Source organism: Blastomonas sp. (genome assembly GCF_046294995.1).
Taxonomy (GTDB): Bacteria; Pseudomonadota; Alphaproteobacteria; order Sphingomonadales; family Sphingomonadaceae; genus Blastomonas.
In genome coordinates this window covers 1-113,928 of the sequence record NZ_JBKBOG010000007.1, presented here as the reverse complement: position 1 = coordinate 113,928, position 113,928 = coordinate 1, and the positions used below count along the sequence as shown (strand labels likewise).

The following is a 113,928-nucleotide window of genomic DNA, read 5'->3' as shown; positions in this document are numbered from 1 at the left end:
CACGGTCCCATTGGCTTTGCTCCATCTTGCCCGGCGTTCCGGGTTGATGGCAGCATGGTGGCGGACTGCAATCAGACCACAAATTTAAACCAGAAATAATCCAGTTACAGGCCAAAATCATTGGTTTTTTACCGCTTTTCCGGGCTTTTTTGCGCCTCTGAAAGTCCGGTATTGAACCAAAAATCGGTGCTTGGCGATCTTGTGCTCGGGCCAATGAGCTTTTGCATATTCCCACGCGCCGATCTCGGACAAGGTTTCGCCCCACCCAGCGGCAACTCCCTTTGCGATGCGGACTAGCTCGGCGTTGCTGAGAGTCTTCTGTTCAAACTCTGGCGCATCAGCGTCATGCGTTCGTGCCCCGATAGTATCGGACGGGATCGCCGTAGCTGGGCTTTCAGGATCTGACTGAGGTGTTGACGCCGCAAGGCTTGGAAACCAGAACCTCACTCCAAAAAGCCGCATCCAGCTTTCGGTATCGATGTTGTATCCCGCGGTTGGAAAAAAACGCTCCCGATAGCCAGTTTGCCAAAAGTCCTGATCGAGCGTGACCTCTGATGCCCAGAACCAAGTGGGAACGATAAGATAATAGGATTGGTTTACTTGGCTGTCTCGCTTCCAGATCGCATGCTCAGCGATCCCGACAACTCGGGCGACTTGAAGCTCACGGTGAAGCTGGACCACAGCAGTTTCGCGGTCATATCCATAGCTGGCGATAGCTTCCAATGGCTTTAGGCTGGCTTCATATTCTGGTAGCGGGGCGTATTGGAAAGCCGAGGTTGGCAACAATTGGGGTGGCTCGCGAGATCGATCATCAAATGCCTTGGCCAGTATTTCGCCAATTTTATCTGATTCGGGTCCAGCCATAAAGCAGGAAAATGGCCCGTTCTGTATGATGGGTCAAACAGATAGGCCCATTTTTTTTTGGACCAAGCAACTCGGCCTCGCCCCCTAAACATTCGCCCCCCTGTGACCCGCCGCATTGCACCTGCCAAACCCGCGCGATAATCTCCAGCCACCCAACACCAGCAGGAGCCCATCATGCCCGCGCACGAAATCGACTACGAGATCAAGGGACAGGAACTGCAGTTCGTCGAGATCGAGCTCGATCCGGGCGAGAGTGCGGTGGCGGAAGCGGGCGCGATGGTGTGGAAGGATGCCAGCATTGCGATGACCACGGTGTTCGGCGATGGCAGTGCGAACCAAGGCAGCGGCATCATGGGCGCGCTGCTCGGGGCGGGCAAAAGGCTGGTGACCGGCGAGAGCCTGTTCACCACGGTGTTCACGCACACCGGCCAGGGCAAGGCACGCGTCGCGTTCGGTGCGCCGACGCCGGGCAATATCCTGCCGATCGACCTCACCCATTATAACGGCCGGCTGATCTGCCAGAAGGACAGCTTTCTTGCTGCCGCCAAGGGCGTGTCGATCGGGGTGCATTTTCAGCGGCGCATCCTCACCGGGCTGTTCGGCGGCGAGGGTTTCATCATGCAGAAGCTCGAGGGCGATGGCATGGTGTTCGTCCAGATAGGCGGCACGCTGATCGAGCGCGATCTCGCGCTGGGCGAAGAGCTGCATGTCGATACCGGCTGCGTCGCGGCGTTCACCTCGGGCGTGGATTTCGATCTGGTCTCGGCAGGCGGGATCAAGTCGTCGCTGTTCGGCGGCGAAGGCCTGTTCTTTGCGCGGCTGCGCGGGCCGGGGCGGGTCTGGATACAGTCGCTGCCGTTCTCGCGGCTTGCCGGGCGGATGCTCGCCGCCGCTGGCAGCCGGGGCGGGCAGAACCGCGGCGAAGGCTCGGCGCTGGGGTCCTTGGGCGACCTGATCAGCGGCAACTGAGCCGGGTCAGGGCGCGGCCTGATCCAGCCCCGCCTGGCCCAATCCCTGATCCAGCCCCGCCTGGCGCAGCATCGCATCGATCTGCGCTGCGGGATCGTCGAGCTTCTGGCCGGTGATCGCGGTGATCGTCGCCAGCGTCGGCGCGCTCAGGCCGGTGCGGCGTGCGGCGGCGAGAAAGCTGGCACGGGTCCACGGCGTGCCCGAGCGCACCGTGGCGAAGAAGCGGCGGTTGACGTCGTGCAGGCCTTTCGCCCCGCCCGACCCGCGCCGGACATCGGCATCGATCGCCAGCGCGATCAGCATGCCGCACTGATAGTGCAGATCGAACCTGCCCGCGCGCGATGCAGCGTTGAGCGCGACCTGCGCCAGCCCTGCAGCGCAGACCTTGCGCGCCTCGGCGATGCGCCGGTCGACATAGGCGCGTTCGGCATCGCCCCGGTCCTGCATCACCAGAGCCGCCATCGCATCTGCGCCGCCCTCGTGGATCCAGGCTTGAGAATCGGGGCCTATGACGTCGTTGGTCCCGGCGCGCTGGAAGAAATGCGCGGCCTCGTGCGCGAAGAACCAGTCGAGCACCAGCACCTCGCCCAGCGCGAACGGCTTGCGCCAGCCATCGCCATACAGATGGATGAACACCTGGCCGGGCAATGTGCCGCCCTGCCGCGAAAGCCCGGATTGCGCAGGCGGCTGCGGGTCGAGCGAGACATAGAGTTCAGGCGTGATCGCAAGCTCGCCATAGATCGCGGCGAAATCGCGCATCGATTGCGGCAGCGATTGCAGCAGGTGATCGCGCAACTCCGGCTGCAGCGCGGGATCGACGATCGCGAGAAAACCCGCCGTCGCTGCAGGTTCGGCATTGCCGATATAGACGTACGTCCCTTCCTCGCGGCTGACAAAGGCGGCGGTGTCGGCGGTGCGCTTGCCGCCGACGCCGATCGTCGCGCCTTGCGCCGCAACCGTGATCGCGAGCGGCTCGGTGCCCTTGCAGGGCAATGCGGAGCAGGTCTGGAAATGTCCCGAATAGACCAGCAGCCCGCCATCGCTGAACGGCGAAAACGGCGCATAGGCCTTTTCGAGCGAGCGATAGCGTACCGGAATGTCGAAGCTCAGCTGCGTGAACGGCTTGCCGTCGACGCGTTCGATGCGCTCGTCATCGCCCTCGCGCACCCAGCGGAACTCTTGCGGCGCGGTCTGCCAGTCGCGCGCGCGATAGCCGTCGAGATGCGGGGCGAAGTGCAGCGCGGTCGTGGGCCGCGCCAGGCGGTATTCGGCGCGCACGGCATTGTCGGGCGCGCGGGTGATGTGCAGGCTGACCGGCGGCGTCCGCGTCGCGACCGGTGCCCCGGTCTCGGCAGTGGCTGGCGAACCGGTGAAAGTCAGTGCAGCGGAGGCGAATGCAGCGGGACCGATCAGCGCGTTTGCAAATATCCGGCCCATCCGTACCCCTGAAGCTGAGCCCGATCGGCCGGCGCCAAGCCTAGGCAAGCAGGCCGGGCCTGCGCAATCAGAAAGTGTAGGTGAGGCCGATCCCGCCGAAATACTGGTTGGCATCGCCGCGGATGCTGACGACCGGGCTGTCGGCGGCATCGCCCTGCAGCCGCGAATAGCTGGCCAGCACGAACATGCCCCAGCCGCCATCGAGCGCGTTGCCCGACAGGTCATAGCCCAGCAGCGCGCTGGTGCCGATCGACTTGAGCCCGCCGCCTGCGGTGTAGCGCGGCAGGCCCGATGCGGCGCTGCCGGCGGCATCGATGCTGAAGTAATAATCGGCAAAGTCGCCGTCGACGAAATCACCCGAAACCGACAGGTTGATCACCCCTGCGGTGCCCAGCAGCTTGTTGTAGCTGACCGATGGGGTGAGGATGGCGCCCGAATGCACGCCGGTGATGTCGAACAGCGCGTCTGCCTGAAAGGTCAGGCTGTCGAAGCGTTCGAAAATGCGGTTGATCTTGACGCCCCCGCTCGCGCCGGCCTCCACCGCGATTTTGCGCTTGCCGAGCTGCCTGACGACGTCGTCGCGGATACGGCCGACCCGGTCGAACCGCGCGCGGACCATCGGGCCTGCGATATATTCGACCTTGGGCAAAACCGGGTCCTTGATCAGATCGACGAACAGCCCGGGGCCGCGCGCGCTGAAGGCATAGCCCTTGTAGCTGCCCTGGATCGCAGGTGCCGGAAAGAAGACGTACTGGTCCGACCCTTCATAGCTGGGGACGAACCCCCCGCCCAATCCGACGGTGATGTAGAAATCCTTGACGAACACCGACTGCGACATCGCAGCCGCCGTAGCGAGCAGCTTCAGGTCCTCGGCCGTCGGGCCATAAGGCGGGTCGGCCTGTTCCTGAGCGGGCGCGGGCGGCTGGTCGGCGGTGGCCTGCGCCAGGGCAGGGGTGGTGACGCCAAGGACGAGGGCCAGGCTTGCAAGGGTTCGGGCGATCATCGGGATATTTCCATGAAAGGCTTGGTTCGTCGGAGGAGACGGCGCGGCAGGGGGGATACCGCACTCAGGATATAATGCTGCGGTGCAGCAGATCAAGCCGGGTGACGTTGACCTGTCTGCAATTCGGTCCGCGGCGCACGCGCCAGGATCCTGACGACCGCTGCGATGATCAGCAGCAGGATGGGGCCCATCAGCGAGAGTTCGGGCCCGCTCAAATCGGCGGCCCCAGCCATCTGGGGTCCGCCGTCGCCGTCTCGCACGATCGAACAGAATAGGCCATAGCCTGTCCCGGCCCAGACGGCCGCGACCAATGCGGCCTGCTCGAACTTGCTGGACCGCTGGAGCACATCGCGCAGCACGAACGCCACCGCCAGCCCTATTATGGTGAGGTCGTAGTCGTAATTATAGGGGCTGATGAACACGGTCGCACAACATACGGCGGCGGCCATCCGGTGCGGGGCGATGGCGGCTCGGCGCAGCAGCACCAGCGCCGCGATCGCGGCCAGCGCACCTGCGGCCTGGATCCCCATCGCCAGCTGCGCGCCAGCACCCAGAGTGAATGCGGCGGCATACAGCGACGTCATCCGGAACAGCGGATAATAGCCTTCGCGCAGAAAGCTGGCGGATTGGGCCACGCCGTCGAGGAAGGCTTCCCAGATCGTCGGGCCGAACACCAGGGTGGGGACCAGCAGCGCAATGACGACGACCGCGCCCGCGCGCAGCACGACGGGCCAGCGCCGTTCCCCCACCGTCATCAGCGCAACGGCGACGGCCAGGTGCGGCTTGATGATCATCAGGCCCAATGGCCAGCCGGCGCCGGCCTGGCGCTGCAGGAAGGCCAGCAGGAACAGACCGATCAGCCCGCCGGTGAGGAACCCGTTCTGGCCGGTGCGCATCATCAGCAGCAGCGTGGGCAGCATGACGATCAGCACGCCGGGCAGATACACCCCGGCAATCCGCCGCAGGACGATCAGATACAGCGCGAGGCTGAGCGAAACGAACAGCGCGAAGCCCAGCCCGATCGGCAGCAGTGCCAGCGCCGCGACGAACAGCGTGAACGGCGGCGGATAGGTCCATGGCATGAACCAGCGCGTTCCGCTGAACTCGCGCTGCGCGGTTATCATCGTCTCGATGCGATAGGCCTCGTCTGCGCGGCCATCGAGCGCCAGCAGCCCCGCGATATGAAACGCATCGTAATCGGTCAGCACCTTTTGCGCGCCGAGCATCTGCGGCGCCTGGAAATTGATCGCCGAAATACAGCCCAGGACTGCCAGCACGATCAGGATCGCGATCGCCAGCCTCGTCCGGGTGAACAGGCTGTCGGCAACTGCGGGCGAGGAGGGATCGGAATCGGATGCCGAATAGCGGGGGGTGTGCACGTCAGCGTCGGCCATCGCAGAAAGCATCCAGTGTCTGATCCGGGGGAACAGGATCGTGCCGCGCAGACTAAGGTCGGTCAGCCTTCGATAAGGTTAATGACGTGATGATGTTGCTCCGAACCCATGTAACGAAATTGACAAAGTTACAAACCAATCGTTCGCAGTTGCCGCAAAAATACAAGATTATCGCCGGAATAAGACCGGGAAAACGGTGAAAGAGCGTAACAGGACGGTATGCAGTGTCAATTTATGACACTATCTGATTCGCAGAAGGTGAGCCAAATGTCCTATACCGATCAAATCAGCACCAATGAGCAGCTTATCGGCACCAAGCAGGGCCGCTGGACCGGCATCGATGCCGAATCGGTCGCGCGCATGCAGTTGCAGAACCGCTTCCGCACCGGGCTCGATATCGCGCGCTACACCGCCAAGATCATGCGCGAGGACATGGCCGCCTATGACGCGGACAGCTCGCAGTACACCCAGTCGCTGGGCTGCTGGCACGGCTTCATCGCGCAGCAGAAGATGATCGCGATCAAGAAGCATTTCGGCACCACCAAGCGCAAGTATCTGTACCTGTCGGGCTGGATGGTCGCGGCGTTGCGCAGCCAGTTCGGCCCGCTGCCCGATCAGTCGATGCACGAAAAGACCAGCGTTCCCGCGCTGATCGAGGAGCTGTACACCTTCCTGCGTCAGGCCGATGCGCGCGAGCTCGATCTGCTGTTCAGCGGCATCGACAAGGCACGCGCCGCGGGCGACAGCGCCAAGGAGCAGGAGCTCCTCGCGCAGGTCGACAATTTCCAGACCCATGTCGTGCCGATCATCGCCGATATCGATGCAGGGTTCGGTAATGCCGAAGCGACCTATCTGCTCGCCAAGAAGATGATCGAAGCGGGTGCCTGCGCGCTGCAGATCGAAAACCAGGTGTCGGACGAAAAGCAGTGCGGCCACCAGGACGGCAAGGTTACCGTGCCGCACGAGGACTTCCTCGCCAAGATCCGCGCCTGCCGCTATGCGTTTCTCGAGCTCGGCGTCGAGGACGGCATCATCGTCACCCGCACCGATTCGCTGGGCGCTGGCCTTACCAAGCAGATCGCGGTGAGCAAGGAGCCGGGCGATCTGGGCGACCAGTACAACAGCTTCCTCGATTGCGAGGAAATCGACCCCGCCACCGCGCGCAACGGCGATGTCATCCTCAACCGCAACGGCAAGCTGTTGCGCCCCAAGCGTCTGCCCAGCAACCTGTTCCAGTTCCGCGAAGGCACCGGCGAAGACCGCTGCGTGCTCGACAGCATCACCAGCTTGCAGAACGGCGCCGACCTGCTGTGGATTGAGACCGAAAAGCCGCATGTCGAGCAGATCGCCGGCATGATGGACCGCATCCGCGAGGTCGTTCCCAACGCCAAGCTGGTGTACAACAACTCGCCTTCGTTCAACTGGACGCTGAACTTCCGCCAGCAGGTCTATGACGCGATGGTCTCCGAAGGCCTCGACGTGTCCGAATACGATCGCGGCGCGCTGATGGATGCCAAGTATGACGATACCGAACTCGGCATCGCCGCCGACAAGCGCATCCGCACCTTCCAGGCCGATGGTGCCAAGCGTGCTGGCATCTTCCACCACCTGATCACGCTGCCGACCTATCACACTGCGGCGCTCTCGACCGACAACCTGGCCAAGGAATATTTCGGCGAGGCGGGCATGCTCGGCTATGTGCTGGGCGTCCAGCGTCAGGAACTGCGCCAGGGCATCGCCTGCGTGAAGCACCAGAATATGTCGGGCAGCGACCTTGGCGATGCGCACAAGGAATATTTCGCTGGAGAGGCTGCTTTGAAGGCGGGCGGCGTCAACAACACGATGAACCAGTTCGGTTAATCGAAAGGCGTAAACGTACCGATAGAGTTTTCCTGGGGAGGAAAAGGAACAACCCGTCGGCGGCAACGTCGGCGGGTTTTCTTTTTGCTCGGCCAAGCGTAACTTGCAGCCCGAACCCGGCGATACGATGGGAGAGGATGCATGGCGAAGGTTCTTGGTCTTGGCGGACTGTTCTTCAAATCAGCAGACCCCGCCGCCACCTGCGCATGGTACCAGCGTGTGCTGGGGATGAACTTCGGCGAATGGGGCGGGGTGGTGTTCACCCCCGATGTCGCTGCCGGCCACCCGGGAGCGGGCACGGTGTTCTCGCCATTCCAGGCGGACACCGATTATTTTGCGCCGTCCGACAAGGAATTCATGTTCAACCTGATGGTCGATGATCTCGATGCGATGCTGGCGCAATGCGCTGCGCACGGGGTGGAGCCGGTGAAGCTGTTCGACCCCGCGCCCAACGGCCGGTTCGCGCACATCATGGACCCCGATGGCCGCAAGATCGAGCTTTGGCAGCCCGCGCCGATGGCGTGAGGTACGCTGCATCCGGCGCGATCCGCCTCGCGTAACTCGGGCAGCAGTCATCCACCGGGGGGTCTTTTTCCATGCGCTTCGTTCTGTCGTGCTGTTTTGCCATGTTTGGCGCCTTGCCCGTGTCTGCCCAGAGCGCACCGCTGACCGCGCCGGTCGATCTCGTGGCGGCGCGCGCGTCGATGGTGGGAGCCTGGCAGGGCACGCTGGAATATCGCGACTACTCCGCCGACCGCTGGTTCGGCATTCCGGTGAAAACCCGTATTTCCGATCAGGGCGATGGCGCGACCACCATCCGCGCGTGTGATTTCGACGATGGCCCCAAGGTGGGCAATGTCCGCATCACCTCGGTCGAGTTGCTGGATGCCGCCGCCGGCACGGTGTCGGTCGGCACCTTTCGCAAGGGCCGCGTTGCCGAAGTGACGACCTATGCCATCCGCATCGCCCCCGGTTCGCGCGATGCGACCCACTGGACGATCGTCGAGGAAACTGCAGGCAGGGACGACGACCGCCCCGCGACGCTGCGGCTGACGACGGTCCGCAATGGCGACACAATAGAGACGCTCAAAGAGGTTGATTTCCTCGACGACGACGCGTCCCAATGGCTGGTGCGCAACCGCACGCGCTTGACCCGTATGGGCGAATAGCGCCACACCCGATTTTTCCGCAGCAACAAAGGGCTCCACGATGCTCCGCTACGCCGCAGCCTATGCGTTCACCGGCCTGGCCTTTGCGCTGATCGACAGCGTGTGGCTCAAGACCATGGCACCGCGGCTGTATCAGCCGATCCTCGGCGACATGCTCGCGCCGTCGTTCCGGCTGGCCCCGGCGGTGGTGTTCTATGTGCTTTATATCCTGGGGATCCAGATTTTCGCGGTCGCCCCGGCGCTGGCTGATGGGCGCTGGCAGACGGCTTTGGTCAACGGCGCACTGCTCGGCTTCTTCTGCTACATGACCTATGACCTCACCAACCAGGCGACGCTCGCGGTGTGGAGCACCAAGATCACCGTGCTCGATATCCTATGGGGGACGTTTCTCACCGGATCGTCGGCGCTGGCGGGGTTTGCGGTGACGCGGGCAATCTGGGAATAGCCGTCATTCCCGCGAACGCGGGAATCCCGCTTTTTTCGGACCTTGGAGCAGAAGCGGGACCCCCGCCTTCGCGGGGGTGACGATGTGGGATTTGGCCTCCAGCAGATCAGGATTGGTCGGCAATCTGAGGCAACCGCCAGTCGATCGCCGTCAACCCGCGCTCTTCCAGAAACGTATTCGCCTTGCTGAAATGCCCGCAGCCCAGGAACCCGCGATGCGTCGACAGCGGCGAGGGGTGCGGCGCTTTGAGCACCAGATGCTTGCCGCCGCGCTCGATGCTGTCGACGTTCGCCGCCTTCTTCTGCGCATGGCTGCCCCACAGCATGAACACCACCGGATGATCGAGCGCGTTGACCTTTGCGATCACGGCATCGGTGAACCGTTCCCAGCCGCGTCCCTGATGCGATCCGGCCTCGCCCATTTCAACGGTCAGCACCGCATTGAGCAGCAGCACGCCCTGCTGGGCCCAATGCTCCAGAAAGCCGTGCGCGGGTGGCGCGATGCCAAGATCGCGCTCGAGCTCCTTGTAGATGTTGATCAGCGACGGCGGTGGCCGCACGCCAGGCATGACGCTGAAGCACAGGCCATGCGCCTGATCGGGGCCGTGATACGGGTCCTGCCCCAGAATGACGACGCGCACCTGATCGGGCGGGGTCAGGTCGAGCGCGCGGAACCACTGGCTGCCCGGCGGAAAGATCCGCGCGCCCGCCGCCTTGCGCGCGAGCAGGAACGCCTTGAGATCGGCCATATAGGGCGCTGCAAATTCTTGCGCCAACGCCACGCGCCAGGCGGGGTGGATCTGCGGCGATACAGGGGCGGTGTTGGTCATGCTGCCGCTGATGCCCGCCCCGGCCGGGTCGGGTCAAGCCGCCAGGCTAGAGCGAGTGCACCAAATGGCCGCCATCGACGGTCAGGATGCTGCCGGTCATGAAACGGCTGGCGTCCGATACCAAGAGCAGCAGCGGGCCATCGAGATCGGGCAGCTCGCCGTAGCGGCGCATCGCGATGCGCTTGCGCAAGGGTTCGCCCGCTTCTCCGGCGAGCTGGTCGCGGTTGATATCGGTGAGGAAATAGCCCGGCGCGAGCGCGTTGACGCGGATGTTGAAGCGGGCGAGCTCCATCGCCAGCTGCCGGGTCATGTGCAGCACGCCGGCTTTCGACATCGCATAGGGGCCGGTGCCCGCAGCGGTCTGGAAGCCGGTAATCGAGGCAGTATTGATGATATTGCCGCCACCTGAATCGCGCATGACCTTCGCAGCCTCGGTGGCGACGTTCCACGCGCCTTTGAGGTTGGTGTCCATCACGAAATCGTAATCCGCCTCGCTCTGGTCGAGTGCGCGCTTGGTCACCGCAACGCCTGCGTTGTTGATGCAGGTGGTGATCGCGCCTGCCGCCGCGATCCCGTCGCGCACCGATGCGAGATCGGCGACATCCATCCGCACTGCGCTCGCACTGCCGCCATCCTGGGTAATCTCGGCAACCAGCGCCTCGAGCGCCTCGAGCCTGCGCGCGGCGACGATGACATGCGCACCGCACCTCGCCAGCAGCCGTGCGAAATGCGCGCCGAAGCCCTCGCTCGATGCCCCGGTGACGAGGATGCGCTGGCCGGTCAGGTCTGCGGTGAGGGTCATGCCTTCGCTCCCTCGTTGGCGTGCCCCTCTGTCAGCAGCCGATGATCGCGCTTGATCTTCTTGGCGAGGCTCCATTTGTGCACCTCGGTCGGGCCGTCATAGATGCGGAACGCGCGGATTTCGCGGAATACCTGCTCGACGATCGTATCGCCGCTCACGCCCTTGCCGCCCATCACCTGGACGCAGCGATCGGCGACGCGCATCAGCGCTTCGGACACCGCGACCTTGGTCATCGAGCTCTCGACCGTACCCAGTTCCCCGGTATCGAGCACGCCCGCGCACCAGGCGATCATCAGCTCGGCCTGTTTGAGGTCGATCAGGTTCTCCGCCAGCATGAACCCGACGCCTTCGTGATCGACCAGCGGCTTGCCGAAGGCGTGGCGGCGGCAGGCATAATCGCTGGCGATTTCATGCGCGCGCGATGCGGCTCCATACCAGCGCATGCAGTGCGAGAGGCGGGCAGGGGAGAGGCGGACCTGTGCGTATTTGAAGCCCTCGCCGCTCTGTCCCAGCATCTGGTCGGCAGGCACGCGCAAATTGTCGATCGCGATCACCGCATGGCCGCCGGGCATCGAATTGTCGATGGTGTCGAGCACGCGCTCAATGCGGATCGCAGGGTCGGGCAGATCGACCAGGAACATGCACGCGCCGTCATCGGACTTGGCCATGACGATGCCGACCTTCGCGCCTTCCGCCCCCGTGATAAACGCCTTGCGGCCGTTGATCACCCAATGGTTGCCGTCGAGCCTGGCGGTGGTCTGCATCATCGACGGATCGGAGCCCGCACCGCCTTCGTCGGCCGGTTCGGTCATGAAGAACGCCGAGCGCGATTCGCCGCTGACGAGCTGGTTCAGGAACCGCTTTTTCTGCTCGTCGCTCGCCATCTTGCCCAGCAGGTACATGTTGCCCTCATCGGGCGCGGCGGTGTTGCAGGCGACCGGGCCGAGCGGCGACAGACCCGACTTCTGCAGCACGATTGCGGTCTGCGCCTGGGTCAGATGCCGGCCATCGGCCAGGATATGCGGCGTCATCACGCCGGCGTCGCGGGCGAGGCCGCGCATCTCGAGCACCAGCTCCTCCGACGGCCCATGCGCCCCGCAGCGCGGGTCGTGTTCGTAGGGCGCGATCACATCGCGGACGAAACGCTCGACCTTCGCGGCAATGGCGTCGACTTCGGCGGCGGAAAGATGGGACATCTTGATGGGCTCCCGGAAGCTTGGTGTACCTACACCGGGTAACCAAGCCGCCGCGTTAATCAACTGGCTAAATGGTCACCGGCCTCGTGCGAAAGGAGGGGCCCCTCTTCTGCCCGATGGATTGCAAGCCAACACAGGAGACGGCGTCCCACTTCCGTGCGAAAGCGTTTGAGCTTAAAATCCTCCCCTGCAAGGGGAGGGGGACCACGCAGTGGTGGAGGGGTGTCCACTTCGGCGAAAGGGCGACACCCCTCCGTCATCGCGATGCGATGCCACCTCCCATTGCAGGGGAGGATTTTGGTCGCGATACGGCCCGCCCTCCGGCGAAAGCCGGAGCTTAGGAGCCGGATTGCGCAATCTCGCCCCTGGATTCCGGCGTTCGCCGGAAAGCGGAACGGACTGGCCGATGTTGCGGATCTGAGGTGATCATGCTTAACTTGGGGCATGCTAGTACCCTTCTCGGACGAAGATTTTGCGACCAAAGGAGCCCAACTTCTCAAAGGTGCCGTTCTTCCAAACATCGAAGAATTGGAAGCAACGATAGCGGACCTTTCAGAAGACAAAGCGGGAGTGCGTTTGAATGGCATCGCAGAGCTTGGTCCAGTGCTCGCCCGTGACGGTGCAATAGGAGCTATTGCAGAAAGGGTCTTGGGAAAATCCTCGCGGCCGGTCAGAGCAATACTGTTCAATAAGTCAGCGGATACGAACTGGTCGCTTGGTTGGCACCAGGATCGGACAATCTGCGTCAAGGAACGGCGGGTTGCACCTGACTTCGGTCCTTGGACTACTAAAAGCGGGATGAACCATGTTGCCCCACCCTTTGATCTGCTCAAGCGAATGGTGACACTTCGGGTGCATCTTGATGATGTTCCAGCCACCAATGCGCCGCTGCTCATTGCGCCCGGTTCCCACACTTTTGGGAGGATCACCATCAACCAGGTTCAGGACGTCGTAAGTCGGTGCGGAACGATCACCTGCCTGGCCGATGCAGGCGACGTTTGGCTTTATGCAACGCCAATTCTTCATGCATCAGAGGCAGCCATCAAACCAAAAAGCAGACGGGTGCTCCAGGTGGACTTTGCTGCCGAAGAGCTGCCGCATGGCCTTGAATGGCTCGGCGTTTAGACCTCAGATAATCCAATCAAAAAAACCCCGCCGCGCCGAAAGGCGCAGGCGGGGTTTTCATGTCTCTTCTCCCGGCTCAAGCAAGCCGAGCGCCCGATCAATCGTGGTGCGCGACCAGATTGACGGCGGAGTGCTTTCCGCGGCGATCGACTTCGAGGTCGAACTCGAGCCGGTCGCCCTGGTTGAGGCCGTTCATGCCGGCGCGTTCGACCGCGCTGATGTGAACGAACGCATCGGGCTGGCCGTCGTCGCGGGTGATGAAGCCGAAGCCTTTCATCGAATTGAAGAACTTGACCGTTCCGGTCGCGCGCTCGCCGGTGAGTTCCCGGCGGGGAGCCTCGCCGCGCGGTGCGCCGCGATCGCCGCCACGGTCACCGCCGCCGCCGCTGTCGGACACGGGGATCAGCTCGCCATCGACCTTGAGGTCGCTGGCAGACACCTTGCCGCCGCGATCGACCAATGTGAATTCCAGACCCTGGCCTTCGGCGAGGTTGGAAAGCCCGGCGCGTTCGACCGCGCTGATGTGGACGAACACGTCTTCGCCGCCATCATCACGCTGGATGAAGCCGAAGCCCTTTTGCGCATTGAAGAATTTGACCTTGCCCTTGGCTTCGCCGACCACCTGGGTGGGCATGCCGCCAAAGCCGCCGCTGCGCGGAGCACCGCCGCCTGCGCCGCCGCCCGGACCACGTGGTGCGCCGAAGCCGCCACCACCTGCAGGCGCGCCATATCCGCCGCCGCCACCGCCGCCGCCGAAGCGATCACGGTCACCATATGCAGGCGGAGGCGAAAATGCGTCGAAATCATCCTCGCCAAATCTGTCGCGTTTGTCCCGGCCCCTGCCGCGCCGACCCCTGTCAAAACTCATGCCGAATTATTCACTTTCAATGTCGTCCTGGATCATGTGCTCAAGAACAGGGCGGACGTGAACCCTGTCGCTCAACTGTTGGAACTCTTCGCGCAGACCCTTTCAGCATCGAGCAATCCGCGACAAATAGGCACCAGAAACTAAACTAACCCTAACGTTCATCGGCATCCGCCAGCGACCTTTCGACGATCGGACTGGCATCAACCGATGCAAAAACCTGTGGAAGCCCGTAAATTCTGGATTGCACACAACAAAACCAGCGCGGCAATCGCGGACTTCCGAGTGATTCTCTTAAACCAAATCCTGCGGCATGGCGAACAATAAATGGCGCAGGCAAAGGGTTTGCCGCGCAATTATGGCGGTTCGACCCGCCCATTGGTGGTGCGCCGCAGCGTGTGACACGCCGGTGGCAACGAGAATCGGCAATGCGGCGCGTTTGCGGGCCTTGCCTTGCGCCAAGCGCTGCGGCAATTGGGGCTTATGGACAGCATCATTCCCCTGTTGAGCGACCCTGCAGCCTGGGCCGCGCTTGTCACGCTCGTGGTGCTGGAGGTCGTGCTTGGCATCGACAACCTGATCTTCATCTCGATCCTGTCGAACAAGCTTCCCGAGCACCAGCGGCAGAAGGCGCGCCGGATCGGCATCGGCCTTGCGCTGGTCATGCGGCTGGCGCTGCTGTCGATGATCGCGTTTATCGTGTCATTGACCACGCCGGTGTTCGATCTGGGAATATCCGGGCCGCTGGGTGAGCATGGCGAACCCACGTTCGAGACGCAGTTCTCGTGGCGCGACATCATCCTGATCATCGGCGGACTTTTCCTGGTGTGGAAAGCGACCAAGGAAATCCACCACAGCGTCGATCCCGAGCCTTCGGGCGAAGCGCTCGACAAAAAGGGCAAGGCTGTGCTCGGTTTCGGCTCCGCCATCATCCAAATCATCGCGCTCGATGCGGTGTTCTCGATCGATTCGATCCTGACCGCAGTCGGCATGACCGACGACGTGCCGATCATGATGGCTGCCGTGATCATCACCGTGATCGTGATGCTGGTGGCAGCCGATCCGCTGGCCAACTTCATCAATGCCAACCCCACGGTGGTGATGCTGGCGCTGGGCTTTCTGCTGATGATCGGCGCGGTGCTGATCGCCGATGGCTTCGGCGTGCATGTTCCCAAGGGTTATATCTATGCCGCGATGGCATTTTCTGCGATGGTCGAAGCCCTGAACATCTGGTCCCGAAACGGGCGCGAGAAAAAACGCGGCAATTCGCCGGTTCCTTCCAATGGCGAGATTGCATGACCGTATATTTTCACGAATCAGACCTGCCTGCCGATGTGCTGGCCCCCGGGCCGGTTGCGGTCGATACCGAAACCATGGGGCTGATCACCCCGCGCGACCGCTTGTGCCTGGTGCAGATTTCCGATGGCAGAGGCGATGAGCATCTGGTGCGCTTCATGCCCGGCGCGGACTACGCAGCACCCAACTTGCGCGCCGTGCTCGCCGATCCCGAACGGTTGAAGCTTTACCATTTCGCCCGGTTCGATCTGGCGGCAATCCAGCATTATCTGGGCGTGATGGCAGCGCCGGTGTTCTGCACCAAGATCGCTTCGCGGCTGATCCGCACCTATACCGATCGGCACGGGCTGAAAGAGCTGGTGCGCGAGGTGCTGGGCAAGGAGCTGAGCAAGGTCCAGCAGTCGAGCGACTGGGGCGCGCCCGAGATCAACGATGCGCAGCGCGATTACGCCGCCAGCGACGTGCGCTTCCTGCATGCGCTGCACGCCGCGATGGATGCGCGCCTGGTGCGCGAAGGCCGCCGCGAACTGGCGCAGGCCTGTTTCGATTTCCTGCCGGCGCGGGCGCAGCTCGATCTGGCAGGCTGGCCGGAAATTGATATTTTCGCGCACGCTTAATATATGGCGGGTTGATAGATCGCGGGGACGACGACCGTCCCCCTGCAAACCCGGCGCGACTGCGAAAGGCCCAAAGGCGACATGACCGAACGCGCTGACATCATGCGCAGCCGCCGCAAGCTGTTTGCCAAACCAGGCAGCAGCCACGACCGCATGGTGCGGCTGCTGGGCATCATCCTGCCCTCCGCGATCGGCGTGCTGGTGGCGTTTCTCGCGCTCGCGCCGCTGCTGCGCAACACCGAGGTCAGCTTCCTGCTCGACAAGAATCAGGTCGAGATCGCGCGCGAGCGCATGCGCGTGACCCAGGCAATGTATCGCGGCCAGGACAGCGAGGGGCGGCCGTTCTCGTTGCAGGCAGGCTCGGCGGTGCAGCAAAGCTCAGCCAACCCGGTGGTGCAGCTCCAGAACCTGGCGGCACGCATCCTGCTGGCAGAAGGGCCCGGCGTGCTCGAGGCGGGCCAGGGCACCTACAACATGGACAGCGAACAGGTCTCGATCGTCGGGCCGGTGCAGTTCAACTCGTCGAACGGCTATCGCATGGTGACGCGCGATGTGGATATCGATCTGCCCGAACGCACCATGGTCAGCCGGGGCGAGGTCACCGGTCGCTTGCCGACTGGCACTTTTCGCGCCGACCGGCTAAGGGCGGACCTTGCCAATCGCACGGTCACGCTGGAGGGTCGTGCGCGGCTGCGGATGACTCAAGGGCCAATCGCCCAGTGACGAGCGGAGATAAGGGATTGACCAAGCGGTTTTCAGTCAAGGCTTCGGCGCCTGCGCGTCGATGGTTGCCCGGTGGAATCGCCGGTGCGTTCAGCCTGGCCGTGCTGGCGCTGGTGCCGGGCAGCGTCACCGCGCAATCGCTGATGAACCACAACAGCAATGCGCCGGTTGATTACGCCGCCGACCGCATCGAACTGCAGGATCGCGCCAATCGCGTGCTGCTCTCGGGCAATGTCGATATCACCCAGGCGGGCCTTAGGCTGCAGGCGGCGCGGATGACCGTGGCCTATCGCAATTCGGGCAGCATCGAGATCGAGCGGATCGACGCCAATGGCGGCGTCGTCGTCACCAAGGGTGAGGAACGCGCCAGCGGCAATGTCGGCATCTATGATTTCAACCGGCGGATCATCACGCTGATCGGCAATGTCGCGCTGCGCCAGGGCGGCAACACGCTCAATGGCGGGCGGATGGTGATCGATCTGACCACGGGGCGCTCGACCGTCGATGGTCGCTCGGCCGGCGGCGCTCCGGGCCAGACCGGCTCTGCGGGCGGTCGCGTTTCGGGCACATTCGCGGTGCCAAACCGGGATTGATCTCCTCAAAAATCCTCCCCCAGCTTGCTGGGGGAGGGGGGCCGCCCGCGCAGCGGGTGGTGGAGGGGCAGCGAGGTCATGTTTACCTCGATCTTCGCGCTCTCCCGCTTCCCCCTCCACCACTGACCTTCGGTCAGCGGTCCCCCTCCCCGAGGCAAGCTCGGGGAGGATTTGAATCTGCGCCCACGCCCACCCCTCACGATAGCCCATGCATAAATCCTGCCAACACGTGAACATCGCCGGTTTTCATCGCATTGTTCCATGCTATGGGGGAACAAACGAAACGCGGCGACGAGAGCCGCCGTCTTGGTTTGCAGGAAATGTGCGATGAACGATGTAGCCCCCCTTGGCCTGCTCAGCGGCACCGCCGCCGATCCCGCTTTGTCGAGCGACGGGCTCAACGTCGTCTCGATCGCCAAGAGCTATGACAAGAAGGTCGTGCTGTCGGACGTGTCGCTGCATGTCGCCAAGGGCGAAGTGCTCGGCCTGCTCGGCCCCAACGGCGCGGGCAAGACCACCTGCTTCTATTCGATCATGGGGCTGGTGAAGCCCAATTCGGGCCGCATCATGCTCGACGGCGTCGATATCACGCCGCTGCCGATGTACCGCCGCGCGATTCTGGGGTTGGGCTATCTGCCGCAGGAAACCTCGATCTTTCGCGGCATGACGGTCGAGCAGAACATCAAGGCGGTGCTTGAACTGGTCGAGCCCGACGTGACCGCGCGTGCCGAGCGGCTCGAGACGCTGCTCGAGGAGTTCGGGCTGACCCGGCTGCGCGAATCCCCGGCGATGGCGCTTTCAGGCGGCGAACGCCGGCGTTGCGAGATCGCCCGCGCGCTCGCCGCCAGCCCCTCGATCATCCTGCTCGACGAACCGTTCGCAGGGATCGATCCGCTGTCGATCGCCGACATCCGCGATCTGATCATCGAGCTCAAGTCGCGCGGCATCGGCGTGCTGATCACCGACCACAACGTTCGCGAAACGCTCGATATCGTCGACCGCGCCTGCATCATCTACGATGGCCAGGTGCTGTTTGCCGGGACGCCGGACGCATTGGTGGCCGACGAGAACGTGCGCAGGCTGTATCTGGGTGAAAGCTTCGCGCTGTGATTGCGGCGGTTGCGGGTGATCAAGGACTGACCTGATGGCGCTCGGCCCGCGCCTTGACCTGAGGCAGAGCCAGTCGCTGGTGATGACGCCGCAGCTGCAGCAGGCGATCCGGCTGCTCGCGCTGTCGAATATCGAGATCGAGGCGTTCATCGGCGAGGAGCTCGAGCGCAATCCATTGCTCGAGCTGGGCGGCGAGGACGTCGGCGGCGACGTCGTCGCCAGCGGCATCGACGCCGCGTTCGATGCACCCGCCACGCCGCCGAGCAATGGCGAGCTGGTGGGCAGCGACGAGCTGATCGGCGCAGGTCTGGGCGAGACCGACCGCCCGCTCGACATCGATCTGGGCGGCGAGGTGTTCCACCATGATTGCGTCAGCGACGGACCCGACCGGGTGGCGGGCGAGGGCAGCGGCGGGCTCGACGGTGCGCTCTCGCTCAACGACATCATCACCGGCGGCGGCGCGGACAGCGACGGCTGGGAGGATTCGCTCGAATATGATCTGACGCTGCGCGAGCATCTGCACGCCCAGGCGGGGATGGCGATGTCCGGGGTCACGCTGTTCATCGGCCGTCACCTGATCGAGTTGATCGACGAGAACGGCTATCTGCGCGGCGACCTGCTGCAGGTGTCGCACCAGCTCGGCGTGCCGCTGGGCGAGGTCGAGGCGGCATTGGCGGCGATCCACACGCTCGAGCCCACCGGGGTTGGCGCGCGCGATCTGGCAGAATGCCTGGCGCTGCAGGCCAAGGAGGCCGACCGCTACGATCCGTGCATGGCGCGGCTGATCGACAATCTCGAGCTGCTCGCGCGCGGCGCACTGCCCCAGCTCAAGCGCTTGTGCCGGGTCGATGACGAGGACCTGGCCGACATGATCGCCGAATTGCGCCAGTACGATCCCAAGCCCGGCAGCCGGTTCGGCGGATCGAGCGTCGATACGGTTGTGCCCGATCTGTTCGTGCTCGAGCGCGAAGGCAAATGGATGATCGAGATCAACAGCGCCACTCTGCCGCGGCTGCTGGTCAACCGCAGCTATCACGTCTCGCTCACCGGCGGGCGGCACGATGCCAAGTCCAAGGCGTGGCTGGGCGAGTGCCTTGCCGAAGCCAACTGGCTGGTAAAAGCGCTCGACCAGCGCCAGCGCACGATCATCAAGGTGGCAAGCGAGATCGTCAAGCAGCAGGAGGGCTTCTTCCGCAACGGCGTCACCCAGCTGCGCCCGCTGACCCTGCGCAGCGTCGCCGACGCCATCGAGATGCACGAATCGACCGTCAGCCGCGTCACCAGCCACAAGTATCTGAGCTGCGCGCGCGGTCTGTTCGAGCTCAAATACTTCTTCACCAGCGCGATCCAGGCGACCGACGGCGGCGATGCGGTGTCGGCCTCGGCGGTGAAGAGCCACATCAAGGCGCTGATCGACGAGGAGGACGCAAAGAACATCCTGTCCGACGATCAATTGGTCGATCTGCTCAAGGAACGCGGCTTCGACATCGCCCGGCGCACCGTGGCGAAATACCGCGAGGCGCTGGGCCTGGGCTCATCGGTACAGCGCCGCCGCCAGAAAAAGCTGCAAGGCGCGCGGTAGCGCCTTTGAAGAGGATGGATGGGCGAGCCTCGCCTCTCCCTTGATGGGAGAGGCAGCGAGACTTGGCAGCTTGCTGCCTAGTCGCAGCGGTGAGGGTGATGGTGCGGCTGGGTGTACCGGCGCGACGTCGCAGCCTCAAGCCGGAGAGATCACCCCCACCCAACCCTCCCCCATCAAGGGGGAGGGCTTTGGCCCCTCCCGCAAGCGGGAGGGGAGAGGGCATCACTGCAGCGTCACCCTTGGATCGTCGCTGTCGCGGCGGCCGAAGAATTGCATCAGCTGCACCAAAAGGTCCGCCCGCGTCGTCAGGCCATCGGCTTCCAGCAGCGCCTGCTTGGCCGCCGCATCGAACGGGGCGATCTGGGCGATGCCGTTGACCAGCGAACGGTCGTCGAGCCGCGCCACCGAATCCCAGTCGACGCTGTAACCCTGCGCATTGGCGAACCGCTGCGCTTCACGCTCCAGGCTGGCGCGCTCGATGCTCGACAGCGCCTGGTCGTCGTCGTTCTCGTTGATCAGTTCGGCCTCGATCTGGCGGAAGGCGGTCGTCACATCCAGTTCGCGCAGCACGCGGAACCGGGCAAAGCCTTCGAGCACCAGATTGTAGCGGCCATCGTCGAGCGCCTCGACATCGACGATCCGCCCGACGCAGCCCATGTCGAACAGCGGCGGCGGATCGCCCGGCCCGCGCGGCTGGATCATGCCGATCTGCCGGTCGCGCGCCATCGCATCGCTGACCAATGCGCGGTAGCGCGGCTCGAAGATGTGCAGCGGCACCTGCAGCCCGGGGAACAGGATCACCCCGGTCAGCGGGAAGATCGAGATGCGTTGCGCCACCATGGCTGGCTTGTCGGTCATCCGAACAGCGCGGCGGAAAGCTTGCGCCGTGTCGCCGCCACCCAGGGATCTTCCAGCCCGACTGCCTCGAAGATCTGCAGCAGCCGCGCGCGCGCCGCGCCTTCGTTCCACTCCTTGTCGGCCTTCACGATGGCCAGCAGATGCTCTGCCGCCTCGTCGCGCTCGCCACCGGCGAACAGCGCCACCGCCAGATCGAAACGCGCGGCGTGATCGTCGGGCGCGGCATCGGATGCGGCGCGCAGCCCCGCGATCTCGCTGTCGTCGGCCTTGTCGGCGACCAAAGCGATCGCGGCCTTGGCCCGGTCGAGCGCGGGATCACTGGCAATTTCGGGGGGAAGGTCGGCGAGCAGCGCCTGCGCTTGTTCCACCTTGTCGGCTGCGGCCAGCGCGCGCAGCAGGCCCGATATCGCCGCTACGCTTTCGGGCACCATGTCGAGGATCTGCGCGAAGATGCCTGCTGCCCGCTCGCCATCGCCCTCGGCCAGCACCTCTTCGCCCATCGCGATCAGCGGGGCGATATCGGGTGCACCGGTATCCTCGTCATTGCCCGCCTGGATCGGCAGCTTGGCGAGCAGCTGGTCGAGGATGCCGCCCAGTTGCGTCTCGGTGCGCGCGTTGGTGAGGTTCGCCACCGGCTGGCCCTGGAACATCGCATAGACGGTGGGGATCGACTGGATCTGGAACTGCGAGGCGATGAAGCGCTCTTCGTCGACATTGACCTTGACCAGAATCACGCCCTTGTCGGCATAATCGGCGGCGACTTTTTCCAGCACCGGGGTCAGCGTCTTGCACGGGCCGCACCATTCCGCCCAGAAATCGAGGATCACCAGTTTGGTCATCGAAGGTTCGACCACGCTGGTGCGGAATGCCTCGACGGCCTTGTGTTCTTCGGTCGTCAAACCCATGCTTGCCAAGTCAAATGCTCCTGCTGTTGCGCGCGGCTCACCCGATGGGTGCGCGCCTGCGGGTTCATCCCCGCCATATTGCGCCATCTTATCCGAAACCCCAAGATGGTGCGCAAGCAGCTTCTGCCAAGAGCGGAATAATGATTCCGCGGCAAATACACATTTGGGCTTGCCGGACCCAAAACCCGATGCTAACTGCGCGCCTCACCTGCTGGATCGCACGTCGAACCAGCCGCCGAGCGGGCGTAGCTCAGGGGTAGAGCACAACCTTGCCAAGGTTGGGGTCGAGGGTTCGAATCCCTTCGCCCGCTCCAGTTTTTCCAGAAAAATCAACATGTCAGTGCGATACGATCGCCCCCAGAGGCGGGCGCGTTGGTCTGTGCTAGGCTTTGAACATTTGCGTCACCGCGCGCGCGCCGTTTGGATTGCCTGGTTTGCGTCGGTTGTTGCAGCGGGAACTGGTCAACCAGAATGGACACCGCTAGGCCATAGCGCATGGCGAAAGCACCGCAGACGCAGGATATCGACTATTTCGGCGCGGACCGGTTTTCGGCGCTGGGCGATGTTCCCGTCATCATCCAGGACGTGCCGGGATGGGAGCCGCCCGGCCCGCCGATCCAGGCGGTGTGCATCGGGGTCGATCGCGCAGGCGCGCTGCCGGCTGTCGATCCGGCCCGATTCGATCTTCTTCTCACCATTGCACCGCGCGCTCCGGCGCCATGGGTCTCGATCGCGCCTGACCGGCTCGACGAACATCTGCGCACGCTGGAGGCGGCTGTGCGCGGTTGGCCCGTCGCGGCGACGGCTTTGTGCGCGGTGCTGCGGATCACGCAGGCCATGCCTTTCGGCGATGCACTTGCTGTCGAATCCTATGCCTATTCGGCGCTGCTCGGCGGATCGGAGTTCCGGCGCTGGCACTCGGCAAGGGGCGCGCTTGCCATTCCTGCGGCGCATGACGAACTGGTCCTGATCGAACGCGACGCCGATGTCGTCACGCTGACGCTGAACGACCCCGGATCGTGCAATGCGATGACCGCCGCGATGCGCGATGCGCTGCACGCCGCGTTGACGGGGATATTGGACGACCCGAGCGAGCCCAGGCTGGTGCTGCGCGGCGCGGGACGGTGCTTTTCGACGGGCGGGGCGCTCGGCGAATTCGGCAGTGCAGGCGATCTCGCCCAGGCGCACGTCATCCGGACGCTGCGCAGCTGCGCCGCATTGCTTGACGCCATCGGCGAGCGGGCGAAGGTCTGTCTGCACGGCGCCTGTGTCGGTTCGGGCCTCGAGATTCCCGCCGCCGCCCGGCACCGTGCCGCCACCCAGGATGCATGGTTCCAGTTGCCAGAACTGCGCATGGGGCTGATCCCGGGAGCGGGCGGCACCGCCAGCGTCGCGCGCGCCATCGGTCGGCACCGGACGGCGTGGATGGTGCTTTCGGGCAAGCGGCTGAGCGCAACGCAGGCGCTGGCCTGGGGGCTGATCCACGAGATCGCGCCATGATCGACGCGCGGTTGTTCGATTTGGTCGCCGACGAGGCGGCGAAGGTCGCCGCACTCGCAGGCGCGCTCGGTGGCAACATGGACATCGACCTGCCGATGCTGTTCCAGCGCGATATCGCGCTGCAACCGCCCGGCCTGTGGTCGCCCAATCGCCATTGCCGGCTGGTGGAAGCCGCCGATGGCTGGCTCGCCGTCAACATGGCCCGCGAAGACGATCTGGCGTGCATCCCGGCCTGGCTTGAGTGCGAAATCGCGGGCGACCCGTGGAGGTCGATCATTGGCGGGGCGAAGAAGCAGACAGCGGTGCGTCTGCGCGACCGCGCGGTGCTGCTCGGGCTGCCGGTCTCCATCGTTGGCGAGGCGCAAGCCGCTTCGCCACCTGTGCTCGCCCGGGCGGTGCGGGAGGATAGGCGGTTGCGGGTCGTCGATCTCTCGGCATTGTGGGCCGGCCCGCTGTGCGGCGCGCTGCTTGCCCAGGCGGGGATGGACGTGACCCGGATCGAATCCCCCTCGCGCCCAGACCCGACGGCCATCTCGACCCCGCAACACAGCGCGCGGCTGAACGGATCGAAGCGCCGGATCGACATGGACCTGCATAGCCCGCGCCTGTTGCAGGAGATCGCTGCGGCCGATGTCCTGATCACCAGCGCGCGTTCGCCCGCGCTGGCACGCCTGGGAATTTCGCTGGAGCGCCTGTCCACGCTCAACCCCGGCCTGATCTGGGTGGCGATCACCGGCCATGGTTTTGCCGGAGCCGATGCGATGCGCGTGGGGTTCGGTGACGATACCGCAGCAGCGGGCGGTCTGGTCGCGTGGAGCGACGGCGTGCCGCGCTTCATCGGCGATGCGCTGGCTGACCCGTTGACCGGCCTGCGCGCGGCGCATCTCGCCTTGCAGGCGGTGGTCCGCGCGCAATCGGGGCTGATCGATGTCGCGCTTGCGCCCACGGCGGCGTGTTTCGCGCAGCGGGCAGGGCTGGCGTGACCCGGCCGTACGAGCTTGTTCTGCGCCAGGCGCAGCTTTTGGACGGCACGGTGGCCGATATCGGCATTCGCGATGGCCGGATCGCCGCGATTGCAGCGACGCTGGGCGCCGGAGACGACGAGATCGAATGCCAGCGCCAGTTGCTGCTGCCCGGGCTGCACGATCACCATATCCACCTGCTGGCGACCGCCGCGCGGATGCAGTCGGTCGATCTGTCGGGCATCACCGATGCCGATGCGATCGCGATATCGCTGCGTGAGGCGGCCGCCGGCACCGGCGCTGGCACGTGGGTCCGCGCCACCGGCTATGACGAGCGTGCGGCCGGGCTGCCCGATCGCCACCGGATCGATGCCTGGATCACGGACCGTCCGGTGCGCATTCAGGATCGCACCGGGGCGCTTTGGCTGCTGAACAGCGCCGCACTCGCACGGATCGGCGATGCGCCCTGGCCCGATGCGGTGGAAACCGATGGCGACGGCAGTCCCACCGGGCGGATATGGCGTGGTGACGATTGGCTGCGCGAGCGTATCGGATCGCAGCCGCCATCGCTCGCCCCGCTGTCGCGGCAATTGCTGCGCTGGGGAGTGACGGCGGTGACCGATGCCGGTGCGCGCAACGGTCCCGATGAAGCGGCCCTGCTGTCGGCGGCGATCGGCGATGGGCATTTGCTGCAGCGGCTGACGATGATGGGGCGCGAAGATCTGCCCGGCGGCGACGGTTACCGCATGGGTCCGGTCAAGCTGCTGTTCGACGAGCGCGACCTGCCGGACCTTGCCACGATCGCCGCGCGGATCGAGGCGGCGCGGGCGTTGCGTCGCAACGTGGCCGCGCACTGCGTGACATCGGCCGAACTGCTGTCGTTTCTGGCAGCGCTCGACATGGCGGGCGGATCGCAGCCCGGCGATCGGATCGAGCATGGCAGCGTCATCCCGCACTGCCTGCTCAAGGACATCGCCCGATCGGGGCTGACCGTGGTTGCCAATCCCGGCTTCATCGCCCGGCGCGGGGACCGGTATCTGGCCGAGGTCGACCCGCTCGACCTGCCCGACCTGCAAAGGCTGGCATCGCTGCAGGCCGCTGGCATCCCGGTGATGGCAGGCAGCGATGCGCCTTATGGGCCGACCAACCCCTGGGTGGCGATACGCGCCGCAATCGATCGCAGGACGCCTGCGGGACAGGTTCTCGGGCTTCGCGAGGGAATCGATCTGGCTGCCGCGCTGCGCCTATTTTATCCGCCCGATGGCATTGCCAAGGGCGCTGTTGCAGACTGCCTGCTCATGCAGCCGGACTGGCAGCAGCGATTGAGGGCGGACCAGGATCCCGATCCCGTCGCGATGACGATCATGGCAGCGCACGTGGCCGATCCACAACCAACAGGGGCACACAACGCATGAACTTCGAACTCGATGAAGAACACCGGATGCTGCAGGATCTTGTGGCCCGGTTCGTTCGCGAAGAACTGATCCCGCTCGAGCTCAGGGTCCTGGCGCGCGAGGCGACGACCGGCACTGCCGCGCTGATGCCCGAGGAAGAGGCACGGTTGCGCTCGGTGTCGCGCGACATGGGGCTGTGGGGTCTCGATGCGCCTGAAGACGTCGGCGGCATGGCGCTGCCCCATGTCGCGATGGTCGCGGTCAACGAGGAACTCGGCCGGTCTGCGGTCGCGTTTCATCTGCCGCCCGACAGCCCCAATCTGCGGATGCTGATGGCCACGGTCAACGACGCGCAGCGCAAGCAGTATCTTGCGCCCTATGTGCGCGGCGAAACGATCTCCGCGATCGGCATTTCGGAGCCCGGCGCCGGGTCCGATCCGCGCGCGATGAAAACCCGCGCGGTCAGGTCGGGGGACGACTGGATCATCAACGGGCGCAAGATCTGGATCACCCGCGCCGCCGAGGCGGACTTCACCATCCTGATGGCGCTGACCGATGAGGAAGGCGCGCGCGGCGTTTCGGCGTTTCTGGTGGATCGTGACACCCAGGGCTTCGAGATCGTCCGGCCGGTGCCGATGATCGGCGGCGAGGTGACCTATGAGATCGCGCTCGCCGATTGCCGAATCCCGGGCGACAGGCTGCTCGGCAGGCTGGGCGACGGCTTCGGCCCGATGCAGACCCGGCTGGGCACACGACGGCTGCAGATCGCGTGCTGGTCGATCGGGCTCGCACAGCGCGCGCTCGACATGGTGTGCGATTATGCTCCGCAGCGCGAGATTTTCGGCATGCCGCTGTCCAAGCGTGGCGGCGTGCAGGACTGGGCGGCGCGGGCGGCGACGCAGATCCATGCTGCGCGGCTGATGACGTATGATTGCGCGTGGAAGCTCGATCAGCAGCGCGATACCCGGCGTGAAATCTCGATGATCAAGGCATTTTCCACCGAGATGGCCTGGGATATCGTCGATCACGCGATGCAGCTTTTCGGCGCGATGGGGATGACCCGCGAGATGCCGCTGCACATGATGGCGTCCCGTATCCGCACGATGCGGATCTATGACGGCCCCACCGAGGTGCACAACTGGGTGATCGGCAGGGATCTGTTCGCCAGCGTATAACCGGTCAGGTGATCGGATAGTCTGCCAGTTCGCGCGCCGAAGGCTCGCGTCCGCTGGGCAGATTGCCGGTCTGCCGTTCGATGAAGCGCGACACCACAGGCGGCGTCGCGCCCGAATGCAGCGCGCGGACCGCCTGCCAGTTGTCGGCATCGGCCAGCGTCGGCCGCGTGTTGTGGCGCAGATATTCGTGCCAGGTCGGAAAGTCGTAGCGCTCGATCCAGCGGTTGGGGTGGCCAAGGTCGCGCATCAGCCTCCAGCCGTGCGCTCCGTCGCGTCGCCTGACTCGGCGCCGCTCCTGCATCAGCTGCAAAAAGCGATGCGAATCGTGCTCCTCGATTTCATAGGTGATCGAGATGATGATCGGACCGCTGCGGCCCTCGATGGGCACGACAAGGTCAGGTGCCTGCCAATCGAACGGCGAAAGGTCGCGTTCGGCCTCGACGATCGGCAGCAGCCAGCCATAGGCGACCGAAATCAGATGGATGGATGCCGCGACGAGCAGGGCCGTCATGAGCCCCATCGCATCGGCGAGCGCACCGAACGCCGCAGCGCCCACGGCAAAGCCGCCGAACGTCGTCATCTGGTAGAGCGAGAGCATACGCGCCACGACCCAACGCGGCGCGGCGAGCTGGATCGCGGTGTTGCATGTCGAAAGCGCGAGCACCCATCCCACGCCCGCGATCAGCAGTCCGGCCATAGAGAGCAGCAGGAACGGGCTGAAGGCAACGATGGCCGTGCCGATTGCCGCGGCAAGCGACGACAGCACGACCAGCTGTTCGCTGGACCGATGTCGCCGGAGCCTCGACAGTGCAAGCCCGGCCGCCACCGAGCCGACGCCATAAGCGCCGAGCAGCAGGCCAAAGGTGAGCGCGCCGCCACCGAGCTGGTCCTTGGCGATGACCGGCATCAGCCCCGACAGCGCAGCGATCGCAAACCCGAACAGCCCGGCGCGCGGCATGACCCGCAAGATGTCGGGCGACATGGCACCGAAGCGAAGGCCAGCCTGCATCGCATGCCATATCCGTTCGCGCGGCAAAGGATTGTCCAGCCTGGCGGGTTTCCAGCGCGCCAGCACGATGATCAGCGGGATCGAGCTCAGCGCGTTGAGCAGGAATGCAGCGGCTGCGTTGGTCGCGGCCACGACCGCGCCGCCGATCGCCGGACCCAGCGACCGCGCGATGTTGAAGGTCATCGAATTGAGCGCCACTGCTGCAGGAATGACCGGACGCGGCACGATTTCGCCGACGACGGCCTGCGAAGCAGGTCCGTTGAACGCAAGGCCGCAACCGACGGCAAAGGTGAACAGCAGCAGCAGGCCCGGGGTCAGCCAGTCCATATAGGCAAACACGGTCAGCGTGATCGAGACGGCGATGATCCCGAGCTGAGCCGCGATCATCACGCTGCGCCGTTCGAAACTGTCGGCCATGGCGCCTGCGAGCAGCGCGAACAGCATGATCGGAACCACCGTCGATGTCGCGACCAGCGCGATCATCGTCGGCGAGGAGGTGAGCCTGGTCATCAGCCAGGCGGCCCCCACGCCCTGGATCGTCACGCCGAAGCTGGAGATCAGCGTGCCCGTCCAGACGTTACGGAACAGCGCGATCGCGAACGGAGAAGGCGGCTGTTCCGGCTTTGGGTGGGGGCTCATGCCAGCCGTTGTGGGCAATGCGGGCGCTGTGCGCAAGCCCAGCCAGCACGCCCCGGTCGGGCGTTGGTTCACTGATCGCTTGGCGGATACTTCCAGGTGCGCGCCGATGAGCGAGCCGGATCGGCGATCAAGCACATGCTTGCCGAGCGCGCGGCCGAAATCTATGCGGTAACGATGCAGGATGCGCGCCGCCCATCATCGCGCCGATGCAAGGAGAGAGCAAAACCATGACCCTGAGACGCGCAGCCATCGTCGCCCCGATCCGCACTGCCGTCGGCAGGTTCGGCGGAGCGCTTGCCGATATGCCCGCTGGCGAGCTGGGCGCGGTGATCATCAAGGCCTTGATCGAGCGCACGAAGATCGATCCCGCGCGCGTCGACGATGTCGTCTTCGCGCAGGGCTATGGCAATGCCGAGGCTCCCGCGATCGGGCGCTGGGCGTGGCTGGCGGCGGGCTATCCGATCGAGGTTCCCGGCTATCAGCTCGACCGGCGCTGCGGATCGGGGCTGCAGGCGGTGATCGATGCGGCGATGATGGTGCAGACCGGTGCGTCGGACGTGGTGGTCGCAGGCGGGGTCGAATCGATGTCGAACGTCGAGCATTATACGACCCAGCTGCGCAAGGGCGTGAAGTCGGGGAACCTCCAGCTCCACGACCGGCTGACCCGCGGGCGCGTGATGTCACAGCCGATCGCGCGTTTCGGGGTAATATCGGGCATGATCGAGACCGCCGAGAACTGCGCCAGGGATTACGACATCAGCCGCGAGGCGTGCGATGCCTATGCGATGCGCAGCCACCAGCGCGCCACTGCCGCCTGGGCCAACGGGCTGTTCGCCGATGAACTGGTCCCGGTTGCGGTCCCTCAGCGCAAGGGCGATCCGCTATTGTTCGATCACGACGAAGGCTATCGTCCCGACGCGACGATGGAATCGCTCGGCGCATTGCGTCCGCTCGAGGGCGGGGTGGTGACTGCTGGCAACGCCAGCCAGCAGAACGATGCGGCCGCCGCGTGTCTGGTGGTCGCCGAAGACAAGCTTGAGGAGCTCGGGCTCGAGCCGATCGCGTGGTTCCATTCCTGGGCGGCGGCGGGCTGCGAGCCCAGCCGGATGGGCATCGGCCCGGTGCCTGCGGTCGAACGGTTGTTCCGCCGCTCGGGACTGGGCTGGGACGATCTGGGCGTGATCGAACTCAACGAGGCGTTCGCGCCGCAGGTGCTCGCGGTGCTCAAGGGCTGGGGCTGGGCGGACGATGACAGCCGTCACGATATTCTCAACGTCAACGGCTCGGGCATTTCGCTGGGCCATCCGATCGGCGCGACCGGCGGGCGCATCCTCGCCAACCTGACCCGCGAGATGCAGCGGCGCAAGGCGCGCTATGGTCTCGAGACGATGTGCATCGGCGGCGGTCAGGGGATGGCGGCGATCTTCGAGCGGGCGGCGTAGCAGCGTTGGGCAACGATCCCGCAAACGCAGGCCGCCCAACAGCCTGAAATCTATCGGTAACCATGCGCTTGCCCAGCCGTTTGACGCGGTCTATTCGGCAGCTATCGCCAATCGCTTTTGCGATCACACGGAGTATTTTCATGCGTCATCCCCTGCTGCTAGCCACCACCGCGCTTCTGCTGTCTGCGCCTGTATCTGCCGAAGAAGGCATGTGGTTGCCCGGCCAGACCCCGGCACTCGGCGACAAGCTCAAACAGGCAGGGCTTGAACTGCCGCCCGCCGATCTTGGCGACCTCAACGCCGCGCCGCTCAATGCCATCGTTTCGCTGGGCGGATGCTCGGCGTCGTTCGTCAGCCCGCAAGGCCTGGTCGCGACCAACCATCACTGTGTCTACGGGTCGATCCAGTACAACTCCAAGCCCGGGCAGGATTATCTGACCGACGGCTTCCTGGCCAAGACCAATGCAGAAGAGGTCCAGGCCGCACCCGGATCGCGAATCTATGTGATCGAGGATCTGCGCGACGTGACCGCCGCGATGACCAAGGGCGTGACCACCAGACTTTCAGGGCTGGATCGCTACAACCGGCTGGAAAGCAACCGCAAGGGGCTGATCGCCGCGTGTGAAAAGCAAGCCAACCGCCGCTGCGACGTGCGGCCCTATTTTGGCGGACAGACCTATTATCTGCAGCAGCAGCTCGAGATCAAGGACGTGCGGCTGGTGTATGCGCCTGCCGGCGGCATCGGCAATTTCGGCGGAGAGACCGACAACTGGCAGTGGCCGCGCCACACCGGCGATTTCGGTTTCTACCGCGCCTATGTCGCGCCCGACGGCTCGTCGGCGCCCTATGCCGCCGAGAACGTGCCCTATACGCCCAAGTCGTGGCTGAAGATTGCTGACAAGCCGTTGCAGGAAGGCGACTTCGTGATGGTCGCAGGGTTCCCCGGCGTCACCCAGCGCCACTGGACGGCGGCAGAGGTTCGCCACAATTTCGAGCAGGTCTATGCGATCGACCAGCAGCTGCGCGCCGAATATTCGGAGGCGATCCAGCAGGCGATCGCAGGCAACCCGGATGCCGAGATCAAGTACGCCTCGATCCTCAAGGGATCGGACAACTACAAGAAGAAGCTGCTCGGCGAGATTGCCGGGGCCGATGCGATCGATCTGATGGGGCGCAAGGACCGGGCGGATGCCGAGTTCCGCGCCTGGGTTGCGGCCGATCCGGCGCGCACCCGCCAATATGGCCAGGCGCTTGCCGATCTTGATGCGCTGGTGGCCGAATCCAACCAGGCACGGGTGGACAACCTCCGGCTGGCGACGCTCAACCGCGCGCAGTTGCTGTCGGCTGCCGGTACGCTCTATCGCTGGGCCAAGGAGCGCGAAAAGCCCGACGCCCAGCGCGAGCCGGGCTTCCAGGATCGCGACCGGCTGTCGATCCGCGAACGGCTGACCCAGATCGAGCGGCGCTATGATGCGGGCGTCGACAAGGTGCTGTTCCAGCAGGCACTGGGCGAATATGCCAAGGTGTCGGCCGACAAGCGCAACGCCGCGCTGGAAGCGAAGATCGCCGAAATCGGCGTCGACCGGCTGTATCCCGACACGCAGCTGGGCGATACCGCGCAGCGGATCGGCTGGATGGACCGGCCCGCTGCCGAGTTCGAGGCCTCGGGCGACCCCTTCCTCCAGCTCGCCGTCGCCGCCTATCCCGGGCTCAAGGCCGACGAGGACAAGGCCAAGGAACGCGCCGGACGGCTGCAGGCGGCGCGCTCGCAGGTGATGGCGGGGCAGCTGGCGTTCGCCGCGTCGCAGGGCCGCACGCTCTACCCCGATGCCAACGGATCGCTGCGCTTCACTTATGGCAAGGTCACCGGCAAGCAGCGCGACGGCCTGATCTGGACGCCGTTCACCACCGCCGAAGGGCTGGTCGCCAAGCAGACCGGGCGCGGCGAGTTCGATGCGCCCGATGCGGCGATCGAGAAGCTCAAGGCGCGCGACTTCGGCGCGTACACCGATGCCAAATTGGGCACGCTGCCGGTCAACTATCTGTCGACGGTGGACATCACCAACGGCAATTCGGGTTCGGCCACGCTCAATGCGCGCGGCGAATTCGTCGGGCTGGCGTTTGATGGCACGCTCGATGGCGTGGTGTCCGACTGGTCGTACGATGCCGGCATCAACCGCACCATCCATGTCGACAGCCGCTTCATGCTGTGGACGATGGAAAAGGTCGATGGCGCGCAGCGTCTGCTGACCGAGATGGGCGTGGGCCAATAAAACGCTCAAGGGGCGGTGGGGCTAATCCCCGCCGCCCTTTTTGTTGCGGAACAGTTCGCGGTCCTCTGGGCCGAAGCCGCGCCGCCAGATGATCCAGCCATAGACGCCCAGGATCGTCGGGATACCGATCGCAAGCTCGGCCCATTCGGGCAGCTTGGTAAAGCCCCAGCCGACCAGCGAGGCGACCGCTGCCGCCCACACCAGCGCCCAGCGCCAGCCGTTGACCGGCGCGCCGAGCAGCTTGGAGAGCAGCCGCGCCTTGACGATCGAGGCGAAGCCCAGCGCCAGCGCCAGCGCCAGCGCGACGCTCGCCGCCTGGAACAATGGTGGCAGGCCCAGTGCCTGTGCCGTCAGGATCAGCACGACGCTGAGCACCGCCTGCAGCGCCAGCATGGCGAGCGAGATCATCAAATTGCGGTGCCGGGCGATATAGACCAGCGCGGTCTCGCTGACCGCTGCGGTCGCCGCGACGACCTCTGCCGCCAGCAGGAACGCCAGCGCACCGGTGCCGCCGACGAAATTCGGTCCAACCAGCCCCATCACGCCTTCGCCGGGAATGCCCAGCGCCAGCGCGACGCCGGTCTGCGCCGCGATGATCCAGAAGCCGACCTGGCTGACCTGACGGGCGATCTCGGTCAGCTTGCCTTCCTGCAGGTTGCGGGTGATGACCGGGCCGAGGATCGGGTCGAAGCTGGTCTTGAGCTTCTGCGGCAGGCTGGCGACCTGCTGCGCGATATAATAGATGCCGACCACGGCGGGCGAGGCGAACAGGCCCAGCACCGCAAGATCGAGCCTGCGGCTGCCCCATTCGATCGCGTCGGCAGCGGCGAGCGGCGAATTGCGCCGCGCCATCCGCGCCAGCTTCATCGGACGCGGATTCCAGCCCCAGGGCATCCCATAGCTGCGCAGCAGCGGCCAGATCGAGGCGACGAAGGCGGCGACCATGGAGGCGATGTACGACAGGATCAGGCCGTCTGTGGGGGTGAGATAGAAGAATATCCAGGCGGTGATGCTGATCGTCCAGGGTTCGATCACCGACCGTGCGCGCACCGTCGCGGCGATGTCGAAGCGATAGGCGAGCGCGGCCAGCGCGATATCGGAGCCTGCGACCGCAAAGATGATCAACGGCAGCAGCCGGTCGATCTCGCCTGCGGTGCTGTTGGGGAACATCAGTTCGGGGAACACCATCAGCAACGTCGCCGCCGCAGCCGACGCGATGAAGCTGACCAGCAGGCCATCGGCCACCACCTGCGCGTGCGGCCGCGATGTCCGTGCAAGCTGCGCTGCCAGCCCACGCTTCAACCCCAGCGTGGCAAGCTGCGCGGCAAACTCCACCACCAAAATGGCATAGGCAAAGCGGCCAAGCGATTCCGCGCCATACAAGCGTCCGGCGATGAACAGGAAGGGCAGGCGCGCGGCGAGCCGCAAGATAAAGCCGATGAAATTGGTGCGTCCACCCTTGGCCAGCGCGGCAATGTCGCCGCTCGGCTTGGCTCCATCGGCTGACGCAGCACTATCCTTGCCGGATGGAGCATCCGGGGCAAAAGGTTCATCGCGCGGCGGCACTGATGTCAATTTGGCTGTTCCAACCCCAAATGCGGTCATGCTCTAAAGCAGCTTTGACGGGCTTTGGCTAGGGCGTGCGCTCCGGTGGGTGGCAGTGACACACGGACAGCTGCCGCATGAAAAAATGAGATGAGCCGTGCAACCATCGTTGGCGGCGTCCGTTACTCCCACCATGCATCGTGCATGAAACAGGGTAGTGGAGCAAACTATGCGTAAACAGATTCTCACCGGCATCGCCGCTTTCGGACTCATCAGCCTCGGCGCGTGCCAGAGCGAAGAAGCCGACCGGGTCGAAGACCAGGCGGAAGCCGAAGCAGATGCGCTTGAGGACATGGCCGATCGCGCGCCGACCGAAGCGCAGGAAGATGCTCTCGAAGCACAGGCTGACGCCGTCGAAGCGCGGGGCGAAGAACGCGCCAACCAGATCGACGACAATGGCGAAATCGCACCCAGCGAAGTTCCGGGCGCGACTCCCAACCAGTAAGCCTTCCCCTTCGAAGGTCGACGGACGGCGGCGAACCGAAAGGCTCGCCGCCGTTTTCGTGTGCGCAGCACATGCATCATTTTGATCCGAAATGGTTTAAATTAGTTCTTTGAGTGTGCTTCGTGGCCGCCGCATGCATTGACATGTTGGAAAATGTTGCTCAAATGTTCTCGCCTGTTTCCCTGAATGGAGCGGCGATATGCGAGACTTGGGTAATGGCAATCGCGCCGGGTTTGCATCCTGGTTACGGACGGGCCGCTGGGCAGAGCCGCTGCAACGCAAGTTCAATCCTTGGCACAACCCGGAGGATGGGCGCTTCACATTTTCCGGGACGGGGCGGCATTATGGGTCGCCGGGTCAAGGGCGGTCACCCAAGGTCGGAGCGAAGCGACCGCCGCTGCGAGTGGATGTGCCCGGTCCGCCTCCACAGCAGACCGAACGCATTCGCGGCAACGATGGTTCATTCGGCGGAGCAGGTGCAAGTGCTTCTTGGCGCCGACCAGTTGTCCGCACCGAAGCCTCACAAGGGCGGAGCCATCCATCCGGTGAACCAGGTACTGCATCAGCAGATCGCGTGCCGCGTGTATCGACCGGTATCGGGGGACAGGCCCGTTCCGGTTTGCCATTCAAGCGTATTGCCAAAACGGTTGTGCGTAACGGTTACCGTTACGAGATTGATGGTTACGGACGAACATGGCGGGTAACCGGCAAGATCATCGAAGACCCCAGACAGCGCCGATCGAAACGCTCACAATCTCAGGCAGGTGGCAAATATCGTCTCTCGACGGACCAAGGCGGACATTTCATCGCGAGACGTTTCAAGGGGCCGACCGAAGCGTTCAATCATTTCGCCCAAGATGCAGACTTCAACCGCAACTCATATTTTTTGCTAGAAGAGGAGTGGGCGAGAGCACGACGCCACGGCCAAGAGGTCACGGTAAAGATTGTGCCAGTTTACCAAGGGCAGTCACGTCGCCCCACGCATCTCAACATCTGGTACGCTAAAGGCGACAAGAAGTTCAGCGTTAGTTTGCCAAACGCGCGGGAGGAAAGTGATGGCCGATAACCAACGAAAAGCTCGCCTCATCGCCGAAATCGGTCAAAATCTTGCTGCAGAGACAGAGTTCAGCAAAAAAGGTCTCCTCATGATCGCTGGGGTTGCGAAGGGCTATTTAGCTATCTCGGTCTTCTCCGACCGCGGACCGCATGTCGCGTATCGTGTTACGAAATACAGTCGCTACGAGAATTTGCTAAACGAACTGTGGAGCATGGAGCCATTGAGTAAGCGGTGGGAGGAAGTTGAGTTTTTCCTCAAAGGCAATGAATTTCAAACGAAGTTTGTGTACTTTGAGGACATCGATCCAGATGACCTGACTATCGATCGCTGGCATCAGGCTGCAGAAAAATATTTCGGTGGCAAACCTATCAAATACCCCAGTTGGGATGACTCCAATAGTTGGACGCTATGAAGTTAATATTCACCCGCTGTTGCGCAGTGCCGTCGCGATGGCGTTGATCGACAGCTGGATGCCCTCGGGGATGCGCTCGTCGGCTTCGCCTGCGCGGTGGCGCTTGATCAGCTCGATCTGGAGCAGGTTGAGCGGCACGATATAGGGCAGGCGCAGCCGGATCGAGGTGTCGAGCGCGGGGTTGTCCGCCAGCAGGCGGGGCTGGCCGGTGATGCGTAGCAGATTGTCATGCGCCGCGTTCCATCCGGAAGTGATCTGGCCAAAGACATGGTCGCGCAAACCCTCGTCGGGCACCAGCCCGGCATAATGGCGCGCGATGTCCATGTCCGATTTCGCCAGCACCATCTCCATGTTGCCGAGCAGCGCCTGGAAGAACGGCCAGCCCTGCGCCATCGCGCTCAGCAGGCCCTTGTCGGCATAGCTGTCGAGCGCCTCGCCGACGCCATACCAGCCCGGCAGCATGATCCGCGCCTGTGCCCAGCTGAACACCCAGGGGATTGCGCGCAGATCCTCGATCTTCTGGCTTTTCGACCGGCTCGAAGGGCGCGAACCGATCTTGAGGCCGGCGATCTCGCTGATCGGGGTCGCAGCGCGGAAGAACTGGTTGAAGCCCTCGGTGCCGTAGACAAGGTCGCGATAGGCACGGAACGCATCGCGCGAGATCATGTCCATCGCCGAGGCGAAACGCGCTTCGTCGGCCTCGCTGACGCCGTCATGGTCGAGTGTCGCGATCAGCGCGGCAGAGGTGATCGCCTCGAGGTTCAATTCGGCGCTTTCGACCGTGCCGTATTTGGCGGCGATGACCTCGCCCTGTTCGGTGATGCGGATGCGGCCCTGCACCGTCCCCTTGGGCTGCGCGCGGATCGCGGCAAAGCTCGATCCGCCGCCACGCCCGACCGCGCCGCCGCGACCGTGGAACAGCTGCATCGCGATGCCGGTCTCGGCAAACACCTTGGCCAGCGCGCGGCTGGCATGGTTGAGGCTCCAGGTCGAAGTCAGATAACCGCCATCCTTGTTGCTGTCCGAATAGCCGACCATGACCTCCTGATAGCCGCGCGCCTTCACCAGCGACGCGATCTCGGGCAGCGCGAAATAGGCGCGCATGATCTGCGGCGCGTTCTCCAGATCGCCGATCGTCTCGAACAGCGGCACCGCCATGATCGCGGCTTGCGGCGGCGTGCCGGGGCGGTAGAGCCCGGCCTCCTTGAGCAGCAGATTGACCTCGAGCATGTCGGACACGCTTTCGGCCTTGCTGATGTTGTACGCGGTGATCGCCTGCACGCCATAGCCCGCATGCGCCTCGGCCGCGGCCTCGATGATCGCAAGCTCCTTGGCGGTCTCCTCGCTATACTCGTGCCAGCGGTTGACCAGCAAGCGGGCGTGGCCGAGCTCGGCACGCAGCAGCGCGATCCGCGCCGCCTCGTCCAGCGCGAGGTAATCGGGGCAAACCCCTGCGACCTCGAGCAATTCGGCGACCACGCGTTCGTGCACATCGCTGTTCTGGCGAAGATCGAGCGTCGCGAGATGGAAACCGAAGACCTCGACCGCGCGGATCAGCCGCCCCAGCGCACCGCCGCTCGCCAGCAGGCCCGCGCCCTCGGCGGCAAGGCCGTTGGCGAGCACGGTCAGGTCGCGGCGCAGATCGCCGGGGCTGGCATAGGCCTCGCCGGTCAGCGCGGAAGGACGGGGCGGCTGCTTGCCGCTGAGCTTGACATGGGTGGCGCACAACCGCGCATAGATTCCGGCCAGTGCCCGCCGGTATGGCTCGTCGGCGCGGCTGGGCGAGGCGTCGCCGCTGGCTTCCGCAAGCGCCTGCACCGCCTCGGGGGTGTTCGACAGGCCGGTGGCGATCGACAGATCCTGGCCCAGCGCGTGGACGCAGTCGAGATAATGCACCAGCGCGGTTTCGGCCTGGCGCCCCAGCGCGTGGCGCAACGCATCGGCGGTGACGAACGGGTTGCCGTCGCGGTCGCCGCCGATCCAGCTGCCCAGCCGCAGGAAGGCAGGCAGGCGGTGGCCCAGCACCCGCTCCCAGCGGGCATACAGCATCGGCAGCACCGGCAGGAACACATCCTGCATATAGGCGCGCGCGTTCTCGACCTCGTCGGCGACGAACAGTCGCTCGCGGCGCAGCGGACGGGTCTGCCACAGCAGCGCAATCTGGCGGTGCAGCGCATCGTCGATGCGGTCGCCGCTCGGGGTCTCGTCGAGCCCCGCGTCCTTCATCTTCAGCAGATCGGCGACGCGGTTCTTGTGGTCGATCATCGACTTGCGGCGCACTTCGGTAGGGTGCGCGGTGAGCACCGGCACGATCAGGCTGCGCTCCAGCAGATCGGCGATGGCAGCATCGGTAACGCCATGCTCGCGCAATCGCTCGACCGCCTCGGCCACGGTCGCGCCTGCCTCCTGCGCCACGCCCTGCCGGTCTTCGGCGAGGTTGGCGAGCATCGAAAAGTGCATGAATCCGCGCACGAATGCCAAGGTGTCGTCGAGACTGAGCGCCTCCAGCCCGGTATCGATCGCGTCCGCGCCGGCGACGCCGCGGTGGCGATCGACGCTGGCGGAGCGGATATATTCGGTCTGCCGGAACAGCTTCTCGCCGCCATAAGCGCGGATGACGTCTCCCAATATCCGCCCAAGATAGCGGATGTCGGGGTTCTGGCTGATGGGAGAGGGCGGATTGGGGAGAGAGTCTGCCATGGTTTTATGCTGCGCTGCAAAACGGTTCGGGTCAAGCCGGTGGGCGGGGTCGATCGGAATATGGCGCCGAAAAGTCTCGAAATTGTCATGCCTTCATGAAAGAGAGGCGCAGCTTTCAAGGAGATGCCCCGTGACCCGTACGCTCGCCCTGCTCTTGTGCCTGTCCGCCGGACTTTCCGCGCCTGCCCTGGCCCAGCACAATGCGCCTGCGGAGGTCGCGCCCGACAAGGAGCGTGGCGAGCAGACCGCCGCCGATTATGCCGCCCAGGGTCGCGCGCAGCTCGAGGCGCGGCTGGCAAGGCCGGTCAACACCGGCAGGGCAAAGAACCTGATCATCTTCATCGGCGATGGCATGGGGGTGAGCACGCTCACTGCCGCGCGCATCTGGCAGGGTCAGAAGGCGGGTCGCGATGGTGAATCGGTCGAAACCGCGATCGATGCGATGCCCCATGCGGCGATGGTCAAGACCTACAGCCATGACTTCCAGGTGTCGGATTCGGCTGCGACCGCCTCTGCGATCGTCACGGGTACCAAGACGCGTTCGGGCATGCTCGGCCTCACCCCCGCAGCTTTGCGCGGCAAATGCGAAAGCGCGACAGGCCAGGACGTGCCGACGCTGTTCGAACAGGCCGCAGGCGCGGGCAAGGTGCTAGGGCTGGTCTCCACCGCGCGGATCACGCACGCGACGCCGGCTGCGGCCTATGCGCACAGCGCCGATCGCAACTGGGAGAGCAACAGCGAGCTGCCCGCAGGCGCGACCTGCCGCGACATCGCCCGCCAGTTGGTCGAATGGCCGCAGGCGGGCCAGCTCAAGCTGGCGCTGGGGGGCGGACGCACCGCGTTCATGCCCCAGGGACAGGCCGACCCCGAATATGCCGACAAGCAGGGCAACCGCACCGATCGCCGCGACCTGATCGCCGAATGGAAGAAGCGCAACCCCAAGGGCCAGTATATCTGGAACGCCGCGCAGTTCGGCGCGCTCGATGCCGCCAGCGACGCACCGGTGCTGGGCCTGTTCGAGCCCAGCCATATGCAGTTCGAATCGGATCGCGCCAGGGACAAGGCGGGGGAGCCTTCGCTTGCCGAGATGACCGCGCTGGCGATCACCAAGCTGGGATCATCCGAAACCGGCTATGTGCTGATGGTCGAGGGCGGGCGGATCGATCACGCGCATCACGGCGGCAATGCGCACCGCGCGCTCGATGATACCGTGGCGTTCGAAGCCGCCGTCGCCAAGGCGCTCGAGATGGTCGACCTAGACGATACCCTGGTGCTGGTCACCGCCGATCACAGCCATGTCTTCACCATCGCCGGCTATCCGCCGCGCGGCACCTCGATCTTCGGCCTCGCCAGCGTCACCGAGGACGGCGAACCGGTGAACGCCAAGGACGGCAAGCCCTATACGACGCTGGGCTATGCCAACGGCCCCGGCGCCAAGGTGGAAGGTCCGCGCAACGATCCCGCGCAGGAAGATACCGAAGCGCTGAACTATCTGCAGCAGGCGACCGTGCCGACCTCGGGCGAGACGCACGCCGGCGAAGACGTGGTGGTCAAGGCCTCCGGCCCTAGCGCGCACCTGTTCAGCGGCACCATCGAACAGCACAGCATCTATCACATCGCCAAGCACATATTGGGGATGTGACGGCGCTGGCCCCTGCCGGTCTCGGCAAGGGCGACTTAAGGCCGCAGGCCGATCGCCCCCATCTGGCGTCCATAATCGGGTTCGCCGCGATGCGTGGCGCGGCGGAAGCTGTAATAGCCTTGCGCATCCGAATAGGTGTCCACGCCGCTCATATGCACCGTGCCGATGCCACAGGCGGCGAGCCGCGCGGCGATGAAGCCTTCGAGATCGAACTGATAGTGATCGGGCCTGCCTTCGCGGAAGAAGCGCTCGTTCGCAGGGTCTGCCTCGCAGAAGTGCCGCAAGAAGCCGCTGTCGACCTCATAGCTCTTCTGCTGGATGCACGGGCCGATGGCGGCGACGATCCGCGTCCTGTCTGCTCCGAGCTTTTCCATCGCCGCGACAGTTGCCTCGCTGACGCCGGCAAACGCACCCTTCCAGCCCGAATGCGCCGCGCCGATGATCTGCGCGGCCTCGTCGGCGAACAGGATCGGCGGACAGTCCGCGCCGAGCACGCCGAGCAGCAGCCCGGGCCGGTCGGTGACCATCGCATCGGCCTTGGGCCGCTCATCCACCGGAATCGCGGCATTGACCCGAATCACATCGGCGCTGTGCACCTGGTGCAGCGTCACCAAGGACGCGCCGGGCAGGATCGCGTCTGTCGCCAGCCTGCGGTTTTCGCGCACCGCAATCGGATCGTCGTCCGCGCCGAGACCGACGTTGAGCCCGGCGAGCAGCCCGGTCGACACCCCGCCGCGCCTGCCGGTAAAGCCATGCGCGATGGTGCCAAAAGCGGGCGAAGTGAGTAGGGGGATGTTGGTATCGGTCAAGGTGCGTTCCCTTTTACCCCTCTCCCGTGCAGGGAGAGGGCTGCGAAGACTTATGAGCGCAGCGAATTAGTCGAAGCTGGGTGAGGGTAGGCGGCTGCCGAGCCACCGCCCCGTCACCCTCATCCAACTGCGCCTAGCCAGCAAGCTGGCAAGGCTGCGTATCCTTCTCCCACCGGGAGAAGGAGGATTACTCAAGGCTCTTCACCACTTGCTCGGTCGTGTCCTTGGACAGCCCCGGCTGGGCCAGGATTCGTTCGAGGCAGCCTCGCATCTTGCCCGCCCGGTCCTCGTCGAAACGCCGCCAGCGGCCCAAAGGCGCGATGAAGCGCGCGGTGGTCTGCGGGTTGACGGGGTCGAGCCGTAGTACCAGATCGGTCAGCAGCGCGTAGCCGCGTCCGCTGACATGGTGGAACGCCGCCTGGTTCGAGACGAACGGCCAGTACACCGCGCGCACCCGGTTGGGGTTGGTCAGCGTGAAATCCTTGTGCCGGATCAGCTCGAGCGTCTGGTCGTACACATTGGCGTGCGACGAGCCGGTCTGCAGCGAGAACCATTTGTCGATGACCAGCGCGTTGCCCTGATAGCGGTTGTAGAAGCTGTCGAGCGCGGTCTCGCGTTCGTCGCAGGCCATGCTCGCCAGCACCATCGTCGCGCCCTGCCGGTCGGTCATGTTGTCGGCGCCGGCGAACTGCTCGAAGGCGATCTTGCCCGCATCCGGCGCTTCGGCCGACGCGATATAGCCCAACGCCAGCGACTTGATCTTGCGCGCGCCGCGCGCCTCGCGGCTGAGCGAATAGGGCACAGCCGATGCACGCTCGTGCACGATCCGCCACTGGTCGATCAGCCGCGTACCGATCGCCTTGCGCAATGCGCGGCGGGCGGCGTGAATCGCCTCGGGGCGGACGATCAGCATCTGCTCACCCAGAAACGCCTCGGTTGGCAGGCTGAGGATCTCGGTGCGCATCGAATCGTCGAGCCTCTGGTCGCTGACCAGATCGCCGAACACCGACAATATGTCCTCCAGCGCAGCAGCGCGCTCGGCGGCAGCGCCTTCCTCGCCGATATCGGCGATCAGCCGGTCGATCACGAGCTGCTGCAGCGCCTCGTAGCGCGCGAACGGATCGTCATCGTGCCGCACCAGGAACAGCAGGTCGCCGCTGCGCCGTGCGACATCCATCGTCACCGGCGCGGAAAAGCCGCGGTTGATCGACAGCACCGGCGGGCGTGCGAAACCGGTGAAGGTCACGCTCTGCTCGGCCGCAGCCAGCATGACCAGTTCCTCGCCGCGATGCGCCTTCATGTCGCGGTCGATCAGTGCGGTGCGCAGCGGGATCGGCATCAGCGGCTTGTCCTGCTGGCCCGGCGTGGGTGCGAACCGCTGGCGCAGATGCAGCGTCGCGGTGGCGCTGTCTGCGTCATGCTCGAGCCGCGCCTGCACCTGCGGGGTGCCCGCCTGCTCGTACCAGTGGCGGAACTGGGCCAGGTCGAGCCCTGCGCCGTCCTCCATCGCCCGGACGAACTGCTCGCAGGTCGCAGCCTCGCCGTCGTGGCGCTGGAAATACAGGTCGCTGCCCGCGCGGAAGCGTTCAGGCCCCGCCATCGTCGCCATCATACGGATGACTTCTGCCCCCTTGTTGTAGATCGTCGAGGTGTAGAAGTTGCTGATTTCCATATAGCTGTCGGGGCGGATCGGGTGCGCGAGCGGGCCTGCATCCTCGGGAAACTGCGTCGCGCGCAGCATGCGAACGTCCTCGATCCGCTTGACCGCTTCCGATCCCATATCGGCGGAAAAGCACTGGTCGCGATAGACGGTAAAGCCCTCTTTGAGGCTCAGCTGGAACCAGTCGCGGCAGGTGACGCGGTTGCCCGACCAGTTGTGGAAATATTCGTGCGCGACCACGCCTTCGATCGCGTCGTAATCATAATCGGTCGCGGTATCGGGGTCGGCCAGGATGTAGCGCGAATTGAAGATGTTGAGGCCCTTGTTCTCCATCGCCCCCATGTTGAAATCGCTGACCGCGACGATGTTGAACACCGGCAGGTCGTATTCGAGGCCATAGACGCGCTCGTCCCACGCCATCGAGGCCTTGAGCGCCTGCATCGCGTGCGCGGTGCGGCCTTCGTCGCCTTCGCGGACGTATATGGCGAGATCGATCGGCGTGCCGCTCTTGGTCGTGAAGCTGTCGCGCGTTGCCACCAGATCGCCTGCGACCAATGCGAACAGATAGCTCGGCTTGGGGTGCGGATCGTGCCAGCGCGCATAGTGACGGCCGCCTTCGAGATCGCCTGAATCGACCAGCGCACCGTTGGCGAGCAGCACCGGGAAGCGGGCCTTGTCGGCGCGCAGCAGCACCTCGTACACCGCCATGTTGTCGGGCCGGTCGACGAACGGGATGATCCGGCGAAAGCCCTCGGCCTCGCACTGGGTGCACAGCATGCCGTTCGAGGCGAACAGCCCCATCAGCTGGGTGTTGGTATCGGGCGCGATCGTCGTTGTAAGGTTGATGGTGGCGCGCGGTGCCGAGACATCGACCGCGATCTGGTCACCCTCGTGGCGCCAGTTGGCCGCCATGCCATCGATGGTGAGCAAACCCGGCAGCGCGCCATCGCAGTCGAGCCGCAGCGGCCGGTCGTGCGCCCCATTGCGCTCGATCTCGAGCGTGGCGGAAACCTGCGTGGCGGACAGATCGAGATCGAATTCGAGCGCCACCGTCCGCACCCACCAGTCGGGCGGCCGATAGTCGGCTCGGCGGATGACCTGGGGCTCGGCCAGGATCGGGGTGGCGGTTGCGGGGTGGATGTCTGCCATATGCGTGACCCTAATGCGGGGGCGGTCATTGCACAATGATGGGAGTGCGCGTCGACACCTATGCGCATGCGTCCCTCGACTGCGCTCGGGAACGCGGCAAGGGTAGCGCAGATCTTCCTCCACCCGTCTGTCCCGAGCGAAGTCGAGGGACGTGCGCGCTACCTCGGCCCGGCAACGAACCTTCTTGCAACCCTGAAGGCCAAGACTAGGCTTGCCTGCATGAACACCCTCTTCATCTTCGGCATGGGCTACACTGCGTCCCACCTCGCGCGCAGGTTGCGCGCCCAAGGCTGGCAGGTGCGCGGCACCGGGCGTGGGGGCGACGTGGATTTCGCCGATGCCTCCGCGGTGCACGCCGCACTGGGTGATGCGACGCACATCCTCTCGAGCGTCCCGCCCGATCGCGCGACCGGCGCGGACCCGGTGCTGTCCCATTATGCCGACGCATTGCGCACCGCGCCCGCGCGCTGGATCGGCTACCTCTCTTCCACCGGCGTTTATGGTGATGCCCGCGGCGCGTGGGTCGATGAGACATCGGTGGTCGGCACCGGCAGGCGCAATGCGCGGACCGAGGCGGACCTCGTCTGGCAGGCGCTCGACAACCGAGTGCGGGTGCTGCGGCTGCCCGGGATCTACGGCCCCGGCCGCAGCGCGCTTGACCGGGTGCGCGAAGGCTCAGCCAAGCGCATCGACTTGCCCGATCAGGTGTTCAGCCGGGTGCATGTCGACGATATCGCCAGCGGCGTCATCGCCTCGTTCGCCGGGCCGCCGGGGGTGTACAACCTGTCCGACGATCTGCCCTGCTCGCAGAACCGGGTGATCGAGGCCGCGTGCCGGTTGCTGGCCATTCCGCTCCCGCCAATGCAGACCCTCGAACAGGCCAATCTGTCGCCAATGGCGCTGGGATTCTATGCCGAGAACCGCCGGGTCGCGAACGGCAAGGCGAAGCGGCTGCTGAGTTGGGAACTGCGCTATCCCGATTACGAGGCCGGGCTCGCAGGGATCTTGGCGGGCGAACGCAAAGGCTCCCCAGAAAACATCCGCTCAGCCTGAGCCTGTCGAAGGCCACGCTCTGTCGGAAGCGTCAAAAGCACAGCGTTTTCCGGCGAACGCCGGAATCCAGGGCGTGCGCAGTCCGATCTGACTCCTGGACTCCGGCTTTCGCCGGAGAACGGCAGGCGAATTTGGCGGGCGTGTGCGCGGGGCCTTCGACAGGCTCAGGCTGAGCGGGGGTGGGATGAGGCAAGCGACGGGGAACACTCAGGCCAATCTCTCACTCCGCCGTCAACGGCCTCGCCAGCAGCGCGGCCACCGCAGCGCCCGCTGCGACCTCGCCTGTGAGCAGCGCGCACACCGTGTCGACGATCGGCATGGCCACCCCGCGTTCGTGCGCCACGCGTTGCAGCACCGGCGCGGTGAAGGCGCCTTCGGCCACGGTCGCACGGTCGGCGAGCACATCGGCGGCGTTGCGGCCTTCGCCCAGCGCCTTGCCGAGCGAGAAATTGCGCGAGCTCACCGACGAACAGGTCAGCACCAGATCGCCCAGCCCCGACAGGCCCGACAGCGTTTCGGCCTGCGCGCCGCAGGCGAGGCCGAAGCGGGTCATCTCGGCAAAGCCGCGGGCGATCAAGGCAGCGCGCGCATTCTGGCCGAGCCCCAGGCCATCGACCACGCCGCAGGCGATCGCGAGCACGTTCTTGACCGCGCCGCCGATCTCGGCACCGGTGATGTCGGTGGTGAAATAGGGCCGAAACGCAGGCCGCGCGATCTGCGGCGCGATCCGCTGCCATTGCGCGTGATCCTCGCACGCCAAAGTCACCGCCGTGGGCTGGCCGCGCGCAACCTCGTGCGCGAAGGTCGGCCCGGAGAGCACGGCGAGCGGCCGTCCGGGCGCGGCGGCGCGCGCGGCATCGACCATCAGGTCGCCGCTCGCCTCCTCGATGCCCTTGCAGCACAGGACGAGGTCGGCGGTGCCGCGGGGCAGTTGACCCAGCACGCGGCGCATGTGCTGCGCGGGCGTGACCACCAGCAGCAGCGTGCAAGGCGCAAGATCGGCGAGGTCGCCGGTCGCGCGGATCGCGGGGTCGAGGTCGATCCCGGCGAGATACGCGCTGTTGCGGTGCTTGGCGTTGATCTCCTCGACCGCCGCCGGCTCGAACGCCCAGAGCAGCACCTCGCGGCCATCGCTCGCCAGCATCTGCGCAAGGGCAGTGCCCCAGGCGCCGCCACCGATCACGCCGACCGTGGGTTTGTCGATGCTCATGCCTTCACCCCCGCGCCGCGCGCCGCTTCTGCCAGTGGATCGAGCGGCCAGCGCGGGCGCGCGGCGATATCCAGCGGATCGGTCAATCCCAGCGCAAAGCGTTCCGCACCCGCCCAGCCGATCATCGCGGCATTGTCGGTGCACAGCCACAACGGCGGGGCGACAAAGCCCATGTCGTGCCGCGCGGCGAGTGCCTCAAGCGCCGAGCGGATCGCGCCGTTCGCGGCGACCCCGCCTGCGACGACGAGGGTGCGAGGCTTCTGCCCCATCCCGAGTTCCCGAGCGAAGTCGAGGGACCTTGTGCTACCCTCGGTTAAACGTCCCTCGACTTCGCTCGGGACAGACGGGGGTGGGGAGGATTGGTCGAGCGGGGCGTTGAGCGCTTTCTCCAGCCTATCGACCAGGCAATCCACCACCGCCGCCTGAAAGCTCGCGGCGATGTCCTCGGGCCGATAATTCCCGCTCTGGCTCGCGCGCAGCACTGCGCTCTTCAACCCCGCAAACGAGAAATGCGGCTCGGCACTCCCCAGCAGCGGCCTTGGCAGCGGCACCGCCCTCGCATCGCCGGTCCTCGCCAGCGCCTCGACCCTGGGCCCGCCGGGATAGCCCAACCCCAGAATCTTGGCGGTCTTGTCGAACGCCTCACCCGCCGCATCGTCGATCGTCGTCGCCAGCCTTCGATATTGTCCCACGCCATCGACGCGCAGGATCTGGCAATGCCCGCCCGAGACCAGCAGCAGCAGATAGGGGAATTCAAGGCTCGCATCGGCCAGCCGCGGCGAGAGCGCATGGCCCTCGAGATGGTTGACCGCGATCAGCGGCTTGCCCGCCGCCATCGCCAGCGCCTTGGCGGTGACCAGCCCGACCATCACGCCGCCGATCAATCCCGGCCCTGCGGTTGCGGCGACCGCATCGACATCGTCCAGCGTCAGCCCAGCGTCCTTGAGCGCGGCCTCGATCAGCGGGGTCAGCACCTGGACATGCGCGCGCGCGGCGATCTCGGGCACCACGCCGCCATAAGGGCGGTGCGCGTCTTCCTGTCCCGCCAGCCGGTGGGCGAGGATGCTGCGATCGGAGCCGATCAGCGCGGCCGCGCTTTCATCGCAGCTCGATTCGATGCCGAGGATGATTGCCATGGGGCTTTCCCTTATCGCTATTGGCCGCTAGCACAAGGTGCATGGGAGAGACATTGCACCCCGGCGCCCGCGCCGACCTGCCCGAAGGCATAGCCGAAATCCTCGCCGACCGGCCGATCCGGCTGGGCACCCGCGCATCGCCGCTGGCGATGGCGCAGGCGCACATGACCGCCGCTGCGCTGCGCGCGCGCTGGGGACTGAGCGAAGACCAGGTCGAGCTGTCCCCGGTGGTAGCGAGCGGCGACAAGATCACCGATCGCCCGCTCGCCGATGTCGGCGGCAAGGCGCTGTGGACCCGCGAGCTCGACTGGTCGCTGGGCGGCGGCGCGATCGATCTGTCGGTGCATTCGATGAAGGATGTCGAGACGATCCGCCCCGAAGCCTTCGTGCTCGCCGCGATGCTGCCGCGCGCCGATGTGCGCGATGTGCTGCTGGGCGCTGCCAGCATCGATGCGCTACCGCACGGTGCGCGTTTCGGCACCAGCTCGCCGCGCCGCGCCGCGCAGATCCGCAAGATGCGCCCCGATATCGTACCGGTGCTGTTCCGCGGCAATGTCGCCACCCGCATCGGCAAGTTGCTCAGCGGCGAGGCGGATGCGACGTTACTCGCTGCCGCCGGGCTCGACCGGCTGGGCGAGACATTGCCGGGAATAGCCTCGGTGCGGCTCGAGACCGATGTCTGGCTGCCCGCGCCATCGCAAGGCGCGGTCGGCATCGAGGTGCGCCGCGACGATGACCCGATGCGTGCGCTGATCGGCGGGATCGACGACGCGCCGACATCGGCGTGCGTGATGGCCGAACGCGCGCTGCTCGAGGCGCTGGGCGGCGACTGCCATTCGGCGATCGCGGCGCTGGCGCGGATATCGGGCACGACGATTCATCTGCGCGCGGTGCTGTATTCCGAAGACGGCGCGCAGCATGTGGCGGGCGACATCACCTTTGCCGCGGACGATCCTGGCGCGCCTGCACGGCTAGCCGCCGATCTGCTTGGCAAAGCGCCCGAAACGATCACGCGGCTGTTCAGGGCGGGGTGATGACGCGCCGCAGGATCATCGTGCTGCGTCCCCAGCCCGGCGCCACCGCGACCGCGCAGGCCTTGCGCGCGGCGGGGCATGATCCGCTGGTGTGCCCGCTGTTCGTCATCGAGCAGGTCGCCTGGACACCGGCAGACCCTTCTGCCTACGATGCTCTGCTGGTCGGCAGCGCCAACGTGTTCCGCCATGGCGGTCCCACGCTTGCGGATCTCAAGGACCTTCCCGTTTATGCCGTCGGCGGCAAGACCGCGCGGATGTCGATGGACCTGGGCTTTCGGGTGCGCGGGCAGGGGCAGGGCGGGCTGGCCGCCTTGCTGCCGATGCTGGCCGACGACGGGCACCTGCATATCCTGCGGCTGGCAGGCGAGGACCATGTCGATCTTCCCGACAGCCGCCTCGCCATCGACACCCGCATCGTCTATCGCTCGCGGGCGCTGCCGATGCCCGATGCGCTGCGCGATGCACTGGCACACCCTTGCGTGGTGCTGCTCCACTCGGCGCGCGCGGCGCAGCATTTCTCTGCCCTGGTCGATGAAGCCGGGCTGGATCGCGCGAAGGTCAACCTGGCGTTGTTCGCACCCGCGCTGGTCTATGCAGCGGGCGAGGGCTGGGGGGCGGTGCGGGTGGCTCCATCCACCGACGACCGCGCACTTCTGGACGTAGCGGACGCCCTGTGCCAGCATGATGCCAGGTTGCAACAGGCAAACAAGCCGGAGACATGATGAACGCTGACACCACCCGCCCGGGCCGCGCCTCGCACGGGGCAAGCGGCCGGACACTGCTGATCCTGCTTTTGCTGGCCTTTGTCGGCGGGGCGATCCTGTCCGGCTGGCTGATCACCCGGTCTGGCTGGTTCGACGATGCCGCATCTGCGCCCGCCCCGACCGTGGCCGACAGCCAGGCGATCCCCGCCGATCCGGTCAGCCCGGCCATCACCGGCGCAATGCCTGCCATGCCGGGCGGGATGCTCGGGCCGCCGCCTTCGCGCGCGCTCGACGTGCGGGTGGCAGAGCTCGAAAACCGGCTGTCGCTGATCAACGTTCAGGCACAGGAGGCCTCGGGCAATGCCGGGCGCGCCGAAGGCCTGCTGATTGCGTTCGCCGCGCGCCGCGCGCTCGACCGGGCGTCGGCTTTGGGGTATCTGGAAGGGCAATTGCAACTGCGCTTCGGTGCGGCGCAGCCCAATGCGGTGGGCACCATCGTGCGCGCCGCGCGCAACCCGGTGACCATGGACCAATTGCGCAGCCAGCTCGAGGAGATTGGCCCGTCGATCGTGTCGGGACCCGGCTCGGGCGAAGGGTTCTGGGAATCGTTCCAGCGCGAGCTGAGCGAGCTGTTCGTGGTCGAGCAGCAGGGCGCGGTTTCGCAAACCCCCTCGCAGCGGCTGCAGCGCGCCAAGCGCTATCTCGAGGCGGGACGTGTCGAGGCGGCGCTGGCCGAGATCGAACGGCTGCCCGGGCGTGACAAGGCGGCGGACTGGCTGGCCAAGGCGCGCGTCTATGCCGAGGCGCGGCGCGCGCTCGATATCATCGAAAGCGCTGCGATCCTTGAGCCGCGCGGTCTGCGCGATGCTGCCGGCCAGCCTATCGAGCAGCCCTCGCCGCTCGCCCCCAAAGCGCCCGCGAACTGACCCGTGCCTGAAGCCCGGCCCGAGGTTGCGGTGCTGCTGGCAGGCGGCCAGTCGCGCCGGATGCAGGGCTGTGACAAGGCGCTGGCGCCGATCGGCGGCGAGCGGATGATCGATCGCGTGCTGCGCAGATTGCAGGCGCAGGCGGGCAAGGTCCTGCTGTCGGCGCCGCAGGATTACGGTACCGGTCTGAGCGCGATAGCTGACCTGCCCGATGGACCTGCAGGGCCGGTGGGCGCGATCCGCGCGCTGGCGTTCCATCTCGATGTGCTGGGCGTGCAGCGCTTCGTCACCGCTCCGGTCGACGCACCCTTCGTGCCGCTTGATCTGGTTGCCCGGCTGACGGCGGGTGGCCCGGTGGCAATGGCGCAATCGGGCGGGGCGTGGCAGCCTGCGTTTGCGCTGTGGGACGTCAAGGCCGTGATCGCCGCGCTGCCGCCAGCGGTGTGCGGGGAGAAATGGTCGCTGCGGCGGCTGGGCGAGGCGTTGGGCGCGCGACCGGTCGCGTTCGACGCGCCCGGGGCGCTGATGAACGTCAACACGCCCGAAGAGCTTGCCCTGGCGCGCGAACTGCTGCGCGGCGAAGCTGTGGCATCGGGCGCGGCATGAAGCACCGCCGAAACGTCTTGGCGCATCGTACGCGACGCGATATTCAGCAACGCGAAAGCCGGATGCTGCATAACCCGGCGCTTTGCTGCGCGGCGGTTGAACCAGACGTGCCGAGGATGACAGGGGCCGATTGCACATGGCGGTGAATGACAAGGGTGGCCGGGGCAAACCCAAGCCCACGCCCTCGAGCGGCCCGCGCGTGTGGTTCTGGCGGACCGTCAAGATCGGTGCAGCATTAACGGTGTTCGGGCTGATCGGACTGATCGTTGCGGTCGTCACCGTGATGGGCTCGCTGCCGAGCTTTCAGGACATGAAATCCTCGCCCAACGGCCAGATGATCCTGGTCAGGGCCGCCGACGGCACCGAGATCATGCAGCTCGGACCCAGCTTTGGCGAATGGCTGGATATCGAGGAAATTCCCGGTGTGATGAAGGACGCGATGGTCTCGGTCGAGGACCGCCGCTTCGCCTATCACCCCGGCGTCGATCCCATCGGCATCGGCCGCGCGATCTACAATTCGGTCGCCGGCGGCGGCCGGGTGCGCGCGACATCGACCATCACCCAGCAGCTGGCGCGCAACGTCTTCCTCAGCAACAGCCGATCCTACACCCGCAAGATCCGCGAAGGCGTGCTGGCGCTGGCGCTCGAGCAGAAGTTCACCAAGGACCAGATCCTCGAGCTGTACCTCAACAAGGTCTATTTCGGCGGCGGCGCCTATGGCGTCGACTCTGCCGCGCGCAAGTTCTTCAACCACGATGCCAAGACGCTGTCGCTGGCCGAGGCGGCGATCATCGCCGGGCTGGTCAAGGCGCCCTCGCGTTACTCGCCGACCGCCGACACCGAGGCGGCGCTGGGCCGCGCGGGCGTCGTGCTGGCTGTGATGCAGGACGTCGGCACGATCACGCCGGCCCAGGCAGCAGGCGCCGATCTTCAGGACGTCGAGTTTGCGCCCGAGAAGGGCCAGAACTCGGTGCGCTATTTCACCGACTGGGCGCTACCGCAGCTCGACACGCTGATCGACGACAATGGCGAGCCTATCGTGGTGTGGACCACGCTTGACCTTGGCATGCAGCGCGCGGCCACGGCTGCGATCCAGGCGAACGTGCCGGGCGGGGCGCAAGGAGCGCTGGTTTCGCTCGATCGCGACGGCGCGGTGCGCGCGATGGTCGGCGGCACCGATTACGTCACCTCGAACTACAACCGCGCGACCAGCGCGCTGCGCCAGCCGGGATCGGCGTGGAAATTGTTCGTCTATCTGGCCGCGCTTGAGGCCGGCTATACGCCCGAGGACATCGTTACCGACGCGCCGGTCACGATCGCCGGCTGGAGCCCGCGCAACAGCGGCGGCAGCTATGCCGGCGACATCACGTTGCGCACCGCTTTCGCGTATTCCAAGAACACCGTCGCCGCGCGGATCGGCGAGGATGTCGGCACCAGCTCGATCGCCAACATGGCGCGCCGCTTCGGCATCACCACCCCGATCACGACCCTGCCCTCGATGGTGCTGGGATCGTCCGAGGTCCGCGTGATCGACATGGTGCGCGCGTTTGCGGGCGTGAGTTCGGGTGGGGTGGCGATCGCGCCTTATGGTATCACCAAGGTCACCACCAGCGATGGTGACGTGCTCTACCAGCACGAGGCGGACATGAGCCAGGTGCTCGTCCCGCCGCACGTCACCGCAGGGATGACCGATTTGCTGCAGACGGCGGTCAACGTCGGCACCGGCCGCGCGGCGCAGATCGGAAGGCCGGTCGCGGGCAAGACCGGAACGACGAACAGCAACAAGGACGGCTGGTTCCTGGGCTTTTCCAGCGGCATAACCACGGGCGTGTGGATGGGCCGCGACGATGCGAAGCCGGTCGGCGGGCTGCAGGGCGGCACCGCGCCGGCGCGTGCCTTTGCCGCGTACATGAAAGTCGCGGTCGCCAAGCGCAAGGTCGAGCCGTTCGATACCGAGCTGGTGCTCCCCGAATGGCAGCTCGAGCCCGATGACGAGGCCTATTTCGGTTCACCCGACGACGTGATCTTCATCGACGAGAACGGCAATCCGATCGAACCGGGGCGCGGCCCCAATGTGCCCGATCCTTTCGCGCCGCCGCCGGTGCAGCTTCCCGAACGGCTCGACGACAATTTCATCGACCGCGCGCTGGGCCGCGATCGTGAGGCTCGCCCACAACCCCGCCAGGCCGAACCGCGCCCCCCGGTCCGCCGTCCGCCGCCCAACCCTCAGGATGAGCGATTTGCGCCGATCCTGCGGGATGACGAGGATGAGTGAGGTTGGCGTTGGAACGTCAGGAGTTGGGACCGCAGGCGCGCACAGCTAACGGTTGATGGCGAACGATTTTCTCTAGCATGGGGGCCAAGGGACCGCCAAAGGTCAAGCACCGGGCAAATTGGCCCTGTGATCCCAAGGCAGGCTCCCATCCATGATCGACACGGTTGTCCAATTCATCGATATCTACAGCGCGCAAATCGGGCTGGTGTTGCTCGTCGCGATATTCGCAGCCTTCATGACCGAACGGTTTCCGCCGGTGGTCGTCGGGGTAACCGGGGCGGCTGTGGTGATGGTGCTGGGGTATGTATCGGTTGCCGACGTACGCGGGGTATTCTCAAATTCTGCGCCGCTGGCGATCGGTGCATTGTTCATCCTGTCGGGCGCTCTGGTGCGCACCGGCGCGATCGAGGCGGTCATGGGATTGCTCATCCGCCGCGCCGAAAGCAACCCCAAGCAGATCATGGTCGAGGTGTTCGGTGGAACTCTCGCCGCTGCGGCCTTCGTCAACAACACCCCGGTCGTGATCATCATGATCCCGATCATCAAGAAGCTGGCCAAGACGCTGGGCACATCTGCCACCCGGCTGCTGATCCCGCTGTCCTATCTGTCGATCCTGGGCGGTACGTTGACGCTGGTCGGCACGTCGACCAACCTGCTGGTCGATGGCGTCGCGCGCGGGCTCGGCCAGCCGGCCTTTGGCGTGTTCGAGATCACCGGCGTCGGGCTGCTGACCGCGCTCACTGGTGCGCTGACATTGCTGCTGCTCGGCCCCAGGCTGCTGCCCGACCGCCCGGAAAGCGCACCCGCCGACAGCGAGGCGCATGAGTGCCTGTCCGAACTGACAGTGCTTCCCGATTCCGAGATGATCGGCCAAGCGATCGAGGACATATCGGCGCTGAAGCCCGAGCGCGTGCGAATTTTGGGGCTCAAGCGACAGGGCAGCTTCCTCCGCAAGGGCTTCGAGAGTGCGGTGCTCGAGGCGGGGGACCGGCTGGTGATTGCGGCATCGCCCCATGAACTGGCGGCATTCGCGTCCAGCGCCGGCTTCGAGATCGGGCTTGCCGGGCTTGGCGGGGGTCTGGCGCTGCATGGCGACGAGCGTCCCGAAGATATCACGCTGTACGAAGCCACCATCGCCCCGACCCATCCCAGCATCGGGCGGCATCTCGACGAAATCCCCATGCTGTCGCGCCTGCGCGTGCGCATTCTGGGGATTTCACGTGCGCGCCACCTGCCTGGACCCGATCTGCCCACCGCACGGCTGCGCGCTGCCGATACCCTGCTGATTGCCGCGCGACCGCCCGAATTGGCGCAATTGCAGGACAACATCCACCTGGCCGGCATCTCGACAGCCAAGGCGACCCCCTATCGGCGTGCCAAGGCTCCGATCGCGGTGCTGACATTGCTGGTCACGGTGCTCGCAGCGGCGCTCGGCGTGATGCCGATCGAGGGCTTGGCGATCATCGGCGTTGCGGTCGTGCTGATCACCCGCACCATCGATCCCGCCGAGGCCTGGGCCGCGATCGATGGCAGCCTGCTCGTGCTCATCTTTGCGATGCTGGCGATCGGGACCGGGTTCCAGAACGCCGGCAGTGTCGATCTGATCGTCGGCGCGGTCGCGCCGATGCTGAGCACTGCACCGCTGCTTCTGCTGATCATTGCCGTCTATGCGCTGACCTCGCTGCTCACCGAGGCGGTGACCAACAATGCGGTCGCGGTGCTGCTGACCCCGATCGTGATCGGGATCGCGGCCAATATGGGGATCGACCCCAGGCCGCTGGTGGTGGCGGTGATGATGGCGGCTTCCGCAAGCTTTGCCACGCCGATCGGCTATCAGACCAACACCATGGTCTATGCCGCAGCCGATTACCGCTTCTCCGACTTTCTCAAGATCGGGATACCGATGAACATCATCGTCGGCCTGGCGGCGTCAATCTCGATCTATCTGATCTTTTGAGCCGTCGCGGCGCGCTGGGCAGCGGCCAGATCGAGCGGAACCTGGCTGCTCGACCGTAACCGACATTCCCGGCGACGCCATAGCGATCCCAAGTCGCGCACGGATAGCTCGAGGACCGCGGGCGGCCCTTTGGGTGGCAGCGCTTCGGGAAGGCCGGGAACTGTCGCTGGCGCCCAGCGGCTGGCCATCGAGAATTGATACCGCATCCCCCAAACGCAATCCGGCCCGGAAGTTCGCACTCCCGGGCCGGATCGTTTGTCTGTCTGCGAGAAGACCAGAAGCTTAGTGCTTCACGCCTGCCCACACGTTGCGATAGGCCATATAGCCAAGGCCGGTTGCGATGATCAGGAAGATCAGCACGGCCCAGCCGGTCTGGTGGCGCTTTTCGAGCGTGGGCTCTGCGGTCCACACCAGGAACGCCGAGACGTCCTTGGCCATCTGGTCGGTGGTGGCGTTGGTACCGTCGGAATAGGTGACGATGCCGTCGCTGCCCAGGGGATTGGCCATCGCGATGTTCAGGTTCGCGAAGTACGGGTTATAGTTGAGACCCGGTCCCGGCATGGCATCGGGGAAGCGCTGGGCGAGTTCCGCCGGTGGCTCCTGATAGCCGGTGAGCAGCGAGTAGATGTACGCCGCTCCGCCGTGACGCGCCTTGGTGATCAGCGAAAGATCGGGCGGCAGGGCGTTGTTGTTGGCGGCGCGGGCTGCGGTTTCGTTGGCATGCGGCGAAGGGATGGGATCGGCGGGCAGCGACGGACGCGTCGTGGCTTCGCCGGTGGCCGGATCGATCGACGGCGTCTGGGTGGGCCAGGTCGCGGCGATCGCCTTCACTTCGTCTTCGTTATAGCCAAGCTCTGCCAGGTTGCGGAACGAGACCAGCCGCATCGAGTGGCAGGCCGAGCACACTTCCTTGTAGACCTGGAAACCGCGCTGCAGCTGCTGGCGGTCGAACTTGCCCAGCGGGCCATCGCTGGCCAGCGAGAGGTCCTTGGGATGTTTGTGGAAGGCATGCTCTGCGGTTTCCTGCGGCGGCTCGCTGACATAGGCGACTGCGCCCACGGCAAACGAGACGAGCAGCCAGCCGGCAAAGAACAGCCCCACCAAAAATGCACCAATGCGAATCATGTCGAATAGTTTCCTTCTTGGACCAGGCTTATTCAGCAGGCTGCAGGAGAGGGTCGCCCTTGGCGCCGGAGTCCTCGTTCAAAACCGCATCGGTAATCGAGAACGGCAGCGGCTTGGGCTTTTCGATCTTCGAGATGATCGGCAGGATGATCAGGAAGTGCGCAAAGTAGTAAGCCGAAGCGAGCTGGCTCATCATCACGAACGGCTCTTCAGCCGGCGCACCGCCCAGATAGCCGAGCAGCAGCACGTCTGCGATCAAGACGAAGAAGAAGATCTTGAACAGCGGACGATAGTTGCCCGAACGCACCGGCGAACGGTCCAGCCAGGGCAGGAAGAACAGCAGCAGGATCGAAGCGAACATCGCCAGCACGCCGAGCAGCTTGGCGGGCACGAAGAAGAAGTCGAAGGTGAAGGCGCGCAGGATCGCGTAGAACGGCCAGAAGTACCATTCGGGCACGATGTGCGCAGGCGTCGAGAGCGGGTTGGCGGGGATGTAGTTGTCCGCATGGCCCAGATAGTTCGGCGCGAAGAACAGCATGGCGCAGAACAGGATCAGGAAGACGCCCAGGCCGAAGCCATCCTTGGCGGTGTAATAGGGGTGGAACGGCACGGTGTCCGATTCGGTCTTCACTTCGACGCCGGTGGGGTTGGAAGACCCCGGAATGTGCAGCGCCCAGATGTGCAGGATAACGACGCCTGCGATCACGAACGGCAGCAGATAGTGCAGCGAGAAGAAGCGATTGAGCGCGGCATTGTCAGGTGCGAATCCGCCCAGCAGCCACTCCTGGATCGGCACGCCGACCAGCGGAATCGCGCCGAACAGGCCGGTGATGACCTTGGCACCCCAGAAGCTCATCTGGCCCCAGGGAAGCACATAACCCATGAACGCGGTCGCCATCATCAGCAGGAAGATGACCAGGCCAAGCAGCCAGATCATTTCGCGCGGTGCCTTGTACGAGCTGAAATACAGCCCGCGGAAGATGTGGATGTAGACGACGATGAAGAAGAAGCTGGCGCCGTTGGCGTGCGCATAACGCAGCATCCAGCCCCAGTTGACGTTGCGCATGATGTGCTCGGTCGAATCGAACGCGACCAGTGCGTTGGGCGCATAGTGCATCGCCATGATGATGCCGGTGACGATCTGCATCACCAATGCGACCCCGGCGAGCACGCCGAAGTTCCAGAAATAGTTGAGGTTGCGGGGAACCGGATAACCGGCACCGATCGCACCATAGACCAGACGGGGAAGCGGCAGGCGCTCATCCAGCCATTTGGTCAGGTCCGACTTCGGTTCGTAATGCTTGGCCCAGGAAAAGCTCATATTCTATGCTCCTCAACCGATCTTGATGACTGTGTCTGACAGGAATTCATATTCCGGCACGACAAGGTTGGTCGGGGCCGGACCTTTGCGGATCCGTGCTGCGGTATCGTAGTGCGAACCATGGCAGGGGCAGAAATAGCCGCCGAATTCGCCCTTTACTTCGCCCTGTGCCGCACCCAGCGGAACACAGCCAAGATGCGTGCAGACGCCCAGCGTCACCAGCCAGTTGACCTTGCCGTCGACCGTCCGCTCAGCCAGCGTCTCCGGGTCGCGCAGATCGCTGACGTTGACCTTGTTCGCTGCGTCGATTTCAGCAGGCGTCAGGTTGCGGATGAACATGGGCTGCTTGCGCCACACGGTCTTGATCGCCTGGCCGGGCTCCACCGCCGAGATATCGACCTCGGTCGATGCCTGCGCCAGCACGTCCTTGCTCGGCGCCATCTGCGTGATCAAGGGGATGAGAACCGTCGCACCGCCCACGCCAGCAAAGCTGACCGCGGCGATGTTGATAAAGTCACGACGCCGCACACCATCGGATTCGATGGCGGCGCTGCCGTCCTGATTCATGGTTACTTGTTCTGCCATGTCGCTAACCTGACCCTCAAGCTATTGAAAAGTTGTTCGATTTTTTCGGTGCTGAAAGCGGCATGGCACGGCTATGCCCCTGGCCCGTCCGCGTGATTGCGGGCCTGATAGACGCAAAAACGTCATTTTGCCAACAACGAAATTGGCGCGCCGCAGCATAGTTTTCCTGAACGACGGATGATGCCACCGGCAAATTTGCCCGCGTGCGCCATCCGCGTGGTGACTTGGCCGCCATCCGCGCTAAAGCAGGGGCATGCGTATCGCCCTTTTCCAACCCGACATAGCCGGCAACGTCGGCGCCATCCTGCGGCTTGCCGCCTGCATGGCGGTCCCGGTCGAGATCATCGAACCTTGCGGCTTTGTCTTCGACGACAAGCGTTTGAAGCGCGCGGCGATGGATTATGGCCCGCTTGCCGAAATGCGCCGCCATGCCGATTGGGATGCGTTCCAGAGCTTCCGGCACGCGCTGGGTGCGCGGCTGGTGCTGATGAGCGCGCATGCCCCCGCCAGCATCTACCGCACCGAATTTGCCGAAGACGACATCCTGCTGATGGGTTCGGAAAGCGCCGGCGTCCCGGCGCATGTGCGCGATGCCTGCGAGCTTGCGACGACCATCCCGATGGCGCCGGGACTGCGCTCGCTCAACATATCGGTCGCAACCGGGATTGCGCTTGGCGAGGCGCTGCGGCAGACACGGCATCTGAGCGAGGCATGAAGGCATACGCCGGGGCAGGGGAGCAGGATGACTGATTGGACTGAACAAAGACTGGCAGCGCGCGGCTGGTTCGAAAGCCTGCGCGATGCGATCTGCGCCGAATTCACCGCGATCGAGCGTGAGGCGGGAAGCGATGCCGAGTTCGATTATACCGCGTGGAACCGCACCGAGGATGACGGCTCGCACGGCGGCGGCGGCGTGCGCGGGCTGATCAAGGGCAAGGTGTTCGAAAAGGCAGGCGTCAACGTCTCGACCGTCGAAGGCCGGTTCAGCGAAGAGTTCGCCAAATCGATCAACGGCGCGGGCGAGGACCCGCGATTCTTCGCCACAGGAATCAGCCTGGTCGCGCATATGGCCAATCCGCACGTACCCGCGGTGCATATGAACACCCGTTTCCTTGTCACCACCAAGGCATGGTTCGGCGGAGGAGCCGATCTCAACCCGCCGTTGCCTTACGAGCAAGATACGGACGATTTCCACGCGCGGATGCAGGCGGCGTGCGATGCGCACGATCCGGCCTATCATGCCAAGTTCAAGGCCTGGGCGGACGACTATTTCTTCATTCCGCACCGCGGCGTGCACCGCGGCGTCGGCGGCATCTTCTACGATCATCTCGAATGCACCGATCAGGCGACGTTCGATGCCAATTTCGCCTTCACCCAGGATGTCGGCCGGGCGTTTCTTGACATCTTCCCCGCACTGGTCCGCCGCCGGATGGGTCAGGAATTCACCCCGGCCGAAAAGCACCAGCAGCTGGTGTGGCGCGGCCGCTATGCCGAGTTCAACCTGATCCACGATCGCGGCACGCTGTTCGGCCTCAAGACCGGGGGCAACATCGACGCCATCCTGATGAGCCTGCCGCCCGAAGCCGTGTGGGATTGATGGTGCGATGGCTGTGCTGCCGATAGCCACGCACCCGGTCCATCTGGGTCTAGGCGCCAGGGCGGTGCCGCAGCCGCCGATGGATGGCGGTGCCGATTGGTACCAGGCCTATGAGGCGCGCGCGGCGGGCGATGGCATCGAAGGCCGGCTGGTCACCCAGTTCAGCTTCGACGAACCCTGGACGATGTGGGAGATGCATCCGGCAGGCGACGAGATGGTGCTGTGCATCGCGGGACGGATGACGCTGCACCAGGAGCAGGCGGATGGATCGCTGACGACGCTGGAGCTTGGTCCGGGCGACTATGCGATCAACCCGCCGGGCGTGTGGCATACGGCGGATGTCGCAGGCACCGCGACGGCATTGTTCATCACGGCGGGTGCGGGCACGCAGCACAAGGCGCGGTGAGAGTCAAATCCTCCCCTGCAAGGGGAGGTGGATCGCCGCAGGCGAGACGGAGGGGTGTCAACCTCTCGATAGGGTAACACCCCTCCACCACTTCGTGGTCCCCCTCCCCTTGCAGGGGAGGATTTAGGCGGCCCCATTGACAGCCGCCCACCTTGCCGCCAATCCGACCGGCCATGGCCAGCGTATCCGCCTCTGTTGCTGACACCCGTTTCGGGCTTGACCGGCGCGTTACCCTGCTCGGGCCGCTGGCGCTCGATTGCGGCGCGGCGCTCGCACCCGTGGAAATCGCCTACGAAACCTATGGCAGTCTGAACGCCGACAAAAGCAACGCGGTGCTGATCTGCCATGCGCTGACCGGCGACCAGTATGTCGCCTCGACCCATCCGATCACCGGCAAGCCCGGCTGGTGGATGCGGCTGGTGGGGCCGGGCAAGCCGGTCGATCCGGCGCGCGATTTCATCATCTGCGCCAATGTCATCGGATCATGCATGGGTTCGTCCGGCCCGGCGACGGTCAACCCCGCGACCGGCGCGCCGTGGGGCATGGAATTCCCGGTGCTGTCGATCGCCGACATGGTCCGCGCGCAGGCGTTGCTGCTCGATTATCTCGGCATCGAAACGCTCGCTGCGGTGATTGGCGGGTCGATGGGCGGCATGCAGGCGTTGAGCTGGCCGGTGCTGTATCCCGACCGGGTGCGCGCGGCGCTGATCATCGCCTCGACCGCGCGGCATTCGGCGCAGAACATCGCCTTCCACGAGGTCGGCCGCCAGGCGATCATGGCCGATCCGCGCTGGCGCAAGGGGGCATATTACGCCGATGGCGACGTCCCCGCGTCGGGGCTCGCGGTCGCGCGAATGGCCGCGCACATCACCTATCTGTCCGAAGCGGGCCTGACCGAGAAGTTCGGGCGGCGGCTGCAGGACAAGGATGGGGCCGGCCCTGCAGCAGATTGCGACGGCAGCAGCTTCGGCTTCGATGCCGATTTCCAGATCCAGAGCTATCTGCGCCATCAGGGGATCAGCTTCGTCGACCGGTTCGATGCCAACAGCTATCTCTATATCACCCGCGCGATGGACTATTTCGATCTCGCTTTGCCCTATGACGGCGTGCTGGCGAGTGCGTTCATGGGGACGAAGACGCGGTTCTGCCTGATCAGCTTCGACACCGACTGGCTGTACCCGACCGCCGAATCGCGCCGCATCGTCCATGCGCTCAACGCGGCAGGCGCAGAAGCCAGCTTCGTCGAACTGTCCTCGCCGTTCGGGCACGACGCGTTCCTGCTCGACTGCCCCGAGATGAACCGCATCGTCGACGGCTTTCTGCGCGCAGGAGCGACCAAGTGACCGGATTGCGGCCGGATTTGCGCATCATCGCCGACAACATCGCCACAGGTTCGCGGGTGCTCGATGTCGGCTGCGGCGATGGCGCGCTGATGGCGGCGTTGCGCGACAGCCGCCAGGTGCGTTCCCGCGGGCTCGAGCTCGATCCCGCCAATGTCAGCGCGGCGGTCACCCGAGGGCTGTCGGTGATCCAGGGCGATGCCGATACCGATCTGGTCGATTATCCGTCGGACAGCGTCGATTATGCGATCCTCAGCCAGACGCTGCAGACCGCGCGCGCGCCGCACAAGGTGCTCGAGGAGCTGCTGCGGATCGGGCGGCAGGCGTTTGTCAGCTTTCCCAACTTCGCGCACTGGCGCATCCGTCTGTCGCTGCTGACCAACGGCCGGATGCCGGTCACCCGGCTGATCCCCGAAGCCTGGTATGAAACCCCCAACATCCATCACGTCACCATCGACGATTTTCGCGAGCTGATCGCGCAGCGCGGCTGGACCTGCGATGGCGAATGGTTCCTGTCGGGAGATCAGCAGACCTCGCGCGGCATGGCCAACCTGTTGGCGGAACACGCCGTATTCCTGTTGAGGCGCTGAACGACATGAAGATTGCTATCATCGGGGCGGGTCTCGCCGGGCTTTCGACGGCCGACGTGCTGACAGGCGCAGGGCACGCGGTCGCGCTGTTCGACAAGGCGCGCGGGCCCGGCGGGCGCATGTCCACCCGCCGCATCGAGACTGCCCAGGGCATGGCATTCTTCGACCATGGCGCGCAGTATTTCTCCGCCCGCGACGCCGACTTCATGGCCGAGGTCGCACGCTGGGAGGCTGCCGGGGCTGCCGCGCGCTGGCCTGTTGCGGGCGCCGATGCCTGGGTCGGAACGCCGGGGATGAACGCGATCGTCAAGCGGCTGGCGGCGGATCACGATGTGCGCTGGAACTGCCGGATCGAAAGCATCGGGCGCGAAGGCGCGCTCTGGCAGCTGACGCATGCCCAGGGCGTGGAGGCTGCTGATGCGGTGATCGTCGCGGTCCCGGCGGAACAGGTCGCCGATCTGGTCGCGCCGCACTGCGGTGCATGGGCGGGCCTGGCGCAGGCGACCACGTCACAGCCGTGCTGGACGGTGATGGCCGCGTTCGATGCGCGGGTCGATTTTTCCGCCGACAGCCTGCGCAATTGCGGCGCGATCGGCTGGGCGGCGCGCAACAGCGCCAAGCCCGGACGGTCGGGGCCGGAAAGCTGGGTGGTGCAGGGATCGCCCGCCTGGTCGGCGCAGCATCTCGAAGACGATGGCGATGCGGTGATCGCGCATCTGCTGGCCGAACTCGGCTCGGCGATCGGTTGCGACCTGCCCGGCGTGCTCGCGGTGCAGGCGCACCGCTGGCGGTATGCCTTGTCGGGCTCTGCGGGCCATACGGCGTTGTGGGATGGGTCTTTGCGGCTGGGGCTGTGCGGCGATTGGCTCATCGGCCCCAGGATCGAGAGCGCCTGGGCGTCGGGCCGGGCGCTCGCTGGGCTGGTTACGGCCTGATCGGACGGCCGATCAGACGATTGCGCCCGGTGCCAGGCTGGCGGCGATGAACATCGACGAGGTTACAATCGCCACCACAGCGGCGAACAGCTGGCCCTGGATGCTTTCAAAACCTGCGATAAACATGTGAACTTCCTTGAGGTTGAACGGGGTTGGAGGGGCGGTCGATCAGACGATCGTTCCGGGGGCGACGCTGGCTGCGATCAGGATGAACGAGGAGACGGCGGCGAGAACGGTTGCGAGGATATTCATGTCAGGGTTCCTTGAAGCGGTTCGATGAAAGGAAAGCGGTTCAGACGATCATGCCGGGAAGGACGCTGGTGGCGATCAGGATGGCCGAGCAGATCGAAGCGAGAGCGGTTGCGAGAATGTTCATGGGAATGTCCTTTTTGCGATGCGTTTGGGTTGAAGTGGGTTCTGGCGAAGTGATCAGACGATGGTGCCGGGCACGACGCTGACAGCGATGAAGAAGCTGGAGCAGACGACTGCGAGGGCGGCGGCGAACAGCTGGCTCTGGGCGGCGGTGAAGATGGTCATGGGGTACGTCCTTTCGAATGTTTCTGGTGGTCCCGACCGGGTTGGCCGGAGATGCCAGACACATTGCACAGGGCGTGCCAGTTTGAAAAACCGTTGATATACAACAGTTTATTTCAATGCGCCGATTTTGAGAAGATGAACCGATGCTGACAGTTGGGGAAATTTCCCATTAATCAGGATCAAGTCCTCGGGGGAGGCTTGCGCGGTGTCAGCTGGCCGCGGGGATCAGCCCGGAGCGCTCGGCCTCGGTCAGCATGCGGCGGCTGAAAAAGGGCGAAATGGCAAAACGCGCGAGGACTTGCGGTGCCGGGGTCCCCGCAGGCACGCCGACCGCTTTTTCGAGCTGCGCCCAGGTTTCGCGCGCACGTGCGGTCCGGCCATTGGCTGCCAGTGCCAGCGCCTTGCCGAGCAAGAAGTTGGGCTGGCTCGCCATCGCCGGAGAATCTGCGCGCATCGCAAGGTCGAGCGCGGCATCCGGCCTGCCGTTGATCAGCCGGGTGACGATCAGCGAAGCCGTCTGGTACCCGCCGGGTTCGCTGTTCATCGCCAGAGCGCGTTCGAGCACCTGTTCCGCGCCGACGGTGTCGCCGCACGACAGCAGGAAGGTGCCGGCCAGCCCGAGCGTGTCGGGTTCCAGCGGATTGCTCTCCACCGCCCGGCGGGCGTAGGCGATCGCACGCGGGCAGTTGCCGCGGGCCAGCGCGGAACGGGCTACGGCGATCTGCGCCAGCGAGGATCGCCCGTCGAACTGCAGCGCGGCTTCTGCCAGCGCACGCCCCCGATCGGATGGGACGAGGGGAGCCTGCCTGCCGGGCTTCGGCTGCGACAGCGCCATATACGACAAAGCCTGCAGGAACAGCGGCTCATCGGGGTGGGCCTCAAGCGACCGGGCGAGGCATTTTTCCAACGCCGGGCGCAACGTGGAGTCGCGCCGCTGGCGGAACGCGTCGTACTGGATCAGGCAGGGATAGCCGGGGCTCATGTCGCTGCCGATCAGCTTGCGCTGGTGCTGGGCGATCAGACCGCCCGACCGTGCGATCATCGAGATTCCGGCGCCGATCGCCTGCTCGAAATCCGGCGCGGCCACGTTGCTGCCGTTGCGGGGCAGTTCATACGACCACAAGGTGGTCCCGGTCGCGGCATGGCGCAATGTCAGGAAGATGTTTCCTGGCCCGGACCCCCTCCGGCCGCCACCGCCGCGCAGCATCAGCTGGTATTCGCGTGCCTTGCTGTCGGCGCCCGGAATATCCGAGTGCCGGTCCATGCTCACCGCCAGCATTTCGAAACGCTGCAGATGCATTTCGGCGATCTGGGCTGCGGTGTTGAGATAGTCGTTGCCCTCGGCAGGATCGGTGGTGATCATGACATGGGCGAGGTGCTGGCGCATGTCCCGCCGTGCTTTTTCGCGCTCGCCCATCCATGCATACAGCCAGACCGCACCTGCCAGCACCAGCAGCAGGCCCGGAACCGCCCATAGCAGCCACCTTTGCGTGCGGCGCTGCGCAAAGGCTGGCGACGGTGCGGGCACCGTGGCTGGCTCGGGTAACGGGGAGGGCGCGGGGGCAGGGGCCGCGTCGGCGGGCTGCGGCTGTTCGCTGTCGGCAGCGCTCTGGGTAGCGCTCTCGGTGGCAACGGGTACCAGCTCCACATTATAATGCCCGACGGGGATCAGGATCCGCTGGCGGCCGACCATCTGATCCGCATCGAGCCCGGCATAATGCAGGTCGAGCATCTTGCGCAGCCGACCGACCTGGACCCGGGGGTAGCTGTCGCTTTGCGGATCGAAACTGTCATCGCGGCCCAGGCCTTCGACCGCAATCTGATAGGCCTTCAGCCGCTCGCCATTGCCCGACAGCGTCTGTTCGACGAGATATTCGAGCAATCTGCGCAGCACCGGGGATCGCACGAATTCGGGCGCCTGCATCACCCGCGCCAGCTCGCCGCGCAAGGCGATCGTATCTGGTTGAGCGCTCACCGCAATTCAGTCCCTTCGGGGTTTCGTATTGCCCTGTACGACGGATGGAGCGCCCTGATCCGATTATCCAGTCCGCAAATCTGAATTCCGGATGATATATAAATAAATGTAACATTGCAATTCGGGGTGACATGGAAAAGCGCGTCACCGGCCCGAAACATGGCTTTTTACCGTTACAAAAACTGCGACGAATGGTTTTGCGCGGGTGTTCTGGGCGCTGGCGCAGACTGGGGGCTTGGAACCTGCGGGGATCGACCCTATCGAGGGTCGATATGCAATCTTTCCACACAGCATCGCCCGCGCCGAGCGGCAAGCCCCCTGCGATGCGCCAGACGCTTGCCCGCTTTCTTCCCTATTTGTGGCCCGATGGCCGGCCCGATCTGAAGCTGCGCATCTGCGGTGCGATGCTGATGGTGTTGCTGGGCAAGGCGGCGGTGCTGTCGATGCCGTTCGCTTATAAATCCGCGATCGACAGCATGACGATCGGCGGCACCACGATGGCGATGGCGGCGATCGTCGCCGTGCTGGCCTATGGCGCGGCGCGGCTGGGGTCGGTGCTGTTCGACAATCTGCGCAATGTCGTCTTCGAGCGCGTCGGGCAGGAGGCGACCCGGACGCTCGCGGAAAACGTGTTCGTGCAGCTGCACCGCCTGTCGCTGCGCTTTCACCTGGCAAGGCGCACGGGCGAGGTGACCAAGGTTATCGAACGCGGCACCAAGAGCATCGACGTGATGCTGTATTTCCTGCTGTTCAACATCGCGCCGACGGTGCTGGAGCTGATCGCGGTGCTGGTGATCTTCTGGATCAACTTCGGCATCGGGCTGGTGCTGGCGACGGTGGCGATGGTCGCGCTGTACATCGGCTTCACCCGCATCGTCACCGACTGGCGCAACCATCTGCGCGAGACGATGAACACGCTCGATGGCAGGCAATTGGGCCGCGCGGTCGATTCGCTGCTCAACTACGAGACGGTCAAGTATTTCACCGCCGAGGCGCGCGAGGCCAAGCGCTATGGCGATGCCGCGCGCACCTATGCCAATGCCGCAGTAAAATCGGAAAACTCGCTGGCTTTGCTCAACGTCGGCCAGTCGCTGATCACCAACCTGATGATGGCAGGCGCGATGGCCTATACCATCTGGGGGTGGAGCGTCGGCCAGTTCACCGTGGGTGACCTGGTGCTGGTCAACACGCTGCTGATGCAGCTGTTCCGCCCGCTCGACCTGCTCGGCATGGTCTATCGCACCATCCGCCAGGGGCTGGTGGACATGGCGGCGATGTTCGACCTGATCGATACGCCTGCCGAGATCGTCGACGTGCCTGGCGCACCGGCGCTGAACAGCGCGCTGCCCTCGGTCGAGTTCGACAATGTCGATTTCGGCTATGACACCGACCGGCAGATTTTGCACAAGCTCAGCTTCAAGGTCGAGCCCGGGCAGACCCTGGCGATTGTGGGCCCGTCGGGCGCGGGCAAGTCGACCATCGCGCGGCTGTTGTTCCGCTTCTACGATCCGCAGGGCGGGCGCATCCTGATCGGCGGACAGGATATCGCGCGGGTCACACAGGCCTCGCTGCGCGCCGCACTCGGAATAGTGCCGCAGGATACGGTGCTGTTCAACGACACCATCGGCTACAACATCGGCTATGGCCGCGAGGGCGCGAGCCAGGACGAGATCGTCCGCGCGGCGCATGGCGCGGCGATCGGCACGTTCATCGAATCGCTGCCCAAGGGCTATGATACCGAGGTCGGCGAACGCGGGCTCAAGCTGTCGGGCGGCGAGAAACAGCGGGTCGCGATCGCGCGGACGCTGCTCAAGAACCCGCCGCTGACGATCTTCGACGAAGCGACATCGGCGCTCGACAGCGCCACCGAAGCCGAGATTCTGGGCACGCTCAAATCGCTCGCCGAGGGCCGCACGACATTGGTGATCGCACACCGCTTGTCTACCGTCACCCATGCAGATACCATCATCGTGCTGGAGAAGGGCCGCGTCGCCGAGCAGGGCTCGCACCGCGATCTGCTGCGCAAGGGCGGCTTGTATGCGGCCATGTGGCAACGCCAGGCGCTCGAGCGCGAGAAGGAGGAGGCACAGACGGTATGAACAGATGGCTAGCCCTATCGCTGCCGCTGGCTGTTGCCGGGCTATCGCTTGCCGGATGCAAGGAGCGCAGCCAGGGCGAGCGCAGTCCGACGCAGATGCCGCCGATCCTCGCCTCCCTCTCCGCTGCAACGCCAGACACGGCGCCGACTTTCACGAAAGACCAGAACATGTTCACTCCGCTTGCCGACAATATCGATGTTGCCCCGCAGATATCGCTCGACCAGGTCGCCGCAGCCAAGGCGCAAGGGGTGACGATGATTATCAACAACCGCCCCGATGGCGAGGATCCGTCCGCGCCGCAGGGCGATGACATCGCCGCTGCTGCCGCTGCTGCCGGCATCGATTATGTCGCGATTCCGATCACCCATGCCGGATTCTCCGGCCCGCAGGTCGATGCAATGATCGCAGCGCTCGGCAAGGCCGAGGCAAACGGCGGCAAGGTGCTCGCTTATTGCCGCTCGGGTACGCGCTCGACTTTGCTGTGGTCGTTGGCCCAGGCCAAGCAGGGCAAGAACCCGGCAGAGCTGAGCCGCGTCGCCGCCAATGCCGGCTATGACCTCAGCCCCGTCCGCCCGATGCTCGACGCACTGTCGGGCCGCGTGGAGTAATACAAATCCTCCCCAGCTTGCTGGGGGAGGGGGACCGCCCGCGTAGCGGGTGGTGGAGGGGCAGCGAGGCCAAGCCGCCCAAACAGCCTTTTCACAATCCCGCTTCCCCTCCACCACCAACCTGCGGTCGGTGGTCCCCCTCCCCGAGACAAGCTCGGGGAGGATTGAAATGTTATGGTTAACCCGATCCTAACCATACTGTGACCATCTTTGCCCATTCCGCTTCGCAACATGCGTAGGCGGAGAGGCAAGGAGAATCGGGCATGGCAAGCCATCCCAGTGCAGCATCGGGCCATTCATCGGCGGCGTTGACGCTGGCGGAACTGCGCGAGTTCGCGAGTTTCTCGCCCGGGGCGCAGCGCTATATCAAGCGCGCGCTCGATATCGGGCTGGCGCGCGAGGATGCGTTCAAGCGCTGGGCGCGCAACGCCGAGGAGACCGCCTCGATCCGCATGCACTACCTCGTCTATCAGGATTTGAAGCTGCTGCGCGGCAACGTGCCCGATGCGCCGAACGAAGAGGGTTTCGAGCATTTCATGGCGCTGCTGGTCAGGCTCGCGGCGTTCGATCTGGCGCAGGGACGGATCGAGAGCTTCTCGACCTTCCGGTTTCTTTATGAACGCCTGCTGGGGGCGGACGTCCGGCCCTGGCTGCCGTCGGCCTATTGCGCGGCGGCGGCGCTGCCGCAGATCCAGCCTGATCGGCGCAAGGTCCTGCTCCAGTCGATCAGCGAAGCAGCGGCCACCGCGCCGGGCTGGTCGCTGCGGGCGCCTGTGTTCTTTCCCGAATGGGTCGAATGGGTCAGCGGCGACGCTGCGCATTGAGGGTTTTTGAGTTTCGCTAAGGTTGCGCGTCCGTCCCTCGACTTCGCTCGGGAACTCGGACCCTTGTTGCATACCCCCACTCTGCCTGTCCCGAGCGAAGTCGAGGGACGTTGTACTGAAGGTGGTCAGCTCGTCCCCACCAGCGCCCCCAGCACCACGCGGCGGTAAATCCGCGCCAGCGTATCGAGATCGGCAATCGCCACCGCCTCGTCGAGCTTATGCATCGTCGCGTTGCACAGGCCGAACTCCACAACCGGGCAGATTCGCGACAGGAAGCGCGCGTCCGATGTGCCGCCGGTGGTGGACAGCTCTGCCTCCAGTCCGGTCTCGGCGCGGATGGCGTTGGCGACCATGCCCGAAAGCTCGCCCGGCGGGGTGAGGAATGCCTCGCCCGAAATCTTCGCCTCGACGCTGCCCCCCATCGCCCCGGCGATGCCGCTGATCAGTTCGTTCAGCGATTGCCCGCTGTGCAGATCGTTGAACCGGATCGAAATCCGCGCCTCGGCCCCGGCGGGGATGACGTTGTGCGCGGGGTTGCCCACCGCCAGGTCGGTGATCTCGATGTTGCTCGGCTGGAACCAGTCGGTGCCTTCGTCCAGCACCACCCTTTCGATCTCGGCAAGGATCGCCACCAGCTTCGGGATCGGATTGTCGGCCAGATGCGGATAGGCGACATGGCCCTGCTGGCCCGCGACGCGAATCCACATGTTGACCGATCCGCGCCGCCCGATCTTGACCATGTCGCCCAGCCGCGCGACCGATGTCGGCTCACCGACCAGGCACAGATCGGGCATCGTGCCGCTCGCCTGCATATGGTCGATCAAAGCCCGCGTCCCGTAGATCGCAGGGCCCTCCTCGTCGCCGGTGATGATCAGGCTGATCGTGCCCACCTCGCGCGGAATGTCGGCGACCGCGGCAACGAAGCTTGCGATCGAGCCCTTCATGTCGACCGCGCCGCGCCCGTGCAGCAGGTCTCCGCGCACTTGCGGCTCGAACGGATCGCTGGCCCAGCCCTTGCCCGGCGGCACCACGTCAAGATGCCCGGCAAAGGCGAAATGCCGTCCGGCGTCGCCCGCAGGCCGCCGGATCGCGTGCAAATTCTCGACCGGCCCATCAGGCGCTTCGCCGCAGACGAACCGCGTCACCGCGAAGCCCAACGGTGCCAGCATCGCCTCAAGGCAATCGAACACTGCCCCGGTGGCAGGGGTGACGCTTTCACAGGCGATCAGGCGGCTTGCCAGATCGAGCGGGGAGGGGGCGAGAATGGTGGTCATAGGCGCTTTCATTCAGGGTCATCGGGCATTAGCATCGGCCCATGCCCAAAGTCGACCTGCAAGCGATCCCACAGACCAACGCCACAGGCTACCCCGCGCACCTTGCCGATGTCGTGCAGCAGCGCTGGTATCGCCGCCTGTCACCGGCCACGGGCCTGACCGATTTCGGTGCGAGCCATGTCGTGCTCAAGCCTGGCGCCTGGTCGGCGCAGCGCCACTGGCACGAATGCGAGGATGAGCTGCTGGTGATCATCGCAGGCACTGCGGTGCTGGTCGATGACACGGGGCGTACACCTCTGGTGGCGGGCGATGTCGCGGCGTTCCCCAAGAACGACGGCAACGGCCATTGCCTGGTCAACGAAAGCGATGCCGACTGCGTGTTCCTGGTGATCGGCAAAAGCGTCAACGGGCCGTGCCATTATCCCGATGTCGATATGCGGGAGCTTGGCGGCGGCGACAAACGCCGCAAGGATGGTACTCCGTTCAGCCGCTGACCGGGGTTCGCGCAGTCTCAATCGTGGTCGTGGTGCCCCAGTGCCGCCAGCACATCCTCCAGCCGCGCCGGATCGCCCATCGCGATCACCCGGCCATCGCTGCCCTTGTGCAGCGGATCGCCGTTCCAGTCGCACATATGCCCGCCGGCGCCTTCGACAACGGGGACCAATGCTGCAAAATCGTGCAGCTTGAGCCCGCTTTCGCACACCAGATCGACCGTGCCCTGCGCGACCAGGCCATAATTGTAGCAGTCGCCGCCCCAGATCAGCCGCCGCGTATCGCACTGCTTGGCCAGCGCCATGAAGTGCATCGCATCGTGATCGCTGAACAGATGCGGGCTGGTGGTGGCAAGCACCGCGTCCTCGATATCCGGGCACAATCGCGCCCTGACCGGCTGGCCGTTGAAGGTGGTGCCGCGCCCGGTCGCGCCGACCCAGCGCTCGCGCCCGATCGGCTGGTCGATCACGCCAAGTACCGGCCATTCGTCGGCGATCAGCGCAATCAGCGTGCCGAAGATCGGCCGTCCGGCGATGAAGCTGGTGGTGCCGTCGATCGGATCGAGCACCCACACCCGCCCGGTCGAGCCCGGCTTTTCGCCATATTCCTCGCCGATCACGCCATCGCGCGGAACTTCGGCGTCGAGGATCGTGCGCATCGCCGCTTCCGCCGCGCGGTCGGCTTCGGTCACGGGCGAGGCATCGGCCTTGCGGTCGGTGACGAAGTGCGAGCGGTAGAACGGCCGGATCGCTTCGGCGGCGGCCTCGGCCAGCCGCTCGGCCAGCGCAATGTCCTTGCTGTGAATCATGCGAGGTTATCCTTTATCTGAACATTACAGATAAGGGCTAAATCTCAATCGAACAGGCTGGAGACCGAGCTTTCGTCGGCAATGCGGCGGATGGCTTCGCCGATCAGCGCCGCCATCGGCAGGCTACGGATACGATCCGACCCGTTGACCGCGTCGGTTGCCTGGATCGAATCGGTGATCACCAATTCCTTGAGCGCGCTGTTGTTGACCCGCGCCACCGCGCCGCCCGAAAGCACGCCGTGGGTGACGTAGCTGACCACGTCGATCGCGCCTGCGTTCTTCAGCGCCTCGGCCGCGTTGCACAACGTGCCGCCCGAATCGACGATATCGTCGATCAGGATGCAGAAGCGGCCTTCGACATTGCCGATGATGTTCATGACTTCCGATTCGCCCGGGCGCTCGCGGCGCTTATCGACGATGGCGAGCGGGGCGTTGTCGAGTCGCTTGGCCAGCGCGCGCGCGCGCACCACGCCGCCGACATCGGGCGAGACGACCATCAGTTCGTGCTCGCCGAACCGCGCCTGGATGTCCGCAGCCATCACCGGCGCGGCATAAAGGTTGTCGGTGGGGATATCGAAAAAGCCCTGGATCTGGCCTGCGTGCAGATCGACCGACAGAACGCGGTCGGCGCCCGCGACGGTGATCAGGTTGGCGACCAGCTTGGCCGATATCGGGGTGCGGGGGCCTGGCTTGCGGTCCTGCCGGGCATAGCCGAAATAGGGGATTACTGCAGTGATCCGCCGCGCCGATGCGCGCTTGAGCGCATCGATGCAGATCAGCAGTTCCATCAGGTTGTCGTTGGCCGGGTATCCGGTCGACTGGATCACGAACACGTCTTCGCCGCGCACGTTCTCGTGGATCTCGACGAAGATTTCCTCATCGGCAAAGCGGCGCACGCTGGCGTCGGTCAGCGGCATTTCCAGATAGGCGGCGATCGCGCGCGCCAGTGGCAGGTTGCTGTTGCCAGACAGGATTTTCATGTGATCGTGCTTCCCCGTTGCCCTGATCGAATTTGGCCCTGTTAGCCAAGTGACCCGAGAAGCGGAAGACGTAACTTTGGTGAAATGCGCGCAGCCCTCAGCCCTGGACCTGCCGCGCCGTGATCCGCCCGGCGGGCTTGGGCGCCAAATTGAGTTGCCGCCATTGCGCCCGCCGCCTATCTGGCAGGCATGACCGACCGGCTTACGATCACCCTTGTCCAGTGCGCACAGGCGATGGGCGATATCTGCGGCAATGCCGATGCGATGCTGGCGGCGCGGTCCGAAGCGACTGGCAGCGACCTGATCGTTTTTCCCGAGCTGCAGTTGATCGGCTATCCGCCCGAGGATCTGGTGCTCAAGCCTGCGCTGATCGCACGCGCCGGCGCCGAGCTCGAGCGCCTGGCCGCAGCGACCGCCGACGGTGGCCCGGCGATGCTGGTGGGCTCGGTGTTCGCCCGCGAAAACCAGCTGTTCAATGGCATCGCGCTGCTCGATGGCGGGGAAATCAGCGCGGTACGGCTCAAGCACGAATTGCCCAATTACGGAACCTTCGACGAAAAGCGGCTGTTCGCGTCTGCCCCGTTGCAACCGCCGGTGCCGTTCCGTGGGCTCATGCTGGGCCTGCCGCTGTGCGAGGACATCTGGTTCCCCAAGGTGTGCGGGCACTTGAAGGCGATGGGCGCTGAAATCCTGATCGCGCCGCATGGCAGCCCGTACGAGATCGAGAAGGGCGAGGGGCGGCTGCACAAGGTTGCGCGCGCGCGCGTCACCGAGACCGGGCTGCCTCTGGTCTTCCTCAACCGCATCGGCGGGCAGGACGAACTGGTGTTCGATGGTGCCTCGTTCGTGGTCAATGCCGATGGCTCGCTGGCGCATCAATTGCCCGATTGGGAAGCTGCGACGGTGCGCACTGAATGGACCCGAGGACAGGGCGGCTGGCAGTGCGCCCCCGGCGACATCCATGCGCTCGATCCGTTTCCGCAGGACGCCTATCATGCGATGATCGTGGGGCTTCGCGACTACGTCAACGCGAACGGCTTTCCCGGCGTCGTGCTCGGCCTTTCGGGCGGGATCGACAGCGCGCTGTCTGCCGCGGTCGCGGTCGATGCCTTGGGTGCAGACCGGGTATGGTGCGTGATGCTGCCCAGCCGCTTCACCAGCCAGGAGAGCCTCGACGATGCCGCCGGCTGCGCAGCCATGCTCGGCTGCCGGCTCGACAGCATCCCGATCCAGCCTGCGGTCGATGCGTTCGACACCATGCTGGCCTCGAGCTTTGCCGGGCGCGAGCCTGACCTTGCCGAAGAGAACATTCAGTCGCGCATCCGTGCGGTGACGCTGATGGGGCTGAGCAACAAGTTCGGCCACATGCTGCTCACCACCGGCAACAAGAGCGAGATGAGCGTCGGCTATGCCACCATCTATGGCGACATGGCGGGCGGCTACAATGTACTGAAAGACGCCTACAAGCTGACCGTGTTCGATCTGTCGCGCTGGCGCAACGCCAACAAGCCGCCGCTGGCGCTCGGCCCCGATGGCCCGGTGATGCCAGAGCGCGTGATCACCAAGCCACCCAGCGCCGAACTGCGCCCCGACCAGCGCGACGACGACAGCCTGCCGCCGTACGAAATCCTCGACCCGATCCTGCACGGCCTAGTCGAGGAAGAGCTCAGCGTCGCCGAGATCGTCGCGCGCGGCTTCGAGCACGATACCGTCGCGCGGATCGAGCGGCTGCTCTATATCGCTGAATACAAGCGCCGGCAGGCGCCGCCGGGGGTGAAACTGGGCATCCGCAACTTCGGCCGCGACCGGCGTTACCCGATCACCAACCGGTTCCGGACGGCCTGATCGCTTGAATCGCGTATCGTTACGCGATATATCGGAGCCATGATTATCAGTTTTCGTCATAAGGGCCTGCGGCTGCTTTACGAAACGGGATCGACCAAAGGCGTTCAGGCTGCTCACAAGGCGAAATTGGTCAGCATTCTGGCGGCACTGGATGTGGCCGTGTCGGCTAGCGAACTCTCGCTTCCGTCGTATCGTTTGCATCCGCTTAAGGGCGATTTGGCAGGCCACTGGTCGATATGGGTGAACGGCAACTGGCGGGTCACGTTTCGGTTTGTCGGGCCTGATGTTGAACTCGTGGATTACCAAGATTATCATTGAGGCAAGTTGAGATGATGAAAACTCCCCCCCACCCCGGAACCATGCTGCGCGATGACGTTATTGTCCCGCTCGGCCTCGGCGTGACCGAAACAGCGCGCAAGCTGGGTATGTCGCGGGTGGCCTTGTCGCGCGTCATCAACGGCCGTGCCGCGATCAGCCCGGACCTTGCGATCCGGCTGGAACGCGCAGGTGTGAGCACCGCGCGATTCTGGATCGGCTTGCAGGCGAACTATGATCTTGCCATGGCACTCGAGCACAGCCAGCCCGCCGTAGAACCGTTGCAGACAGCCGCCTGACCCCGCCAATGCGAGTGCCCCGCTGGGACGACCTTCGGCGTTCACCAACAAGATTGTAACCCATGACCACCACCCGTTTCGCCCCATCGCCCACCGGCCATCTGCATATCGGCAATATCCGCACCGCGCTGCACAACTGGATGTGGGCGAAGAAGACCGGCGGAAAGTTCATCCTGCGGATCGACGATACCGATGCCGAGCGCAGCCGCGAGGAGTATGTCGAGGGTATTCGCGCGGATTTGGCGTGGCTGGGGCTGGACCCCGATGCGGAGTATCGCCAGTCCGAGCGCGCGGCGCTGTATGACGCGGCGTTTGCAAAGCTGCGCGACGCGGGCCGGGTCTATGCGTGCTATGAGACCTCGCAGGAGCTCGACCTCAAGCGCAAGATCGCGCTGGGGCGTGGGCTGCCGCCGGTTTACGACCGTGCCGCACTCAACCTGACCGATGCCGAGCGCGCCGAGCTCGAGGGGCAGGGAATCAAGCCGCACTGGCGGTTCAAGCTCGACCACGCCGAGCCCATCGCCTGGGACGACCTGATCCGGGGGCCGCAGAAGTTCGATGCCGCCAGTCTCTCCGATCCCGTCATCCGCCGCGCCGATGGCAGCTGGCTCTATATGCTGCCCTCGGCGATCGACGACGTCGATATGGCGATCAGCCATGTCGTGCGCGGCGAAGACCATGTTTCGAATACCGCGGTCCAATTGCAGATGTTCACCGCTCTGGGCAGCACCCCGCCGGCCTTCGCGCACGAGGCGCTGCTGGTGGGCGCGGAGGGCAAATTGTCGAAGCGGCTGGGTTCGCTGGGCGTGGGCGAACTGCGCGAAAAGCACATCCTGCCGCAGGCGATCGTCGCGTTGCTGGCGCGGCTGGGCACATCCGATCCGGTCGAGCCGCTGCATGATCGCGCCGCATTGCTCGAGAGCTTCGACTTCGCGCGCTTCGGTCGCGCGCCTGCGCGTTTTGCCGAAGAGGATCTCGAGCGGATCAACCGCCAGCTGGTCCACACCGCCGATTTCGCGATGGTCGCCGACCAGCTTCCGCCGCAGGTTGACGAGGCCGCGTGGCACGCGATCCGCCCCAATATCGCGCATCTGGGCGAGGTTGCGGACTATTGGCGGGTGATCGAGGGGCCGATCGATGCGCCCGCGCCCGAGGCCGAGGATACAGCGTTCCTGGCAGAGGCGCGCGCCGCGCTCGAGCCGCTGGAGTTCAGCGCCACCGTCTGGAAGGACTGGACCGAGGTGCTCAAGGCCAGCACCGGGCGCAAGGGCAAGGGGCTGTTCCTGCCGCTGCGCCGCGCGCTGACGGGCATGGATCACGGCCCCGACATGGGCGAGTTGCTGCCGCTGATCGGGCGCGAGCGGGCGCTGGAGCGGTTGGGGGGCTGAGGTTTGCGCATGCGTCCCTCGAGTGCGCTCGGGAACGCGGAGATGCTGGCTCTTACCCCACCTCCGTCTGTCCCGAGCGAAGTCGATGGACGTACGCGCCACAACCGCCGATACAAACCCGCCCCTTGGATAATCCCCCCGCATGCCGCATATGCTTAGGCATGAACATGATCGCCACCGCAGACCCCCGCTCGTTCCTCTACCGCCCCGACGCGCTCGACCCCGATGCCGCGCAGCGCCTCACCCGTGATGCGCTCAGCCGGTGCGACGATGGCGAGCTCTATCTGCAATACGCCGCCAGCGAGAGCTTCGTGTTCGATGACGGCCGCCTGAAGACAGCCGACTACTCGACCGACTCGGGCTTCGGCCTGCGCGGCGTCTCGGGCGAGATGACCGGCTTTGCCCATGCCAACGACGTCAGCGAAGCCGGCATCCGCCGCGCCGCCGAGACACTCAAGCTGCTCGACCCTGCCAAGGGCGAGGCCGCGCCGCCGCCGCGCCAGAACAACCGCCACCTCTACACCGACGGCAATCCGCTCGAGAGCATTCCGTTCGAGACCAAGATCGCCCTGCTCGAAAAGATCGACGCCGCCGCGCGCGCGCGCGATCCGCGCGTGGCGCAGGTCACCGCGAGCCTGATGGGCAGCTGGTCGGTGATCGAGGTCGTGCGCGCCGATGGCTTCGTCGCCACCGATGTGCGGCCCTTGGTGCGGCTCAACGTCTCGATCGTCGCGCAAAGCGGCGAGCGGCGCGAGGTCGGCAGCTTCGGCATGGGCGGGCGCTATCTGTATGACTGCCTGTTCGACGACGCGACCTGGAAACGCGCAATCGACGAGGCGCTGGCCCAGGCGCTGACCAACCTCGAAAGCGTCGCCGCGCCTGCGGGCGAGATGACCGTACTGCTCGGCCCCGGCTGGCCCGGGATCATCCTGCACGAGGCGATCGGCCACGGCCTGGAAGGCGATTTCAACCGCAAGGGCACCAGCGCGTTCTCGGGCCGCGTCGGCCAGCGCGTCGCCGCCGATGGCGTCACCGTGGTCGACGATGGCTCGATCATGGACCGGCGCGGATCGCTCAGCATCGATGACGAGGGCACGCCCACGCAGGAAAACGTGCTGATCGAAAACGGCATTTTGCGCGGCTATATGCAGGACCGGCTCAACGCCCGGCTGATGGGCGTCGCCCCCACCGGCAACGGCCGCCGCCAATCCTACGCCCACGCCCCGATGCCGCGCATGACCAACACTTTCATGCGCGCAGGCAACGACGATCCGGCAGAACTGCTGTCGCGCGTGAAAAACGGCATCTTCGCCAAGAGCTTCGGCGGCGGACAGGTCGACATCGTCTCGGGCAAGTTCGTCTTCTCGTGCACCGAGGCCTATCGCGTCGAAAACGGCAAACTCGGCGCCCCGATCAAGGGCGCGACGCTGATCGGCGACGGCCCCACCGTGCTCACCAAGGTGATGGGCATCGGCAACGATTTCGCGCTCGATGAAGGCGTCGGCATGTGCGGCAAGGGCGGCCAGGGCGTGCCTGCGGGCGTGGGGCAACCGACGCTGCTGGTGAGTGGGCTGACGGTGGGGGGGACTGGAGGGTAACTCCAGCCTATTGCAGCAGCTCGCGCACCAGCGAGGGCTTTTTTGCGATCATCGCGAGCAACACCTGCGCGGGACCGGTCGGCTGCCTGCGTCCATGCTCCCAGTTGAGCAACGTCCCCTTGGCCACGCCGATGGAGCGCGCAAACGCGCTTTGCGACAGCCCGGTGCTGGCACGGATCGCAGCGACATCGACCATGGGCACCACGATCTGATGAACCTGTGCACCAACGTCCTTGCCCTGCGCATGGGTGATGGCCTCGTTAAGTCCCTGCATGATGCTGTCATACGCGCTCATCGGCGGTCTCCATAAGTTGCAACCAAAGTCTTTGCGAGGTCCACGGCGGCAGCCTGCTCGGCTTTGGTCAGATTGTCTTTCTCGTTCTTGGCGAACACGGTGACCAGGAAGATCGGCATCGCAGTGCCACCGAACACATAGATCGTCCGATAACCACCGCTCTTCCCGCCACCCTCGCGCGGGATACGAACCTTGCGCAGCCCACCGCCCAGCGAGACTCCCGCTTCAGGATGGGCAGCGACATAGTCCACCAGCGCGATGCGCTCCGCATCACTCATGATCGCTTTGGCACGCCGGATGAACTCGGGAAGTTCGATGATGGTTTGAAGAGTGGTCACCGGTACAGGTTATGTGCCATTAGCATATGTGTCAATGACACATATGCTAATGGTCCGGCGGCGGCCAGGTCGATATCGTCCCGGGCAAGTTCGTCTTCTCGTGCACCGAGGCCTATCGCGTCGAAAACGGCAAGCTCGGCGCCCCGATCAAGGGCGCCACGCTGATCGGCGACGGCCCCACCGTGCTCACCAAGGTGATGGGCATCGGCAACGATTTCGCGCTCGATGAAGGCGTCGGCATGTGCGGCAAGGGCGGCCAGGGCGTGCCCGCAGGCGTGGGCCAGCCGACGCTGCTGGTGAGTGGGCTGACGGTGGGGGGGACTGGGGGGTAGTTTCTACAAATTTTGCCTTGCTTGCCTCGAGCCTCTGTTTCTGTACCCAACAGCCAAAGATGCGCCTTGCAGTGTCTGGGGGTAGCCTTGCGCAACCCCCCTCCATTCTATCTCTGTCGGTTGCCGTATCATTCCTGGATAAATGATCGATTTTTCACGCTAAGGTTCCCAATGGCGAATTTTCTGCCTTTCGGATTGATCCAAGAACCTCTCACTTCCGTCTTTTTCCCGACCGCCTTTTGGATCACGCCTCCACGACCAGACAAACCAGCCTGAGGCCGAAATTATTGCGGCGATACCGAATAAAGCTTCTGCCCCCACGTACATTATACCGCCTCTCTGTTCGCTGAAATGCGGAGTGGGGTGTCCAACCGTCCGCCCATAATCTCATCTCGCAAACGCTCGTAAGCTTTCAAATATTGGCCCACCCGGCTTTTCCGCATAGCGAAGGCCATTCTGCGGCCTGGCGTGTCAGCCTCCACTCTTAGTTTAGCAACGCCTTGGATGGCTGGAGCGCGATAATGCAAGGGCAATGGGAGGATAATATCGTGCGGATAACGCTCGAGAATATACTCTCGGTCCTCTGCCAGACGATACGCAGTCTCGCTGATGAGACGGGTTAGCTCTGTCTCACTATCCCCTTGATAGGCAGACGAATACAGCGTCCCGGGGTCAACGGGGAACAATGGCTCGGCATCCTCCTCATCACTGTTACAGACCCAAGGTTCGAAAACTAAAGCACCAATCTTTTGAAGTGTCTTAATGCTATTCCAAAACGGCTCCCAAGCCTCCTCCGGGTTAGAAGTCTTAATGCGATATTTTGCTGTCCATTCTCCCGCCGCTTGCATTGTTGAGCCAATGCTCAATGCCCACAAAACGTGGGTGCCAACCTCGGAAATCTTTTGAGCCGCACTCCCGCCAGACACAATCTGCCGAAGACTGCCAAGCGGAATCCCATATGAAACATCAATGTCTACAAGCCCATAAAGCTCAATCAACATACGCAGCATTTGCACATCGCCCGTTTCTCGGACTCTACGCAAAATCGACGTTTCAGTGGCTAGTCCAGTGATAAGCTGAACCGGCAGAAATATCGGCTTTTCCTCATCCGGCACATGCGGCAAAACATATTGAGGTGACAGCCGTGTCGATTCAGCGGTTCTCTCGACCAGTCCCGCTTCAATCAATTCACTTATAGCAAGCTTAGCCCGAGGCTTGCCCATCCCCGCGTGATCTTCGCATGCCTTTGCGGACCACTTTGTCAGCCGGTGGTCACTGCCAGTTCCAGCAAGCAACACCAAATATGCCGTGATGAGGTTCATCCTGTTGCGACATTCAATCTGCCACAGCTTTTCCCACGCCAAATGACCCAGAACAAAAAAGTTGCTCCCGCGGCCTTTTCCGCGTGTGATTTTCACTGGCTTCGATTCTGTGTGTTCCATTTGGGCGCACTCATTGACGGTTACATAATTCGCCCTAGCACATAATTTTGACCCCATCAAGGAGATAAAGGCATTCAAGGCTATCCAGGAAATCCAGACATACGGACCATATCAAGTTTTTCCATAACTGCGGATCAAGCGGGTGGTTGCTTTCTCGTTTAGTTTGAGTGCAAACCTTGTCGGGGGGCGGGATTCAATCGCCGTGCAAAATAACATGGGTAAATTGGGGGAGCACGATACCTGATTTCAGTTTCTTGGACTGAAGGGCAGGGACAAGGGCCGGTTTGCCGCCGATGCTTCGGGCAACTGGCGCATCACTTTTGGCTGGGACGGGAAGAATGCGGTCGATGTCGATCTGGAGGACTATCACTGATGCGTAACCCCCTGCTCAAAGGCCTGCGCCCGGTGCACCCCGGCGAAACGCTGCGCAAGGATGTCATTCCGGCGGTCGGTCGGTCCAAAACCGAGATCGCGCGGTTGCTCGGCATTTCGCGTCAGACGCTCTATGACATCATCAACGAGCGGCAGCCGGTAACACCCAGTATGGCACTGCGGCTGGCCAAGATGTTCGGCGGCAGCGCGGAAAGCTGGCTCAACATGCAGCGGGCCTATGACCTGCATCTGGCCGAGCGCGAACTGGCCGAACAGTTGAAGGCAATTCCGCAATTGCGCGCGGCGTAACGGTCCAACCCCCTTTCCCCCCGCACCCCCTTGCGCTAAGGCCTGCCGCGGCATAACGGTTTTACGTATCGGCCCGCCGGTTTCGCGCAGAAAATGGTCGCGCGCGTCCCCATTCCGGCCTCTGGTGCGAACCGTCACACACTTGGGCGCCGTTGCGGCGCTAGAACACATTATTACTCTTGGAAGGGACTTCCCATGACCGCTGTTGGACAGGACACGCTCGGCACCCGCGCGACGATGGAGGTGGGCGGCAAGTCCATCGCTTATTATTCGCTCGCCAAGGCGGCCGAAAAGCTCGGCGATATCTCGCGGCTGCCGTTCAGCATGAAGGTGCTGCTCGAGAACATGCTGCGCTTCGAAGACGGCGGCTTCACCGTATCGGTCGCCGATGCGCAGGCGGTGGTCGACTGGCAGAAGAACCCGGTCTCCAGCGCCGAGATCCAGTACCGCCCTGCGCGCGTGCTGCTGCAGGATTTCACCGGCGTGCCGTGCGTGGTCGATCTCGCCGCGATGCGCGATGCGATCGCCAAGCTGGGCGGTGACACCACCAAGATCAATCCCTTGGTCCCCGTCCACCTCGTCATCGATCACTCGGTGATGGTCGATGAATTCGGCCACCCACGCGCGTTCGAACAGAATGTCGAGATCGAATATTACCGCAACGGCGAGCGCTACGACTTTCTCAAGTGGGGCTCCAAGAGCCTCGACAACTTCAAGGCGGTCCCTCCCGGCACCGGCATCTGCCACCAGGTGAACCTTGAGAACATCGCGCAGGCGGTGTGGACCAGCACCGATGAGAGCGGCGCGACCGTGGCCTATCCCGATACCTGCGTCGGCACCGACAGCCACACCACGATGATCAACGGCCTGGGCGTGCTCGGCTGGGGCGTCGGCGGGATCGAGGCGGAAGCCGCGATGCTCGGCCAGCCGGTCTCGATGCTGATCCCCGAGGTCGTCGGCTTCAAGTTCACCGGATCGCTGAACGAAGGCGTCACCGCGACCGATCTGGTGCTGACCTGCACCAACATGCTGCGCAAGCACGGCGTGGTCGGACGTTTCGTGGAATATTATGGCCCCGGCCTTGCCTCGCTGAGCCTCGCCGACCGCGCGACGCTCGCCAACATGGCGCCCGAATATGGCGCGACCTGCGGCTTCTTCGGCATCGACGACAAGACGCTCGACTACATGCGCCTGACCGGTCGCGACGAGAGCCTGCTCGCGCTGGTCGAAGCCTATGCCAAGGAGCAGGGCTTCTGGATCGAGCCTGACGCGGTGGACCCGGTGTTCACCAGCACGCTCGAGCTCGACCTGTCGACCGTCATCCCCTCGCTCGCCGGCCCCAAGCGCCCGCAGGATCGCGTCGACCTGACCGAGGTCGACGATGTCTTCGCCAAGGACATGGCCGACACCTACAAGCGCGCCAACATGCGCGTCGCGGTCGATGGCAAGGATTACGACATCGGCGATGGCGACGTGATGATCGCTGCGATCACCTCGTGCACCAACACCTCGAACCCCAGCGTGATGATCGCCGCAGGACTGGTCGCAAAGAAGGCGAACGAACTGGGCCTCAAGCCCAAGCCGTGGGTCAAAACCTCGCTTGCACCGGGATCGCAGGTCGTCACCGACTATTTCGTCAAGTCGGGGCTGCAGCCGCATCTCGACAATATCGGCTTCAACCTGGTCGGCTATGGCTGCACCACCTGCATCGGCAACTCGGGCCCACTCGCCGAGCCGATCAGCAAGGCGATCAACGAGAACGGCCTGGTCGCCGCTGCGGTGATCTCGGGCAACCGCAACTTCGAAGGCCGCGTCTCGCCCGACGTGCGCGCGAACTTCCTCGCCTCGCCGCCGCTCGTGGTCGCTTACGCGCTCAAGGGCACGGTGATCGAAGACTTCACCACCACCCCGATCGGCCAGGCGACCGATGGTCACGACGTCTATCTCAAGGACATCTGGCCGACCAACCTCGAAATCTCCGACACCATCGCGACCTGCATGGACCGCGAAATGTTCCAGGCGCGCTATGCCAACGTTTATCTGGGCGACGAGCATTGGCAGGCGATCAACGTCGAAGGTTCGGACACCTACAACTGGCGCGCTGGCTCTACGTACGTCGCCAACCCCCCGTATTTCGAGGGCATGAGCATGACCCCCGAGCCGGTCAGCGACATCATCGAGGCCAAGCCGCTGGCGATCCTTGGCGATTCGATCACCACCGACCACATTTCGCCCGCAGGGTCGATCAAGGCGGATTCGCCTGCGGGCAAGTGGCTGATGGAGCATCAGGTCGCGCGTGCCGACTTCAACAGCTATGGCGCGCGCCGTGGCCATCATGACGTGATGATGCGCGGTACCTTCGCCAACATCCGCATCCGCAACGAAATGGTCCCCGGCATCGAGGGCGGCATGAGCCGCTACGGCCAGGAAGTGATGCCGATCTATGACGTCGCGATGCGTCACAAGGCCGATGGCACGCCTTTGGTCGTGATCGCGGGCAAGGAATACGGCACCGGATCGTCGCGCGACTGGGCGGCCAAGGGCACCAACCTGCTCGGCGTCCGCGCGGTGATCGTCGAAAGCTTCGAGCGTATCCACCGTTCGAACCTCGTCGGCATGGGCGTGCTGCCTTTGCAGTTCCAGGGCGACGATACCCGCGAGACTTTGGGCCTGACCGGTGACGACAGCTTCACCATCGAAGGCGTGGCCGACATCAAGCCGCGCCAGCAGGTTACCGTCAAGGTCACCCGCGCCGATGGCACCACCTTCAACTTCGAGGCGCTGTGCCGCATCGATACCGCCAATGAACTCGAATACTTCATGAACGGCGGCATCCTGCATTACGTGCTGCGCAAACTGGCTGCATGATCCGGCCCGCCTCAGGATTGCGGGCGAGGGCCGGTGCTGCGCTGATAAGCGCGACGCTGGCCCTTGCCGCACTTCCCGGGGCGCATGCGCAACCCGCGCCGCAACTGCCCGAAAGTTCGCAGGACGCTGCGATCATGTGCTTCTATTCCGCCGTGCTGACCGGGCGCGGGCAGGCCGAGCCGATGGCAGAGGCGATGTGGTTCCTGTTCGACGCAGCACGGACCGCGACCGCTGACGCGCCCGATGGCTTTGTCGACAAGGTCGAGGAGCTGGTCGCAGCGCCGCCGCCCAATCTCGACACGTTGGCCACCGACGCGCCGGCGATGCTGCCGCAATGCGCCAGCCGCTATCCGCTGATCAGTTCCAAGCGCACGATAACTCTGCCTGCCGATGCATTTGCGCGCGACATGCAGTGTCTCGCGCTGACGATATACCTGTCCGACATGGCGCAGGGCGACCTCGACGATACCGGGAGCGAGGCCTTTGTGACTCGGCTGCAGGCGCTGGAAACCAGGCTGACCGCACGGCTGAGCCCGGAGCGGTATCAGGCCGCCGGTCTGGCAGACGAGGCGGCACGAAACCTGGCGCTGGCCGGCGCGCTGCGCGATGTCAGCCCGATCGGCAATCTGATGAGCGTGCTCAAGGCGTGCGAGGCAGCGGCGGGCTGACAAGCGCCGCTGTCGCAACGCCCAAAATGGCGCGTGCGGCGCGTGGATCGCTTGACTTTATCAGCCCTCGACCGTATGCGGCCTGCTTTCGCGGGCTCTGCGCAAGCTGCTGCTCGCGGCGAATCATCAACCAACACGGTTTTTCAGGCCAATACTTTTCAGGAGTGCCGCATGAAGCGCACATTTCAGCCCAGCAACCTTGTGCGCGCGCGTCGTCACGGCTTCCGTCAGCGCACTTCGACCGTCGGTGGTCGTGCCATCCTGCGTGCACGTCGCGCCCGTGGCCGCAAGCGCCTGAGCGCCTGATCACGGCTGTGGAGCGACCGTCGCCCGTTGATACGGGCGCGGCTTTAGCTGCACCTTCCATTCCAGTTTCACTTGCGGGCGCTCCGGATACCTCCGGCGCGCCCGTCGTGCTGCGTCAGCGCGCCGACTTTCTCGCCGCCAATGGCGGGCTGCGGGTCGGCACCCCGGCGTTCGTGCTGCTGGTCAAGCAACGTTCGGACGACAGCGCGCAAAAGCGCGTCGGCTACACCGTCACCAAGAAGATCGGCAACGCCGTGGTCCGCAACCGCATCAAGCGCCGCTTTCGCGCGCTGGTGCACCAGGTGCTGGCCCGTCATGGCCTGCCCGGCGCCGACCATGTGCTGATCGGTCGCGGCGAGGCGATGACGCGAGACTTTGCCGCGATGCAGGCCGATCTGGTGCGCGCGCTCGATCGGGTGCGCGATGGCAAGGCCTCGGCCGATCGCCGCCCGCCACGCGGCAAGCCCCGGCGGCGGTGAGCGCCAGCGATGAAGCACGTCCTCATCTGGATCGCGCGGGGCTGGCAACTGGGGCCATCGCGCATTCTGCCGCCCGCCTGCCGCTACAGCCCGAGTTGCTCGGAATACGCCATTCAGGCGCTGAATCGCCATGGTGCGATTAAGGGTGGCTGGCTGGCGATGAAGCGGCTATTGCGCTGTCACCCATGGGGCGGGCACGGCCATGATCCGGTGCCCTGACGCGCAGACAAGGCGCCCCCGAATGCATTACCGGAACGAGGTTTGAAGCGTGGAGAATCAGCGTAACGTCATCCTGGCCATCACCTTGATGGCCCTGATACTGTTCGGATGGCCCTATGCGCTGGAGGTTTTCTATCCCGCGCGCCCGGCAACCATCGAGGATGTGGCGACCGCGCCGCGCCCCGGTCTGGATACGTCGGCCCCCGGCACGGTATCGGGCACCGTCCCCGACACCGCCAGCGCTTCCAAGATCATCCGCAGCCGCACCGCCGTGCTCGCCGACAGCGCCCGCGTCGTCATCGACGCGCCGCGGGTTGGCGGATCGATCAACCTCACCGGCGCGCGCCTCGATGACATCGTGCTCAAGGATTACCGCGAGCGGCTCGACCAGGACAGCGACCTTGTCCACCTGTTCTCGCCCGCCGGCACCGCCGATCAGTATTTCGCGCAGTTCGGCTGGATCGGCGAGGGCGTGGTCACGCCCACCAGCCAAACGGTGTGGACCCCCAGCGGCGGCCGGCTGACGCCCGCTACTCCGGTGACGCTCACCTGGTCCAACCCTGCCGGACAGCGTTTCGAGATCGTGTACGCGATCGACGCCAATTACCTGATCAGCGTCACCCAGCGGTTCATCAATTCGGGCGCCACGCCCGCGATCGTGCGGCCCTTGGGGCTGATCAACCGCACCAGCGCCAATGCCGACCCCAGCACCTGGACGGTGCGCAACGGGCCGCTCGGCGTGTTCGACGATGTCGCCGATTTCGACGTGCACTATGACGATCTCGACGAGAACCCCAGGAAACTGGTCGAATATGGCGGCAGCATCGATTGGCTGGGCTTTACCGACCATTACTGGCTCTCCGCGCTGATCCCCGCGCCCGGTTCGACCGGCCAGATGGCGGGCAACTTCCGCGCGCTCGGCAACAATCTCTATCAGTCAGAGCTGCTGTTCGACAGCAAGGTCGTCGCGCCCGGACGGATGATCGAGACCAACTCGATGCTGTTTGCCGGCGCCAAGGAAACCGAACTTCTCGACGATTATGTCGATGCCAAGGACATCAAGCTGCTCGACCGCGCGGTCGACTGGGGCTGGTTCATCTGGTTCGAAAAGCCGATCTTCAAGCTGCTCAACTGGCTGTTCGTCCAGGTCGGCAACTTCGGCGTCGCGATCATCCTTCTGACCATCATCATTCGCGGGCTGATGTTCCCGATCGCCCAGAAGCAGTTCAAGTCGATGGCGCAGATGCGCGCGGTGCAGCCCAAGATGAAGGCGCTGCAGGAACGCTACAAGGACGATAAGCAAAAACTGCAAACCGAGATGATGGAGCTGTACCGCAAGGAAAAGGTCAATCCGCTCGCCGGATGCCTGCCGATGTTCCTGCAGATTCCGGTGTTCTTCGCGCTGTACAAGGTGCTGCTGCTGGCGATCGAAATGCGCCACCAGCCGTTCGTGCTGTGGATCAAGGATCTGTCTGCGCCCGATCCGCTGACGCCGGTCAACCTGTTCGGCCTCCTGCCGTTCGATCCGCCGAGCATGATCGCGATCGGTATTCTGCCGATCATCCTGGGCGTCACGATGTGGCTGCAGTTCAAGCTCAATCCCGCGCCGATGGACCCGGTCCAGCAGCAGGTCTTCTCGATCATGCCCTGGGTGCTGATGTTCGTGATGGCGCCGTTTGCCGCAGGACTTCAGCTGTACTGGGCGATGTCGAACATCCTCACCATCGCGCAGCAGAAGTGGCTCTACAGCCGCCATCCGCAATTGAAGGAGCTGGCCGCGCAAGAGGCTGCGGCCAAGGCGGCCAAGGCCGAGAAGGACAAGAGCAAAGCGTGACAGGCATCCCTGCCCTCAACCGTTTTCCGGCGAAAGCCGGAATCCAGGGCGAGATCGCGCCCAGCCCCCCTGGACTCCGGCTTGCGCCGGAGAACGGCAACAAGATTGAAGCGCCCCATCATGGATGACGAATCCCAGCCAGCCGTCCACCCGTTGCTGCAGGAGGCCAACCGGCTGTTCTCGGGCTCGGTGACGTTCCTCAAGTCCGCGCCCGCACTCGAATTCCTGCCGCCGCCCAGCGTCCCCGAGATCGCCTTTGCGGGCCGCTCCAACGTCGGCAAGTCCTCGCTGCTCAACGCTCTTGTCGGGCGGCGGGCGATCGCGCGCACCTCGGTGACGCCGGGCCGTACGCAGGAGCTCAACTTCTTCGAAGTCGGCGATCCGGTGCGCTTCCGCGTGGTCGATATGCCGGGCTATGGTTATGCCAAGGCGCCCAAGGATGTCGTCAAGAAATGGCGGTTCCTGATCAACGACTATCTGCGCGGCCGCGCGGTGCTCAAGCGCACCCTGGTGCTGATCGACAGCCGTCACGGCGTGAAGGAGGTCGATCTCGACGTCATGAAGATGCTCGACGAGGCGGCGGTCAGCTATCGTCTGGTGCTCACCAAGGCAGACAAGATCAAGGCGAGCGAGCTCGAGAAGGTCGCCGACGCCACCCGCGCCGAAGCGCGCAAGCACGCTGCTGCCTTCCCCGATGTCATCATCACCTCGTCCGAAAAACGCATGGGGATTGACGAACTGCGCGGCTTCGTGATGGATTCGATCAGCGAATAACCACGGCCATCACCGCCGTTTTCCGGCAAAAGCCGGAATCCAGACGCGAGGTCGATGCTATCTGACTCCTGGGCTCCGGCTTTCGCCGGAGAACGAGCTTGAAATCCGACAGGATCACGAGGGGCACTTATGAAACTGTACATTGGCAACAAGAACTATTCGAGCTGGTCGCTGCGCGGCTGGCTGGCGTGCAAGCAATCGGGCGTGCCGTTCGAAGAGATCGTCGTGCCTTTGTATGATGACGCCTGGGCGCAGACCCGCCAGCGCGAAGAATTCCAGCCGTCGGCGGGCAAGGTGCCGGTGCTGTGGGACGGCGAGGCGGTGGTCTGGGATTCGCTCGCCATCATCGACTGGCTCGCCGACAAAACCCACCGCGACCGCTTCTGGCCCAAGGACCCGGTCGCCTGCGGCCTCGCCCGCTCGATGGCGGCGGAGATGCACAGCGGATACGCGGCGCTGCGCCGCGAATTCACGATGAACATGCGCGCCCGGCATAGCGAAGTGCCGGTCAGCCCGGAAGCCCATCAGGACGTCATGCGCATCCTCTCGCTCTGGGCCGAGGCGCGTGCGCGCTGGGGACGCGGCGGGCCGTTCCTGTTCGGCAGCTTTGGCGCAGCCGACATCATGTTCGCCCCCGTGGTCAGCCGGTTCGAAACTTATGGGTTTACGCTCCCCGGCTTCGCGCGCGCCTATAGCGAGGCGGTGCTGGGCCACGAATGGATGACGCAATGGGCCGAGGCTGCGCAGGCCGAAACGTGGGTGATCGATAGATTCGAGCGGTAGGGAACCCATAGCCCTCCCCCTTGATGGGGGAGGGTTGGGTGGGGGTGATCTCTCCGGATTGCGCGAAGGATTCGTCCGGCCATACAGGCAACACCCAGCCGCACCATCACCCTCACCGCTGCGACTATGCAGCAAGCTGCCAAGTCTCGCCGCCTCTCCCATCAAGGGAGAGGCGAAGAGTGGCCGCCCTCATCGAGGGGCGAGGGCTTGCTGCTAAGGCGTCACCACCGCGAAGGCTGGGTCGAATGGCGGGTGCAGCATCAGCCAGCGCAGGAACAGGCCTGAATCGCCGTCGATTGTCATCGCGCCCGATTGCATGAGTTTCGGAAAATCGGTCTCGCCCAGCACGATCGCGTCGAAGTCGCTGCGGTTGAGCGTCACGGTCGCGTTGGCATCGGCGAGCGTTGCGCCATAGCGCGGGATCTCGACATCGCCATTGACCATGATGCCCAAAGTCTCGTTGGTATCGGGCAGAATGAAGTTGATCTTTGCCCGCATGTCGCCCGATCGCTCGGCGGCAAAGCGGGTGGCGAGCGCATCGAAGAACTCTGCCGTGGGGATCGCGCTGATGAAGCTGCGGCTCTGGGTGCTCGCGCCGCGCCTCGGCAGTTCGGTCCCGCGCAAGGTCGCGGCGCCCGCCAAGTAATAATTGCGCCAGATCCCCGATTCGGCGGCAAAGCCCAGTGCCTCGTAGCTGTCGGCGAGCGCCGCCTTGGCAGCGGCGTTGGCGGGTTCGGCGAACACCAGATGGTTGAGCAGTTCGGCGGCCCAGCGGTGGTTGCCCTCGGCTTGCGCCTTTCTGCCCGCCGCCAGCAGCGCATCGGCGCCGCCCGCCAGCGCGACATAGCCCTTGCCCGCCGTCACCGGGGGCAGGGGGTTGAAGTTTGCGGGCACCCCGTCCCACCAGCCGTAATAACGCTGATAGGTCGCTTTCATGTTGTGGTTGATCGTGCCGTAATAGCCGCGCGAGCCATAGGCCTGGCGCTGCGCTGACGGCTCGGCGATGCCGTCGGCGACCTCGTGCAGCGTCATGCCCGCATTGGCGCGGCCCAGGGTGCGGTCATGGACATAGCGATACGCATCGCGCTGGTTCTCGAGATACGCCGCAACCCGCGCCTGCCCCCAGGTCGGCCAGTTGTGCGAGGCGATCTGCACCTGCGCCTCGTCCCCCCATCTGACCAGCGCCGCATCGATGACTTTCGACCAGCGCAGCGCATCGCGCACCTGCGCGCCGCGCAGCGTCAGGATGTTGTGCAGCGTCTTCACCGCAACCTCGGTGGTGTGGAGCACCTTGAAATCGGGCAGGTAGAACAGGAACTCGGCGGGCGCTTCGGTCCCTGCGGCATCGAGAAAATCGAACCGAACGCCATCGATGGTCTTGAGCCCGCCTTCCGGCCCGATCAGCATGTTGGGCGCGAGATAGCCGGTCGTGCCGATCGATAGACCTGTGCCCAGGCCGTTGTCGACCCGCCCCTCGGCGCCGGGAGCAAGCGCGGTGCCGAACATGTACGCGCTGCGGCGGGTCATCGCGTTGCCTGCGAGCACGTTCTCGCTCACCGCTTCCTCGGCAAAGCCGTGCGGGGCGACCACGGGGACCTTGCGTCGCTTGACCTCGTCGGCGGAGATGATGCCGCCGACACCGCCGAAATGGTCGGCATGGCTGTGGCTGAACAGCACGGCGGAAACGGGCCGCTTGCCGATCTTCGATTCGGCCAGTTGCATCGCGGCGGCTGCGGCTTCTTCGGTGAGCAGCGGATCGACGACGATCCAGCCGGTCTTGCCGGAAATGATCGTCATCACCGCAAGGTCATAACCGCGCACCTGCCAGATCTTGCCCGGGACGATCTCGAAAAGGCCGTGGATGTGGTTGAGCCGGGCGTGACGCCAAAGGGAAGGGTGGACGGTGGCAGGCGCGGTTTCGGCCTTGAGGAAGTCGAACGCGCTGGCATCCCACACCGTGCTGCCGTCCGCGCTGCGGATCAGTCCGCCGGGGATCTCTGCGATCTTGCCGCGTGTGGCGTCGGCGAGGTCGCTGCCGTCATCGGCCGGTAGCCGCGCCAGCACCGCAGCGCGCTCGGAATCGGTCAGCTGCGCTTGCGCTGCACTGCCCGCCCCCAGCGCGAGCGCGATCAGTCCGGCTTTCCAATACCCTTTCATCCTCATCCTCCATCCTGTCCGTGCGGCGTTGCTGCGCTCTATCTATTGGCAGTCATGCTGCCATAATGGATGTCCGGTGTCAGCACCTGATCGTGGACCGGCGCAATTCCCGTGGCTTGTGCGGTGAAGGGCCAGGGGAGCGGCTGATAGAAGGTTGACTTGGCCCCCTGCCGCCGCTCTTAAAGCCGAATGATAGAACTGTATCTCATCCCCGTTTTGCTGGGAATCGTCGAGGGCCTGACCGAATTTCTCCCGGTCTCCTCCACCGGACACCTCATCCTCGCTACCGAACTGCTCGGCTTCGATGCGCAGGCCTGGGCGGTGTTCAACATCGCGATCCAGCCCGGGGCGATCCTCGCGATCGTGGTGCTTTACTGGCGCACCTTCATGGATGTGTTGAAAGGGCTGATGACGTGGCAGCCATCTGCCGTCGCCTTCACCCGCAACCTGCTGATCGCGTTCTTCCCCGCCGTGGTGCTGGGCCTGGCCTTTGGCGACCAGATTGAATTGCTGCTGGAAAGCGCCGTGGTGGTATCTTGGGCCCTGATCATCGGCGGTATCGTTATCCTGATCGTGGAAAAGGTCGCCAAGACCAGCGATGCGGGCGGGGTTGCCGGGGTTCCGTTCAAGACCGCTATCGCCATCGGCATCGTCCAGTGCCTCGCCATGATCCCGGGCGTCAGTCGCTCGGCTTCGACCATCCTGGGTGCAATGGCGATGGGCGTCGATCGCAAGACCGCCGCAGAGTTCAGCTTCTTCCTCGCCTTGCCGACGCTGACCGGGGCTACCGTGCTGCAGCTCTACAAGAACCGCGCACTGCTTACCCCCGATGATTTCGGGGCGATCGCGATCGGTTTCTTCGTGTCGTTCATTGTCGCGCTGGTGGTGGTGAAGGTGTTCCTGAAAGTCATCATGCGCTACGGTTTCGTGCCGTTTGCCTGGTACAGGATCATCGCCGGGACTGCGGCACTGATCTGGCTCAGCAACAGATAGTCGCATATCGGACCTTTAACGCCTGTCGAACGGCTGTTCCGGGTTTTACCTAAATAACCGGTCGAACTACAAAGACAGTATTGCTTACCTATCGGTTGAAAAGTGCGTGACTTCGTGCCGCCGATGTCCTAAAGCTGCGGCAATCGCGGCGGGGGCAGACCCTGGCCGCCGAACGATCATCAGCGACAGGTAGGGTATGGAAGAGCAACCGGAAAACGGGCAGCCGCACGGCGCGGAGCATGGCGCAGCGATGGCGGCTGAAAAGCTCGCGATGCTGAAGTTCGTCGATCTGGGCCAGTCCTATCCGCCCAAGCGCGCCGCCGATGCGCGCGCCGAGGATTTCGACGAAATCTCCGACCGGTTCGATGGCCATGCCGCGCAGGAGCAGTCCGCGCGATGCTCGCAATGCGGCGTGCCCTATTGCTCGACGCACTGCCCCTTGCACAACCACATCCCCGACTGGCTGCGGCTGACGGCGGAAGGGCGGTTGCGCGAGGCGTACGAAATGTCGAACCTCACCTCGACGATGCCCGAGATCTGCGGTCGCATCTGCCCGCAGGATCGCCTCTGCGAAGGCAATTGCGTCATCGAATTTTCCGGCCACGGCGCAGTCACCATCGGCTCGGTGGAGAAATACATCACCGACACCGCCTGGGAGCAGGGCTGGGTCGAGCCGGTCGCGGTCGGGCGGCCGCGTGGCCAGTCGGTGGGCATCATCGGCGCGGGCCCCGCCGGGCTGACCACTGCGGAATATCTGCGCATGGGCGGCTATGACGTCCATGTCTATGACCGCTACGACCGCGCGGGCGGGCTGCTGACCTATGGCATCCCCGGCTTCAAGCTGGAAAAGGACGTGGTCATGCGCCGCGTTGCCCGGCTGGAGCAAGCGGGGATCGTCTTCCACACCGGGTTCGAGGTGGGCCGCGATGCCAGCATGGAAGACCTGCGCGACAAGCACGACGCGATCCTGATCGCCACCGGCGTCTACAAGGCGCGCGACATCAAGGTTCCCGGCATCGGTGCCGATGGCGTGGTGCCCGCGCTCGATTTTCTCATCGCCTCCAACCGCAAGGGCTTTGGCGATGATGTCCCTGAATTCGACAGCGGCGCACTCAACGCCGAAGGCAAGAATGTCGTCGTCATCGGTGGCGGTGATACCGCGATGGACTGCGTGCGCACCGCGATCCGCCAGGGCGCAGCGTCGGTCAAGTGCCTCTATCGGCGCGACCGTATCAACATGCCCGGATCGCAGCGCGAAGTGCTCAACGCCGAGGAAGAGGGCGTCGAATTCGTCTGGCTGTCAGGCCCGGTCGCAGTCGAGGGGACGCCGCACGCGCGCGCCGTGCGCGCCAGCCGGATGCGGCTGGGTGCGCCCGATGCCTCGGGCCGCAGCACGCCCGAGCCCGATCCCGACAGCGATTTTTCGGTCCCGGCCGATCTGGTGATCAAGGCTTTGGGCTTCGATCCCGAGGATCTGCCAGGCGCGTTCGGTTGCGATGAGCTTTCGGTCAACCGCTGGGGCACATTGCGGGTCGACCATCAGACGATGATGACCAGCCTCGATGGCGTGTTCGCCGCCGGCGACATCGTGCGCGGTGCCTCGCTGGTCGTCTGGGCGATCCGCGACGGCCGCGACGTCGCCGAGCACATGCACAAATATCTCAAGGCCAAGGCGCGGGTGGGCGCGGTCAAGGTTGCGGCATGAGGCTGTCACCTGACGACATTGCCTCGATCAAGTCTGCCGCACAGGAGGTGTTCGGCCCCGGTGCGGTGGTACGTTTGTTCGGCAGCCGTCGTTTCGATGAACTGGATGGTGGCGATCTCGACCTTCATGTCGAGGTCGACGCGACCGACGATACCCAGCACAGGCTGCACAATCTGCGACGCAGGTTGTGGGCCAAATTGCCCTATGACAAGATTGATGTCCTGGTGTCTCGCCGGGGTGTCGCTGCCAGGGGGTTCGAGCGCATAGCCTATCGCGATGGCATCGTCCTGTGACGCCCGAGCAAGAGATACTTGAAGATGCGCTGACTGCATTGCGGCAACGGCAGCAGCGTTTTGCCGAGGAGGTCGCCTACCACGCGCAGGTGTTTCCGCTTTCCTCGGATTCGCTCCCCGCAGATACGCTTGAAATGCGGACCCATCTGGCTGCCTTCGCCAAGCGGTACGAAATGACACAGGACCAGATTGTCCGGCGACTGTTTCGGTCCGTGGCCGCAGTGACCGGCGTTTCGGTTCGCAACAGGGGCATTGGACAACTGATCGATTCGATGCACGCAATCGGAATCATCGATGATGTCGAGAAATGGCACCAGATAACCAGGGTTCGCAACGAGCTTGCGCACGATTACGCGCTGACCCTCACTGAACTCACAACGTGCATCAACGAAGCCTGGCACTTCTCGCCTGATCTTATCGCGATGATCGACCGCGTCGATGCGCACATAGCCGAACACAACCTGCTTGCGGATGAAAACCATGACTGACAGCCATATGGAAAACGAACGCCTCCGCCTTGCCCGCGAGGGCATGTACCGGCCCGATTATGAATCCGATGCCTGCGGTGTCGGCCTGGTCGCGGCGACCGATGGCAAGGCCTCGCGCCGCGTGGTCGAGAGCGCGATCGATGCGTTGAAGGCAGTGTGGCACCGCGGCGCGGTCGATGCCGATGGCAAGACCGGCGATGGCGCGGGCCTGCATGTCGATCTGCCAGTGCGCTTCTTCGACGATGCGATCGCCGATTCGGGCCACAAGGTGCTGCCCAACAAGCTCGCCGTCGGCATGATCTTCCTGCCGCGCACCGATCTGCAGGCGCAGGAAACCTGCCGCACGATCGTCGAGAGCGAGATCATCGAGGCGGGTTACACCATCTATGGCTGGCGCCAGGTGCCGGTCGACATCTCGGTGATCGGCGACAAGGCGCAGCGCACCCGGCCCGAGATCGAGCAGATCATGATCGCCGGACCGCTTCCCGACGTGCAGGACGTAGCCGAGTTCGAAAAGCAGCTCTATCTCGTCCGCAGGCGTATCGAGAACAAGGTCATCGCCGCGCAGATCAACGATTTCTATATCTGCTCGCTGTCGTGCCGGTCGATCATCTACAAGGGGCTGTTCCTTGCCGAGAGCCTGTCGGTGTTCTATCCCGACTTGACCGATCCGCGCTTCGAAAGCCGCATCGCGATCTTCCACCAGCGCTATTCGACCAACACCTTCCCGCAATGGTGGCTGGCGCAGCCGTTTCGCTGCCTCGCGCACAATGGCGAGATCAACACCATCCGCGGCAACAAGAACTGGATGAAGAGCCACGAGATCAAGATGGCAAGCCTGGCGTTCGGCGAGAACAGCGAGGACATCAAGCCGGTGATCCCCGCCGGTGCGTCCGATACCGCTGCGCTCGATGCGGTGTTCGAGGCGATCTGCCGTTCGGGCCGCGAGGCGCCGACCGCCAAGATCATGCTCGTGCCCGAGGCCTGGCAGGGCGACCAGGTGCTGCCGCCCGAGCATCTTGCGATGTACGAATATATGGCCAGCGTCATGGAGCCATGGGACGGGCCGGCGGCACTCGCGATGACCGACGGCCGCTGGGCGGTGGCAGGCGTCGACCGCAACGCGCTGCGCCCGCTGCGCTACTCCGTCACCAACGACAACCTGCTGGTGATCGGGTCCGAAACCGGAATGGTGGTGCTGCCCGAAAGCTCCATCGTCGAAAAGGGGCGCCTGGGCCCCGGCCAGATGATCGCGGTCGATCTGCACGAGGGCCGCTTCTATCACGACCGCGCGATCAAGGACCGGATCGCCGCCGAGCAGCCTTATGGCGAGCTGGTCAAAGGCTTCCGTCAGCTCTCCGACCTGCCGCCCGCCGGCCCCGACAGCCTGCCCGACATGACCCGCGCCGAGCTGACCCGCCGTCAGGTCGCCGCCGGCCTGACGATCGAGGACATGGAGACGATCCTCGCGCCGATGGCCGAGGACGGCAAGGAGGCGATCGGATCGATGGGCGATGACACCCCGCTCGCGGTGGTCAGCGCCAAGCCGCGCCCGATCGCGCAGTTCTTCCGCCAGAATTTCAGCCAGGTCACCAACCCGCCGATCGACAGCTTGCGCGAACGGCACGTGATGAGCCTGAAGACCCGCTTTTCGAACCTCGCCAACATCCTCGAACAGGACAGCCAGAACGAACGCGTGCTGGTGCTCGATAGCCCGGTGCTGACCAATGCCGACTGGCTGCGGCTGAAGACCGATTTCGGATCGAACGTCGCCGAGATCGACTGCGTGTTTTCCGCCGATGGCGGGCTCGAGCAGTTGCGCGCCGCGATCACCCGGATTCGTGAGCGAGCCGAGCAGGCGGTGCGCGAGGGCTGCACCGAAATCTTCCTGACCGACGAGAGCGCGGGCGAGGACCAGATGGGCGTGCCGATGATCCTGGCCGCCGCCGCGGTGCACACGCACCTCGTGCGCAAGGGGCTGCGTGCCTATTCGTCGATCAACGTGCGTTCGGCCGAGTGCCTCGACACCCACCATTTCGCGGTGCTGATCGGTGCAGGTGCGACCACGGTCAACGCCTGGCTGGCCGAGCTCTCGATCGCCGACCGCCAGGCGCGCGGCCTGTGCGGCGACCTTAGCCTCGACACCTGCATCGCCAACTACCGCAAGGCGATCAACGAGGGGCTGCTCAAGATCATGTCCAAGATGGGCATCGCGGTGATCTCGAGCTATCGCGGCGGCTATAATTTCGAGGCTGTGGGGCTGAGCCGGGCGCTGGTCAACGACCTGTTCCCGGGCATGCCGTCGAAGATCTCGGGCGAAGGCTATGCCTCGCTGCACCTCAACGCCAAGCTGCGGCATGACATGGCGTGGGACAGCAATGTCGCGCGGCTGCCGATCGGTGGTTTCTACAAGCAGCGCGATGGCGGCGAGGCGCATGCCTATTCCGCCGGGCTGATGCACCTGCTGCAGACCGCGGTCGCCAAGGACAGCTACTCGCAATACCTCCAGTTCGCCGAAGGCGTGCGCCAGCTGCCGCCGGTCTATCTGCGCGATTTGATGGAGTTCAATTACGCGCCCAAGGCGGTGCCCTTGGACGAGGTCGAGGCGATCACCGAAATCCGCAAGCGCTTCGTCACGCCCGGCATGTCGCTGGGAGCGCTGTCGCCCGAGGCGCACGAGACGCTGGCGATCGCGATGAACCGCATCGGCGCCAAGGCGGTGTCGGGCGAGGGCGGCGAGGATTCCGAACGCTATCTGCCGCGCGACAATGGCGACAACGCCAATTCGGGCATCAAGCAGATCGCATCGGGCCGCTTCGGCGTCACCGCAGAGTATCTGGGCGCGTGCGAGGAGATCGAGATCAAGGTCGCGCAAGGGGCAAAGCCCGGCGAGGGCGGGCAGTTGCCCGGCTTCAAGGTCACCGAATATATCGCCAAATTGCGCCATTCGACGCCGGGGGTGACATTGATCAGCCCGCCGCCGCACCACGACATCTATTCGATCGAGGATCTGGCGCAGCTGATCTATGACTTGAAGCAGATCAACCCCAACGCGCGGGTCTGCGTCAAACTGGTTTCGGCGGCGGGAATCGGCACCATCGCTGCAGGCGTCGCCAAGGCGCATGCTGACGTGATCCTGATCGCGGGCAATGTCGGCGGGACCGGCGCGTCCCCACAGACCAGCATCAAATATGCCGGAACGCCATGGGAAATGGGGCTTTCCGAGGCCAATCAGGTGCTCTCGCTCAACGGGCTTCGCCACCGGGTCAAATTGCGCACCGATGGCGGGCTCAAGACCGGGCGCGATATCGTGATCGCGGCGATCCTGGGCGCGGAGGAATTCGGCATCGGCACGTTGTCGCTGGTGGCGATGGGCTGCATTATGGTGCGCCAGTGCCATAGCAACACCTGTCCGGTGGGCGTGTGCGTACAGGACGAGCGGCTGCGCGCCAAGTTCACCGGCACGCCCGAAAAGGTCATCAACCTGATGACCTTCATCGCCGAGGAAGTCCGCGAGATTCTCGCGCGGCTGGGCTTCCGCAGCCTGGACGAGATCATCGGCCGCACCGACCTGCTGCGCCAGGTCAGCCGCGGCGCCGAGCATCTCGACGATCTCGATCTCAACCCGATCCTTGCCAAGGTCGATGTCGCCAGCGACCAGCGCCGGTTCAATCTCGACACCTGGCGCAACGCGGTGCCCGACAGCCTCGATGCATTGATCATCAAGGATGCAAAGCCCGTGTTCGACCGGCGCGAGAAGATGCAGCTGACCTACAACGTGCGCAACACGCACCGCGCGGTGGGCACGCGGTTGTCGGCGGAGATTACGCGGATTTATGGGATGAAGGCGCTCGACGAGGGCCATGTCCGCATCCGGCTGCGCGGCTCTGCCGGCCAGTCGCTGGGCGCGTTCCTGTGCCAGGGGATCACGCTCGAGGTGTTCGGCGATGCCAACGATTATGTCGGCAAGGGGCTGTCGGGGGGCACGATCATCGTGCGGCCGACGGTGAGCTCGCCTCTGGTCAGCCACGCCAACACGATCATCGGCAACACCGTGCTCTATGGCGCGACCGCAGGCAAACTGTTCGCCGCGGGCCAGGCGGGCGAACGCTTTGCGGTGCGCAATTCGGGCGCCGAAGTGGTGGTCGAGGGCTGCGGCGCCAATGGCTGCGAGTACATGACCGGCGGCACCGCGGTGATTCTGGGCGAGACGGGAAGCAACTTCGGCGCAGGGATGACCGGCGGCATGGCGTTCGTGCTCGACCGGAATGATCGCTTCGCGGGCCACGCCAACCCCGAGTCGATCGTCTGGCAGCGGATCGACAGCGCGCATTGGGAGGACAGGCTCAAGGGGCTGATCGCGGCGCATATCGACGGCACCGACAGCCAGTGGGCACAGGAAATCCTGCGCAACTGGGATCGCTATCTGCCGCAGTTCTGGCAGGTGTGCCCCAAGGAAATGCTCACCCGGCTGGCCCATCCGCTCAGCGATTCGCTTGCGATGGAAGCTGCGGAATAAAGGAAACCCCGCCTTCCGCCTTGGGGAAGGGCGGCAGGCGGGGTTCTGTTTCAGCCGATGTTACTCAGCCGATGATGTTCGGCGACGGATCGTTCAGAAGTTGAACGCCAGGCCACCGGTCACGCGGGTGGTGTCGAAGCCGAGCGTATCAGCCGTGACGCGCAGCGCGGTGTTGGTGCCGATCTTGTACTGGGCGCCGACGCCGACGAGATAATCGCCGCTGGTGTCGTCAAAGCTGTCCGGTGCGTTGATGCCGACCGCCTTGCGGACGTTGACATCAACCCACTGGTAGCCGCCGCGGGCGAAGATCTGGCCACGGTCGCCAACGCGCACGCCGATCTTGCCGGTTGCGCCATATTCACGGTCGATGATGCCCGAGCCCAGGTGGAAGTTGCCTTCCACACCGGCGACCAGGGGACCGACGGGAACGTCGACGCCAGCGAACAGGCCGTAGATCGGGCTGCCATCCTTGCCGAATGGGTTGTCGCCCAGATCGTGGTAGCCGCCTTGCGCGCCGACATAGACTTCGGGCCCGGTCGTTTCCTGCGCCATGGCAGGTGCGGAAAGGGCAAAGGGTGCAGCTACGAAAGCTGCAAAGGTTGCGAACCGAATGGGGGTCAGTGTTTTCATTTTTGTGTCCTTCATTTGGCGACGGTTTTAACGCCGACGCCTCGACGGGTTAGACGGTCCGACCAAGCTCCAACCTGAACGAAAGATGCTGTCAGTCGAAAGATTGCTACGGTTGGTCGCAATAAAATGACTGGCTGTTCATATGGCCCCATGCGGGGGGGTGTTTTGGCCGGCCAGCGCTTTTCCACCGGGAAAATCCTCTTCGCGCTGCCCGCAGCGGTGGACGCGTGCGGATTGCTGATGCATGGATGGCGGCATGTGGCAGTTGTTCCAGTTTCCCTTGTGTCCGTTTTCGCGCAAAGTCCGGCTGCTGCTGGGTGAGAAGGGCATCGGCTATGAGCTGATGCGCGAATCGCCCTGGGAACAGCGCGACGAGTTCCTCGACATGAACCCTGCCGGGCGTACCCCGGTGATGCGCCACCGCGACCGCGACCAGACGCTGTGCGACAGCTGGGCGATCTGCGAGTATTTCGAGGAAACGGTCGAGAAGAACCCGATGATCAACGGATCGGCCGATAATCGCGCCGAAATCCGGCGGCTGGTGGCGTGGTTCGACGAGCAGTTCTTTGGCGATGTCGTCGCTCCGCTGATGCATGAGCGGATGCGCAAGCGGCTGATCTATCGCCAGCCGCCCGATGGCCGCGTGCTGCGCGAGGCGATGCGGCTGGCCAACACGCATCTCGATTACATCGACTATCTGCTCGACCATAACGCCTGGATCGGCGGCGCGACGATGAGCCTGGCGGATCTGGCCGCTGCGGCGCACATTTCGATCGCCGATTATCTCGGCGGCATCGACTGGCTCGCCCATGCGCAGACCGCCGACTGGTATCGAAAGTTCAAATCCCGGCCTTCCTTTCGTCCGCTGCTGGCCGAACGGATGGAAGTGATCAAACCGCCCTCGCATTACGAAGAAGCGGATTTTTGAAGAATATCTACCGTCCCGCTTTCGCGCTGTAACGCCTCTCCCTTGATGGGAGAGGCAGCGAGACTTGGTGGCTTTGCCACCTAGTCGCAGCGGTGAGGATGATGGTGAGGCTGGGTGATGACCCATCGCATCGCAGCGCAATCCGGAGGGATCACCCCCACCCAAACCCTCCCCCTTCAAGGGGGAGGGCTTTTCACAAGCGTCGGGCAATGGATACCCTCAAGCGCTCAGCGCCATGCCCCGGCCGATCTGGTAGCGTTTCATCTTTTCGACGAAGGTCGTGCGCTGGAGCATGACGAGGCGGGCTGCGGCCGAGACCACGCCGCCGGTCGATTCGAGCGCCTCGACCAGAACGCGCTTTTCCTCGTTCTGCAGGTGCTCGCGCAGATCCATCGGGCGGGCAAAGCGCGGGGTGGCCGCCATCGGGGCCGCCAGCGCGACGACGTTCTCGGGAAGCTCGGCAGCGATCGGCGCGGCGACGGCAGCGGCGCGCGCCGAGCGGGCAGGGCGCAGCAGCATCGCCATCTGGTCACGGCCCACTTCCATGCCCTGGAAGAACACGGCGGCGCGTTCGATCAGGTTCTTGAGCTCGCGGACATTGCCCGGCCAGTCGTGCGCCATCAGGATGGCGAGTGCCTCATCGGTGAACACCGGCGGATTGTCGCTGGCAAAGCCGCGCGACAGGAAATGCTGGACCAGCATCGGAACGTCTTCAACCCGGTCGGCCAGCGACGGCAGTTCGATCGGCAGGACGTTGAGCCGGTAGAAAAGGTCGGCGCGGAACCGGCCAGCGGCGATCGCGCTTTCCAGGCACTGGTGGGTCGCCGCGATCAGGCGGACGTCGACGTTGACGTCTTCGTTGCTGCCGATGCGGCGGACCTTGTGATCCTCGAGCACGCGCAGCAGGCGGACCTGCATGTCGAGCGGCATTTCGCCGATTTCGTCGAGAAACAGGGTGCCGGTGCTGGCGGCCTCGAAATGGCCGATGCGGCGCGCCATCGCACCGGTGAAGCTGCCCTTTTCGTGGCCGAACAGCTCAGATTCGATCAGCTCGCGCGGGATCGCGCCGCTGTTGACCGCAATGAACGGAGCTGCGGCACGGCTGGATGCACGGTGCAGCGCTTGCGCCACCAGCTCCTTGCCGGTACCCGACGGGCCGGTGATCAGCACCGAAGCGCGGGTTTGGGCGGCAAAACGCACCAGACCACGGATCTCGCGGATCGCGGCGCTGTTGCCCACGATCAAGTCCGCCATTGCCAGTCCGTCCAGCGTTTCCATGTGATGTGCCCCCGTAAATTCTGCCCCGACGGTCGCTCCCGCCTTGAGTTAACGATTTAGGGTTAATTGGTTAACGAGACGTAAAGCCGTCAGGTGATGTGACACATTTCGCCAATTTTTTGACAGGGCCGAAACACCATCCGTCCCGAATCGGAGCACGGCAAATGCTGGCGTTTCACCGCTTTTCGGCGGGCCGGGCGAGGTCGAAGCAATGCTCGAAATCGATATCGGTTGCATCGTCTTCTGGGTCGCGCGCCTTTTCGCGGGCGTCGATCGCCTCGCGGGTCTCGATGAAGCGCCGGTCGGCCTCGTTGCCGCTTAATCCCTCGTCGCGCATCTCGTCGCGCGCCCGCGATTCGAGCACCGTGGCGAGGGTCTTGAGATCACGCGCGGTTGCCGAATCGCCCTCGCGGCCGCTGACCTCGTCGAACGCCAGCTGCAGATAGACCGCACATTGCAGCATCGTCGGCGGCGGTGCCATCGGGACAACGGCATCCAGCTTGGCAAGGCACGGCGTCATCACGGCTTCGACCACCCCTGCCGGATCATTGGACTGCGCGGCTTGGGTCTGCAGGTCGGTGACGATCTGGGTCAGCGCCAGCGCGACGGCTTCGTCGTTCGAAGCGGTCTCGTCGACGATTCGCTCGGCAGTGGTCACGAAATAGGCCCGCCCCCGGCCGACCAGCGTCGGATAGGCCAGCGCCGAGGTGACGCCGCGCGACTGTTCGGAGGCGATGATCGCAAAGGCCGCTGCGCACGTCAGGTCCTCGCGTTGCGCCGGGGTCAGCGTTGGCGCTGTGACCGGCGCAGGGGTGGCAGGATCGGGGGCAGTCGCCGGGACGGCGGCGGTTTGCAGGCTCAGCAGCAGCAACAGACTTTTCATGCCGCCGCTTATGCGCATCGGCCCCTGGGCTGTCACCTGATTTTGCGGCTTTCGGGGCAGGCTGATGTGACAGCAGCGTTGCAACGCCGATTGTCAGCATCGGCCTGCACGGGCATAGGCTTGGCCCATGATCCAACGTTACCCCCGATTGCTCGCGTTGCTCGCAGGCGCGGCGTCCGCCACCGGCTTTGCGCCTCTCGGGCTGTGGCCGGTGACGCTGGCTGCCTGCGCGCTGCTGATCCACCTCGTCGCCTCCGCCCCGACCCGCCGCAGCGCATTCGGACGCGGCTGGTTCTTCGCGGTCGGGCAGTTCAGCGTCGGGCTCAACTGGATCGCACACGCCTTCACCTATCAGGAAACGATGCCGCACTGGCTGGGCTGGGTCGCGGTGGTCGGCTTGTCGCTCTATCTGGCGCTCTTTCCGGGATTCGCAGCGCTGATTGCGAAGTGGATCGTCCCGCATGGGGCAGCGCGCGGCCACGTCGCATTGGTCCTTGCCTTCGCCGCCTTGTGGCTGGTCACCGAATGGATGCGCGCCTGGCTGTTCACCGGCTTTGCCTGGAACCCGCTGGGCGTTGCTGCGCTCGAGGCGGGCTGGGCCTCGCGGCTGGTCGGGACCTACGGGCTGGGCGCGCTGGTGATGCTGGCGGCGGGCGGGCTGTGGCTGCTGGCACTGCGCCAGGTCGTGCCAGCTCTGGCGCTGCTTGCCGGGGTCGGCGCGGTGACCGGTGCAGGCTGGCTCAGCCAGACGGCAAGCGCCGGGTTCACCGAAATGCCGATCACCGTGGTCCAGCCGAACAACGACCAGGCCGAAAAATACGATCCCGTCGCTTCGGCGCAGAATTTCGCGAGGCTCACCCGCCAGACAGTCGACCGCAATGCGCAGCGCCCGCGCATCGTCTTCTGGCCCGAAGCTGCGATCGAGGACTTTCTCGAGGACGGCTATCCCCGGCGGTACACCTACCCCGAATCCGCCGCCGAAGTTCGTGCCCGGCTGGCGCGCACGCTCAACCCGGGCGACCTGCTGGTCACCGGCGGAGTGAAGCTCGACTTCGACCGCAACGGCCAGGCGATCGCCGCTGCCAATAGCGTGTTTGCGCTGTCGAGCGATGCCGAAATCCTGGGCAGCTATGACAAGAGCCACCTCGTACCCGGCGGCGAGTATCTGCCCTATGAGCACATTCTGGGGCAGATCGGCCTGTCGCGGCTGGTGCCCGGCACGATCGGATTTACGCCCGGCCCCGGCCCGCAGACGCTCGATCTTGGTGTGTTCGGCCGGATGGGTCTGCAGATCTGCTACGAGATCATCTTCTCGGGCGAGGTGGTGGACGCCGCCAACCGCCCGGGCTTTCTGTTCAACCCCAGCAACGATGCGTGGTTCGGCGCATGGGGCCCGCCGCAGCATCTGGCGCAGGCGCGGCTGCGCGCGCTGGAGGAGGGGGTGCCGGTGATGCGCTCGACCCCCACCGGAATTTCGGCGGTCATCGATGCAGACGGAAGGTTGCTCGACAGCATAGCCCACCACCGTGCCGGCCATATCCAGGCGCGGATGCCGGGGGCGCATGCGCCGACGTTGTTTGCCCGCTTCGGCAACCTGCTGTCGCTGATTTTTGCTGGCGCGCTTCTGCTGTTGGCGGTTGCACTGCGCGCATTCCGCCGTTAAGGGCAGACATATAAGGAATTCTTTATATGTGCCTTCCGGGCGGTTGTCCGGCTGGCCCCAGCAAGAAGGCGACCCATGCGCAAAAGCTTCCTCTTTACCTCCGAGTCGGTCAGCGAAGGCCATCCCGACAAGGTTGCCGACCAGATTTCCGATGCCGTCGTCGATCTGTTCCTGTCCAAGGACCCTTACGCACGTATTGCGTGCGAGACGCTGACCACGACCCAGCGCGTCGTGCTCGCCGGGGAAATCCGCTGCAAGGGCGTGTACGAGAACGGTGAATGGGCACCGGGTGCCAAGGATGAAATCGAAGCTGCCGTGCGCGCCACCGTCAAGCGTATCGGGTACGAGCAGGACGGTTTCCACTGGGAAACCTTCAGCTTCGAAAACCACCTGCACGGCCAGTCTTCGGAAATCGCGCAGGGCGTCGATGCCAAGGACAACAAGGACGAAGGCGCTGGCGACCAGGGGATCATGTTCGGCTATGCCTCGGACGAGACCGAAGACCTGATGCCCGCTACGCTCGACTATTCGCACAAGATCCTCGAGCAGCTGGCCCATGACCGTCACAACAAGGTCGTCGACTTCCTCGAGCCCGACGCCAAGAGCCAGGTGACGCTCGCTTATGAAAACGAAAAGCCGGTGCGCGCCACCGCTTTGGTCGTTTCCACCCAGCATGCTCCGGGCTATTTCTGGCACGAGGGCAAGGGCGATCCCGACAAGTATCAGCAGCTCTACGACCATGTCGTCGGCGTGATGCACAAGGTCCTGCCCGAAGGCTTCATCACCGATGAAACCGCGATCTACGTCAACCCGACCGGATCGTTCGAAATCGGCGGACCCGACGGCGATGCCGGCGTGACCGGACGCAAGATCATCGTCGACACCTATGGTGGCGCATCGCCGCACGGCGGCGGCGCATTCTCGGGCAAGGACCCCACCAAGGTCGATCGCTCGGCAGCCTATATCAGCCGCTACATGGCCAAGAACATCGTGGCTGCAGGCCTCGCGCGCCGCTGCACCATCCAGCTGTCCTACGCCATCGGCATCGCCGAGCCGCTGTCGCTTTATGTCGACACGCACGGCACGGGCACGGTTGCCGACGACAAGATCGAGGCGGTTCTGCCGCAGCTGGTGCGCCTGACGCCGCGCGGCATCCGCGAGCATCTGGGTCTCAACAAGCCGATCTACCAGAAGTCGGCAGCTTACGGCCACTTCGGCCGCAAGCCCGAAGGCGACTTCTTCCCCTGGGAGAAGACCGACCTGGCCGAAAAGCTCAAGGCAGCGCTCGCCTGATCTGATCGGACTGACACACAAAAAGGGCCGGGTCATCGTTGCGATGACCCGGCCCTTTTCGTTTTGCCCGTAATGTTTTCCGGCGAAAGCCGGAATCCAGAGCGTCGATAGTGCTATCTGACTCCTGGACTCCGGCTTGCGCCGGAGAACGAGATGGTGCGAAGCCTTACAATTTGCCGAACTTCGCCTCGAAGTCTGCAATATCGCCCTTGGCGAGGAAGCCGGCCTGCTCGATCCAGGCGTCGCGGGTGATGCGGCCCTTGAAGGTGCCGAGATAGCGATCGACCTCTGCCACGTCGGCAGCGGTCCAGGTTGCGATCTGGTCGTAGCGCGATATGCCAAGGTCCCCCAACAGCGTGTTGAGCTTGGGGCCGATGCCCTTGATCTTGCGCAGGTCGTCGGGCTCGCCGATCGCCGCTGCAATGCGCGGCTTGCCGCTGGCCGAGGCTTCGTCCGCCTGTGCGGCGATATGGGCATCGACGTCGGCGGTCGACAGCGGCGCGACCGTAGGATCGAGCGCGGCGCCCATTGTCGGGGTGATGGTCGGCGGGGCCTCGATGGCGGCGTGGTCATGATCGTGTCCGGCATCATGGCCAGGCGAACCGGCGCTGCCGCCGCGTCCGACCAGCGCCCAGATGATCACCATCGCAACGACCACCAGTGCGGCGATCAGGAAAAAAAGCTGCTGTCCATCCATGGGAAATCGGGGCCTTTCATCAACGATGTCGCCGGAAAAAGGCGACGTCTCGCACCGCCCATATCGGCTTCGTCGATTCGTGGCCAGTGTCGCGATGCTATCGGCTGCACGGGATCCTGCGGTCAGTTGAAGCGAGCGCGCTCGTCGTCGATCCTGTCCTGGATGTCGCGCGCCTCGGCACAGGCCTTGTCGTTACCGTTTTCGCACTTGCGTCGCGCCTTGTCGCGCTGGCGCTGCAGCTTGCCCAGCCGTTCTTCGGCCTTGCGCATCGCACGCCCGCGATTTTCATCGGCTTCGGATTGGCTGGTGGTCGCAAGATCGACGCCCTTGGACACGATCTTGACCGGCGCGGTGACGACCGTTCCCACGGCGCTGGCGATGCAGCCCGACAGCACGAGCGGTGCCAGCAGCACGAGCGAAAATACAACCTTCATCGAATCGACCCTCCGGCGCGCATGACCCCTCACGCGCAGCCCCCGTGCTATAGACCGGCTGAGCCGATGCTGAACCGCTATTTCAGCAGGTCGAGCGCAAACGCGCGAATTCCCGCGCCGATATCCTCGCGGTCCAGCGCGACGGCGAGGTTGGCCTGGACGTAGCCTGCCTTGGATCCGCAGTCATAGCGCTTGCCGGCAAAGGTCACCGCGTGGAACGGCTGCGTGCCGATCATCCGCTCCATGGCGTCGGTGAGCTGGATTTCGCCGCCGGCGCCCTTGCCCTGATTCTCGAGCGTACGCATCACTTCAGGCTGCAGGATATAGCGGCCCGAGATGATCAGGTTGGACGGTGCGTCCTCGACCCTGGGCTTTTCGACCAGACCGGTCACCTCGGTAATCGCGCCGTCCTGCTTGCCCGGGGCGATGACACCATAGCTGGAGACCGTCTCGCGCGGCACCTCGAGCACGCTGATCAGGTTGCCGCCCAGTGTCGCATAGGCATCGACCATCTGCTTCATGCAGCCGGGCGAGCCGACCATGAATTCGTCGGGCAGGAAGATCGCGAACGGCTCGTCGCCGACGATGTCGCGCGCGCACCAGATCGCATGGCCCAGACCCAGCGGTTCCTGCTGGCGGACATAGGCGCAATTGCCAGGAGCCAGCCGGGTGGGTTCGAGCACGTCGAGCGACTTGCCGCGCTCAGCCATGGTGTGTTCGAGTTCGTAGGCGATGTCGAAATGGTCCTCGATCGCGCTCTTGCCGCGACCGGTGACGAAGATCATCTGCTCGATTCCCGCCTCGCGCGCTTCGTCGACTGCGCACTGGATCAGCGGGCGATCAACGATCGGCAGCATTTCCTTGGGCATGGCCTTGGTGGCGGGCAGAAATCGGGTGCCAAGTCCGGCAACCGGGAACACAGCCTTGCGGATGGGCTTCACGTCGTTTCCTCTAGTCTCTAAACCCCGACAACGCCCTGCCTTGCAGTGCGTTGCGACCGTGTCAAGGCGACAGCGCGTGTGACAGAAAGGAGCGCCGGCGCGTCGTCAGGCCTTCACCCGGGCGGCAAAGCTCTTGCGCAGCTTCTGCAGCTTGGGCGGGATGACGGCGAGGCAATAGGGATTGCGCTGGCCTTCGCCGGCCCAGTATTCCTGATGATAGTCTTCGGCCGGGTACCAGGTGGTGGGTTCCTCGACCGTGGTGACGATCGGCGTGGGCCAGTTGGCGGCATTGCGGCTCATCGCGGCTTCGGCCTCGACCTGCTGGACCGCATCTAGCGGGAAGATCGCCGAGCGGTACTGGGTGCCGACATCGTTGCCCTGGCGGTTGAGCTGGGTCGGGTCGTGGGTCGCAAAGAAGATGTCGAGCAGATCGGCATAGCTCAGCTGCTCGCTGTCGAAGGTGACGCGGATCGCTTCGGCATGGCCGGTGGTGCCCGAGCACACCGCCTTGTAGGTCGGGTTCTCGACCGTGCCGCCGATATAGCCGCTTTCAACCTTGCTGACGCCGACGACGTCGTTGAACACGGCCTCGGTGCACCAGAAACAGCCCCCGGCGATGATCGCGGTTTGTTCGGTCATATTGATCTTTCCTTCAGTACAATGCCCATGTCCGCTCAGCCTGAGCTTGTCGAAGGCCCCGCGATTTGGTCGGCGTGGGCGCGGGGCCTTCGACAGGCTGAGGCTGAGCGGATGGGGTGCGTTGGTTGAGTAGATAGCGCGCGATGCTCGCTGCACAAGCACCTCACGCAACAAGCGGCGCCACCGGTGCGGCATTCGCATCGTCGTCCTTCTCCCCGCCCCGCGCGATCAGCAGGTACATCACCGGCGTGACGATCCGCGAGAGCACCGTCGAGGAGATCAGCCCGCCGATGATCACGCTGGCGAGCGGCGCATAGAGCGATCCGCCAAAGATCGCGAGCGGCAGCAGCCCGCCGATGGCGGTGACCGAGGTCAGCAATACCGGCAGGAAGCGGACCTCGCCCGCGCGTTCGATCGCCGCGCGCAGCCCCATGCCCTCGCGGCGCAGCTGGGTGGTGAAATCGACCAGCAGGATCGAGTTCTTGATCTCGATGCCGACCAAGGCAACGAAGCCGATGATCGCCATATAGCTGAGCGACGATCCGGTGACGAACAACGCAATGAAGCCGCCGAACGTGCCCAGCGGGATCACGCCTGCGACCACGATGGTCTCGCGAAACCGCCCGAACTCGGCGACCAGCACCGCGAAGATGCCGAACAGCGCAATCAGGATGATCGGCCCCAGGCCACCGAATACGGTGTCGATCGCCTCGGCCTCGCCGCCCGCCAGCACGCGATAGCCAGCCGGTAGGCCGATCTCGCCCACCTTGTCCATCGCCTCGCGGCTGATTCTGGCAGGCAGCGCGCCGCGCTCGACATTGGCGGTGACGGTGACCGATCGTTCGAGCTGATAGCGCTGAATCTGCGGCGGAACGCTTTCAAGCCGGGGGCTGGTGATCTGCGACAGCGCGATCATCTCGCCCGTGCGGCTGGCGACGTAGACCTGGTCGAGCGCGGAAATCGGCTGGGCGCTGCTGATCGGCAGGCGCACCACGACGCGGTAGCTGTCGCCTTCCTCGTCGCGATAGGCAGCGGCGTTCTCGCCCGACAGCGCCAGCCGGATGGCGCGGCGCGCCTCGCCCGGTGCGATGTTGAGCAACGCCGCCTTGGCTTCGTCGAGCCCGACATCGAGATCGATGCCGTTGGTGGCGACAGGGTTGATCACGTCACGCGCACCCGGCGTTGCGCGCAGGATCGTCTCGACCTTGGCGGCCAGCTCGCGCAGCGTATCGAGGTTCTCGCCGGTGATCCGCAGCGCCACGGGCGAGGCGATCGGCGCGCCGTTCTGGAACAGTTCGACGTTGAAGCGCGCACCGGGAATCTGCTCGAGCCGCCCCCGGATGCGCTCGATCATCTGCGGGCTCCGGTCGGGATCCCAGCGGTCCATCACCGCGAACACCTCGCCGAAATTGGGCCGCTGGTCGAGCGCGAAGACGTTGTAGAACACCTGCGGGTTGGAACTGCCGACATTGGCGGCGCGCACCTTGATATCGGGTTCGCGCGCCAGCACGGCCTCGGCCTTGCGCACCAGCGCATCGGTCACGGCAACGCCGCTGCCCTGTTCGGCATCGATGGTGACGCGGAAATAGCTGGTGTCGGCATAGGGAAACAGGCTGAAGCCCAGCACCGGGATCAGCGCGAACGCCGACAGCGTCAGCGCGAGCGCAGCCCACAGGGTCTGGCGCGGCCGGTCGAGCGCGCGGTGCAGAATCGGGCGGTAGAGCCGCTCGATCTGATGCGTCAGCCAGCGCAGGATCGCATTGCCCTCGGGGTCCTCATCGCGCGAGAGGATGCGGCTGGCCAGAAACGGAATGATCGTCAGCGAGATCACCAGCGAGGCGAACACGGTGAAGATGATCGTGTAGATGAACGACTGGGTGAACTTGCCCGCGCCCTCGGGCAGGAACAGCAAGGGCGTGAACGCGAAGATCAGTACCCCGGTGGAGCCCAGCACCGCAGGCGTGATCTCGCGGGTGGCGTCGATCGCGGCGATCGAGCGGCGCTTGCCCATCCGCAAGTGCCGGGCGATGTTCTCGGTCACCACGATCGAATCGTCGACCAGCAGGCCCAAAGCGACGATGAAACCTGCGACCGCCAGCTGGCTGAGATTGAAGCCCATCACGCTGATCGCAAGCAATCCCGATGCCAACGACAGCGGGATCGAGATCATCACGATCACCGAGGCGCGCCAGCCCAGAGGCAGCAGCGTGAAGATCACCAGGAACAGCGCGATCGAGAAGTCGCGGGTCAGCTCGCTCAACCGGTGCTCGATGTCGCGGCTCTGGTCGAACACCTGCTCGAGCCGGATGTCGGGCGGGAAATTGGCCTGTTGGCGCTTCAATTCCGCATCGAGCGAATCGCGCAGCCGGATGACGTCGAAGCCATCCTTCTGCTGGATCGAGAGGAAGATCGCGCGCTTGCCGTTGAAGCGGGTGATGTAGAGCTGCTCGGCATTGCCCCAGCCCACGGTGGCGACATCGGCGATGCGCAGCAGCGTGCCGTTGCCCGCGCGGATCGGCAGGTTGCGGATGGTCTCGAGGTTGCGATAGGCGCCTCCTGCCTCGACATTGAAGCGTCGCCCTGCGCTCTCCACCGCGCCCGGCGGAAGTTCCGCCCCGCCGCGGCGCAGCGCATCGGTGATCGCCGAGGGCGCAAGCCCCAGCTCGGCCAGCCGGCGGCTGTCGATCGATACCTGCACCTCGGGCTGGGGTAGGCCGTCGATCACCGTGTTGCGCACGCCGGGATAGCGCACGAAGGTATCGCGGATATCCTCGGCGTATTTCTGCATCCGCCGCCAGCTTGCGGTTTCGCTGACCATCGCGAGCTGAAGCACTGCCGCCTCGGTCGTACGCGCCTTGCGATAGCGCAGTTCGGTGATGCCTTCGGGCAACGTGCTGCGGATCGCGCTGACCTCGCGGACCACATCGTTGAAATACTGGTCCGGGTCGCCGTCCCAGTCAAACTCCGCGGTGACGGTGACGAACCCATCGGTGATCCCTGCGCGGATCTCGTCGATGTCGTCGATGCCGCGCAGCACTTCTTCGATCGGCTTGGCGACGGTCTGCTCGATGTCGGCGGCATCGGCGCCCGGAATCGCGATGATGACGGTAATCACCGGAATCGGGAAATGCGGATCGACCGAGCGCGGGATGGTCAGCAGCGATGTAACTCCCAATGCTGCTAGCAGCAGGAAGGCCACGAGGCTGAGCTGCCACCGGCTGATCGTGAAGGCCGCAAGGTTCATCGGACACGTCGGCCCAGTGCTGTCGCCACGGGCGTCACCGGGCGGGTGCTGCAGGCGCGGCCTGTCGCGTGCGGCTTGGCTGGCGGGTCGCCAGCGGCTTGACCCGTGCGCCATCGACCAGCAGGCCAAGCCCGGTGGCGACGATGCGGTCGCCCGCCTTCAGCCCGCCGGTGATCACCAGTTGGCGATCGTCGACCTTGCCGATCTGCACCGCGCGCGCCCGCACCTTATTTGCCTTGGCATCAAGCAGATAGACGAAGCCCTCGTCGGCCCGGACGTTGAACACCGCGCTGGCAGGAACAGCCAGCCCGGTATCCTGCGGCGCTGCCGCGACGCGGAACTCGACGGTGCCGATCTGGCCCGAGCGCAGCGCGGCGTTGGCGGGCAGCGCCACGGTCACCTCGAAGGCGCCCGATGCCGGGTTGGCGCGCGCGTCGATCTCGCTGATCGTGCCCTCGATCACGCCTCCCGGCACGCTGGAGAGCGTCACCGTTGCAGGCATTCCGGGGGAGAGGAGAGTGATGTCGCTGTCGATCATCGGCGCGCGCAGCACCATGCCGCCGCTGCTTTCCCCCAGCACGACGATCTGCGTGCCCGCAGCGACCACCTGTCCCGGCTCGGCGGTGCGTGCCAGGATGACGCCGCCTGAAGGTGCGGTGATCCGCGATGTTCCGCTGGCAAAGCCCGCATTGCTCACCTGCGCTGCAGCGGCGCGGGCTGCCGCCTCGCTGCGCTCCAGTTGCGCGCGGGTGACCCAGCCCTTTTCGAACAGCTGTTGAAACCGGGCCAACTCTGCCTGCGCGCGCTGTTGTTCTGCATTCGCGCTTTCCAGCCCAGAATTGACCTGGGTGGCATCGAGCGCGGCGATCAGCGCGCCAGGCACCACCCGGTCGCCCTCCTGGAAGCGGATGCTGGCGATCTTGCCTGCGGTGGTGAACCCCAGCGGTGTCTCATAGCGATAGCGCACGGTCCCTGCGGCCGTGATCACCCGCGTCGTCGCTGCGGGCTCAACCACAGCAATCGTCACCGGATAGACCTTGTCGCTTGCATCCACCTTGGGCGTCGCATCGCCGCTCGAGCAAGCGGCCAGCGCGAGCGCGAGGCATGCCATGGGTAAGCAGGTCGCCCGTTTGGCAGCATGAAGGGGAAAAATGCGCATATTGGGTTTCTATATGCAACCAGTTTGGCTGGCAAGCGTCATCCTGCGGATGACGGTGCGATTTTCCGAACGTGCAAAACCACGATTAGCGGTATCTTAAGCACGTGCCGATAGGGTCGGCTCCTGTATCCGATTCAAGGTGCATGGGGGAGGACAAGATCCGGTCATGTGGCGTATCGCTCAACTGCAATCCCAGCATGAAGCCTGCCTTGCCATCGTGCAGGACATCCAGAGCCGCTCCGCGCACATTCCCGATCGGCCGGCGGCGGTCGAAATCACGCTGATGCTCGCACGGCTCACCGGCATCCTGCGCATCCACCTCGCACTCGAGGACGAGATACTTTATCCCGCACTGCGCAAGTCGAACGATCCGCGCACCGCCGAGATCGCCGAGCGCTATTGGCGCGAAATGGGCGGGCTTGCCGACATGTTCCTCGATTTTGTCGACAGGTGGAAGCGCGCGGACGTGGTCCTGACCGAACAGGCAAGGTTCCGCAGCGAAGCGACAATGGTGTTCTCGGCGCTGGCCGAGCGGATCGAGAAGGAACACCGCGAGGTCTATCCGCTCGCCGAGCAGATCAGGACGATGCGCGCCGCCTGATCAGCGCGGGCGGGTCCAAAGCCCTTCGCGTGTCACAGGATCGGGTCGGCGCATCGCCTGCCAGCCGCTGCGCGCCAGCCAGCCGATCTTCTGCCCGCGTGTGGTGATCACCCGATGATCCCAGGCCTGTGCCCCGCGGCTGCGCACTTCGCGCGCGATATCGCCATAGATTCCCGCCGCCGCCAGCACCGCCCAGCGGGCGCGCATGGGCAGCTTTTCCGCGCCGACCCGTGCCGAAGCCTCGTGCGCCTCTGACCGGTCGGCCAGCCGCGCCGCCAGCGGCACCAGCTGTGATCGCAACCAGGGCTTCATGTGCTGGCCCGGCGGAATGTCCATCTCGGCGAGCCATTCCATCGGCAAATAGCAGCGCCCCACCGAATCGTCCTCGGACAGGTCGCGCGCGATGTTGGCGAGCTGGAAGGCGAGGCCAAGGTCGCAGGCGCGGTCGAGCGTCGCATCGTCCTTAGGGTCCACGCCCATCACGATCGCCATCAGCAATCCGACGGCGCCCGCGACATGATAGCAATATTGGTAGAGGTCGTCTGCGCTGCGCGGACGCCACTCCTGCGCATCGAGATCGAAGCCGTCGATGACGTCGAAGATATAGCGGTGCGGCAGGTGGCATTCGGCGGCGACCACCGCCAGCGCGGCGAATGCGGGGTCGTCGGTCGGCTCGCCTGCGAGCGCGGCCTGTGTCTGCGCGCGGATATAGGCGACGCGCGCGTGCGCGTCGGTCACTGCGCTCATGCCGTGGCCCATGTCCTGCCCGTCGGCGAGATCGTCGCACTTGCGGCACCAGGCATAAAGCAGCCAGGCGCGCTCGCGGGTTTGCTGGTCGAACAGCTTGGAAGCCAGCGCGAACGATTTGGAGCCGCGCGCGATCGAGTCGCGGGCGTAGGCGACGAGCGCGGCGCGATCAAAGCCCCTCCCCTTCAGGGGAGGGGTTGGGGTGGGGGAGGAAGTCACGGCCCCCCCCCCCCCCCCCCCCCACAAAGGGAGGCGAGACC

The 113,928-nt window shown here is 64.7% G+C and carries 100 protein-coding genes, 1 tRNA gene and 1 pseudogene; 64 read left to right on the top strand and 38 right to left on the bottom strand.

Going from position 1 to position 113,928, the window contains the following annotated elements; translation table 11 throughout:
• Positions 1–117 precede the first annotated feature (117 nt).
• Positions 118–864, bottom strand: a complete 747-nt coding sequence (locus tag ACK4R0_RS10180) for a hypothetical protein (protein WP_409673813.1) — start codon at positions 862–864, stop codon at positions 118–120.
• 174 nt (positions 865–1,038) lie between these two features.
• On the opposite strand from ACK4R0_RS10180, the gene ACK4R0_RS10175 reads away from it, so the two are divergent.
• Entirely contained in the window at positions 1,039–1,833 is a 795-nt protein-coding gene (locus ACK4R0_RS10175; protein ID WP_409673812.1) for a TIGR00266 family protein, read from the top strand.
• A gap of 6 nt (positions 1,834–1,839) precedes the next feature.
• Here ACK4R0_RS10175 and ACK4R0_RS10170 read toward each other — a convergent pair whose 3' ends face one another.
• The 3 genes from ACK4R0_RS10170 to ACK4R0_RS10160 all read right to left on the bottom strand — a co-directional run bounded on the left by ACK4R0_RS10170 (position 1,840) and on the right by ACK4R0_RS10160 (position 5,667).
• Complete coding sequence (locus tag ACK4R0_RS10170) at positions 1,840–3,270, bottom strand: hypothetical protein (protein ID WP_409673811.1); 1,431 nt, start codon at positions 3,268–3,270, stop codon at positions 1,840–1,842.
• A gap of 67 nt (positions 3,271–3,337) precedes the next feature.
• A complete protein-coding gene (locus ACK4R0_RS10165; RefSeq protein ID WP_409673810.1) occupies positions 3,338–4,273 on the bottom strand; it encodes a MipA/OmpV family protein in 936 nt (311 codons plus the stop codon).
• 92 nt (positions 4,274–4,365) lie between these two features.
• Positions 4,366–5,667, bottom strand: coding sequence for a glycosyltransferase family 87 protein (locus ACK4R0_RS10160; protein WP_409673809.1), 1,302 nt, complete (start codon positions 5,665–5,667; stop codon positions 4,366–4,368).
• Positions 5,668–5,934: 267 nt separating this feature from the next.
• Between ACK4R0_RS10160 and ACK4R0_RS10155 the strand changes: the two genes are divergently transcribed.
• From ACK4R0_RS10155 to ACK4R0_RS10140, 4 genes are all read left to right on the top strand, one after another.
• On the top strand, positions 5,935–7,527 hold the full coding sequence (locus ACK4R0_RS10155; RefSeq protein WP_409673808.1) for an isocitrate lyase: 1,593 nt from the start codon (positions 5,935–5,937) through the stop codon (positions 7,525–7,527).
• A 141-nt stretch (positions 7,528–7,668) separates the two neighbouring features.
• Positions 7,669–8,052, top strand: coding sequence for a VOC family protein (locus ACK4R0_RS10150; protein WP_409673807.1), 384 nt, complete (start codon positions 7,669–7,671; stop codon positions 8,050–8,052).
• A gap of 113 nt (positions 8,053–8,165) precedes the next feature.
• A complete protein-coding gene (locus tag ACK4R0_RS10145) occupies positions 8,166–8,696 on the top strand; it encodes a hypothetical protein (protein ID WP_409673806.1) in 531 nt (176 codons plus the stop codon).
• Positions 8,697–8,736: 40 nt separating this feature from the next.
• Entirely contained in the window at positions 8,737–9,141 is a 405-nt protein-coding gene (locus ACK4R0_RS10140; protein ID WP_409673805.1) for a DUF2177 family protein, read from the top strand.
• A 106-nt stretch (positions 9,142–9,247) separates the two neighbouring features.
• Here ACK4R0_RS10140 and ung read toward each other — a convergent pair whose 3' ends face one another.
• The 3 genes from ung to ACK4R0_RS10125 are packed head-to-tail and all read right to left on the bottom strand — an operon-like array spanning position 9,248 to position 11,968.
• Positions 9,248–9,970, bottom strand: coding sequence for a uracil-DNA glycosylase (gene ung / locus ACK4R0_RS10135; protein WP_409673804.1), 723 nt, complete (start codon positions 9,968–9,970; stop codon positions 9,248–9,250).
• 46 nt (positions 9,971–10,016) lie between these two features.
• Positions 10,017–10,772 carry an SDR family NAD(P)-dependent oxidoreductase gene (locus tag ACK4R0_RS10130; RefSeq protein ID WP_409673803.1) on the bottom strand — a complete coding sequence of 252 codons (756 nt, stop codon included), beginning with the start codon at positions 10,770–10,772 and terminating at the stop codon, positions 10,017–10,019.
• Positions 10,769–11,968 (bottom strand): acyl-CoA dehydrogenase family protein, encoded by a 1,200-nt coding sequence (locus tag ACK4R0_RS10125; protein ID WP_409673802.1) that lies wholly within the window; start codon positions 11,966–11,968, stop codon positions 10,769–10,771. The genes ACK4R0_RS10130 and ACK4R0_RS10125 overlap by 4 nt, the downstream gene beginning before the upstream one ends.
• A 444-nt stretch (positions 11,969–12,412) precedes the next feature.
• Here ACK4R0_RS10125 and ACK4R0_RS10120 point away from each other — a divergent pair, with 444 nt between their 5' ends.
• Positions 12,413–13,093, top strand: coding sequence for a phytanoyl-CoA dioxygenase family protein (locus ACK4R0_RS10120; protein ID WP_409673801.1), 681 nt, complete (start codon positions 12,413–12,415; stop codon positions 13,091–13,093).
• 97 nt (positions 13,094–13,190) lie between these two features.
• Here the strand turns inward: ACK4R0_RS10120 and ACK4R0_RS10115 are convergent, their stop codons facing one another.
• Positions 13,191–13,961, bottom strand: coding sequence for a cold-shock protein (locus ACK4R0_RS10115; RefSeq protein ID WP_409673800.1), 771 nt, complete (start codon positions 13,959–13,961; stop codon positions 13,191–13,193).
• A gap of 480 nt (positions 13,962–14,441) precedes the next feature.
• Here ACK4R0_RS10115 and ACK4R0_RS10110 point away from each other — a divergent pair, with 480 nt between their 5' ends.
• The 6 genes from ACK4R0_RS10110 (at position 14,442) to rpoN (ending at position 19,879) form a co-directional block, all read left to right on the top strand.
• The gene (locus tag ACK4R0_RS10110; RefSeq protein ID WP_409673799.1) at positions 14,442–15,257 is read left to right on the top strand and encodes a TerC family protein; all 816 of its coding nucleotides are present in this window, start codon (positions 14,442–14,444) and stop codon (positions 15,255–15,257) included.
• Positions 15,254–15,871 carry a ribonuclease D gene (locus ACK4R0_RS10105; protein WP_409673798.1) on the top strand — a complete coding sequence of 206 codons (618 nt, stop codon included), beginning with the start codon at positions 15,254–15,256 and terminating at the stop codon, positions 15,869–15,871. Before ACK4R0_RS10110 ends, ACK4R0_RS10105 begins: the two co-directional genes overlap by 4 nt.
• Positions 15,872–15,952: 81 nt before the next feature.
• Positions 15,953–16,594, top strand: coding sequence for an LPS export ABC transporter periplasmic protein LptC (gene lptC / locus ACK4R0_RS10100; protein WP_409673797.1), 642 nt, complete (start codon positions 15,953–15,955; stop codon positions 16,592–16,594).
• 65 nt (positions 16,595–16,659) lie between these two features.
• Complete coding sequence (locus ACK4R0_RS10095; protein WP_409673796.1) at positions 16,660–17,187, top strand: LptA/OstA family protein; 528 nt, start codon at positions 16,660–16,662, stop codon at positions 17,185–17,187.
• 327 nt (positions 17,188–17,514) lie between these two features.
• The gene (gene lptB / locus ACK4R0_RS10090; protein ID WP_409673795.1) at positions 17,515–18,297 is read left to right on the top strand and encodes an LPS export ABC transporter ATP-binding protein; all 783 of its coding nucleotides are present in this window, start codon (positions 17,515–17,517) and stop codon (positions 18,295–18,297) included.
• Positions 18,298–18,331: 34 nt separating this feature from the next.
• A complete protein-coding gene (gene rpoN / locus ACK4R0_RS10085; RefSeq protein WP_409673794.1) occupies positions 18,332–19,879 on the top strand; it encodes an RNA polymerase factor sigma-54 in 1,548 nt (515 codons plus the stop codon).
• A gap of 222 nt (positions 19,880–20,101) precedes the next feature.
• Here the strand turns inward: rpoN and ACK4R0_RS10080 are convergent, their stop codons facing one another.
• Together ACK4R0_RS10080 and ACK4R0_RS10075 are read right to left on the bottom strand one after the other, a co-directional pair.
• Complete coding sequence (locus ACK4R0_RS10080; protein ID WP_409673793.1) at positions 20,102–20,737, bottom strand: LON peptidase substrate-binding domain-containing protein; 636 nt, start codon at positions 20,735–20,737, stop codon at positions 20,102–20,104.
• A complete protein-coding gene (locus tag ACK4R0_RS10075) occupies positions 20,734–21,642 on the bottom strand; it encodes a tetratricopeptide repeat protein (protein WP_409673792.1) in 909 nt (302 codons plus the stop codon). The genes ACK4R0_RS10080 and ACK4R0_RS10075 overlap by 4 nt, the downstream gene beginning before the upstream one ends.
• A gap of 239 nt (positions 21,643–21,881) precedes the next feature.
• Here ACK4R0_RS10075 and ACK4R0_RS10070 point away from each other — a divergent pair.
• The 5 genes from ACK4R0_RS10070 to ACK4R0_RS10050 all read left to right on the top strand — a co-directional run bounded on the left by ACK4R0_RS10070 (position 21,882) and on the right by ACK4R0_RS10050 (position 26,673).
• A tRNA-Gly gene (locus ACK4R0_RS10070) sits at positions 21,882–21,956 on the top strand.
• A 181-nt stretch (positions 21,957–22,137) separates the two neighbouring features.
• Positions 22,138–23,142, top strand: coding sequence for an enoyl-CoA hydratase/isomerase family protein (locus ACK4R0_RS10065; protein ID WP_409673791.1), 1,005 nt, complete (start codon positions 22,138–22,140; stop codon positions 23,140–23,142).
• Complete coding sequence (locus tag ACK4R0_RS10060) at positions 23,139–24,125, top strand: CoA transferase (protein WP_409673790.1); 987 nt, start codon at positions 23,139–23,141, stop codon at positions 24,123–24,125. The genes ACK4R0_RS10065 and ACK4R0_RS10060 overlap by 4 nt, the downstream gene beginning before the upstream one ends.
• Complete coding sequence (locus tag ACK4R0_RS10055; protein ID WP_409673789.1) at positions 24,122–25,519, top strand: amidohydrolase family protein; 1,398 nt, start codon at positions 24,122–24,124, stop codon at positions 25,517–25,519. The genes ACK4R0_RS10060 and ACK4R0_RS10055 overlap by 4 nt, the downstream gene beginning before the upstream one ends.
• On the top strand, positions 25,516–26,673 hold the full coding sequence (locus tag ACK4R0_RS10050) for an acyl-CoA dehydrogenase family protein (RefSeq protein WP_409673788.1): 1,158 nt from the start codon (positions 25,516–25,518) through the stop codon (positions 26,671–26,673). Before ACK4R0_RS10055 ends, ACK4R0_RS10050 begins: the two co-directional genes overlap by 4 nt.
• A 4-nt stretch (positions 26,674–26,677) precedes the next feature.
• On the opposite strand, the gene ACK4R0_RS10045 is transcribed toward ACK4R0_RS10050, so the two are convergent.
• On the bottom strand, positions 26,678–28,321 hold the full coding sequence (locus tag ACK4R0_RS10045; RefSeq protein ID WP_409673787.1) for an MFS transporter: 1,644 nt from the start codon (positions 28,319–28,321) through the stop codon (positions 26,678–26,680).
• Positions 28,322–28,548: 227 nt separating this feature from the next.
• On the opposite strand from ACK4R0_RS10045, the gene ACK4R0_RS10040 reads away from it, so the two are divergent.
• A complete protein-coding gene (locus ACK4R0_RS10040; RefSeq protein ID WP_409673786.1) occupies positions 28,549–29,763 on the top strand; it encodes an acetyl-CoA C-acetyltransferase in 1,215 nt (404 codons plus the stop codon).
• 140 nt (positions 29,764–29,903) lie between these two features.
• Entirely contained in the window at positions 29,904–32,036 is a 2,133-nt protein-coding gene (locus tag ACK4R0_RS10035) for a S46 family peptidase (protein ID WP_409673785.1), read from the top strand.
• A 21-nt stretch (positions 32,037–32,057) separates the two neighbouring features.
• Here ACK4R0_RS10035 and ACK4R0_RS10030 read toward each other — a convergent pair whose 3' ends face one another.
• The gene (locus ACK4R0_RS10030) at positions 32,058–33,602 is read right to left on the bottom strand and encodes a lipopolysaccharide biosynthesis protein (RefSeq protein WP_409673851.1); all 1,545 of its coding nucleotides are present in this window, start codon (positions 33,600–33,602) and stop codon (positions 32,058–32,060) included.
• A 208-nt stretch (positions 33,603–33,810) separates the two neighbouring features.
• Here ACK4R0_RS10030 and ACK4R0_RS10025 point away from each other — a divergent pair, with 208 nt between their 5' ends.
• The 3 genes from ACK4R0_RS10025 to ACK4R0_RS10015 all read left to right on the top strand — a co-directional run bounded on the left by ACK4R0_RS10025 (position 33,811) and on the right by ACK4R0_RS10015 (position 35,555).
• Positions 33,811–34,086: a hypothetical protein gene (locus ACK4R0_RS10025; RefSeq protein WP_409673784.1), complete on the top strand. Its 276-nt coding sequence runs from the start codon at positions 33,811–33,813 to the stop codon at positions 34,084–34,086.
• A gap of 199 nt (positions 34,087–34,285) precedes the next feature.
• A complete protein-coding gene (locus tag ACK4R0_RS10020) occupies positions 34,286–35,152 on the top strand; it encodes a DNA/RNA non-specific endonuclease (RefSeq protein WP_409673783.1) in 867 nt (288 codons plus the stop codon).
• Positions 35,142–35,555 carry a hypothetical protein gene (locus ACK4R0_RS10015; RefSeq protein WP_409673782.1) on the top strand — a complete coding sequence of 138 codons (414 nt, stop codon included), beginning with the start codon at positions 35,142–35,144 and terminating at the stop codon, positions 35,553–35,555. Before ACK4R0_RS10020 ends, ACK4R0_RS10015 begins: the two co-directional genes overlap by 11 nt.
• A gap of 9 nt (positions 35,556–35,564) precedes the next feature.
• Here ACK4R0_RS10015 and ppc read toward each other — a convergent pair whose 3' ends face one another.
• Positions 35,565–38,255, bottom strand: coding sequence for a phosphoenolpyruvate carboxylase (gene ppc, locus ACK4R0_RS10010; RefSeq protein WP_409673781.1), 2,691 nt, complete (start codon positions 38,253–38,255; stop codon positions 35,565–35,567).
• 130 nt (positions 38,256–38,385) lie between these two features.
• On the opposite strand from ppc, the gene ACK4R0_RS10005 reads away from it, so the two are divergent.
• A complete protein-coding gene (locus ACK4R0_RS10005) occupies positions 38,386–39,897 on the top strand; it encodes an alkaline phosphatase (protein ID WP_409673780.1) in 1,512 nt (503 codons plus the stop codon).
• 35 nt (positions 39,898–39,932) lie between these two features.
• Here ACK4R0_RS10005 and pgeF read toward each other — a convergent pair whose 3' ends face one another.
• Positions 39,933–40,706, bottom strand: a complete 774-nt coding sequence (gene pgeF, locus ACK4R0_RS10000; RefSeq protein ID WP_409673779.1) for a peptidoglycan editing factor PgeF — start codon at positions 40,704–40,706, stop codon at positions 39,933–39,935.
• Between the two features lie 187 nt (positions 40,707–40,893).
• Positions 40,894–43,515 carry an aminopeptidase N gene (gene pepN / locus ACK4R0_RS09995; protein WP_409673778.1) on the bottom strand — a complete coding sequence of 874 codons (2,622 nt, stop codon included), beginning with the start codon at positions 43,513–43,515 and terminating at the stop codon, positions 40,894–40,896.
• A gap of 219 nt (positions 43,516–43,734) precedes the next feature.
• On the opposite strand from pepN, the gene ACK4R0_RS09990 reads away from it, so the two are divergent.
• Positions 43,735–44,568 carry an SDR family oxidoreductase gene (locus tag ACK4R0_RS09990; protein ID WP_409673777.1) on the top strand — a complete coding sequence of 278 codons (834 nt, stop codon included), beginning with the start codon at positions 43,735–43,737 and terminating at the stop codon, positions 44,566–44,568.
• Positions 44,569–44,788: 220 nt separating this feature from the next.
• Here the strand turns inward: ACK4R0_RS09990 and ACK4R0_RS09985 are convergent, their stop codons facing one another.
• On the bottom strand, positions 44,789–45,778 hold the full coding sequence (locus tag ACK4R0_RS09985) for an NAD(P)H-dependent glycerol-3-phosphate dehydrogenase (protein WP_409673775.1): 990 nt from the start codon (positions 45,776–45,778) through the stop codon (positions 44,789–44,791).
• Entirely contained in the window at positions 45,775–46,914 is a 1,140-nt protein-coding gene (gene tsaD / locus ACK4R0_RS09980; protein WP_409673773.1) for a tRNA (adenosine(37)-N6)-threonylcarbamoyltransferase complex transferase subunit TsaD, read from the bottom strand. The genes ACK4R0_RS09985 and tsaD overlap by 4 nt, the downstream gene beginning before the upstream one ends.
• Positions 46,915–46,955: 41 nt before the next feature.
• Between tsaD and hemC the strand changes: the two genes are divergently transcribed.
• From hemC to ACK4R0_RS09950, 6 genes are all read left to right on the top strand, one after another.
• Positions 46,956–47,948: a hydroxymethylbilane synthase gene (hemC, locus tag ACK4R0_RS09975; RefSeq protein WP_409673771.1), complete on the top strand. Its 993-nt coding sequence runs from the start codon at positions 46,956–46,958 to the stop codon at positions 47,946–47,948.
• Positions 47,948–48,670 carry a uroporphyrinogen-III synthase gene (locus tag ACK4R0_RS09970; protein ID WP_409673769.1) on the top strand — a complete coding sequence of 241 codons (723 nt, stop codon included), beginning with the start codon at positions 47,948–47,950 and terminating at the stop codon, positions 48,668–48,670. The genes hemC and ACK4R0_RS09970 overlap by 1 nt, the downstream gene beginning before the upstream one ends.
• On the top strand, positions 48,667–49,578 hold the full coding sequence (locus ACK4R0_RS09965; RefSeq protein ID WP_409673767.1) for a mitofilin family membrane protein: 912 nt from the start codon (positions 48,667–48,669) through the stop codon (positions 49,576–49,578). The genes ACK4R0_RS09970 and ACK4R0_RS09965 overlap by 4 nt, the downstream gene beginning before the upstream one ends.
• Before the next feature lie 3 nt (positions 49,579–49,581).
• A complete protein-coding gene (locus ACK4R0_RS09960; protein WP_409673765.1) occupies positions 49,582–50,184 on the top strand; it encodes a molybdenum cofactor guanylyltransferase in 603 nt (200 codons plus the stop codon).
• Positions 50,185–50,320: 136 nt separating this feature from the next.
• Positions 50,321–52,459, top strand: a complete 2,139-nt coding sequence (locus ACK4R0_RS09955) for a transglycosylase domain-containing protein (RefSeq protein WP_409673763.1) — start codon at positions 50,321–50,323, stop codon at positions 52,457–52,459.
• A gap of 151 nt (positions 52,460–52,610) precedes the next feature.
• Entirely contained in the window at positions 52,611–54,416 is a 1,806-nt protein-coding gene (locus ACK4R0_RS09950) for an SLC13 family permease (RefSeq protein ID WP_409673761.1), read from the top strand.
• A gap of 282 nt (positions 54,417–54,698) precedes the next feature.
• On the opposite strand, the gene ACK4R0_RS09945 is transcribed toward ACK4R0_RS09950, so the two are convergent.
• Genes ACK4R0_RS09945 through petA form a run of 3 tightly spaced genes read right to left on the bottom strand, consistent with a single transcriptional unit; the run spans position 54,699 to position 57,447 of the window.
• The gene (locus ACK4R0_RS09945) at positions 54,699–55,541 is read right to left on the bottom strand and encodes a cytochrome c1 (RefSeq protein WP_409673759.1); all 843 of its coding nucleotides are present in this window, start codon (positions 55,539–55,541) and stop codon (positions 54,699–54,701) included.
• Positions 55,542–55,569: 28 nt separating this feature from the next.
• Positions 55,570–56,862 (bottom strand): cytochrome b, encoded by a 1,293-nt coding sequence (locus ACK4R0_RS09940; RefSeq protein WP_409673757.1) that lies wholly within the window; start codon positions 56,860–56,862, stop codon positions 55,570–55,572.
• Positions 56,863–56,874: 12 nt separating this feature from the next.
• Entirely contained in the window at positions 56,875–57,447 is a 573-nt protein-coding gene (gene petA, locus ACK4R0_RS09935) for a ubiquinol-cytochrome c reductase iron-sulfur subunit (RefSeq protein WP_409673755.1), read from the bottom strand.
• Positions 57,448–57,700: 253 nt separating this feature from the next.
• On the opposite strand from petA, the gene ACK4R0_RS09930 reads away from it, so the two are divergent.
• The 6 genes from ACK4R0_RS09930 to ACK4R0_RS09905 all read left to right on the top strand — a co-directional run bounded on the left by ACK4R0_RS09930 (position 57,701) and on the right by ACK4R0_RS09905 (position 62,315).
• A complete protein-coding gene (locus ACK4R0_RS09930; RefSeq protein ID WP_409673753.1) occupies positions 57,701–58,162 on the top strand; it encodes a tRNA (cytidine(34)-2'-O)-methyltransferase in 462 nt (153 codons plus the stop codon).
• A 27-nt stretch (positions 58,163–58,189) separates the two neighbouring features.
• On the top strand, positions 58,190–59,044 hold the full coding sequence (hemF, locus tag ACK4R0_RS09925) for an oxygen-dependent coproporphyrinogen oxidase (protein WP_409673751.1): 855 nt from the start codon (positions 58,190–58,192) through the stop codon (positions 59,042–59,044).
• 7 nt (positions 59,045–59,051) lie between these two features.
• Positions 59,052–59,450 carry a cupin domain-containing protein gene (locus tag ACK4R0_RS09920; RefSeq protein ID WP_409673749.1) on the top strand — a complete coding sequence of 133 codons (399 nt, stop codon included), beginning with the start codon at positions 59,052–59,054 and terminating at the stop codon, positions 59,448–59,450.
• 173 nt (positions 59,451–59,623) lie between these two features.
• Positions 59,624–60,793 carry a homoserine O-acetyltransferase gene (locus tag ACK4R0_RS09915; RefSeq protein ID WP_409673747.1) on the top strand — a complete coding sequence of 390 codons (1,170 nt, stop codon included), beginning with the start codon at positions 59,624–59,626 and terminating at the stop codon, positions 60,791–60,793.
• A complete protein-coding gene (gene metW, locus ACK4R0_RS09910; RefSeq protein ID WP_409673745.1) occupies positions 60,790–61,380 on the top strand; it encodes a methionine biosynthesis protein MetW in 591 nt (196 codons plus the stop codon). The genes ACK4R0_RS09915 and metW overlap by 4 nt, the downstream gene beginning before the upstream one ends.
• 5 nt (positions 61,381–61,385) lie before the next feature.
• Positions 61,386–62,315 carry an NAD(P)/FAD-dependent oxidoreductase gene (locus tag ACK4R0_RS09905; RefSeq protein ID WP_409673743.1) on the top strand — a complete coding sequence of 310 codons (930 nt, stop codon included), beginning with the start codon at positions 61,386–61,388 and terminating at the stop codon, positions 62,313–62,315.
• 745 nt (positions 62,316–63,060) lie between these two features.
• On the opposite strand, the gene ACK4R0_RS09900 is transcribed toward ACK4R0_RS09905, so the two are convergent.
• Positions 63,061–64,827: a hypothetical protein gene (locus tag ACK4R0_RS09900; protein WP_409673741.1), complete on the bottom strand. Its 1,767-nt coding sequence runs from the start codon at positions 64,825–64,827 to the stop codon at positions 63,061–63,063.
• A gap of 272 nt (positions 64,828–65,099) precedes the next feature.
• On the opposite strand from ACK4R0_RS09900, the gene ACK4R0_RS09895 reads away from it, so the two are divergent.
• The 3 genes from ACK4R0_RS09895 to ACK4R0_RS09885 all read left to right on the top strand — a co-directional run bounded on the left by ACK4R0_RS09895 (position 65,100) and on the right by ACK4R0_RS09885 (position 68,358).
• A complete protein-coding gene (locus ACK4R0_RS09895) occupies positions 65,100–66,926 on the top strand; it encodes an ABCB family ABC transporter ATP-binding protein/permease (protein ID WP_409673739.1) in 1,827 nt (608 codons plus the stop codon).
• A gap of 167 nt (positions 66,927–67,093) precedes the next feature.
• Positions 67,094–67,534, top strand: coding sequence for a TIGR01244 family sulfur transferase (locus ACK4R0_RS09890; protein WP_409673850.1), 441 nt, complete (start codon positions 67,094–67,096; stop codon positions 67,532–67,534).
• A gap of 263 nt (positions 67,535–67,797) precedes the next feature.
• Entirely contained in the window at positions 67,798–68,358 is a 561-nt protein-coding gene (locus ACK4R0_RS09885; protein ID WP_409673737.1) for a hypothetical protein, read from the top strand.
• A gap of 125 nt (positions 68,359–68,483) precedes the next feature.
• Here the strand turns inward: ACK4R0_RS09885 and dapE are convergent, their stop codons facing one another.
• Positions 68,484–69,632, bottom strand: a complete 1,149-nt coding sequence (gene dapE, locus ACK4R0_RS09880; protein ID WP_409673735.1) for a succinyl-diaminopimelate desuccinylase — start codon at positions 69,630–69,632, stop codon at positions 68,484–68,486.
• A gap of 41 nt (positions 69,633–69,673) precedes the next feature.
• Here dapE and ACK4R0_RS09875 point away from each other — a divergent pair, with 41 nt between their 5' ends.
• Positions 69,674–70,126 (top strand): cupin domain-containing protein, encoded by a 453-nt coding sequence (locus ACK4R0_RS09875; protein ID WP_409673733.1) that lies wholly within the window; start codon positions 69,674–69,676, stop codon positions 70,124–70,126.
• A gap of 17 nt (positions 70,127–70,143) precedes the next feature.
• Here ACK4R0_RS09875 and hisN read toward each other — a convergent pair whose 3' ends face one another.
• Positions 70,144–70,932: a histidinol-phosphatase gene (gene hisN, locus ACK4R0_RS09870; protein ID WP_409673731.1), complete on the bottom strand. Its 789-nt coding sequence runs from the start codon at positions 70,930–70,932 to the stop codon at positions 70,144–70,146.
• A 44-nt stretch (positions 70,933–70,976) separates the two neighbouring features.
• The gene (locus ACK4R0_RS09865) at positions 70,977–71,912 is read right to left on the bottom strand and encodes a ribose-phosphate pyrophosphokinase (protein WP_409673729.1); all 936 of its coding nucleotides are present in this window, start codon (positions 71,910–71,912) and stop codon (positions 70,977–70,979) included.
• A 189-nt stretch (positions 71,913–72,101) separates the two neighbouring features.
• On the opposite strand from ACK4R0_RS09865, the gene ACK4R0_RS09860 reads away from it, so the two are divergent.
• From ACK4R0_RS09860 to tldD, 5 genes are all read left to right on the top strand, one after another.
• On the top strand, positions 72,102–73,757 hold the full coding sequence (locus ACK4R0_RS09860; RefSeq protein WP_409673727.1) for an NAD+ synthase: 1,656 nt from the start codon (positions 72,102–72,104) through the stop codon (positions 73,755–73,757).
• Positions 73,758–73,796: 39 nt separating this feature from the next.
• A complete protein-coding gene (locus tag ACK4R0_RS09855; protein WP_409673725.1) occupies positions 73,797–74,075 on the top strand; it encodes a type II toxin-antitoxin system RelE/ParE family toxin in 279 nt (92 codons plus the stop codon).
• Between the two features lie 11 nt (positions 74,076–74,086).
• Entirely contained in the window at positions 74,087–74,371 is a 285-nt protein-coding gene (locus ACK4R0_RS09850; protein ID WP_188512816.1) for a HigA family addiction module antitoxin, read from the top strand.
• Positions 74,372–74,433: 62 nt separating this feature from the next.
• Positions 74,434–75,759 carry a glutamate--tRNA ligase gene (gene gltX / locus ACK4R0_RS09845; RefSeq protein WP_409673723.1) on the top strand — a complete coding sequence of 442 codons (1,326 nt, stop codon included), beginning with the start codon at positions 74,434–74,436 and terminating at the stop codon, positions 75,757–75,759.
• Positions 75,760–75,926: 167 nt separating this feature from the next.
• Complete coding sequence (tldD, locus tag ACK4R0_RS09840; protein WP_409673849.1) at positions 75,927–77,357, top strand: metalloprotease TldD; 1,431 nt, start codon at positions 75,927–75,929, stop codon at positions 77,355–77,357.
• 7 nt (positions 77,358–77,364) lie between these two features.
• On the opposite strand, the gene ACK4R0_RS09835 is transcribed toward tldD, so the two are convergent.
• Positions 77,365–77,652, bottom strand: coding sequence for a helix-turn-helix domain-containing protein (locus tag ACK4R0_RS09835; protein WP_409673721.1), 288 nt, complete (start codon positions 77,650–77,652; stop codon positions 77,365–77,367).
• On the bottom strand, positions 77,649–77,990 hold the full coding sequence (locus ACK4R0_RS09830; RefSeq protein WP_409673719.1) for a type II toxin-antitoxin system RelE/ParE family toxin: 342 nt from the start codon (positions 77,988–77,990) through the stop codon (positions 77,649–77,651). The genes ACK4R0_RS09835 and ACK4R0_RS09830 overlap by 4 nt, the downstream gene beginning before the upstream one ends.
• A 56-nt stretch (positions 77,991–78,046) precedes the next feature.
• Here ACK4R0_RS09830 and ACK4R0_RS09825 point away from each other — a divergent pair.
• Positions 78,047–78,322: pseudogene (locus tag ACK4R0_RS09825) on the top strand (metallopeptidase TldD-related protein); the annotation flags it as partial.
• Positions 78,323–78,648: 326 nt separating this feature from the next.
• Here ACK4R0_RS09825 and ACK4R0_RS09820 read toward each other — a convergent pair.
• A complete protein-coding gene (locus ACK4R0_RS09820) occupies positions 78,649–79,842 on the bottom strand; it encodes a hypothetical protein (protein WP_409673718.1) in 1,194 nt (397 codons plus the stop codon).
• A gap of 294 nt (positions 79,843–80,136) precedes the next feature.
• On the opposite strand from ACK4R0_RS09820, the gene ACK4R0_RS09815 reads away from it, so the two are divergent.
• The 9 genes from ACK4R0_RS09815 to ACK4R0_RS09775 all read left to right on the top strand — a co-directional run bounded on the left by ACK4R0_RS09815 (position 80,137) and on the right by ACK4R0_RS09775 (position 88,376).
• Positions 80,137–80,445 carry a HigA family addiction module antitoxin gene (locus ACK4R0_RS09815; protein ID WP_409673716.1) on the top strand — a complete coding sequence of 103 codons (309 nt, stop codon included), beginning with the start codon at positions 80,137–80,139 and terminating at the stop codon, positions 80,443–80,445.
• Positions 80,446–80,640: 195 nt separating this feature from the next.
• Entirely contained in the window at positions 80,641–83,313 is a 2,673-nt protein-coding gene (gene acnA / locus ACK4R0_RS09810; protein ID WP_409673714.1) for an aconitate hydratase AcnA, read from the top strand.
• Entirely contained in the window at positions 83,310–83,981 is a 672-nt protein-coding gene (locus ACK4R0_RS09805) for a hypothetical protein (RefSeq protein ID WP_409673711.1), read from the top strand. Before acnA ends, ACK4R0_RS09805 begins: the two co-directional genes overlap by 4 nt.
• A gap of 171 nt (positions 83,982–84,152) precedes the next feature.
• The gene (rpmH, locus tag ACK4R0_RS09800; protein WP_188512807.1) at positions 84,153–84,287 is read left to right on the top strand and encodes a 50S ribosomal protein L34; all 135 of its coding nucleotides are present in this window, start codon (positions 84,153–84,155) and stop codon (positions 84,285–84,287) included.
• A gap of 107 nt (positions 84,288–84,394) precedes the next feature.
• Entirely contained in the window at positions 84,395–84,766 is a 372-nt protein-coding gene (gene rnpA / locus ACK4R0_RS09795) for a ribonuclease P protein component (RefSeq protein ID WP_409673709.1), read from the top strand.
• Positions 84,767–84,775: 9 nt separating this feature from the next.
• Positions 84,776–84,985, top strand: a complete 210-nt coding sequence (yidD, locus tag ACK4R0_RS09790; protein WP_409673707.1) for a membrane protein insertion efficiency factor YidD — start codon at positions 84,776–84,778, stop codon at positions 84,983–84,985.
• A gap of 49 nt (positions 84,986–85,034) precedes the next feature.
• On the top strand, positions 85,035–86,819 hold the full coding sequence (gene yidC, locus ACK4R0_RS09785; RefSeq protein ID WP_409673705.1) for a membrane protein insertase YidC: 1,785 nt from the start codon (positions 85,035–85,037) through the stop codon (positions 86,817–86,819).
• Positions 86,820–86,939: 120 nt separating this feature from the next.
• The gene (yihA, locus tag ACK4R0_RS09780) at positions 86,940–87,593 is read left to right on the top strand and encodes a ribosome biogenesis GTP-binding protein YihA/YsxC (RefSeq protein ID WP_409673703.1); all 654 of its coding nucleotides are present in this window, start codon (positions 86,940–86,942) and stop codon (positions 87,591–87,593) included.
• A 129-nt stretch (positions 87,594–87,722) separates the two neighbouring features.
• A complete protein-coding gene (locus tag ACK4R0_RS09775; protein WP_409673701.1) occupies positions 87,723–88,376 on the top strand; it encodes a glutathione S-transferase family protein in 654 nt (217 codons plus the stop codon).
• Between the two features lie 213 nt (positions 88,377–88,589).
• On the opposite strand, the gene ACK4R0_RS09770 is transcribed toward ACK4R0_RS09775, so the two are convergent.
• Positions 88,590–90,533 (bottom strand): alkyl/aryl-sulfatase, encoded by a 1,944-nt coding sequence (locus ACK4R0_RS09770; RefSeq protein WP_409673699.1) that lies wholly within the window; start codon positions 90,531–90,533, stop codon positions 88,590–88,592.
• Positions 90,534–90,722: 189 nt separating this feature from the next.
• On the opposite strand from ACK4R0_RS09770, the gene ACK4R0_RS09765 reads away from it, so the two are divergent.
• The 5 genes from ACK4R0_RS09765 (at position 90,723) to gltB (ending at position 98,531) form a co-directional block, all read left to right on the top strand.
• Entirely contained in the window at positions 90,723–91,526 is an 804-nt protein-coding gene (locus ACK4R0_RS09765; protein ID WP_409673697.1) for an undecaprenyl-diphosphate phosphatase, read from the top strand.
• Between the two features lie 271 nt (positions 91,527–91,797).
• Entirely contained in the window at positions 91,798–93,231 is a 1,434-nt protein-coding gene (locus tag ACK4R0_RS09760; RefSeq protein ID WP_409673848.1) for an NAD(P)-dependent oxidoreductase, read from the top strand.
• On the top strand, positions 93,228–93,524 hold the full coding sequence (locus ACK4R0_RS09755) for a hypothetical protein (protein ID WP_409673695.1): 297 nt from the start codon (positions 93,228–93,230) through the stop codon (positions 93,522–93,524). The genes ACK4R0_RS09760 and ACK4R0_RS09755 overlap by 4 nt, the downstream gene beginning before the upstream one ends.
• Complete coding sequence (locus ACK4R0_RS09750; protein WP_409673693.1) at positions 93,521–94,012, top strand: hypothetical protein; 492 nt, start codon at positions 93,521–93,523, stop codon at positions 94,010–94,012. Before ACK4R0_RS09755 ends, ACK4R0_RS09750 begins: the two co-directional genes overlap by 4 nt.
• Positions 94,005–98,531: a glutamate synthase large subunit gene (gene gltB, locus ACK4R0_RS09745; RefSeq protein WP_409673691.1), complete on the top strand. Its 4,527-nt coding sequence runs from the start codon at positions 94,005–94,007 to the stop codon at positions 98,529–98,531. Before ACK4R0_RS09750 ends, gltB begins: the two co-directional genes overlap by 8 nt.
• Before the next feature lie 93 nt (positions 98,532–98,624).
• Here the strand turns inward: gltB and ACK4R0_RS09740 are convergent, their stop codons facing one another.
• Positions 98,625–99,161 (bottom strand): outer membrane protein, encoded by a 537-nt coding sequence (locus tag ACK4R0_RS09740; protein WP_409673689.1) that lies wholly within the window; start codon positions 99,159–99,161, stop codon positions 98,625–98,627.
• Positions 99,162–99,417: 256 nt separating this feature from the next.
• On the opposite strand from ACK4R0_RS09740, the gene ACK4R0_RS09735 reads away from it, so the two are divergent.
• Complete coding sequence (locus ACK4R0_RS09735; protein WP_409673687.1) at positions 99,418–100,089, top strand: glutathione S-transferase family protein; 672 nt, start codon at positions 99,418–99,420, stop codon at positions 100,087–100,089.
• A 219-nt stretch (positions 100,090–100,308) separates the two neighbouring features.
• Here ACK4R0_RS09735 and ACK4R0_RS09730 read toward each other — a convergent pair whose 3' ends face one another.
• Complete coding sequence (locus ACK4R0_RS09730) at positions 100,309–101,367, bottom strand: sigma-54 interaction domain-containing protein (protein ID WP_409673685.1); 1,059 nt, start codon at positions 101,365–101,367, stop codon at positions 100,309–100,311.
• 175 nt (positions 101,368–101,542) lie between these two features.
• A complete protein-coding gene (locus tag ACK4R0_RS09725) occupies positions 101,543–102,250 on the bottom strand; it encodes a hypothetical protein (protein ID WP_409673683.1) in 708 nt (235 codons plus the stop codon).
• A gap of 127 nt (positions 102,251–102,377) precedes the next feature.
• Between ACK4R0_RS09725 and lnt the strand changes: the two genes are divergently transcribed.
• Together lnt and metK are read left to right on the top strand one after the other, a co-directional pair.
• Positions 102,378–103,913, top strand: coding sequence for an apolipoprotein N-acyltransferase (gene lnt, locus ACK4R0_RS09720; RefSeq protein WP_409673681.1), 1,536 nt, complete (start codon positions 102,378–102,380; stop codon positions 103,911–103,913).
• Between the two features lie 75 nt (positions 103,914–103,988).
• The gene (metK, locus tag ACK4R0_RS09715; protein ID WP_409673679.1) at positions 103,989–105,206 is read left to right on the top strand and encodes a methionine adenosyltransferase; all 1,218 of its coding nucleotides are present in this window, start codon (positions 103,989–103,991) and stop codon (positions 105,204–105,206) included.
• A gap of 166 nt (positions 105,207–105,372) precedes the next feature.
• Here the strand turns inward: metK and ACK4R0_RS09710 are convergent, their stop codons facing one another.
• The 6 genes from ACK4R0_RS09710 to ACK4R0_RS09685 form a co-directional block, all read right to left on the bottom strand.
• A complete protein-coding gene (locus tag ACK4R0_RS09710; protein ID WP_409673677.1) occupies positions 105,373–105,903 on the bottom strand; it encodes a hypothetical protein in 531 nt (176 codons plus the stop codon).
• Positions 105,904–106,025: 122 nt separating this feature from the next.
• On the bottom strand, positions 106,026–106,337 hold the full coding sequence (locus tag ACK4R0_RS09705; RefSeq protein WP_409673675.1) for a hypothetical protein: 312 nt from the start codon (positions 106,335–106,337) through the stop codon (positions 106,026–106,028).
• A 77-nt stretch (positions 106,338–106,414) separates the two neighbouring features.
• Complete coding sequence (gene galU, locus ACK4R0_RS09700) at positions 106,415–107,278, bottom strand: UTP--glucose-1-phosphate uridylyltransferase GalU (protein WP_409673673.1); 864 nt, start codon at positions 107,276–107,278, stop codon at positions 106,415–106,417.
• Between the two features lie 105 nt (positions 107,279–107,383).
• Positions 107,384–107,917, bottom strand: coding sequence for a peptide-methionine (S)-S-oxide reductase MsrA (gene msrA, locus ACK4R0_RS09695; protein WP_409673672.1), 534 nt, complete (start codon positions 107,915–107,917; stop codon positions 107,384–107,386).
• A gap of 163 nt (positions 107,918–108,080) precedes the next feature.
• On the bottom strand, positions 108,081–111,161 hold the full coding sequence (locus ACK4R0_RS09690; protein WP_409673670.1) for an efflux RND transporter permease subunit: 3,081 nt from the start codon (positions 111,159–111,161) through the stop codon (positions 108,081–108,083).
• Positions 111,162–111,195: 34 nt separating this feature from the next.
• Positions 111,196–112,272, bottom strand: a complete 1,077-nt coding sequence (locus ACK4R0_RS09685; protein WP_409673667.1) for an efflux RND transporter periplasmic adaptor subunit — start codon at positions 112,270–112,272, stop codon at positions 111,196–111,198.
• A gap of 214 nt (positions 112,273–112,486) precedes the next feature.
• On the opposite strand from ACK4R0_RS09685, the gene ACK4R0_RS09680 reads away from it, so the two are divergent.
• Complete coding sequence (locus ACK4R0_RS09680; protein WP_409673665.1) at positions 112,487–112,921, top strand: hemerythrin domain-containing protein; 435 nt, start codon at positions 112,487–112,489, stop codon at positions 112,919–112,921.
• Here ACK4R0_RS09680 and ACK4R0_RS09675 read toward each other — a convergent pair whose 3' ends face one another.
• A complete protein-coding gene (locus tag ACK4R0_RS09675; RefSeq protein WP_409673663.1) occupies positions 112,922–113,887 on the bottom strand; it encodes a phytoene/squalene synthase family protein in 966 nt (321 codons plus the stop codon).
• Positions 113,888–113,928 lie beyond the last annotated feature (41 nt).

Excerpts from the sequence above, each read along its gene's own strand:
- ACK4R0_RS10155 (WP_409673808.1), top strand. The coding sequence starts at position 5,935 with ATGTCCTATACCGATCAAATCAGCACCAATGAGCAGCTTATCGGCACC.
- rpmH (WP_188512807.1), top strand. The coding sequence starts at position 84,153 with ATGAAGCGCACATTTCAGCCCAGCAACCTTGTGCGCGCGCGTCGTCAC.
- yihA (WP_409673703.1), top strand. The coding sequence starts at position 86,940 with ATGGATGACGAATCCCAGCCAGCCGTCCACCCGTTGCTGCAGGAGGCC.
- ACK4R0_RS09860 (WP_409673727.1), top strand. The coding sequence starts at position 72,102 with ATGACCGACCGGCTTACGATCACCCTTGTCCAGTGCGCACAGGCGATG.
- ACK4R0_RS10020 (WP_409673783.1), top strand. The coding sequence starts at position 34,286 with ATGCGAGACTTGGGTAATGGCAATCGCGCCGGGTTTGCATCCTGGTTA.
- ACK4R0_RS10110 (WP_409673799.1), top strand. The coding sequence starts at position 14,442 with ATGGACAGCATCATTCCCCTGTTGAGCGACCCTGCAGCCTGGGCCGCG.
- ACK4R0_RS10180 (WP_409673813.1), bottom strand. The coding sequence starts at position 864 with ATGGCTGGACCCGAATCAGATAAAATTGGCGAAATACTGGCCAAGGCA.
- ACK4R0_RS10065 (WP_409673791.1), top strand. The coding sequence starts at position 22,138 with ATGGCGAAAGCACCGCAGACGCAGGATATCGACTATTTCGGCGCGGAC.
- ACK4R0_RS09740 (WP_409673689.1), bottom strand. The coding sequence starts at position 99,161 with ATGAAAACACTGACCCCCATTCGGTTCGCAACCTTTGCAGCTTTCGTA.
- ACK4R0_RS09805 (WP_409673711.1), top strand. The coding sequence starts at position 83,310 with ATGATCCGGCCCGCCTCAGGATTGCGGGCGAGGGCCGGTGCTGCGCTG.
- ACK4R0_RS10040 (WP_409673786.1), top strand. The coding sequence starts at position 28,549 with ATGACCCTGAGACGCGCAGCCATCGTCGCCCCGATCCGCACTGCCGTC.
- petA (WP_409673755.1), bottom strand. The coding sequence starts at position 57,447 with ATGGCAGAACAAGTAACCATGAATCAGGACGGCAGCGCCGCCATCGAA.
- ACK4R0_RS10050 (WP_409673788.1), top strand. The coding sequence starts at position 25,516 with ATGAACTTCGAACTCGATGAAGAACACCGGATGCTGCAGGATCTTGTG.
- tldD (WP_409673849.1), top strand. The coding sequence starts at position 75,927 with ATGATCGCCACCGCAGACCCCCGCTCGTTCCTCTACCGCCCCGACGCG.
- yidD (WP_409673707.1), top strand. The coding sequence starts at position 84,776 with ATGAAGCACGTCCTCATCTGGATCGCGCGGGGCTGGCAACTGGGGCCA.
- hemF (WP_409673751.1), top strand. The coding sequence starts at position 58,190 with ATGACTGATTGGACTGAACAAAGACTGGCAGCGCGCGGCTGGTTCGAA.
- ACK4R0_RS09765 (WP_409673697.1), top strand. The coding sequence starts at position 90,723 with ATGATAGAACTGTATCTCATCCCCGTTTTGCTGGGAATCGTCGAGGGC.
- ACK4R0_RS10120 (WP_409673801.1), top strand. The coding sequence starts at position 12,413 with ATGCTAGTACCCTTCTCGGACGAAGATTTTGCGACCAAAGGAGCCCAA.
- lptC (WP_409673797.1), top strand. The coding sequence starts at position 15,953 with ATGACCGAACGCGCTGACATCATGCGCAGCCGCCGCAAGCTGTTTGCC.
- ACK4R0_RS09905 (WP_409673743.1), top strand. The coding sequence starts at position 61,386 with ATGAAGATTGCTATCATCGGGGCGGGTCTCGCCGGGCTTTCGACGGCC.
- ACK4R0_RS10175 (WP_409673812.1), top strand. The coding sequence starts at position 1,039 with ATGCCCGCGCACGAAATCGACTACGAGATCAAGGGACAGGAACTGCAG.
- hemC (WP_409673771.1), top strand. The coding sequence starts at position 46,956 with ATGGGAGAGACATTGCACCCCGGCGCCCGCGCCGACCTGCCCGAAGGC.
- ACK4R0_RS09725 (WP_409673683.1), bottom strand. The coding sequence starts at position 102,250 with ATGAAAAGTCTGTTGCTGCTGCTGAGCCTGCAAACCGCCGCCGTCCCG.
- ACK4R0_RS09855 (WP_409673725.1), top strand. The coding sequence starts at position 73,797 with ATGATTATCAGTTTTCGTCATAAGGGCCTGCGGCTGCTTTACGAAACG.
- ACK4R0_RS09945 (WP_409673759.1), bottom strand. The coding sequence starts at position 55,541 with ATGATTCGCATTGGTGCATTTTTGGTGGGGCTGTTCTTTGCCGGCTGG.
- ACK4R0_RS10025 (WP_409673784.1), top strand. The coding sequence starts at position 33,811 with ATGCGTAAACAGATTCTCACCGGCATCGCCGCTTTCGGACTCATCAGC.
- ACK4R0_RS09730 (WP_409673685.1), bottom strand. The coding sequence starts at position 101,367 with ATGGAAACGCTGGACGGACTGGCAATGGCGGACTTGATCGTGGGCAAC.
- pepN (WP_409673778.1), bottom strand. The coding sequence starts at position 43,515 with ATGGCAGACATCCACCCCGCAACCGCCACCCCGATCCTGGCCGAGCCC.
- ACK4R0_RS09680 (WP_409673665.1), top strand. The coding sequence starts at position 112,487 with ATGTGGCGTATCGCTCAACTGCAATCCCAGCATGAAGCCTGCCTTGCC.
- ACK4R0_RS10150 (WP_409673807.1), top strand. The coding sequence starts at position 7,669 with ATGGCGAAGGTTCTTGGTCTTGGCGGACTGTTCTTCAAATCAGCAGAC.
- msrA (WP_409673672.1), bottom strand. The coding sequence starts at position 107,917 with ATGACCGAACAAACCGCGATCATCGCCGGGGGCTGTTTCTGGTGCACC.
- ACK4R0_RS10080 (WP_409673793.1), bottom strand. The coding sequence starts at position 20,737 with ATGACCGACAAGCCAGCCATGGTGGCGCAACGCATCTCGATCTTCCCG.
- acnA (WP_409673714.1), top strand. The coding sequence starts at position 80,641 with ATGACCGCTGTTGGACAGGACACGCTCGGCACCCGCGCGACGATGGAG.
- ACK4R0_RS09985 (WP_409673775.1), bottom strand. The coding sequence starts at position 45,778 with ATGAGCATCGACAAACCCACGGTCGGCGTGATCGGTGGCGGCGCCTGG.
- ACK4R0_RS09965 (WP_409673767.1), top strand. The coding sequence starts at position 48,667 with ATGATGAACGCTGACACCACCCGCCCGGGCCGCGCCTCGCACGGGGCA.
- ACK4R0_RS09770 (WP_409673699.1), bottom strand. The coding sequence starts at position 90,533 with ATGAAAGGGTATTGGAAAGCCGGACTGATCGCGCTCGCGCTGGGGGCG.
- ACK4R0_RS09835 (WP_409673721.1), bottom strand. The coding sequence starts at position 77,652 with ATGAGCGCGTATGACAGCATCATGCAGGGACTTAACGAGGCCATCACC.
- dapE (WP_409673735.1), bottom strand. The coding sequence starts at position 69,632 with ATGACCACCATTCTCGCCCCCTCCCCGCTCGATCTGGCAAGCCGCCTG.
- ACK4R0_RS09705 (WP_409673675.1), bottom strand. The coding sequence starts at position 106,337 with ATGAAGGTTGTATTTTCGCTCGTGCTGCTGGCACCGCTCGTGCTGTCG.
- lptB (WP_409673795.1), top strand. The coding sequence starts at position 17,515 with ATGAACGATGTAGCCCCCCTTGGCCTGCTCAGCGGCACCGCCGCCGAT.
- ACK4R0_RS09755 (WP_409673695.1), top strand. The coding sequence starts at position 93,228 with ATGAGGCTGTCACCTGACGACATTGCCTCGATCAAGTCTGCCGCACAG.
- tsaD (WP_409673773.1), bottom strand. The coding sequence starts at position 46,914 with ATGGCAATCATCCTCGGCATCGAATCGAGCTGCGATGAAAGCGCGGCC.
- ACK4R0_RS10015 (WP_409673782.1), top strand. The coding sequence starts at position 35,142 with ATGGCCGATAACCAACGAAAAGCTCGCCTCATCGCCGAAATCGGTCAA.
- ACK4R0_RS09690 (WP_409673670.1), bottom strand. The coding sequence starts at position 111,161 with ATGAACCTTGCGGCCTTCACGATCAGCCGGTGGCAGCTCAGCCTCGTG.
- hisN (WP_409673731.1), bottom strand. The coding sequence starts at position 70,932 with ATGATTCACAGCAAGGACATTGCGCTGGCCGAGCGGCTGGCCGAGGCC.
- ACK4R0_RS10105 (WP_409673798.1), top strand. The coding sequence starts at position 15,254 with ATGACCGTATATTTTCACGAATCAGACCTGCCTGCCGATGTGCTGGCC.
- ACK4R0_RS09875 (WP_409673733.1), top strand. The coding sequence starts at position 69,674 with ATGCCCAAAGTCGACCTGCAAGCGATCCCACAGACCAACGCCACAGGC.
- ACK4R0_RS09940 (WP_409673757.1), bottom strand. The coding sequence starts at position 56,862 with ATGAGCTTTTCCTGGGCCAAGCATTACGAACCGAAGTCGGACCTGACC.
- metK (WP_409673679.1), top strand. The coding sequence starts at position 103,989 with ATGCGCAAAAGCTTCCTCTTTACCTCCGAGTCGGTCAGCGAAGGCCAT.
- ACK4R0_RS10130 (WP_409673803.1), bottom strand. The coding sequence starts at position 10,772 with ATGACCCTCACCGCAGACCTGACCGGCCAGCGCATCCTCGTCACCGGG.
- gltX (WP_409673723.1), top strand. The coding sequence starts at position 74,434 with ATGACCACCACCCGTTTCGCCCCATCGCCCACCGGCCATCTGCATATC.
- ACK4R0_RS10165 (WP_409673810.1), bottom strand. The coding sequence starts at position 4,273 with ATGATCGCCCGAACCCTTGCAAGCCTGGCCCTCGTCCTTGGCGTCACC.
- ACK4R0_RS09890 (WP_409673850.1), top strand. The coding sequence starts at position 67,094 with ATGTTCACTCCGCTTGCCGACAATATCGATGTTGCCCCGCAGATATCG.
- ACK4R0_RS09915 (WP_409673747.1), top strand. The coding sequence starts at position 59,624 with ATGGCCAGCGTATCCGCCTCTGTTGCTGACACCCGTTTCGGGCTTGAC.
- ACK4R0_RS09760 (WP_409673848.1), top strand. The coding sequence starts at position 91,798 with ATGCTGAAGTTCGTCGATCTGGGCCAGTCCTATCCGCCCAAGCGCGCC.
- gltB (WP_409673691.1), top strand. The coding sequence starts at position 94,005 with ATGACTGACAGCCATATGGAAAACGAACGCCTCCGCCTTGCCCGCGAG.
- ACK4R0_RS09930 (WP_409673753.1), top strand. The coding sequence starts at position 57,701 with ATGCGTATCGCCCTTTTCCAACCCGACATAGCCGGCAACGTCGGCGCC.
- ACK4R0_RS10115 (WP_409673800.1), bottom strand. The coding sequence starts at position 13,961 with ATGAGTTTTGACAGGGGTCGGCGCGGCAGGGGCCGGGACAAACGCGAC.
- ACK4R0_RS09920 (WP_409673749.1), top strand. The coding sequence starts at position 59,052 with ATGGCTGTGCTGCCGATAGCCACGCACCCGGTCCATCTGGGTCTAGGC.
- rpoN (WP_409673794.1), top strand. The coding sequence starts at position 18,332 with ATGGCGCTCGGCCCGCGCCTTGACCTGAGGCAGAGCCAGTCGCTGGTG.
- ACK4R0_RS09885 (WP_409673737.1), top strand. The coding sequence starts at position 67,798 with ATGGCAAGCCATCCCAGTGCAGCATCGGGCCATTCATCGGCGGCGTTG.
- ACK4R0_RS10075 (WP_409673792.1), bottom strand. The coding sequence starts at position 21,642 with ATGGGTTTGACGACCGAAGAACACAAGGCCGTCGAGGCATTCCGCACC.
- ACK4R0_RS10170 (WP_409673811.1), bottom strand. The coding sequence starts at position 3,270 with ATGGGCCGGATATTTGCAAACGCGCTGATCGGTCCCGCTGCATTCGCC.
- lnt (WP_409673681.1), top strand. The coding sequence starts at position 102,378 with ATGATCCAACGTTACCCCCGATTGCTCGCGTTGCTCGCAGGCGCGGCG.
- ACK4R0_RS10140 (WP_409673805.1), top strand. The coding sequence starts at position 8,737 with ATGCTCCGCTACGCCGCAGCCTATGCGTTCACCGGCCTGGCCTTTGCG.
- ACK4R0_RS09990 (WP_409673777.1), top strand. The coding sequence starts at position 43,735 with ATGAACACCCTCTTCATCTTCGGCATGGGCTACACTGCGTCCCACCTC.
- ACK4R0_RS10160 (WP_409673809.1), bottom strand. The coding sequence starts at position 5,667 with ATGGCCGACGCTGACGTGCACACCCCCCGCTATTCGGCATCCGATTCC.
- ACK4R0_RS10035 (WP_409673785.1), top strand. The coding sequence starts at position 29,904 with ATGCGTCATCCCCTGCTGCTAGCCACCACCGCGCTTCTGCTGTCTGCG.
- ACK4R0_RS10045 (WP_409673787.1), bottom strand. The coding sequence starts at position 28,321 with ATGAGCCCCCACCCAAAGCCGGAACAGCCGCCTTCTCCGTTCGCGATC.
- ACK4R0_RS09775 (WP_409673701.1), top strand. The coding sequence starts at position 87,723 with ATGAAACTGTACATTGGCAACAAGAACTATTCGAGCTGGTCGCTGCGC.
- ACK4R0_RS09970 (WP_409673769.1), top strand. The coding sequence starts at position 47,948 with ATGACGCGCCGCAGGATCATCGTGCTGCGTCCCCAGCCCGGCGCCACC.
- ACK4R0_RS09955 (WP_409673763.1), top strand. The coding sequence starts at position 50,321 with ATGGCGGTGAATGACAAGGGTGGCCGGGGCAAACCCAAGCCCACGCCC.
- ppc (WP_409673781.1), bottom strand. The coding sequence starts at position 38,255 with ATGGCAGACTCTCTCCCCAATCCGCCCTCTCCCATCAGCCAGAACCCC.
- ACK4R0_RS09865 (WP_409673729.1), bottom strand. The coding sequence starts at position 71,912 with ATGAAAATCCTGTCTGGCAACAGCAACCTGCCACTGGCGCGCGCGATC.
- ACK4R0_RS09735 (WP_409673687.1), top strand. The coding sequence starts at position 99,418 with ATGTGGCAGTTGTTCCAGTTTCCCTTGTGTCCGTTTTCGCGCAAAGTC.
- ung (WP_409673804.1), bottom strand. The coding sequence starts at position 9,970 with ATGACCAACACCGCCCCTGTATCGCCGCAGATCCACCCCGCCTGGCGC.
- ACK4R0_RS09895 (WP_409673739.1), top strand. The coding sequence starts at position 65,100 with ATGCAATCTTTCCACACAGCATCGCCCGCGCCGAGCGGCAAGCCCCCT.
- ACK4R0_RS10125 (WP_409673802.1), bottom strand. The coding sequence starts at position 11,968 with ATGTCCCATCTTTCCGCCGCCGAAGTCGACGCCATTGCCGCGAAGGTC.
- ACK4R0_RS09815 (WP_409673716.1), top strand. The coding sequence starts at position 80,137 with ATGCGTAACCCCCTGCTCAAAGGCCTGCGCCCGGTGCACCCCGGCGAA.
- ACK4R0_RS10060 (WP_409673790.1), top strand. The coding sequence starts at position 23,139 with ATGATCGACGCGCGGTTGTTCGATTTGGTCGCCGACGAGGCGGCGAAG.
- ACK4R0_RS09710 (WP_409673677.1), bottom strand. The coding sequence starts at position 105,903 with ATGGATGGACAGCAGCTTTTTTTCCTGATCGCCGCACTGGTGGTCGTT.
- ACK4R0_RS09950 (WP_409673761.1), top strand. The coding sequence starts at position 52,611 with ATGATCGACACGGTTGTCCAATTCATCGATATCTACAGCGCGCAAATC.
- ACK4R0_RS09685 (WP_409673667.1), bottom strand. The coding sequence starts at position 112,272 with ATGGCATGCCTCGCGCTCGCGCTGGCCGCTTGCTCGAGCGGCGATGCG.
- ACK4R0_RS09850 (WP_188512816.1), top strand. The coding sequence starts at position 74,087 with ATGATGAAAACTCCCCCCCACCCCGGAACCATGCTGCGCGATGACGTT.